The sequence below is a fragment of the Rhizobium subbaraonis genome (genome assembly GCF_900220975.1).
GTDB classification, from domain to species: Bacteria; Pseudomonadota; Alphaproteobacteria; order Rhizobiales; family Rhizobiaceae; genus Mycoplana; species Mycoplana subbaraonis.
The window spans coordinates 1-108,794 of the sequence record NZ_OBQD01000013.1 but is presented as its reverse complement, the minus strand read 5'-3'; the positions used below and the strand labels follow the sequence as shown (position 1 = coordinate 108,794).

Sequence of the window (108,794 nt, the reverse complement as noted above, 5' to 3'; positions counted from 1 at the left end):
TCGAAGCCGACTTTATCTACAAGTTCGCTGGCCTGTTTACGGTGGCCCACGATCTCGGACAGCGGCTTGTTGTCGATCTTCAGTTCGCCGAAGGAGGCGATGATCGGATCCGTCGTCGCGCCGGCCTTGACCGGATACTCGTAGTTGGCTTCGGCGTAGATCTTCTGCGCCTCGTCGGAGACGAGATATTCCAGAAGCTTCACCGCTTCGTCCTTGTTCGGCGCGTGCTTGGCGATCGCCGCGCCGCTGATGTTCACCTGCGTGCCGCCGTCCTTGAAGGTCGGCAGGACGACCTTGATCGCGTCACCCCAGGCAACCTGCTCCTCACCGCCCTTGCCGGAGCGCATCAGGCCGACATAGTAGGTGTTGGCGATGCCGATCTCGCAAATACCGCCAAGGATGTCCTTGGCGACGTCGCGGTCACCGCCACCAGCCTTGCGCGCCAGGTTGTCCTTGACGCCAGCCAGCCATTTTTCGGTTTCCTCGGCGCCGTAGTGGGCGATGTAGTCGGCGAAGAGCGCCGTGTTGTAGGGGTGTTGGCCCGAACGGATGCACACCTTGCCCTTCCAGGCCGGATCGGCGAGCTGCTCGTAGTTGAACGACGTCAGGTCGAGATCCTTGGCAGCATAGAGGACGCGCGCGCGGTACGAGAGGCCGAACCAGTTGCCCTCGGCGTCGCGCAGCTGTGCGGGGATGGCGGCATTCAGCACTTCGGATTGGATCGGCTGGGTGACGCCCTTGTCCACGAGGTCGACGAGGTTGCCGGCATCGACGGCCATCAGGATGTCGGCAGGGGAGCTTTCGCCTTCCGACGCGACGCGCTCTGGAAGGCCGTCCTTCAGGAACACGGTGTTGACCTTCGTGCCGGTCGATTTGGTGTAGGCCTCGAGGAGGGGCGCGATGAGCGCCGGTTCCCGCGTCGTGTAGACGTTGATTTCGGCGGCAGCTGCAACGGACGGAACAGCCAGAAGCGAAGCTGCGAGAAATGTGGATGCCAGGATGGCGTGCGAGTTCATAAGACCCTCCTTTAAGAACGCGACATCCTTGCATCATTTCCTGATTTGATTAGTCAAGTTTGCTGAGGAATTTATCGCCGGGATCACGCAAACTTGATGGGCCGTGATCGGCCCGTCCGCGGCGTTAAAAGGTCAGCACGCGGTCGGGCTGCACGGAAATCCGGACGTCCGATACGCCGTCGGGCAGGCGCTCCATCGTCCGGACCTTGAGTGGCGCCTCCAGCCCCTGGACCCGAAGGACAAGTTGCTCGATCTCGCCGTGAAAGATGCGCTGCTCGACCCGCGCAGGCAGGTCGCCGTCGTCTGGCGACACCGCAATCGACTGGGGCCGGATGAACAGCGTCGCGGCACTATCCGGCCGCAGGTCGAGTTGCTGTGAAAAGGTGCCGATCGCGGTGGTGAGCCTTCCGTCTCGATAGACGCCCGGAACCTTGTTGAACGCACAGAAGAACTCGGCCGCATAGGCGCTGTTTGGACGGTCGTGCAAGTCATAGGCCGACCCCTCCTGAACAATCCTGCCGGACCGCATCAGCACGACGCGATCGCCCGCCGAAAGAGCCTCCTGCGGGTCATGCGTCACCATGATCGCGGTCGTATCGAGCGATTTCAGGAGAGCCAGCGTTTCCGTGCGCACCCTCTCCCTCAGGCCCTGGTCGAGATTGGAGAACGGCTCGTCCATCAGGACGATGGCAGGGCGCGGCGCAAGGGCACGCGCGAGCGCGACGCGCTGCTGCTCACCGCCGGAAAGGGTATGCGGAAAGCGATGAATGAGGTGCTGGATCCCCACGCGCTCGACGACTTCGGCGAAGCGGGCCTCCGCCTCTTGCCTCGGCAGCCGCTTGAGACCGAAAAAGATGTTGTCGCGCGCGGTCAGGTGCGGAAAGAGCGCATAGTCCTGGAAGACGAAGCCGATGTTGCGCGCCTCCGGTTCGACAAACGTTCGGGGACCGTTGACCTGGCGATCACCGAGAAAGATCCGCCCGCTATCTGCCGTTTCGACACCTGCGACGATGCGCAGCAAGGTGGACTTTCCGCAGCCGGAATGGCCGACCAGCGAGACCACCTCGCCGCGGCGGATGTCGAGCGATATGCCGGATACGGCCAGCGTATCCTGAAAGGAGCGGCTGACATCCTGCAATCGCAGGGCAAGTTCTTCACAGTTCTGGCTCATGAGGGCTGCTCGTCGCATCATTGTCCTTGAGGGCAGAAATAACCATCCGCCCGGTTTTGTCTATAACACGCTACGCGGCCTCAATCCCAAACCGGGAACAGCATTTTACACGGGGCCATTGCTTCTTTGAGCCGCAGGTTTGGTTCCGCATTTGACAAGGTGAGCGATTGGTTCGTCGAACGCGATATATGGTTGCAGCCAGGTTGGTCATTGCGACATCCGAAGGATGGACGACGGCGCTAACGGCGAAGGATGTTTCGGGTATGAGGCGATCCGTTAGAAGGCATGATTGGCAAACCGTGGGCGTGGCCCTGTGCGGTTCAAGCTCCAGGGTAATTTGCTGAAAGAAGTGAGGAGCATGCCGGCCGCAGTGTCGCGGCTGCCAAGGGCTAGACAAACCACCGTCGGAGGAGTGCGTCAGCACCTGATCGCCGTCTTGAAAATCGATGTTCCAGCCTTCACCATCTGTTTTGCGACGGTCGGCCAACAACCGGTGAAAGTATGGTTCCGGTCGATGAAGTCAAGGCCCGGATCGCCGAGTTGCTTGGGCGCAACGGGGAGGTGAGTGACGTTGCGCCGGCTGCCCGATTGTCATCCCAAGGCTTTCGAACGGCACAGCGGGCCATCGTGAAATACCGAGCAGCCATACAGTTGTCCGGAGCCAAGTGACAACGTATTCATTCAAGATTGCGATGGAGCCGCTTTACCCCATGCCCAGCAGTTGTACGCAGGTGCTTGTGGTGGCGCCTTGTCGTGTGAAACACAGCGCCCCATACTTCAACGAGATCGTCGGGGATGAACATTGAGCCGCCACATCCCCCACCAAGCGAGCGGTGCCACGACAGAGACGCTAGCCATGCCCGGGAAGTACGCATATTCCTCGTTTGCTAAGAGTGGCATGATGAAGTGCGCAAGTTCTGTCAGACCCATCGATGCGAAAAAAGTCCACGCAAGATAGTAGCCGAATGCGTTGCCACGCCAGACGAGCGAAGGCGTAGCCAACCACGCCCCAACCGGTATTATCAGAAGCGCCAGCAGCATATCAACGGAGACCTCGGGCACCGGAGTTCCGGTGATTCTCGCTGAGACGGCTTCGAAGAATGACGTTTGATTTTCCTCGGTCTTGTGCAGAAAAAGGAAGGCAGACAACGTCAGCCAGTATGGGAGCCTGATGGATTCCCATGAGGCGCCCTGCGGCGCAGCCAACCATAAGACGAAGCCACCGCCATAGCCGACCAGGAAGATTGCAGCGTACAGCCACCCGAGATAGAGATAGCCGAGCAGGGGCACCAGAACCGAAAATCCGAAGGCGGCGGCGACCAAATGCGAACTCCTATTCCTTATCATGGATAGGTTCCGCTTGACATTGGTTGCGGGATTCGTCCTCGCTGGTGCCTTTGCGCGCCCGCCTGCTGCTTACGAGTGCATAGGGGACCGCGCCGAGAAGAAATGGGCCACCGAATGTTAGATAGACCTTCCAGCCGTATTGTGCAGCCGGAAGAAGCGACGAGACGACTCCCAGTGCAGCCGTCAGCGGAACATTCGCGATCGAGGGCAGGCGGAACGGCCGTTCGAGACCTGGTTGCGTGAAACGGATCGCAATCACTGCCATGTTAATCGCCGCGAAGACGAGCGTGACGCCCAGCGAGGATAGGCTGGCGACGAACTCGATCTCGCCGACAGCGGCAAAGCCGCACGCGACGACGAGATAGGTCAGCGCGCCGAGCCAGGGGCTTCGGCCGGAACCGAGTGTTCTTGTCAGCGACCTTGGCAGATCCCCATCGCGCGCCATCCCGAACAGCAGACGGCTACGCTTGCGCACGTTGCCGGCGATGTCTGCCAGTTCGAAGAACTTGCGGCGTGCATGGCTCCAGCAGAGCGCGCTGATCACCGGCGCGGGGCTGCGACCGGCACGATAGAGGTCGTTGTAACCACCATAGGCATCGGCCTGCAGGGTGCCATGCCACCTGGTGAGATGTCGATTTGGATGGGTCTTCTCGCGATCGGGTGAGAAGTGGAAGAGGGCTGCAGGAGGCGCGCCGCCCGCCAAGGGACGGTCATCGCGCACATAAGTCCATAACCCTGCCTGCCGCGTTGCACCTTTGGCCAGCAGCGGCACGGTTGTGTCGTCGTCATGCAGCCGCCTGGCGGCGAGGACATGGGCGCGGATCAGATCATGGATCGGCTGCAGCGCCGTCGCGCAGGCACCGACCTGATCGGCCAGCGTGGAGAGGCTGAGATCGACGCCTTCAATTGGGTAGCGCTCAGCCTGGCGGTTCAATGGCTGATGATGGCCGAACTTCTCGAACAAGATCGTCGCCAGCAAGTTCGGTCCCGCCCATCCATGCGGGGTCGCATGGAAAGGTGCCGGTGGCTGGCTGATCTTCTCGCAGTCCCGGCAGGTGAACTTCTCGCGCACCGTCTGGATCACCTTCCACTGGCGCGGAATCGCCTCCAACGTCTCGGTGATGTCTTCGCCCATCTTCACGATCCGGGCCGAGCCGCAACAGGCGCAGTGCGCCGGAGCCTCGATGATCACGCGTTCGCGCGGCAAGTGCTCGGGAAACGGCTTACGGGCTGGCCGGCGGCGTTCGAAGGCGGAGACATTTGTGATCTTCGCTGCCACGCGTTCCGCGGCGATCTCGTCCTCGGTGGCGCCGGCCTCGAGTTCTTCGAGCTGCAATTCCATCTGGTCGATCAGCCGGGCGCGCCGTTCCGAACTCTGGCCGTACTGCTCGCGGCGCATTTTGGCGATCTCAAGCTTGAGGTGCCGGATCATCGCCTCGGAGGTCGTCACAACGGCGCGCACCTGCGCGAGATCGGCCTCGGCGGAGGCGGCACGCGCTTCCGATGCTGCAAGCGCGGCGCGTAGTCTGGCTATCTCCGAAGCAGCATCATCCATGGCCGGAAGCTACCATGACGCATGTCGAAAGCCCAACAAAAACAGAGCAATGCAGGTGACCAGCCTGCCTTCGAAGGCCGCTGCGTCCAGCGCGGGTTGCGCCAGTCGATACCTTCCAGGAGAAAGCCCAACTGCGCCGACGATACGGGCACGGCGGAGCCGCTTGGGCTGACCGGCCAGATAAACTTGCCGGCCTCGAGGCGCTTTATGTAAAGCGACATGCCGACGCCGTCATGCCACAGGACCTTGACCAGATCACCCTTGCGACCTCGGAAGCAGAAGACTTCGCCACCATGAGGATCGCGGCCACGACCTTGCTGCACCTTCAGCGCCAGGCTGTTCATGCCGCAACGCATGTCCGTCACCCCGCCTGCAATCCATACCTTCACCCCGGCCGGAAAGGCGATCATGACCCATCCACGACGGGCAACAGGCGGGCAAGGACGGTCGGATCAAGCGAGGCCGGGATCGTCAGCCGTCGGCCGTTCGGCAGGCCGATCTCGATCGTCTTGTTGTCCTCAGATCGGAGACGTGGGGCTCAAGATGCCGCCGCCGGCGACGAAATCGAAAGTGGCACGAAGCCTGTTGAAGCGGAACCGCTCAGAAGGCCACTACGGCATTCCCGACGCCAACGGGTTAACAATGACCGCGACAATCCATATCGACGCGCCGTCGCCGAGCCTTGCCGAAAACCTTGCAGGCTCTCCTCAACGATCCGAACCTTCTCTTCGTCCGACCAATCCCGCCGGCGACCAAGATCATCGGCGGACAAGAACTCAATGGGCGAAATGATTGTAGCGCATGACATAAGGCATGCACTTAAAGCCAACCAGCAAATCGGGGCAGACGCGCTTCGGCGGAGGGATGCGGCCTATATCCTGAAGGAACACTTCCTCGACCTCTACACGAGTCAGACCCGCGCCGAGGCTCAAGCCGCCTATGGCCATTGGACCAAAATCGTACCTCTGGATTTGCATCCGTTCTTCCATGAGTTGTTCGTGATGATGCGCAACTGGCGAACCGAAATCTTCAATTACTTCGATGAGCCATATACAAACGCAGGAGTTGAAAACCAGAATCGCAAGGTCAACGAGATCAATGCCATCGGTAGGGGGCTCGAGTTCGTGAATTTGCGGGCAAGGGCCATCCTGAAACACGGCACTCTGGTCCCGGCGGGCTCGCTGAGGTACTACAGCATCAGGTCGAAGGATGGGCGGCAACTGACCGAGGAAGAGACCTGGGCGTATGTCCGCCGACCGGTCTCTGTGGGTATCGATATAGATGCCGTCCTCAGCGACCTAAAAGCGGGCACTTATTGAATTAACCACACGATTGGCCCAATACCCGAAACTAAAAGACAAATTGTATCCTCCGCCGTTCCTTGATGGGGTGGCAGCTTTCAATGGCGTAGACGGCCGTGGCCAGCCGGGGACATATGTCCCAAGTGCTCAGACATCGCGAAGGCCTTTCCAGGCGAGCAAGCGCATCGCATTGGCGGTCACCAGCACCGTTGCACCGGTGTCGGCCAAGATCGCCGGCCACAATCCCGTGACACCGAGTACGGTCGTCACGAGAAAGACCGCCTTCAGTCCGAGCGCGATGGTAATATTCTGAAAAATGTTATCCATGGTGAGGCGAGATAGCGCTACCATATTGGCCACGTCCTTGACGCGCCCGTGGAGGACCGCAGCGTCGGCTGTCTCCAGTGCGACGTCCGTTCCGCTGCCCATGGCGATCCCGATATCGGCGGCGGCAAGCGCAGGTGCGTCGTTTATGCCATCCCCGACCTTGGCAACAAATTTGCCCTGAGCGCGCATCTCGCCAACAATCTTCTGCTTATCCTGCGGCATCAACTCGGCGCGCGCCTCCATGCCGAGCGACGCGGCAATGGCCTTGGCCGTCCGAGTGTTGTCGCCCGTCAGCATGACAGCGTCGGCGCCGAGTTCGCGTAGCGCCGCGATACCCGCGACGGCGTCGTCGCGCGGTTCGTCGCGCATCGCGATCAGGCCCGCCACCTCCGTGTCCGCAATTAGCACGGAGACGGTCTTGCCCTCGTCATTCAGGGACGCGATCCGGACCGAGAGCGCCTCATCAAGCGGCACTTTTTCTGACGCAGCGCGTGGCGATGCAAGGAACAGTTTCACACCGTCAACGGTCCCGACAACACCTTTGCCACCCACGGCGCCGGCTTCGGCGGCCGCCGTCACGGGAACACCCTTGGCGGCTGCCTCTGCGAGGATAGCGACCGCGAGAGGATGGCTCGAACCGGCTTCGAGCGCTGCTGCCAGTCGTAGTGTCTCCCGCTCGCCGCGCGCAACGCTGACAATATCCGTGACCTTTGGCTTGCCTTCAGTGAGCGTCCCTGTCTTGTCGAAGGCGACGCGGTCGACTTTGCCCAGGTTTTCCAGCACCGCGCCTCCTTTCATGAGCAGGCCACGCCGTGCCCCGGCCGAAAGCGCCGCGGCAATTGCCGCAGGCGTCGAGATGACGAGCGCACAGGGGCACCCGATCAGCAGAACCGCCAGACCGCGGTAGATCCAGGTGCTCCACTCCGCTCCTCCAACGAGAGGGGGCAGGATCGCGATCAGCGCGGCGACGACCATGACGCCGGGCGTATAGTATTTCGAGAAGCGGTCGATGAAGCGCTCGGTCGGCGCCTTCGATTCCTGTGCTTCCTCGACCAGCGCGATGATGCGAGCGATCGTGTTGTCTGCTGCGGCAGCTGTCACGCGAACCCGGAGCACGCCCTCCTGATTTACTGTGCCGGCGAAGACGTTGTCGCCGGTCTCCTTGCGCTTTGGGACAGATTCACCCGTAACCGGAGCTTCGTCGACCGCGCTTTCTCCGGAAAGGACGACCCCGTCAGCCGCTACACGGTCGCCCGGTCGAACAAGAACGATCATGTCGACAGCAAGGCTTTCTGCGGGTACGGTTTCCGTGCTTCCGTCTCGCTCGACCAGGGCTGTTTTTGGCATGAGGGTCGCGAGTGCCTGGATCGAAGCGCGCGCGCGTCCGGTTGCTATACCTTCGAGCAGTTCGCCGACCAGGAACAGAAAGACGACCACCGCCGCCTCTTCAGCAGCGTTGATGATGACAGCGCCGACCGCCGCGACCGTCATCAGAGTCTCGATAGTGAATGGGCTGCCGTTCATCGCGCCGAACAGCGCACGCCGTGCGATGGGAATGAGCCCTACCGCCATGGCAACGAGGAAGCCCCAAGGCTGGGTTGCAGGGAACACTTGCGCCAGTAGGAATGCAACGGCCAGTGCGATGCCGCATGTGATGGTCAACCGCGCCTTTGAGGTCTTCCACCATGGTCCATCCTGCGGCCCATGATCGTGCCCGTGCATGCCTTCAAGGACGTTGTGTTCGCGTTCGGTCGATCGATGAGCATTTGCGGCGCTTGACGCGCTGCCGTGATCGTGACCATGGTCATGATGCTCATGCCCGCATTCAGGCCCGTGGTCGTATCCGGCGTGTTCTTTTTGCTGCAGAGCCGGCGCAGACGGATTAATCGGCGCTGCCTTATAGCCGAGTTTGCCAACCTTGCGCGCCAACGCCTCAAGATCGAGCCGGTCGCCGTGCATGACGGTCATGGTGCCTGCGACAACCGAGACTGTGACGTCAGTCACATCAGGGACGCGGCGAACCGCCGTATCAATTTTTGCGGCACAGCTTGCACAATCCATGCCCTCAATCCGGAATCGAGTCTGGCGCGCTGCAGCGGTCATTTTTCTCTCCTGTCTCGCAGGATTGTTGTCATAGGACCTCTAGCTGCTAGAGAGTCAAGAGCAATCGAAGGCATTCGTGCGCAATCGCCCGAATGGTGGCAGTTAGGCGCCGGAAATTCCAAATGTTCGCATGGATTTAGCGCCTGATTGCGGGATAGGATCGCAAATCAGAACCAAGGTCCCTCGCTCGATTGAGAATAAGATGCCTTTCCAGCGGCAAGCGTCCATATCACGCCGCATCATGTCGCTCAGTGAAAAGACCTTAATGGTCGCTGCAACAAAGCCTGTGGTTCGCCAAGGACTCGATCACATAGCAATCCTTGATTTGATCACCTTCACAGCCCGCCGATATGCGGTCCAACTCCCTCTCGAGAAGACGAAGTTTCTGGATCTTATCGCGCACCTGCTGCAATTGCCTGTTGGCAATATGATGCGCGTTGGCGCACAGGCTTTCCGGATGCGCATTCAGCGCAAGAAGTTCCCGGATGGCTTCGATCGTGAAACCAAGGTCGCGCGCATGCTTGATAAAGGACAGGCGATCACGGTCATGAGTTCCGTAGCGGCGCTGATTGCCCTCTGATCTTTCCGCTTCTGCCATCAGCCCCATCTGCTCATAGTAGCGGATAGTCGGAATCTTGACGCCCGTTACACGCGATAGGTCCCCAATCGTCAGCATTTCTTCCTCCAATCGCGATAGCTATTATGACGCAAAATCTGCTTCTTCGAACGCGCCCATTCGACGCATGATTTAAAGGATGGCCACTATAGCACTCTTTCAGCTGTTTCCGGCTTACCACAGCGTGCGCGGAGAGGGCGGGCGATGCCCGTCACCGAAGCTTGCCTGGCGTAAGTAAGATGACACGCCGTCGGTCGACCGTAACGGGCAACGTGCTTTAATACGAAATGGTGGGGCATCAGCGTTCGGTTCTTTTCACTGGATGCGAAAATCATTCTGTTCAGTTCCTCGTGATCCTCGCCGTGTTCCCGTGCCAGCGACAAAAAGAAGTACGATCATCACCACGACTGGAACGTTGCCGAACCGCGCAAAGACGGTTTCGGATGTCGTAGCTGCGGGCAATAGGCCATCGATCACTCCGCTTACGTCAAGGGGAAGCATGTTCATCACTCGGCCGTAGCCGTCAACGATCCCACTGATACCGCTGTTGGCCGCTCGCACGAGGGGCAGCCCTGCTTCGATCGCTCTTACTCGTGCGGCAAGAAAGTGCTGGTAAGGTCCGGCAGACATGCCAAACCACGCATCATTCGTGATGTTCAGGATCCACCTTTCTCCATCGCTCCCAGACCGTGGAAAGACAGCCTCGTAGCAGATCAGGGCCCTCGCTGCGGGCAAGCCAACCAGGCGCATGGGTGCCGTGTTTCCACCTGGAACATAGTCGATGTCGCCTACGGTCATCTTCATGGCGCCGAGAGCGTTCCTGAACGGCGTGAACTCTCCAAACGGCACCAATCGTACTTTGTCGTAGTCCGCAACGACGATTCCTTCGTCGTCGAGCGCGACAACGCTGTTCAGCAGTCCTGAATCATTCGGAGGCCTGGCGGGAGCTTCCCTGACGGCTCCGAAAAGAAGGAGTCCGCCTGGTGGTACACTGGCCATGAGGGCTGGAGGGACGTTGCGACCAGCTTCGAACAGAATAGGATATGCGGTCTCCGGCCAGATGACGAAGCGTGGTCGATCACCTTCACCGGACGTGCTGAGGGCAAGAAGCTTGCCGAGGATTGCTTGCGCTTGGTTCGCTTCCCATTTCTGGCTTTGGGGAATGTTCGGCTGGACGATCCGCACATGCTGGCCATCTTCCGCAACGTCGGTGGCAGCGAGGCGCATTGCCCCGCCAGCCCACAGAACGACGAAGGAGAGGCTGGGCGCCAGGATCATAACGAGAGCGGCAGACAGGCGGTTCAGCTCATATTTCTCGCTGATCAGGAGCGGCATAGTCGCCATGAGAATGGTAAGGAACCCGAGGCCATAGATTCCCATGACCGAAACCCCCTGGAGGACCTGGTCGCTAAATCCCCAGATGTACCCGATGAGGTTCCAGGGAAATCCTGTCAGGATCACACCGCGGGCCATCTCCGCCACCGCCCACGTCGCCGGAAGGATGATGAAGGTGCGCAGGCTCGGTCCGCCGAGATAGCGAGCGGCCATTGCGGCGAGCGCCGGGAACACAGCAAGAAATGCAGAAAGCGCGATCACCGAGGGCCATGCCAGCATGGAGAACTTCTCGGCTTCGACCGCAAAGCTCTCGGTTATCCAACTCAAGCCCACAACGAATTGACCCAGGCCGAACGCCCATCCGACCAGGAAGGCCGCCGGCGCGTTACGACTTCGGCGTGTCAGAATGGCAAGCGTGTAAAGGCCAATATATGCGAACGGAAAGAGAAAGAAGGGAGCGAACGCCAAACCACTCAGCCCGCCGATCAGGGTCACAGTGACCAACCTATGGCGAAACCGTGTGAATGATCTCTCTTGCGAAATCCAGCCAGCCAGGTTCGTATTCAGTCTCCTTCGCACACCCCTTAGCCTATATAGCCAAGCCCGGGAAAGCGCTCGAGGAGCCAAAATGCGATCATCGTGAGACGACCTGTCATCATCAATATCCCCATAATGATCATGATGCCGCCGGCTAGAACATTGAGGAGATGACCAGCGTATCGGATGCGCTTGAACCCGGCCGCTAAGCTGCTGAACGCGACAGCGAGTGTCAAGAACGGAATTCCAAGGCCGGCGCTGTAGGCTGCGAGGAGGACTGCGCCGCTTCCGGCCGACATTGCGGCCAGCGTAAGGATCGAACCGAGGACGGGGCCGATGCAAGGCGTCCATCCAAAGGCGAATGTGAGACCAAGCGTATAGGCCCCGGCTGGCCCCGACACGGTTCGCGGCCCTGGCAGTCTAAAATCGCTGAGAAGCCCAGGTAGCTTGACCAAACCGGTCATCACAAAGCCGAAACAAACCAGCAGTGCCCCACCAAGGAGATTCGCCTCGACATTGTACCGCAAGAGAATACCGCCGAACGCTTGCGCACCGAGTCCCAGCAACACAAAGACCGTCGAAAACCCGGCTATGAAGAACAGCGCCGACCGGACGACCTTGAGACGATCCGAAAGGTGCCTAGACGCAGGATCGACGCCACTGGAGACGAACGAGAGATAGCCTGGAACCAGCGGGAGAACGCATGGGGACACGAATGATATGGCGCCGGCCGCAATCGCTGTGACAAGCCCGACCGCTGAGACATCAATCGCCACGCCTGCCGTCCTTCCTTCGACTGCTATTACAGATCCGTACTTTGAATGTCGGTATAAATGCTCAAGCAACATGAGGTTCAATGAGAGTGTTCCCGAACCTGCCGTGACATTGCGACGCGCGGTCGCAGTTGTGGTCCTCGGTGCGAACCAAATGTCGACGCGCGCACGTCGGTGGGATTTCGCCCGCGCAGCGGATAGTCACGTCGCTTTTCAGACATGGAGAGCGTTGTTCTGTCTGAGCGCAAGCCCTGAAACTCCGGCATCGGAAGGAAGAAAAGACCGGGTTCCGCCGCCATCAATCTCTTGGCGAAAGAAGTGCATGCCAGCTCTGACATGCGCGAAAAGGCTTGGATATTCGATCGCGCTCGCGACCGCCTTTTATTACTGCGTATATCAGCTGCGACGCATTGACGTCTCGTCACCCTTCATGTCGGCCGCTAACAGTGGCAGAAGTGGCGTCGAGACGATCCGTCACCATGGTTTTCGGATGGCGGTGACGCCGACGTTGGATGATCGAAAAACACGTCGAGAGGAGACTTTTTTATGTTCACACGTCGCGAAGTGATGCTGGGCGCTGCGGGGACGATTGCATTGGTTGCGCTGCCCGCGCGGGCGGCGACTACCGACCATCAGGTCATGATGCTCAACAAGGGCAAGAAGGGGGCGATGGTTTACGAACCTGATTTCATCGTCGCCGCGCCTGGCGACACCGTCACCTTCGTCCCGACCGACAAGTCTCACAACGCTGAGAGTATCAAGGGGATGATCCCGGATGACGCAACGGCCTTTAAGGGCAAGATGAACGAGCAGATCACGGTGACTCTTGAAAAGGAGGGTGTCTATGGCGTGAAGTGCCTGCCGCACTACGGGATGGGCATGGTCGCCCTGATCGTCGTCGGCAAGCCGGTCAATCTCGACCAGGCCAAGGCTGTCAAGCAGACCGGCAAGGCGAAGAAAGTGTTTGAAGAGTTGCTCGCGCAGGTGCCGGCCGTTTGACCGCTGGCCGCCGTTTTTTACTACCGGTCTGACAGCAATCATCGATCGTGCCCACTTCTCGCGAGGTATGGAAGCTACCCGCGGTACGGTGATTGAGCTTAACGGTGTTGCCGCGTCGGCATGCGCGACGGGCGACTGCCTTTTGACCCCGCTATGAACGGGGGTGGTAGTACTGCCAGCCGCCCCGGCTATCTCAAGGCGATGAGTCATCGGCGAGCAGGCGCAGCCCGCCGAAGATTCGTTGCCGTTGATTGACGCTTGGCCGGAAAGAACCGCCAGTCGCGCGACAACCACGCGATGACGCCATGCAAAATCATCTCCACGAACGCCCGCGTGAGACCGGGAGTATTGCGCCTTTCAATTCCGTCGCTCCGCGCTATTCGAAGCTGGAAACGTAACCGTCCGGGCGTACCAGCACGGCACGCAGGCCGATGAATGCCGCATGATCGAACGGCTTTGCCGTCACGAACCGGATCCGTTCTCGTCGCAGCCAATCCGGGCTACTCGCCTCCACGCCTGCGTCAAAGGCGATGTGCAGCCAGTTGCCTTTCGCCAGCAGACTGTAGATCGGGGAAGTGGTTTCATTGACGGTGATGTCGACATCCGGGATGCGCACACCTTCGGCCAGCCTCCCGGCGGAAAGCGCTGCCTTGGCATCACTGCCGTATGCAACGTCGAATCCGGAGAGCTCTCCGGCGAGCCTGCGGTTCACCGCAGGTATGCCCAGCAAATCGTTGAGCGTGGCCCGCAGCGCCAGCGTCGCTGGATCGAAGCGCGTGACGAGGCCGACCTGGGCGAGCGTATTGGCATAGAGCGCCTCGCCGACGGGCCGTCGCTCCGCCGTATAGCTGTCCAGCATCGTGGCCGGGGCCTCTCCCTTCACCACGGCGGCCAGTTTCCAGCCAAGGTTCATGGCATCCTGAAGTCCGACGTTCATGCCCTGGCCGCCCATCGGCGCATGGATGTGGGCTGCATCCCCGGCAAGCAGGATCCGCCCCTTGTTGTAGGTCGCTGCCAGTCGCGTCTCGTCGGTGAAGCGCGACATCCAGATCGGATCGCGCGGTTCGAACTCTTGCCCTGTGATGTGCGCTACCGGCTTTGCCAGTTGGTCGAGCGTCACGGGCTCACTCCTCGGAACATGCATCTGTTCGGGATCGACCATCACGATCCGATAATGCTTGCCGTCGCCGAGCGGCGCCATCATCACGAGGCCGCGCTCGTTGGTGACGGAGACGACGGGTGCCGCCGGTGGAACGCCGAGCACGACGTCGCCCAGCATCAGTGTGTTGCGCGCATCGTGACCCTCATATGCGATCCTGGCCTGCTCCCGGACGATGCTGCGTGCACCGTCGGCGCCCACCACATAATCTGCGATCAACTCCCCGGTATCTGTCGCGACATGAACCTGGTCGCCTTTGTTCTCGACACCTTGGACTGAGACCCCGCGCCGAAGGTCCACTCCCAGTTCGAGTGCATGTTCCTCGAGTTTCGCTTCAGTGACAGCTTGGGGGATGAACAGCGTGTAAGGGAAACGGGTGTCGAACCGCGAAAAGTCCAGCCGCGTGTCGAGGACGGCATAGTGACCGGTCGGGATCGGCCTGCCTGTCGAAAGCAGCCGATCCGCGATGCCACGCAACGCAAAAACCTCGAGCGAACGGCCGTGGATCGTCAAGGCGCGCGATTGCGCAGTGGGTTCGCTACGCCGCTCGATCACGGCGACGTCGATCCTGGCGAGTTTCAGTTCACAACCGATCCACAACCCGACGGGGCCGGCACCGACCACAATGACGTCGAAGCGATTTTTCATGTGCAGAACTCCAATCTAACGTTGTTAGATAAATCTAACAGCGTTAGATGGTCAATGGTTCAGGAGACAGATTGTGAAGATTGTCAAAGAGGACGTGGTCACGAAAGCGCTGGAACTGCTGGACGAGGTCGGTCTGGAGGGCCTGACCATGCGCAATCTTGCCGATGCCCTGAAGATCCAGGCGCCGTCGCTCTATTGGCATTTCGCCAACAAGTCCGCGCTCCTGGATGGAATGGCCGACGCTCTTTTGGAGCATGTCGGACGCGGTGTCTCGCGAGGTGAACAGTGGGAAGACCGCCTTTGCCGGATAGCGGGAGAGCTTCGCCAGGCGCTCCTGTCCCGTCGCGATGCGTCCCGTGTTTTTGCCGGAACCTATCCGATCAGCGAGAACATCCTCCGCGTCGGGTCGCTCATCCACGAATGCCTGCTCGATGCCGGCATGGATGATCGCCGGGCGAGTTGGAGCGTCTTCATCCTTTCCCACTACGTGATCGGCTTCTCAATCGAGGAACAGGCGCTGGCTAACGTTCCAGACGAGATTCGGCAGGGCCGAGATCTGGAAGCAGATGAGCTTCTCGCAAGATTTCCGTCGGCGACCGTCTCGGTACGTGGGGTCACTCCGGAAAATGCCGACGAGCGCTTTGCATTCGGACTGCAAATTCTGGTTCTGGGCTGGAAGGCTCTGCCCCTATCCCAAGATAGTTCGAAGGCCGGCTTTCGATAAATCAGTGATGCAAGTGCGCGTTCTTGCCAACCCAAACAGAGATTATTGACAGTAGCGCTCTACAGCGGTCGCGTAGTCACAGCGCGATAACTTCATCTAATGAGTTGCCTCGAAGGAGCGCGCCAGGAGCTCACAACTAAGCAAGCTGCGCCAAGGAAAATCGCGATATCTGCAGCATTGAATGTTGGCCAGTGCCAATTGTTTAAATGAAAATCGATAAAATCTGTGACGGCGCCTTGCTTAACCCGATCGTAGATATTGCCGATGGCACCTCCTATCATAAGGCCGATTCCAATGGCCTCCATTTTGGTTGCTGAGCACAGCATCCATACAGCCAGCAAGCTAACAATGACGGACGTTATACAAGATAATATTGCAGGATACACCGCAAAGTAGGATGACATGAATCCGAAACTAACTCCGGTATTGTAGGAAAGAGTGAAGTTCAGGAATCGTGTTACGTATATTTCTCTTGGAGGCTGCATGATTATTTCGACAATCGCGAATTTCGATAGCTGATCGGCCGAAAAAGCCAAGATCACACATGCGAGCGCGGGGAGAATGCAAGAGACGTTCCTGAATAGCTTCACTGTCATCCCCGTCACATTGGTTGGTCATAGCTTCGACGCTCTACCCACTTGAGCTTCAAGGGTTCGCATTGCATCTTTCTGTGGAAATTTGAATGTCGAGCACCGAGACTTTTCGAAGTGTTGGCTCAAGCCCGATGGACGCGGACAGAAGAATTTATTAAGGATTTGATAATCGATTGATATCGGACGGGGGATGATGGTGACCTTGCGGAAGTCGATGACGGCTCTGTGCGTGATCGCTACCTGGGCATTTGGGAACAGTGGCGCGTCGGCCCATCCATCAGCCATGGAGGTGGGGGACATAACGTCACAACCCATCGGACACTATGAATTCTGCAAGCGAAACGCTTCTGAATGCTCAATTCGCTCCCGTAGCACGTTGCCGCTGATTATGTCGGCTCGGCTTAGAGACCAGTTGGAAAACCTCACGATCTCCATAAATCAAGCGGTTCGGCCGAAGAGCGATCTGGAGCTATACGGAGTGGACGAATTCTGGACTTATCCAGTTGATGCCGGTGACTGCGAGGACTACGCATTGGCCAAACGCCGTCTGCTGCTGAAAGATGGAATCTCGGCGTCGAACCTTCTCTTGACGGTATTGCGGCGGCCCAACGGCGAGGGCCATGCAGTCCTGACCGTTCGAACTGACGTAGGTGACGTTGTTCTCGACAATCTCACAGACAAGGTTTTGAATTGGGACGAAACTGGATACACCTACCTTAAGAGACAATCCGCCGGCCATACCGGAAAATGGGTTTCGATACGGGATGGCGAAGCCCCTCTGGTCAGCTCTGTTCATTGAAGCGAAACAGGCTTCAATGATCCTTGCCAGGCGCCAGCGCTGGCGGCGATGATCTGTTCGCTTTCGAAGCGGCCCGCGTCTCAACGCGATTTTCTTCTTGCCTTGGCTTTTCTAAGGCGACCGAAATTTCGGACTTCGAGATGGAAGCACGGATCTCGCGCCAATGACGGATGTCTGAACAGTGCGCTGCGGGGCGAGGCGCGTCTTCGCTGCAGGCAGCGGCAAAAAGCGACTGGTTCTCGTCTTGATCGTGGTCGTAGACCATGCGGACGGTAGTTAATCCATTCCGCCATGCTTCAAAATAGACCTTGTAGCTCTACCTGCTAGAGCTCGTACATAGCGCGCCAGCTTCATCGTAGAACAATGGCGCCGACATGAAGAAGGTATCCGCTACCGGGTCTGGAAAATTCCTGAAGAAACTTGAGGCATTTCGGCCGACGCTGGGAAGCCTGCCCGTCAGCATATTGGCGGCTACCTACCTGCTTTTATTTCTGAATGCGACATTCTGGGCGAGGGCGGGAGTCTACCTGCAGGGCGAGCCCTGGGCCTACGCCGGGCTATTCGCCGCCATGTTTGCGCTCTTTACCATTGCAACCGTAGCCGTTTCCGTCAAATACGTCATCAAGCCCATTCTCATTTTCTATATCGCCGTGGCGGCCGCCGCAGCGTGGTTCACCGACAACTATGGTGTTTTCGTCGATACGGACATGGTCAGAAACGTCTTTGAAACGACCAGGGCGGAGTCTCAGGATCTGATGACGCCGGGGCTTCTCAGGCACTTTGCCCTCTATTTTGTCCTGCCGTCCGCGCTACTGTCCTGGGTGCGTGTCACCCACCAGACTCTCGGCCGAAAGGTTTTGGAGAACGGCTTTACGATCTTTGTCTGCCTTCTGATTTTCGCGGGCCTTGCTGCGACGTTCTATAAACCCTACTCGGCAATCGTTCGCACCAAGAGGGACCTGGTCAAGACGCTCAATCCGATTACGCCCCTCGTCAATACGACGAAGTATCTTCTGGGCGTCAGCCAGGAGGTCGCCCTCGTCGTCAAGCCGCTGGGCGAGGATGCCAGGATTGCCGCACCGTCCGACGGCTCCAGCAAACCTCGCGTGGCCATTGTCATTGTCGGTGAAACGGCGCGGGGAGCAAGCTTCTCACTGGACTCGTATACGCGCCAAACGAACCCTGAACTCGCCCGCCAGAATGTCATCTACTATCCCAACGTCTCGAGCTGTGGCACAGCGACCGATGTCTCTCTGCCCTGCATGTTTTCCAACCTGAAGAGGTCAGGCTACAGCCACAAAGCCGGGCTTGAGAATGAGAATGTGCTCGACGTGCTCTCCCGCGCAGGCGTTGACGTGACGTGGATGGAAAATAACACGGGGAGCAAAGGCGTTGCCGATCGAGTGCGAAATGTCGTGATTACGGGCTCGAAAGATCCACGATTCTGCAAGGATGGTGACTGCTGGGACGAAATCTTCCTGGAGAAGATTGACGAATGGCTTAGCGGCATCACAAAGGATAGTGTCCTGGTCCTGCACCAGCTCGGAAATCATGGCCCAGCCTATTACGAGCGATACCCGGACGCGTTTCGCAAGTTCGTTCCGGATTGCCAGACGGCTGAGCTCGCCCAGTGCACCGATGCGGAAATCGTTAATTCATACGATAATGCCATCCTCTATACGGACTTCGTTCTGTCCGGGATCGTAGAACGTTTGAAGGCGCGCAGTTCAACGCTCTCAACGGGCTTCCTCTACATTTCCGATCATGGCGAGTCTCTTGGTGAAAACGGGCTTTACCTGCACGGGACGCCCTATTTCATGGCCCCTGACGAGCAGACGAGGATACCGATGATCACATGGTTTGACGGGCAGTTCGCCTCTTCGATGGGGCTCGGTCTCGATTGCTTGAGAAAATCGGCCGCAAGACCGCTTTCGCATGACAATCTCTTTTCCAGCCTGCTTGGAATGATGAACGTGACGGCGAAGGTCTATCAACCCGAGCAGGACATGTTTGCCGTTTGCCGGGCCGCGCCGGCCTTGCCGTCAAGTTCCTGACGAGCATCGTTGAAAAGTTAGCCTCGATAAAGGGGCGGCCGTCCTGCCTGCCCGTTCGCGTGGATTGGCGGCGCCCATTTGATTTTCGCGGGGCGGGCGCGCGCCGCTACATCTTGTCAGCGATCGCCAAAGTCTTCCCGTATCTCTTGACCCTCTAGTTGCTAGAGAACTTACATTCGCTTTACGGCGATGAAACCGCGCCGGTTGAAACGGGGATCAAGGAATGAGTGATGTATCGAATTCCGGTGTGGCAAAGGGGCTTCATTGCCCCGCATGTCGTGTGAATCTCGTCATGAGCGAACGGCAGGGAATCGAGATTGATTATTGTCCCCAGTGCCGTGGGGTCTGGCTCGATCGCGGCGAACTGGACAAGATCATCGAACGCAGTGTCGGCGACCTGTCGTCTGCCGTGCAAGAGCGTAACCGGCCAATGCCGGCCCAGCAGGTCTACGGCCATAGTTCCAGTCACGATCATGGGCAAAGTCATGGACATGGGCATGACCGAGGTGATCGCCACCGTTCATTTCTCGGACGGCTTTTCGACTGAGTGGTGCGGCCGGCGCGATTGGCCTATGGAGGATGACCGTGCTGACGATTGGTGACCTTTCCCGCTCCAGCGGTGTAAAAATCCCAACGATCCGGTATTACGAGCAGATGGGGCTACTTTCCCACTCGGAGCGTTCTGTTGGTAACCAGCGGCGCTACACCGATGAAGAGCGGGAACGGCTGACATTCATCCGGCACGCCCGTAATCTCGGCCTTTCAATAGAGGCTATCCGCGAACTCATTCAACTCAACCAGCATCCGGAAAGACCATGCCGCGATGCCGACCGGATCGCTGCGGAGCGATTGGCGGATGTGCGTAGCAAGATCAAGCGCTTGACAAAGCTCGAAGAGGAACTTGTCCGGATAACAACGTGCGACCACTCCAATCAGGTTGGAAACTGTTACGTCATCAGAGCGCTTGCCTCCCACGATCTCTCGACGCACGAGCAGCACTGACAAGCGAGGCAGTCGTGAACACGGCTGAAAATCATAACAGGAACGTTTGATGACTCAACACGAGGAGAATGGCGATCAGCCGCGAGGCTGGAGCGCTTTGGCAGTTTCAAAGGACCCTTCAGATCGTCCGAGAAATGGCAAGTCATTGATATGGTTTGGCATCTTTGCGCTGATGATCGGGTGGACGGGGCTGTGCCTGTTGGGATATCTCGCGGTAGACCCATTGATCACCTGGTTGAAGGTCATCGTTCTGGGCGTTGTCGACGGCGGGCAAGGGCTGGCGGAGGCCGTTGGCGGAAAGGTTGCCGGAGAGACCGTCCAGCTACTCAAGAGCACCGGGATTGCCGGCCAGATACTTGGCTTCGCAGAGATGATCGCAAAACCGGCCATTCTTGCTATCTGGTTTTTGGGTATTGTCGTCCTCACGGTCCTACCGGCCGTTGTGTCATTTGCCCTGCGCATCGTCCGAGGCCCAATACGATGAGGGTAGAATGCTGAGAAAAGTGGTATTTATTGCGATTTTCGTGCTCGTGGCCACCTCGATAGTGTTCAGCATGATCGGCGTCCTGGCGGTATGGAACCCGATGGAACTGTTCCAGTCGGAGAGCCAATAGGAGGGCGCTTTCGGGGCTTGGCCGGGAAAATGGCCCGGCATTGTGCCGGGCCTTATGGTCAGTCGCGATGTTCGGGCATCTCCTTGAGCTGATCCTTGGTCCATGCAGTCACGGCGTGAACATCGCCGTCTTCGTCCCGCATGAAATCGAGATCGATGATGGGGACGGAGACCGGCTTGGCGCCGATGCCGAGAAAGCCGCCGACATCGATGATAACGGTGCTTCCAGGACCCGCTCCATGAACGTGATCGACCTTCCCGACCTTTTGATCATCGGCTCCATAGACTGTCGCCCCTTCGAGAACTGAGGGCGTGAGTTCGGCTTCTGCTAGTCGCGTGTGGTTGGCATGATCCATTTCATTACTCCTTTGAAATGAACTCCTGTAACCATTCAGGGCGGGCCTATGTTCCATCCCGCCGCGCCCGATATCGGCATGGGTGAGGAGGTCGAAGAGGCTCCAAACCGATTAACCTCGCACGACAGCGCGGAAGAACAGATTTACTGAACGCTCCGTCCCGTCTCTACCAATTCCCTCCGTCAACACAATTCAGTCCGGTTCGGCTTCGGCCTGTCCATGGTGATGTCTGACGAGCTTGCCGCTAGAATTGATGATATCGGCGGTGACCTCCAGATTGGTGCCATCGTCGAAAATTAGTGTCAGGCGTTCGCCCTGGCTCGCCTTTCCGTCGGAGATTGGATCGTCAAGAAGGAGCCGAATTCCATTTGGCTGCATCCTCAGCTCGGCATGAGCGGGGATCGGGAGGAAATCCTCGGGACGACGCAGTCCCGAACGGCTATCGCTGGATGTTGGCGACAAGGCTGAAACCGATCGGAACGTTTCACTGGCGACCGACGTGAGACGCATCTCGCCGTCGGTTCCGTTCCAGATCGTCAGGAAGGCCTTGGCTTTCCCGCTCGCGTCATCCTCCACAAGGAGCTCGGCATGCTCGACCAATAAGGCGCGGGGTGGGTTCTCATGCAAGGATACCTCGTCAGAGGCGATGGCAGCGAAAGCAGGCAACACAGCAGCAAGCATTGTCGCGACGCAGGTGGTCATGCGCATGGCACAGGTTCTCCAACTCTTGGTCCGGATGCTGTTTTACCAAAGTTTTCGCCAGAACGGGGACAGCCTGCCTTTCACAAATGCGGCATATGGACACCTTCCACGCGCTTCAGGCGGTTGACGTCGGCCGGCTGCCGCACCAGTTTTCGTGCCGGCGCGTCGAGGACGGAACGGGGTACGAAGACATGAGCAACGAGTCGGTACATTCGGATGGCGATCATGACCATCAACATGGAAAGGAGGTGACGAAATCGAACGAACGTCGGATCAGGCTCGTGTTCATCCTGACGGCCGGCTATGCGCTGGTGCAGGCGGTCGGTGGTTGGCTCGCAGGTTCTCTAGCCCTGATCGCGGACGCCGGACACATGGTCTCGGATTCAGCGGCCCTTCTGCTTGCGCTTGTCGCATATCGTGTTGCGCGCTGGCCGATCGATGCACAGCGGACCTATGGTTTTCACCGTGTTCGGGTTCTGGCGGCCCTCGCCAATGGTGCAACCCTACTGTTGCTCGTCGCATGGATCGCCTGGGAAGCCGTGCAGCGCATCATCCAGCCCGCGGAGATTCTCGCCGGGCCAATGCTCGTGGTCGCGGTCGTCGGCCTGATCGTGAACGTTGTCGGCGCGTATGCGCTATGGTCTGGCGACAGCGGTGACAGCAACCTGCGCGGGGCGCTTCTTCACGTCGTCGGCGACCTTCTCGGATCGGTCGGCGCAATCGCAGCAGCCGTCGGTATCATGCTCACCGGGTGGAGCATTCTCGATCCACTTCTCTCGGTGCTGGTCGCTGGCTTGGTCATCCGGTCGGCCTGGGGACTGGTTTCCGATTCCATTCGTGTCCTCCTGCAGGCCACGCCGGAGGGTATCAATGCTGATGATATCGAAGCGGGCCTGCGTGCTCTCCCGGGCATCGCCGAGGCTGGTCACTTCCATGCCTGGACGCTAACGGATGAGAGTATCGTCGCCACGGTCCATGTCAGCCCTGACGCAGGGATCGATCCGCTCTCCCTGCCGCCGCTTGTGGCTTCATGGCTAAAGGAGCATCGCGATATCGATCATGTCACTGTCCAGGTGGACCCGCGGGGCGCTCCTCTCAGCCGGCACGAGTAAGCGTTCCGGGTAATCGGCCGCTATGCCTGAAGCGATCTACGGCGGCTCGTCTTCGAGGCGGCGAGGCCGACATAGAGTAAGACAACATTGTCCTCGAACGCCTCGGCCGGGTCGTCTCGCTCGCGCTTTGGCTCGACGAGTGCCTTCTTCTGCTGCTCGGCAGGCAGTTCCCGCATGAGTTAAGACCGCCTTTTATTCTGCCTGCAGAACGGTCGTACCGGAATACGTGGCTGACGCCGCACTGGTCGGTCGCAAGCCCATGAACACTGGCGACATCACGACCTGAGCGCCGAGGACAGAGCAGGTAATACTGAGGTGGTGTCCATCGATCTGTCGGCCCCGGAGCGCCGTCGCGGGCGGTTCGCCATGGGAAAAGCTTTCAGAAGGAAAATTTCTCAAGATGACAATATTTTGGACCGTCAACCCAGTCCGGCCGTGCCTTTCTGGACACTCCAGGGTTCAACTAACCCGTCGACAACGCCCGTCGTTGGACATGCGATGCGCATTTTCTCACGATCCCACAGCAAAGATGAAGCGAAGAATGTCGCGGAATCAGTGCGTTGCCGGATCAACGTCTCATCGGCACCCTCTGAATTTTCGCTAAAAATTTAATCAAATACGCCTAAAGTAAAAATCAATTTATCACTTCATTTTCTGCTTATTCTATATTGATTTGAGCTAACTTATACTTCTATCCTTTGCGAGAAGTCAAAAATTCAATGTCATTGTCCCATTATCAAACAGGGATAGAACAATGACAAAAATACTCAAGACAGGGGCATTCGCGTTTTTCTTTTCTCTTGCCGCAGTTCAGGCTGCGATGGCTCTTCCTGCCACAATGGAGCTCGCGGGAGCAACCAGCCAACCAATAGGTCACTATGAGTTCTGCAAGAAATACAGTGATGAATGCCGTTCCAACGGTGAAGACCGCGGCCCGCTGACGCTGACTCAAGAAAACTGGAAAACCATCGTCAATGTGAACTACACCGCGAATGTGGATTTCGCACCGCTGACAGATATGGAAATATACGGGGTGGAAGAATTGTGGACTTATCCCGAAACGGCGGCTGATTGCGAAGACTACGTCCTGATCAAGCGAAAGAACCTCGTCGAAGCCGGCATCTCGCCTTCAAACCTGCTGATTACCGTTGTGCTGCAACCGAGCGGGCAGGGGCATGCCGTCCTGACGTTGCGCACCGACCGCGGGGACTTCGTTCTTGACAACATGCGAAACAAGATCTTGCTCTGGTCCGAAACCGAATACCGCTATCTGAAGCGTCAGTCCTCAGCCAATGCCGGCAAGTGGGTCAAGCTTCAGGATGGCCGCGCCGACGCCGTTGGTAGCGTCAAGTAACGCCGCCGCCAGTACGAACGCCGGCCGCAGGAATGGGCCGCCCGGCGATTCGGCCGGGTGACCAGAAATGGGCCTACCGATCGCAAATTGTCATCATGGCCGTGCGTTTGGTCCTTCTGTCATCGAGCCAACTACGGGCCTCTTTCAAAACGCCATGCGTTTCGGTCGCGTTATCCTGTCGGCAGCAGGGATGAGTTTCGATACGGGTGGCGTTGTCCCACAAGCGCAGCCGATAGACTCGAAGCCGTCTCGCGCGATCTCTCCGTATACTCATCTACCGAAAGCCCAGAAGTCGATCCAGACGTACGAGGGTATGGTTACGACCGGTTTGCCGCTCTTATTCTGGCTCGATAGACAGAATACCAGCCACCACATAGGTTTGAAGAACCAGCAAAACGCACGCCACGCCCAGTATTCGCGAACCCGCGGGTCAATCAGCCGTCTGATCCGAAGCGATCGGAGTTGAACTCGCCAGGTTGATCAAGTGTGCGCTTTGCCCGGTTGCCGCTTCGGGTGTCGTTCGTGCTCGCGACGTCTTGCTTCAGGCTAGCCGGAAGCGTCAATCGTTCAAGCGCCTCGGCGGGGGCGAGCGCCCAACCGAGGAGTGCTTTGTCGGAAACTATCCATGTGACCGGTCCAACCTCTTGACTGAAATCGGCGAGGCTGGACTCGGCGGCGGTGGGCTGCCGCAATAGCTGCCCCGGCATCCTTAGACCACCCATCGCCTTGAACGACGAAGACGGGATGAATGCGGAGATGCTTGCCGGAACAGCGCGCTCGCTTTCGGTCGACCGGAACGTCGGGAGCGGCACGGTGATCGCCGCAAGGTCGAAGAACGCCGATTGTTCAACATCCGCCGGGCGGGTGACCTGCCTCTCCAGAGCTTTTTCCGCTCGGCTTTTCTGTGTCGGCAGCAATGCCGTTACGAGGCTGCTCTCCAGCGTGGCGGCCCGATCGAGTGACCGGGAGGCACCGGCCGTGCTGGCGACCATGATCGATTTCGAGCTGACGCGACGCTTGTAGTCCGCCATGGCCACATTGTATCCGGGCAGCGGCTTTCCATCGGCGGGAAGGTGGAGCGTCTTGCCGTTTGGAAAGATGCGAACCAGTTCGTGGCGCGACATACGCGGCCAGGCGCGTACATTGCCGACATCGAGGTGCACGAAGGGCGAGCCCGATCTCGGATAGTAGCCAACACCGCCGACCTGCATCTGCATGGCGATGGCCCTGAGCTTCGCCAGCTTCACGCCGGGAATGAAGAAGTCCATCGCCTTGCCCAGCGTATGCTGGCTGTTCTTGGCGACGCCCGAACTGCGCGAACGGCCGCGCAGCATGTTGTTGGTGGCAGGTGAGCGGTAGGCGGAGACGATGTGGATGTAATCCTTCGCGCCGCTGCGCTGGTAGACTTCCCAGACGAGGTCGAGCAGGCGCGGGTCCATGCGGGCCGGTTCGTTCCGGCGCCAGTCGCGCAGGAAGCGGTTGATCTGCGCGAGGCCCTTCGGGTCGAACCTGCCGTCGCGCTTGAAGGTGATCGTCGCTCGCTCGCCGGTGTGGGTGAAGAACAGTTTCAGCGATCGATCTTCCGCGGCGGCCGCAGCAGCGGTCAGGGCAACGGTCGACGCGGCGGCGATGATGATGGCGGGGGCCCGCGCAACCCAGCGCGCAATCGTCTCGATCCCCTTGCTGGCGGCAGCATGGAACACGCGCGCCAGAGACGCAATGATAGGATACTCAGACACAGCAGTTCCGATCCAAACGAGATACATCACGGGGGTGGAGACGCTCCGCCGCAGATTGCTGGTGAGAATTATGGTCAACGAAAGCTTAATAAGCCGTTGATGCTCGTTTTGTTCGGCCGATCGTGCATTGGTCGTCAGACTAGTAGTCGATGAGCCGTGTTTCTATGGTGGGATCATCGAAATGTGGTTTAACGCCCAGAAGCGGTGCGACACGGCTGAGGATCGCCTTTATCATCGGCGCGGCGGTGGAGGCGGCGGTGCGCCCGCCATTCTCGCCGGTGCGCGGGGCATCGATGATGGACAGGACGATGTAGCGCGGCTTGTCCATGGGGAAGGCGGCGACGAAGGCGTTGAAGTTGATGTTCCTGGCATAGCGCCCGTCGATCACCTTGTCGGCCGTGCCGGTCTTGCCGCCGATGTGAAAGCCCTCGACCTGCGCATTCCGGCCCGAGCCCCTCTGGCCGTTCCAATCGTAGAGATAGCGCATGTCGGCGCTCGTCTCGTCCTTGAGGACGCGCGTCGCGAGCGACTGCGCCGCCTCCTTCGTGCGCGGAAGGAAGGTCGGCGGGATGAGGTAGCCGCCGTTCATCAGCGCGGCGGCGGCGACGGCGGTCTGCAGGGGCGTCGTCGCCACGCCATGGCCGAAGGAGATCGTGACGGAATTGATCTTCTTCCAGGCCCGCGGCTGGGTGGGCGTCGCGACGCCGGGCATTTCCGTCTCCAGTTTCGAGAGCAGGCCGAGCCGCGTGAGGAACTGCCGGTGGCCGTCGATGCCGACCATGTCGGCCACCGCGGCGGTGCCGATATTGGAGGAATACTGGAACACTTCCGGAATGGAGAGCGGGCGGTTCTTGCCCTTGAAATCCCGGATGGTGAAGCCGCCCATGCGGATGGGGCGGGAGGCGTCGACGACGGAGCCGAGCGTGATCTTGCCCTCGTCCAGCCCCATGGCGAGCGTGAAGCTCTTGAAGGTCGAGCCCATCTCGAAGGTCGCGTTGCTGATGCGGTTGAACCAGCCCTTCTCATATTCCTTGTCGACGCTGCCGTCGGCAAGGCGCCGGGACGGCTCGTTCGGGTCGTAGTCGGGAACCGAGGCCATGGCGAGCACCTCGCCGGTCTCCGCGTCGAGGATCACGGCGCCGGCCGCTTCCGCCTCGTAATCGGCCATCGCCTTGGCGACGACGTCGCGCACGATGTTCTGGACGCGCAGGTCGATGGAGAGCTTCACCGGTTCGAGCCGCGTGTCGTTGGTAAGGCCGGCGGCGCGCAGGTCCGCCAGGCCCTGCTGGTCGAGATAGCGCTCCATGCCGGCCAGCCCCTGGTTGTCGACATTGACATGGCCGACGATATGGGCGGCGGTGGCGCCGCCGGGATAGAAGCGCCGCTTTTCCGGCCGGAAGCCGATGCCGGGCAGGCCGAGCGCCAGGATATCGGCCTGCTGCTTGGGCGTCAGCTGCCGGCGCAGCCATTGGAAGGCGCTGTCGGAGCGCAGCTTGCGGTGCGTCTCGCGCCAGTCGAGGTTCGGCACGACCAGCGCCAGCTTCTCCACCACCTCGTCGGCATCGATGATGCGGCGCGGCTCGGCATAGAGCGAGACCGTGTTGAGGTCCGTCGCCAGCAGCAGGCCGTTGCGGTCGACGAGATTGGGGCGGGAGGCGACGGCATGCGCGCCGGTGTCGATCGAGGCGGATTGCAGCGGCTCGGAGATGCCGTACTGGACGAGGCGCGCGCCCAGCGTGAGATAGGCCATGAAGAAGATTCCGATCAGGATGGCGAGACGCCTGCGCGCCTGTTTGCGGCGGCAGGCATTGGTGCCGATGAACGCTCCGCTATCAGCGCGCGTGCCGCGCATTGTTGTGATGTGGGCTAGACTTTGACGTCGGAAGACGAAAGAGATCATGTTGACGACACCCAAGCCTAACCCGGCAAAAACTCATCTTCACCGTTCACGATTGCGAGGATGCGTTTTTAATGGCTTGAAGCCAAGGAAAGCGTCAGTGAAGCGTGGCATTCGATTAAAGTTGCATTAATATACAGTTAAGTTGTTGTTTATTCGATTCATTTATGAGCCTTAGCATATGTATGCAACAATATGAGTTTAGTGCGCTTGCCGAAACCAGAGAAAAGCCTCCACACCAATCGCTAGGCCGAGAATGATTGGTGTGGTCACGCCGAAGATCGCTTCGGTCATGTTGTGACCACCGAGATTGCATGCCACGGCGAAGACAAGTTTGACGGCCCCATAGGCGAGGAAGGAAAATAGTCCGATCCACCAGGCGGCCTTCAGTGTTTTGCGCATGGGACCCTCCTGACGCGGATCTAGCGCGGAGGATTGTAAAAGGACAATCACACCTTCTTGTCCCGGCGGTGAACTTGGTTGAACGTGGAAGAGCGCGGTTTTGGTCTTCGCGTCGAGATTGCAGCGTCCCGCGCCGGAAGGGAAGCTGCTTCTGCTCTGTCGATACTCCGCGTCCGGCAGGATTTTGCGACTCCGTCGGCAAGATTGAGAACGTGCCGAGAGATCCATTGTTGGTGAGCGAAATGCCACACGCGCTTGATTGTCGCGCTGCGGCAACATGGGCAGATTTGTAGAATTGACCTTTGCCTATTCTGAAACGCATTCTTTTGCGTGACCGCAGCCAGCAGTCATCCCCAGCAGCTTCAGAAAGGACGTGGCCGATGTTCGAGACACTGGACGCAACCCTTCTCGCCCGGTTCCAGTTCGCCTTCACGGTCTCCTTCCACATCGTGTTCCCGGCCTTCTCCATCGGGCTGGCGAGCTATCTCGCCGTGTTGGAAGGGTTGTGGCTGTGGACGAAGGATGAGGTCTATCTCGCGCTCTTCAATTTCTGGAAGACGATCTTTGCGCTCGCCTTCGGCATGGGCGTCGTGTCCGGCATCGTCATGTCTTACCAGTTCGGCACCAACTGGAGCGTCTTCTCCGACAAGGCGGGGCCGGTCATCGGCCCGCTGATGGGCTACGAGGTGCTGACGGCCTTTTTCCTGGAGGCCGGCTTCCTCGGCGTCATGCTGTTCGGCCTCAAGCGCGTCGGGCCGAAGCTGCATTTCTTCGCGACGCTGATGGTGGCCGTCGGCACGCTGATCTCGGCCACTTGGATCCTTGCCGTGAATTCCTGGATGCAGACACCGGCAGGTTTCGCCGTCAACGAGGTAGGTCAGTACGTTCCAACCGACTGGTGGGCGGTGATCTTCAACCCGTCCTTCCCTTACCGGCTCGTGCATATGGTGCTCGCCGCCTATCTCACCACCGCCTTCGTGGTCGGGGCGGTCGGCGCCTATCATCTCCTGCGCGGCGATGCGCCGAAGCGCGCGAAAAAGATGTTCTCCATGGCCATGTGGATGGCCGCGATCGTCGCGCCGATCCAGATCTTCGCCGGCGACATGCACGGCCTCAACACGCTGGAGCACCAGCCAGCCAAGGTCATGGCGATGGAGGGGCACTACCAGAGTCATCCCGACGGCGCGCCGCTCATCCTCTTCGGCATTCCGAATTCGGCAGAACAGCGCGTCGACTACGCCATCGAGATCCCGAAACTGTCGAGCCTCATCCTGAAGCATGACCTTAATGCGCCGCTGGCCGGGCTCGATACGGTGCCGAAGGAGCTGCATCCGCCGGTCGGCATCGTCTTCTGGTCCTTCCGCATCATGGTCGCCATCGGCTTTGCCATGCTGGGCATCGGGCTCTGGTCGCTGTGGTGTCGGTGGCGCGGGACGCTCGGCGAGAACCGCTGGCTGCATCGCACCGCGGTCCTGATGGGGCCTGCCGGCTTCGTTGCCGTGCTTGCCGGCTGGGTGACGACGGAGGTTGGCCGCCAGCCCTATACGATCTACGGGCACCTTCTGACGGCTGAATCGATTTCGCCTGTCGACGCACCGGCCGTAGCCACGTCGCTCGTCGCGTTCATCGTTGTCTACTTCCTCGTCTTCGGCGCCGGAACCTTCTACATTCTACGCCTGATGGGCCGCCTGCCGCGCGATCCGATGCCGGACCTGCAAGGCGGTCCGATCCGCTCCGCGGGGATCACGCCAGCCCCCGCCGTTGCCAGCAAGTCCGGGAGCTACCACCATGGAATTTGACCTTCCGTTCATCTGGGCGGCCGTCATCGCCTTCGCGGTGCTCGCCTATGTCATTCTCGACGGTTTCGATCTCGGCGTCGGCATTCTCTTCCCCTTCTTCAAGGAGAAGCACGACCGCGACGTCATGATGAATTCCGTGGCGCCCGTCTGGGACGGCAACGAGACCTGGCTGGTGCTGGGCGGTGGCGGTCTCCTCGCCGTCTTCCCGCTTGCCTACGCGACTATTCTGCCCGCGCTATATATTCCGCTCACCGCCATGCTGCTCGGCCTCATCTTTCGTGGCGTCGCCTTCGAATACCGTTGGCGCACGAAGCGCGGCGAGTTTCTCTGGGACATCTCCTTTGCCGGTGGGTCCATGGTCGCCGCCTTCTCGCAAGGGGTGGCGCTTGGTGCGCTGGTTCAGGGCATTCCGGTAGAAAACCGCGCCTATACCGGCGGCTGGTGGGATTGGCTGACGCCATTTTCGGTCGCGACCGGTCTTGCGCTTCTCATCGGCTATGCGTTGCTCGGTGCGACCTGGCTCGTCATGAAGACTTCCGGCCCGTTGTCTGAACGCGCTCGCGCGCTGGCCATGCGCTCCGGTGTCGGCACACTCGCGTCCATGGGCGTCTTCAGCCTGTGGACCCCCTTCCTTGAGCCCGCCTATCTTGACCGCTGGTTCGGCTGGCCGACCATCGCCTTCAGCCTCATCGTGCCCGCGCTGCTCCTCGCCTGCTTCTTTCTTCTAATCCAGGGCTTGCGCACAGGTCATGACACGCGGCCGTTTGCGGCTTCACTCGGCCTCTTTGTGCTTGGCTTTGCCGGTATCGGCATCAGCTTCTATCCTTACATCGTACCGACCTCCGTCACTATTTGGGAGGCCGCCGCCCCAGACGAAAGCCTCAGCTTTCTGCTTGTCGGCGCGCTTGTACTGGTACCTATGATCCTTGCCTACACGGCATATGCCTATTGGGTCTTCCGCGGCAAAGTCGATCCGGAGGAGGGGTATCATTGATGGGTGACGGCGGCATCGGGCGCCGGTTTATCTGGTTCGTTGGGCTCTGGGTGGCTGGTGTCCTGACGATCACGCTTGTCGGCTTCGCCATAAAACTTGCGATTGGAACGTGACACAATATGCAGAGGTGTCAGGTATTGCCCCGGCCCGTTTCCCTAGCGGTTCTGTTGGCGCAAAATTTCCTGGACGATGAGATCGGCATCTGGGCCTGCGCCCATGACGAGCGCGGACGCACGGTTTCGCTGCCATGGCCGGCCGACGAAGTAGAGGCCAGGCACAGGGGAAATGCCGTTCCGATGTGAGAGCGCACCATCCGGTCCCACGGCCGAAGGAATATCGACCCAGGCCGTCTCATCGCGATAGCCGGTCGCCCAAACAACCGTCCGGACGCTGGCGGAACTGCCGTCGGAAAACTTGGCCGTCTCGCCTGAGGCAGCGACAAGGCGTGGCACAAGCCGGATACCCGCCTGCACCAGGTTTTCGTCGCCTTGCCCGCGGTCGGGAAAGGCGTCCGCTGCGCGCACCTTGCGGCCGATCCATGACTCCGACGAGGCTTTCAGGATACCCAGCAACTGGAGCCACCACCATATCGACTTCCCGAACAACCGTTCCGGGAGGAGTTTTCGAGTCTTGCCGCGGGAAAGCATGACAGGTTGCACGGTCCGGCATTCAAGCGCGATGTCACGGCCGCTTGCACCGTCTCCGACGACGAGGACCGGTCCATCGGGTAGTTCGGCAGGGTCATGATAGGACTGCGGCGTCAGTTGCTGAACCTCGGCGCTGAAGCCGGTAGAGATGGATGGAATTATCGGTTGCTGGAAGCCGCCGGTCGCGACAATCACTTCATTTGCTTCGATCTTCTTGCCCGAGTCCGTTTCTGCGAGAAAGCCTCCGTCCGCTCGCCACAAGCGCACGACCCGCGTTCCCGATTGTACCGGCAGGCTGAAGCGCGCGGCGTAGTCTTCAAGGTAGGTAGCAAACTCCTCGCCGCTCGGATACTGTTCACGGTTGCCGGCAAGCTGCAGACCGGGAAGGGCGCTGAACTGGCGTGGAGTGAACAGGGTCAACGAGGCGTAGCGGCTGCGCCAGCTGTCGCCGACGCGTGGATGAGCGTCGACGATCAGGAAAGGCAAGCCCGCCTTGCGCAGGTAATACCCTGCGGAAAGGCCAGCCTGGCCGGCTCCGATGACAAGCAACTGCCGCGTCATCACGATACCACCAAGACGCGTGTTCCCACTGGCACGCGCTCATAGAGGTCTTCGACATGGTCGTTGACCATCCGGATGCAACCGTTCGAAACGGCCTTGCCGATCGTCCACGGCTCGGTCGTACCGTGGATGCGATAGAGCGTGTCTCTGCCGTCTCGAAACAAGTAGAGGGCCCTGGAGCCCAACGGATTCTTCGGTCCGCCGGGAACTCCACCGGCATAGCGCGCATATTTCTTTGGGTCGCGCTTGATCATGTTGTCAGTTGGGCGCCAGCTCGGCCATTTTGCTTTCCGGCCGACGGTCGCCGAGCCGGCAAACGCCAGGCCCGCGCGGCCGACGCCCACGCCATAGCGGCGGGCAAAGCCTCCCTCCTCGACCAGATAGAGATAGCGGTCCTTCGGCACGACGATGATGGTTCCGGCTGGGTCCGGATAGGGTGAAGTCACCAACTGAGGCAGAAATCGCTCGTCGATATCGATCGTGCGCTTCTTGCCTTGCGCGAGGGCAAGTGCCGGTGCCGCGAGCACGGTAAAGGCGGCGAAACCGAAGGCCCGTCGATCCAGAAGCAGCGAGGCGATCGGCTCCGCCGATTTGGTGTTGTTGTCGGATTTCAAAAGGCGTCTCATGACAGTGATCCTTGCAGCGGGCAGGGCGCTCATTGGCCATCCGCGATCCGCGATGAAATGGGAATGGTTGCGCATGGGGCGAAAGGACGCTGGCGGCTTTGTCAGTGGCAGTCGCGCGACGCATCCTGGGTCGTCTGCTGGATTCAAGCCAAACGAGGAGGGGGCAGGACAAGTCGGATTGGACCCGGGAGCGGTATGTCCGCGGCACGGCCGGCGCGGACGTGGTGAACTTCTCCGGTCGCCGGCCAAAGCCATGCGACCATCCAATGGCAAGCCTCATGACAGGTGTCTGCTCGCGCCGGGTGGACAGGTGTCGCATCAACGGCGTCTATCGTGGGGAGGCTTGCAGTGATCTGCAACGGCTCGGGCAATGCGTGGCCGCGGGCCGCGGCCGAGTCAGCTGTGCTTATTCCGACGACCAGCGACATCAGGAAGACAATCATCAAACTCATGACAGCGTTGTGCATGCGTGTAACGCCCGGGTCGCTCTGGTCCTGAATACCAATCTCACGACATTGTGCTTAACAAGCGGTTATCTGAGCTTCATTTTCAGTCGGCTTCTCGCCAATCCTGATTTTTTAAAGAATGCGCGCTTCCGCGTACTTGCACCTCAAGCAGCTAGAGGTTTTATGATCATGCTCCCTCGATTTGGAGACGACATGTTCAGGCGGCAATTTTTGGCATCGACCGCGGCGGGTTTCACCTTGCTTGCTGCAAACCATGTTCTTGCACAGGAAAACACTGCTGGTGTGAAGCCTGATCTCATGCAGCCCGGCCCTTTGCCTGAATGGATTTTGGGACGGGACGATGCCCCTGTTACTGTTATCGAATATGCGTCGATGACGTGCGGCCACTGTGCCAACTTTCACCTGAACGTCTGGCCGGCCTTCAAGGCCGAGTTCATCGATACCGGCAAGGTCCGCTTCATTCTCCGCGAGTTTCCGTTCGATCCGCGCGCGACCGCCGCTTTCATGCTTTCCCGCTGCATGGGCGACGACAAATGGTATCCGACGGTCGATCTCCTTTTCCGAAATCAGCAGCGTTGGGCACGTGCGCAAGACGGGAAGCAGGGCTTTCTTTCGGTTCTGTCCATGACGGGCCTGAAGGAGGCAGATCTTGAGGCCTGCTTGAGCGATCAGGTCCTCCTCGACAAAGTCAATGCTGTCGCCGCGCGTGGCCAGGAACTCGGTGTTGATTCGACGCCGACCTTCTTCATAAACGGCGAGAAATACACTGGTGTCATGCCGATCGAGCAGTTGCGCTCCATTATCGAGCCGCTGGTTGCAGGAGCAGGGAAATGATTGTCAAGAGCATCATAAACAGCCTGTTTGCGGGGCTCATTCTAACGGCCGTTCCAGCCTTCGCTGAGGAACGGGCGGACCGGGTTGCGGCCCGCGTCGGGGATGCAGAGATTCTGGAATCCGACGTAACGTTCGCAACTCCGTTCCTCGGCGATCCCAATCCCGGAGCCACGCCAGAGGCCAGGAAATCGGCGGTCGTCGACGCGCTGATCGACCTCAAGGTAGTTTCGGATAAGGCAATCAAGGAAGGCATGGAGAACGACGAGACGTTCAAGCGGCAGATGGCGCTTCTCAAGCAGCAGGCGCTGCGCCAGGCGTATCTCGCTAAGGCTGCAGCGGCGGCCGTTACCGAAGATGCCCTACGCAAGGTGTATGATGAACGCGTGGCGGCGATGCCGGCTGTTGAAGAGGTTCGTGTCCGGCACATTCTCCTGAAGGATCGGCCCAGTGCCGAAGCGACACTCAAGGAAATCTCTGAGGGAAAGCCTTTCGATGAGGTGGCCAAAAAGGCTTCGCTGGACGAGGCGTCGAAGGAAAACGGCGGCGATCTCGGCTTTCTAACCACCGAGCAGTTCCCTTCGGAATTGGGAACAGCCATCATGACGATGAAGCCCGGCGAGCTTTCCTCGAGGCCCATTGAAACGCCCTTCGGCTTTCACGTCGTGAGGCTCGAAGAACGGCGCGAGCGTAAACCACCGGCGTTCGAAGCGGTCTCGGCGGAATTGCGCCGTAGCATGGAAGCCCAGGCGGCGCGCAAGATCATGGCCGACCTCAAGGCGGGTGCGCGTATCGAGAAGCTCGTTCCTGACGTCGCTATGCCCGAAGGATCGAATGACGGACACGAGCACGGCGCCGAGGGTGAGGAATAGCACGAGGCGCCGCCGCCTCTTTCTACTAATCCGCTCTGCTTGGCCTTGCATTCGTCTATCTCGGCATCTCATGCGTTCACGCCAGTCTCTACTACCAAGACTCCTTGCCATGTCCGTCATTGCGATTGGGCTATCGGGATGTGTCGCGATGGAGCTTGCCGAGCTCTCGGGCGAACCGCCAAAGCTTTCAGTTGCCGTAGTCACCGAACTGGGGAAGAAAGGCATGCGCCCGGAGGATCCGGTACTCGTGCGGATATTCAAGCAGGAGAGTGAGCTGGAGTTGTGGAAGGCGGATGCGTCCGGCCGCTACAAACTCTTCAAGACTTATCCGATGTGCCGCTGGTCTGGCAAACTCGGTCCAAAGACGAAAGAAGGCGATCGCCAGGCTCCGGAGGGCTTCTATCATGTCTCGGCCAGCATGCTGAATCCGAAGTCGCAATATTATGTTTCGTTCAATCTCGGCTATCCAAACCGTCTGGAGGCTGCGCTCGGCTATAGCGGCGAAGCGCTGATGGTCCACGGCGCGTGTTCCTCGTCGGGTTGTTACGCCATGACTGACCAGGGCGTCGGGGAAATTTATGCCATCGTGCAAAAAGCCCTGCAGAGTGGTCAGGATCGCTTTCAGGTTCAGGCCTATCCTTTCCGCATGACCGCCGAAAACTTCGGCAAGCATCGGAGCGATCCGAATATGTCATTCTGGCTGACCTTGAAGGAGGGTTACGACTACTTCGACCTCTCCAAGCGACAGCCGAAGGTCGCCGCCTGCGATCGCCGATATGTCTTCAACCGGGAGTTCGATGGCGGCGATCCGCGCAATCCGCTCACCGCGTGCCCGCCGGCGAAAAGCATTGCTTCGGCAGATCTTCAGGCCTTGGTCGCGGCCGAGCGTGGCAAGGTGGAGGCAGCGCTTTCCGTCGAAAAGTCGACGCCAGCGCTCGCTTATGTGGACGGTGGCATGCATTCGAGCTTTCGAACTCTCTTGAAGAAACAAGGAGCTTCCAAACTGGCCGAGGACATCTCGATCATAAAGTATCCGGTCAGTCGCCCGGAGGCAGCATTGGTCGACCCCTATTCGGGTAGGTCTGCTGTGATCAGTGAGCCGTCGAATGACTGATTCGGACGATATTCAGCAACGCGTTCGCAAGATTCGGCGGAAGAACTGGATAGTGCTTTTTGTTCTTTTGGGCTTCGCTGTGTCCGTCACCGCCTACAGCGCCCTCCACATCCGCAGCGAAATGAGAATGTCGGCGCCAGCAAGCGGCGCTGCAGCGATCGGGAAATGACCGGGCGTCCAAAAAAAGGGACAAGAATGCTTGAAGATAACACCACTGTCGCACGCCGCGGATTTCTTGCGGGCATACTTTCACTCACGCTGACTGCATGCTCCACGACGTCGACTCCCGCCACGCCCAGCGCAGCGCGGCGTCCGATGGGCCTGCCGAGTGAAGAAGACCTGGCCGCCCGTTACGCTGCAATGGAGGATGGTGACTATCAGCTACCGGCCGTCCCCTATCGGCAGATCGATCCGAAATTCTATCGCCAGCGCGTGCTCAACACGACGGGCGAGCCTGCCGGTACGGTGGTAGTCGATACGGGCTCGAAGTTCCTCTACGTCGTGGAGCCGGGTGGTACGGCCATGCGTTACGGCGTTGGCCTCGGCCGTGCGGGGTTTGCGTGGGAAGGGGAGGGTGTCATCCAGTGGCGCCAGAAGTGGCCGCGTTGGAAGCCGCCGGCGGAAATGATTGCGCGCCAACCCGAGCTAGCGAAATTCTCCGTCGAAAACGGCGGCCAGGAACCGGGACCGAACAATGCTCTCGGCGCGCGGGCCCTCTACATTTTCCAGAATGGAGAAGATACCCTCTATCGACTGCACGGCACCCGTGAGTGGGACTCCATTGGAAAGTCCGTCTCCTCCGGGTGCGTCCGGCTGATCAATCAGGAGGTCGTCGACCTCTATACCCGAGTACCTTCCAAGGCACGAATTGTCGTGCGGTAGCAGGTGTCCAGTCGTCACTTGATCTCTTGCGGTTCCGTGTAGCTTATGCGAATGATTTGCAATAGCATTCGCATAAGCTACACGGATCACCAATGGATACCCGTCGGGAAGGTTGGCTGCACGCAGGGGGGGAGGTGTCGCTGTCCGACGTCCATCGCTCCATTCCAGTTAAGAAGCATGCCTCGAAGCTTCGACGGGCGCTTGCCTTTTTCGGGCCAGGTTACCTCGTTGCTGTTGGCTACATGGATCCTGGAAATTGGGCGACATCGCTCGCAGGCGGATCCCGCTTCGGTTACACGCTGCTGGTGGTGGCGTTGGTCTCCAATATCATGGCAATCGTCCTGCAATCGCTGTGCGCTCGTCTCGCCGTTGCGTCAGGACGAGATCTCGCACAGGCTTGTCGAGATGCGTTTCCACGGCCAGTGGCCTTGGTGCTCTGGCTGCTGGCGGAAATCGCCATCATCGCCACCGACATTGCCGAAGTCATCGGCACGGCAATCGGGCTCAACCTGATTTTCGGGATTCCGCTCGAAATTGGTGTGATCATCACTGCGCTCGATGTCTTCCTGATCCTTTACTTGCAGCGCCTCGGATTCCGGTGGCTGGAAGCGTTCGTCATTGTCCTGCTCGGCGTGATCGCGGTCTGCTTTGCTATCCAGATAGGTCTGGCTGATCCAGATTGGGGCGATGTGATCCGCGGTTTCGCACCGACGATCGAGATCGTCACCAATCCGGATATGCTTTATCTAGCTTTGGGCATCCTTGGCGCGACGGTCATGCCGCACAACCTCTACCTACACTCCGCGATCGTCCAGACGCGCGCCTATGGCGAAACATTTGCTGAACGGCGTGAAGCACTTCGGTTCGCGACGATCGATTCCACGATGGCGCTGATGTTTGCGCTGCTGGTCAATGCCTCCATCCTCATCCTCGCGGCCGCAGCTTTCCATACAACTGGCAGGACGGAAATTGCGGAACTCGGCGAAGCGCACAACCTGCTCGCTCCCTTGCTGGGCATTGCAATAGCTCCGACATTATTCGGAGTCGCGCTGCTTTGTTGCGGCATCAACTCAACGGTAACTGCGACGCTTGCCGGCCAGGTCGTCATGGAGGGGTTCCTGCATATCCGCCTGGCGCCGTGGTTACGTCGTCTCATAACGCGCGGCATTGCGATCATACCTGCTGCGGGGGTTACCATCTTTTATGGGGACAGCGGGACAGCCCAGCTTTTGATCCTCACGCAGGTCGTGCTGAGTCTTCAATTGTCGTTTGCCGTGTTGCCACTCGTCCTGTTTACTGCGGATCGGCGGAAAATGGGTAAACTCGTCGCGCCACGCTGGCTGACGGCCTTCGCGTTTCTGATCGGCATCGTGATTGCCGGATTGAACGCCAAGTTGCTGCTCGACCTCATAGTTTGATCAAATCGTGTCGCTTCGAATTTTGAGTGAGACAAGCCACTCGTCATGATTTTCTCAAGAAGGGGGTTAGCAAGAATATCGTTCTCACCTATTCTCAAAATGCTGCGCTGCAGATCCCGACCGACATGCTTAACGAATACTCACCGAAATCTTAACACTTTGTTGTCCGGACGGAATCACGCCGAATCTCCGACCTTGCTATATCCTCTCCAGGAGGATAGCATTGATGCATGAGTGAATATCCACACATCCATGAAACCCATCGCGCGATCGTCAAGCGGCTCAAGCGTGCCCATGGCCATCTGAACGGGATCGTCGAAATGATCGAGGCGGGCAGGCCATGTCTCGATATCGCCCAGCAGCTTTATGCCGTCGAAAAAGCGATCGCGCAGGCCAAGAAGACGTTGATCCAGGATCACCTCGAGCATTGCCTTGAGGATGTCGTCGGGCCGCTTGGCAAGGAGCAGCGCCGCTCGATCGATGCGTTTAAGGAAATCACCAAGTATCTGTGACTGGGGCCCTGCCGACAGCATGGCTTGCGGGCGGCTGATTGAGCGAGAACCCATTTTATGTTGGACGTCCTCAAAAACCCTGCCTACCGCCATCTGTTCCTTGCTCAGGTCATCGCCCTGATCGGGACGGGTCTCGCAACCGTCGCTCTCGGATTGCTCGCCTACGATCTCGCCGGCGCCGATGCCGGCGTGGTGCTCGGCACGGCGCTCGCCATCAAGATGATCGCCTATCTCGGCGTTGCCCCGGTCGCGGCCGCCTTCGCCGAGCGCCTGCCGCGCCGCACCATGCTGGTCTGCCTCGATCTCGTGCGCGCGGCGGTCGCGATCCTGCTGCCCTTCGTCTCCGAGGTCTGGCAGGTCTATGTGCTGATCTTCGTCCTGCAATCGGCTTCGGTGGCCTTCACGCCGACCTTCCAGGCGTCGATTCCGGACGTGCTTCCGGATGAGAAGGAATATACCCGCGCGCTGTCGCTCTCTCGGCTTGCCTACGATCTCGAAAGTGTCGTCAGCCCGATGCTGGCGGCTGTGCTGCTGACGGTCATCAGCTTCCACAGCCTGTTTGCCGGAACGGTGGTCGGCTTTCTGGCATCGGCGGCTCTCGTGGTCTCGGTTGCGCTGCCAAGTCCGAAGGCCGCGGAATGGCGCGGCATCTACGACCGCACGACGCGCGGACTTCGAATCTATCTTGCAACCCCACGCCTGCGCGGCCTGCTGGCCCTCAATCTCGCGGTTGCGGCCGCGAGCGCCATGGTCATCGTCAACACCGTCGTTCTCGTGCAGGCGCAGTTCGGCCTCAGCCAGCGGGCGACGGCGCTCGCACTGGCGGCCTTCGGCGGCGGCTCCATGGTGGCGGCGCTTATCCTGCCACGCCTTCTTGACGACATGCCCGATCGCAAGGCGATGCTGGCGGGCGCCGGCATTCTCGTCGCCGGCCTCTTCGTCGGCTTCGCCGTCGCGAACTATGCTCTCCTATTGCCGGTCTGGTTTGCGCTCGGTCTCGGCTATTCGCTGGCCCAGACACCCTCGGGCCGCCTCCTGCGCCGCTCCTCGCACTTGGAGGACAGGCCGGCGCTCTTCGCGGCACAGTTCGCGCTCTCTCACGCCTGCTGGCTGATCACCTATCCGGCCGCCGGCTGGCTCGGCGCGAGGGTTGGTCTGCCCGTGACCTTCGCCGCGCTCGGCCTGCTTGCGGCGGTCGCGATGTTTGTCGCGATGCGACTCTGGCCTGCCGGGGATCCCGACGAAATCGAACACACGCACGAGGGCCTCGATGCGAGCCATCCGCATCTGTCGGGCGCGACACCGATGGGACAGGGGTATCGCCACAGCCACCCCTACGTCATCGACAGTTATCACGCGGAATGGCCGGCCGCGACTGAACGGTCCCGTTGAGACCGGGCGCACCATCATAGCTGAACTCGCAGTCTATCGCGGTCTGTTCCTCACCGCGCTGGCCGCCGTAACCGTCTTACCGATGCAGTCAGGAGGTCGGGCTTGTTCTTGCTGACGCCTGCTGCCGCAGAGGCTTGCGCCTATTATCGCAATCAGAGGGCCCTCGCGATTGGTCGTAGGCATGACCACCGCGATATCTTGTCCAGCACTAAGGCCCAGCAAAATCTAACTGCCATCCGACGTCACGAAAAAATGACTTCACCAGCGATGGATTTGTCCAGTCATGTCGATCTGTCTAGTTCACCGGAGACCGGGGCTTCTATGCCGCGTGCCTGGTCCATCCTCCCCGCAACTTTGAAGGCAGCGTCCAGTTCGCTGATGCCGTGTTCCTGCATCAGTTGGAACCGCTCGGCCTTCTCTTCGGGTTCGGTCATGGCGAGCGCCAGATAAAGGCTCGGCGGAACGGCTCGGAACAGCAGCTCCATCGAACGTGACAGGATCACGCCCTCGGTGAACTTGCCCGCCTCCTTGCGCGCCGAGAGCATCAGCGCCTTCTGCGAGGGATTGAGTTCGCGGAACCGGGCGATCTTCTCGACCTCGTCCGGCGGCATGGACAGGCAGATCCACCACTCGATCATATTGAGCATGGGCTCGGCCGCCCGCGGCAGGTCGTCGAGGTTCTGCGTCGCCAGCCAGTACCAGGCGCCGAGCTTGCGCCACATCTTGGTGATCTTCACCACATAAGGCGCAAGGAGCGGGTTCCTGGTGATGATGTGGCCTTCGTCGGTCACGTTGATGATCGGGCGGCCGAGATACTGGTCGCGCTCGGCGATGTTGTTGACCGTGTTGATCAGCGAGATGTAGGCGATGGAGAGCTGGGCGTTGTAGCCCTCGCGGGCGAAGGTCGCGAGGTCAACCACAGTGATGTCCGCTTCCGGCCAGGGCGTGCCGGGCCGGTCGAACATCTCGCCGTCGACACCCTGGCAGAACATGTCCATGGCGTCGGCCATTTCGAGGAGCCGCGCCCGGCGCATTTCCGGGACGGTGGTGTCGTGACCGCGTTCGCGCAGTGCATCGCGCACGTCGCGGGTCAGCACGGTTCGCTTCGCCGGCACACAGAGATGGGCGGCGTCGAGGATGCACTGGCGGATCAGGCTGCGGTCGGCGCGCGTCATGCGCGCCTCTTCCTTGTCCTCGCCGCCGGTGATCATCAGCCGGGCGGTGATCTCCAGTTCGCCCAGAACGTCGCGCTGCTCGTCGGCGGCGGAAGTGGGGTCTTCCTCCAGGTCTTCGTCCAGCGCATCGGCATCGAGCGTCTGAACCTTGCCGGGCGTGTCGACCAATCGCCAGGCGTCGGCGAAGGGGGCGAGGCTGACGCCCGCGCCGGGCGACAGCTTCACGCGATGCACGGTGAGGCCGAGCCGCGCCGCGAAGTCGGCGAACAGGCCGAAGGAATTTCCGGCCTCCACGATGAACAGCCGTGGCCGGTAGATGGCGGTGACCTGATTGAGGATATTGTTCAGCGTGGCCGACTTGCCCGAGCCGGTCGGACCGAACAGGAAGAGATGGGCGTTCATCTGCCTGTCGCGCCTGTTGAGCGGGTCGAAGGTGATGGTGCCGCCGCCGCGATTGAAGAATGTGATGCCGGGATGCCCCGTGCCCGGACTGCGCCCCCAGAAGGGCGAGAGATTGGCGGCATGCTGGGCGAACATCAGCTGCGTGTACCATTGCCGCCTGTCCTTCGTCGGGTCGTAAACGCAGGGAAGCCAGCGGAGATAAGCGTTGAGCGGGGCCACCTCGTCCTCCTCGCGCACCGGCTGAAGACCGGCATTGAGCAGCACGTTGCCGAGCTGAAGTCCACGCGCATCGAGGTCGGCGAGGTCGCGGCCGCGCAGGTAGAAAGCCAGCGCCCCGCGATAGAGCTTGTGCGACCCACCGATCAGGCCGCGCGCCTGATGAACGTCGCGCAGGGTCTGTTCCGAGGCCAACGTCTCGCCGACGGCTTTGCGCGCAAGCTGGTTAAGATGGGATTCGAGCGTGTCCTGTGGCGTGGCGACGAGGGTGAGGCACATTACCGTGTCCTCCGGCATCTGGTCCATCAGCGTGTTGATGGCGTCGCCGCCCTTGCGGGTCTCGCCGGTGACATGTCCGGCGGCGGGCGGCATGCGCAGGCGATCGATGACGATCGTCCGATGAGGCATACCGTCGAAGGACCAGACGCCGTTGTCGAGATCGGAGCGCGGCTGGTCGAAGAATAGCCGCTGGGCAAAATCGCTGCCGCTGGCAAGCTCGACCTCACCGGGCTCCGTTTCCTCGGGATAGGCGGCCAGGCGATAGAAGCGCTCCCGGTCCTCTGCGCCCGGCCCCAACATGGTCGGATGCGGATTGAACCAGCGGAGCAGCCAGGCATGGATATCGGCGGCGTCGAGACGGCGGGTCTTGATGCCGGCATTGGCAAGCCCGCCTATCAGCCGTTCACAGGTGATGTTTAGGGCCTGCTCGGGCGACAGGCCGCGGCGGACGGGACCGCGATCGACGCGCCGATAGACGACGAGCCGCACGCGCCGCGTCTGGCCGCGCCAGGGCAGGCGCGTGACGGTGGTGTCCTCGAACAGCCCGCCCGGCTTGGCGATCGCGCGCAGATGATGGCCGAGAAAGCGCAGGTAGAAATCGGAGAAGGCGGTGTCACGCGCTCGCGGCTGGATATAGTCTTCGAGGGAGGCGAGATAGTGGTTCCAGTCGGCCTCGTCCTGGACGTAGAGCTGCATCACCCATGGCGCCTCGTCCAGTTCGTCGAAACTATCCTGAAGCGCATTCTCGATGGCGTCGCGGGCATGGGCCAGCCAGCTTGCTTCACGCCCTTCAGTGCCGACCGGCGTGAGCTCGAAGAAAGCTGCGACGGAGGCGCCGTCCTCAAGCAGCATGGCTTTGGACTCGGGAAGATATTCCACCCACGGCAGGAGATCGGCGAAGGAGGGGGCGACGTCGTAGAGCTTCTGCTCGTCGGCGCGCGTCGCTGGCCTGCGGTAAGGGTCGCGCATACTGCCCGGTTCAGGGATCGCATTCATCGCCAACCCCATCACATGCCGGTCCCAGGCATCTTCGGGTCCGGTCTCAGGGGTATCGGCTGGATTGCTTCGGGCGGAGAACGGCCAGCGCATCAGTAGGTCTCCGTCCGCTCGCCGGGCATGGCATATTGCACACGCTGGTACAGCGGAAAGACCGTCGTATAGCCGGGGATCGGAGCAGGGTCGCTGCCGGTCAGGTGCGGGAAGACATACATGGCGAGGTCCGGGTTCGGCAGCCGATGGAACTGGCTGTAGATCTCGTTTTGCGCCATGCGGGTATAGCTCGCCGCCATCACCGGCGCGGCCTTGACGTCGGCTGCCGTCAGAGGGCGGCGCAGCGACTGGCGCGCATCGAGCAATTGCCGCGCGTTCTGTCCGGCCCGCGCCCCGCCGCCGGTCTCGTTGGTCCAGATGTCGAGCATGGTCTGGTCGTTGTGGGGCAGCAGCTTTTCCTTGCTGGTCGAGCAGCCGGCGAGCGCCAATACGACGGCGAGTGCCGCCGGGCTGTTAGTCCAGATCCTGCGCATGGGTGGTATCTCCGATACGATGATCGACCTTGCGACCCTTGGGGTCGTAGTCGATGGTGAGGGGCTGTTCGATGTGGACGGCGACCTTGGCACCCGGCCGGACATAGACGGCGGCGAAGGCCTGTCCGTAAAGCTTGTTCACCCAGGCCGACATGTCCTGGACGCCGCCGGCGAGGATGCGGCCCATGGCCTCGTTGCCGGAGATCCCCACCGTGCCGATCGAGCCGTCCCGGTTATTGACGACAGCGACGCTGCCATTGCCGGACTTGATGAGCGAGGCGGCGCCCGCGCCGGCGGCGGTGATCAGCGCCTGCGTCCCGAGATATTGCTGGGCGTTGCTGCGGCGCTCGCCGCTGACGCAGGGAATGCCATAGGGATCGCTGATCCAGCCGAGACCGTCCTGCGTACTGCTGTTGCCGTTACCATCGTTGCTGTGCTGGCGGTTGCCATTCCGTCCGCCGTCCTCGGGCACCGTGCGAATGGTCCCATCGTTGAACACGAACGTCACCGAGCGGATCTGCCCGCGCACGCAGGAGAGCGTCCAGTCGCCGGATGCCATGCCGCTGACGACCGCGCCGGCGACGTCGGGAATGTCGATGCCGTTGGCGGTGAGGTTGTCGGGGCCGATCAGCACCTTGAACGGGTAGGGGTCGTTGACCGTGCCATCGATGGGCACACGGCCGATCAGCGCCGTCATGGCGATCGATCCCATCAGGGTGGAGTTGGTCGGCACGGTATAGACAGGCTTCGCGCTCGGAGCGGTCGTCGTGCGGCTGTCTTCGGTGGAAGCCTCATCGCCACCGAGAAGACCCTGTGCCGGGCCGAACGAGGTTGGGAAGCTGAAACCGTCGCCGGCGACACCGCTGCGCTTCTCGCGGCGGGCATCGTCGGGTTCGACCCAACGCACGCCGTCGGCAATTTCGCCATCGAGGCCGAGACCGACTGGCAACTCTCCGTCCTTCAGGCCTTCGATGCGCCGCTGCAGGTCCTGGAGCATGCCCTGTGTGCGCTGCCGCTCGCCGGCCACCTGTTCGCGATCCTGCCGCATCAGATTGCGCTCGTTCTCCAGCGCGCTCTGGATGCGCCGGTCGATCGATCCCTCGCGGGCGCGCAGCCGCTCGTTCTCCGCTTTCTGCGTGCGATTGTCGCCGAGGGCGGTCTGGAGTTCGCCGCGGAGCTGACGAACCAGGCCGACGAGCGTGGCGACGGTATCGCGCGGGGTATCACCTTCAATGCCGAGCGCGCGTGCTTCTTCAGGTGTGAGCTGCGGACCGCCGTCCCCGGACGTCTGGCTCCCGCCACCGGAGAACAGCTTGAAGCCAACGAAGACGACGAGCAGCGCCATCGGGATCATCAGCCATTTGAGAAGACCGTTACTGCGCATGACGGCCTCCGTTCTTCCCGGCGTCGATCCGGCCGACGACAGGAAGCAGCGCCTCAGCCAGCCCATGGCCTTTGGTCACGAGATAGACGACGGTGGTGTCGTCCGGCGTGCCGGCCGGACCCAGCGCATCGTGCTGGAAGGTGCCGGTCGCGAAGTCGCCCTGCAGGTCGCGGGGGTCGAGCGTGATCCAGCGTTTCGACAGGTTGGTGAGGCGAACGGCGGTGACGCGGTAGTCGTCGAGCCGCCAGCCGCCTAGGGCCTGCGCGCGAACCGGCTGTGTCGGCATGAGGGAGCCGAGCGCGAGGTTGCGCCTGACGGTCGTGCGGGTGATGCCGGCGACCGGCTCAACGGTGCGGAGTGGCGCATAAAGGTTCTGGGCGGCATAGCGGGTCAGCACGACGGGGATCGGCGTTTCGCGGAGGGCGCGCGATGGTGTCGAGGAGCTCTCACCGGCGTCTTCGCCGGAAGCCGCCGACAGGTCGCCATAGCGGACCGGCGTCGTCTCGCCCTCTATGATCCGCACTGGCTCCAGCGGCGGCTGTTCTGCCTTCGCAGGCTCGGCGACAATATCGAGCAGGATCAGCGCGCCGGAATCGGCGTCCTGCAATTGCAGCCGGGTCGGCTCGATCGGTTCGCTGGCGCGCAGATAAATCGCGCCGGCGGCGCTCTGCACCCGCAGACGGCTGCCGACGGATGCGGGAACGCCGACACGGACATTGCGGTCGATGAACACGACGCGCTCCTGGCCGACCTGAAGCGGCACCGCGAGCGGCAGGCGCTCCCAGCGCAGGATCTCGATGGCGCTTGCCGGCGCGGCGAGGCCGGCGGTGAGGATGAGGGCGATCGGAATGCGGATGCGGGTGCGTTTCATCGGGAATCTCCGGAGGGGCCGTCGAACAGGCCGGAGGTCGGGTTGTCGGATTTCTGGGCGTCCGGGGGCGTGATGCGCTGCGGCATGTCGCTGTAGCAGTCGAGCATCAGGCCGAAGGGATTACGCTCGGGGTCGACGTCGGCGCGGACGACCTTGACCGTGTAGCGCACGAGTGCGCGCTTGACCTGTTCATCGGCAAAATACTCGTCGGCCGCCACGTCCATGGTGACGATCCAGTCGCGGTCGGACACCGTCTTCACCCGCAGCTTCGGGTCCTCGCCATAGCCGCGCCCCGGAATCTCGTAGATGCCGCGCACGCGCTGGCGCAGTTCCCCGACCGAGCGGCGGTAGTCGTAGTCGCGGGTCAGGAATGTCTGGCACGCCGGGGTGAGGTAGGATGACAGCGCACGGATGTTGCGCGAATAGTCTTCGTCGCCATTGGTCGGCCAGCGCTGGAGCTGCTGCCAGATATAGAAGGTGAAGGCATAGACGTTTTCCGGGGGGACCTCCCACCACTTGCGGGTGCTGCCCGAACGAAGATCCGGTGGCACATGAATGGTCAGATCCTTCGGTGCGCTCCACCAGCCCGCACCGAGCACGAGCGAGACCGCAAAGAGCGCGCCGGCGCCAAGCCGCAGGGTCCTGATGTGCGCCTGGAGATGCTGGACCTCATTCTTGAAGCGGCTCATCGCATCCTCCGCGTCGTCCAGTTGCCTGAGCGGGTGATCAGATCGGCGCCGCCGGCAAAAGGGGTGAGGGTGGGCAGATGCCGGGCGATCCACCACTGGATCTGCCGGTAAAGCCAGACGTCCGGCCGTCCACGCTTCTGGCGGCGCAGCACACCGCCGCCGACGAAGACGCCGGCGGCGATGGCGACCACGACTACCGTGGGGGCTACGGCGATCGAGGCGAAAAGAAACGAGAGCGGCGTGCCGACGACAAGGCCGGCGGCGCCGGAAACACCGGCGCAGACCCAGAGTTCGTCGGCGGTCAGGCCGCGAACGACGATCGGGTGACGGTTGAGCCGGTGCGGCAGGAACGCCACCGTTCCGTCCGACCGAATGTCCTGGTGTCCCATCATTCCCCAAAATCCTCAGAGAATGGTGGTGGCTTTGGTGAGCAACCAGATGCCGACGACGAGCAGGATGGCGCCGACGGCGATGGAGAGGCCGAACTGGCCCCAGGTGGCGCGGCCGGTATGGATCTCGGCATAGCGGGAATAGGCGTGGTAGCTGATGCCGATGAACATGGAGGCGACCACCAGCAACGCGATCAGCATCACCATGTCGTAGGAATAGTTGCGCAGCGTATCCATGATGCCAGAGCCGGTGCCGCGCGAGGGGTCTTCCAGCGTCGGAAGCCCCTGCGCATGCGAGATGGTCGGCAGCAGGGTCACGGCCGGAACCGAGAGTGGAACGGCGTGAACAACCCTGCGGAAATGACGGAGGAGTCGGGTCATGATGAAATGCCTTTCAATCGTTCAGGAGAGGAGGAAGAGGGTCAGGACGAGGTAGATCGCAGCGAAGCGCACCGCGACTGCGAGAAACTGACGCTGGGACAGCCTTTCGTCCGACCAGCCGACATAGGCGGTGCGCAGCGCCCACGCGCCCCAGAGGAGGAGGACGGCGAAGACGACACCGACCGCCACGATCGACACGGCGGATGGGGTGAAGCCGCCGTTCGCCTGGAAGGCGGAAAGTTGGTCGGCGTTCATTGGCCGGTCTCCGGGCGGGCTTCCCTGCTGTAGTCGCCGGTCAGGGCGGACGGGTCGCGCGGCTGGGCGCGGGGCGGGGCGAGGTAGTCGTTGACCCCATGGCGCAGGCGCTGCAGGTCCGCATTGAAGCGCCGGTAATCGAAGTGGTAGCGGGAGCGCGTCCGGGGCGACGCCGCGGCGGATTGCCGGGCGAGGCGATCGATCAGGTCGATCTGCCGGACGACGGCGGCGAGATGTTCACGCTCACGGCTGCCGTCGTTTGCCGCTGCCGGCGGGGCGAGGAGCGGGCCAACGAGAAGCGCCGCGGCGAGCGCTCGCCGCCATGCTGCGGCCGATGTGTAGGATTGCGCCATTGTCATTCCCCGGTGAAACGAATGGCGCGACACTGAGGCGGGGAAGGCTGAAGCGCCGCAAACAATCGGGAACGGGCCTCAACCTGTTTTCTGCCAGCGAAAAACCGGAGAGAGAGGCGCCTTGACAATCGGCGCGGAAATCTTACCTTTAGCCTTACTGAAAGTAAGGAATCATCCGATGCCGACCGCGACCATCACCTCGAAGGGCCAGATCACCATTCCGATGAAAGTGCGCAGCGACATGGGGCTTGCCGCCGGAGACCGGGTCGAGTTCGTGCGGATGGAGGATGGGCACTATGCGGTGGTACCTGCCTCGCACTCAATCAAGGCGCTGAAGGGGATCGTGCCGCGCCCCGTCAGGCCGGTCAGCCTCGAGGACATGCAGGCGGCTATCGCGGCTGGGGCGACCAGCCGGTGATCGGCGTCGATACCAATGTCCTTGTGCGCTATCTGGCCCAGGACGACGAAGCGCAATCGCCTGTCGCCTCGAAAATCATCGACGGCTTCACGCCGGACGCACCGGGATTTATCTCGCAGGTGGCGCTGGTGGAAACCGTCTGGGTGCTGACGCGGTCCTACAAAATGACGCGGGACGCCGTTGCCGATACGATCGAGACATTGTTGCGGGCGCGCGAACTGGTCGTCGAGGGCGCCGAGTCCGGCTATCTGGCGCTTGCAAGCTATCGCGCCACGAAGGCTGACTTTTCCGACGCGCTGATCGCCCATGGCGGCCGGCTGGCGGGATGTCGGGAAACGGTGACCTTCGACAAAGGCGCGGCAAGCGCGGCGGGCATGCGACTTCTCGGGGCGGATTGATGGACCGACGCGGAGCGCATCGCTGCAATTGACGTGCGCAATGTGCAAGGCTGGCTTGCGCACAGGGGCACTTCTCCAAGGCGGCGGCGATTGGCATACTCCTCCCATGACATTCGTACCTCCTCCCACGAACGTCATATCGCGACGGATCCACTCCTCCTCCCAGGATCGGTCGCAACGGATCGGCGGCACTCCTCCTCCCGGTTGCCGATCACAGTTTGAAAAGCCTGCCGCACCTCCTCCCGCGGCAGGCTTTTCTGTTTCCAGGTTCCGTTTGAATCTGGATGCCAGCGCCGTCGGATAGTATGAGGGGCATCGGCCGGCGAAGCCTGCAGGATGTTTGGAAAGGGATCGGGATGGGCTGGAAACTGAAGCGCGTGAAGCAGTGCGCGAAGTGTCCCTGGAAGGTCACGACGGACCCGCACGACATTCCGAACGGCTACAGCGAGGAACTGCATCGTGCCCTTGCCGGCACCATCGCCAAGCCGGGCAGCCTTTGCGACACCGGCCGCGCCATGGCCTGCCATGAGCATTCGCCAGGAGAGGAGGCCCATTGCGTCGGCTGGTTGATGCACCAGGTGGGACCGGGCAACAATATCCCGCTTCGGCTCAAGCTGCGGTCCTGCGAGAATCTCGACGCCGTCGTGCTCGACGGCCCGCAGCATGAGCGGTTTGAGGACACATTGCCGACGCGTAAACCGATTGCAGCAGAGTAACCCTCCGCTTGCGTCGCCGCCCGCGACTAACCGAACATCTCGCTCCCCGCAGCACGCATGTCGTCGATCAGTTTCAAAGCAAAGGCCTCACTCCGCTTGAAGGGCTTTTGGTGAGCGATGCCCGATTCGATGTCACCAAAGGCTCGCGAGCGGCTTGCGATAATCCAGGCACGAACCTGGGATCGCAGGTCTCCATCACCAAGAATGAATGCAGCGATGCATACCCATAGGAACTGCCGTCGCTCACGCGGGAAGGAAAAGTGCCTGGCGACGATCTCCGAATAGTCGCGAGCGCAAAGCAAGGTATTCGCCTGCCAGCGCGTTTCGCAGCCCTCGACAAAGAAATCCGTCACGGCGCCATATTGCGCCTGGGTCGGATAGACGCTCGGTTCGATGGTGGATGGGGGCATGGTCTGGCGGATCGCGAAGCGCTCGACAGTGCCTTCGCGGCCAAGGAAACGCACGATCTGCTGCCGGTTGCGTTTGACGGGGCGGTTCTTCCGCTCGGAGACAATTCCCGCCCGTCTCAGGTCTACTTCCCACGTCCGGGTGATGATTATGTCGAGCGAAGGTTGGCGTTTAGCCTGGGACATGGCACCTCTCCATCTGAGACAAGTGGTCAGTTGAAGGTTGATCGCGTTTGTCGCTCGCACTTTCGTTAGAGGTACTTCTTGAAGCTTCCGGCGAAAACGTCCATCGCGATGCCGAGCAGGATGGCGCTCGGCAGCAGGATCAGCAGCGGATGCACGCTGATGGGCAAGGCGAGGTAGATCACCCACGGCGCGACGGCGAGCGGCATCAGCGAGGCCTTGGCGCGGTGATAGACGAACCCGGATTCACGGCCCGCGCCAAACCGGCGGATGTCTCGCCGGACAAGACCGTCGACCAGGCCGACGAAGGCCGCGAGGACGAATAGCGGCAGGGTGAGGACCAGCACGAGCAAGCGGACGATGAACACCAGCAGCACGAAGGCGGCGGCGATCAGATAGCTTTCGGTCCAGACATAGACGAGGCTGATATAGTAGCGGAAATCGCGGGCCGCGCCGCGGGCGGGAGCGCTCGCCTGGCTCGACGCCGACGCCATCCATTCCGTCAGCCCGCTCTTCACAAAAATCCATTCATAGGCCTGCTCGACCAGCCAATGCGCGGTCCGGCCTGGCTCCTGCACCACGGCGCTGCGCGTAAAATTCTGCGAGAGCTGGGCGAGTTCATGGTCGAGCATGGAGGACGCATGATGCCAGCCTTCCTCCGGCCAGAAGAAATACATGCAGACGCATTCGATGGCGATGCTGAGGAGGAGCGAGCCGGCAAGCACGCCGAGCATACGGAACGGCAGCATAATCAGGCCGGCGATCAGCCCTTGCTGGCGGTCCTGTTGCCTGGCGGCTGCGGCGGCCGGATCGCTCATGGGGTAACCTCACCCGCGTCCTTGTCCATCTCCAGATGCCGGAAGCTGTCGAGCAGATCGTCCGGCAGCGGGGCATCCTGGAGATCGGGAACACCCTGATTGTCCCACCACCAGTCGGCGGCCTCGACATAGTGCTGACGCATGTAGCCGGCGAGTTGCTGCAGGTCTTTCGGCATCTCCTCGTCCGGATCGGGTGCGGGAAGCGGCATGCGGATTTTCCAGAGATTGCCACCTTCCAGCAGCGCGAAGGCCTGTCCCTTCGGCAGGCCGACGACGTGCGCCGGTTCGATCATCGGAACGGATGAGCTGGTGATCCGGTCGGCCGTATTGCTGGTGAAATCCGTCTTCGCGCGGATATCCGAACTGTCGGTCGCGCCGCTGACGATCGCCGTCGTATAGACCTCGACCTTGGGCAGTTGCCTGGTCAGCAGTTCGGCCGTGGCGGTCTCGCGCACGCGCAACATGAACAGGTTGTTGAAGTTGCCGACGACCTGTCCGGCCTTCGCGCGATTGCCGATGCGCGCCTCGATGTCGCTGAGGGTCTGGGTATAGGCGGTGACCTGAAGTCCCGCGCCACCACCCTTGTTGACGAGTGGCACGAACTCGTCGCCCATGAGCTCGTTGAACTCGTCGGCATGGACGTTGATCGGGACCTTGTTTCCCGCGTCGGCGCCGGGCAGGCCGTCATCGATCCCGAACTTGTAGATATGGCCGGCGACGGAGACGAGATCGGAAAACATGGAATTACCGACGGCGGCGGCGACCTCCGCGTCTGAGAGTGCATCCAGCCCGACATAGACGACGGCGCGCTTGCGGATGATCTGCATCCAGTCGAAGATCGGGCGCGGATCGTTGAGGTCGGAATAGTTCGGCGCGAGGAGCTGCGCCGTCTTGCCGGTGGTCAGCTTTTCGAGGAGCGGCAGCAACGAGGCCACGATCTTGTCGAAATACGTCCGGTCGTATCGCACGGCCGAGCGCAGCCCGTCGAGCACCGGATCGTACACCCGGACCTGCGACAGATACTGTTCGAGCGCGACGACACGCTTCTCGCGGCCGACCATGTGGCGGGGGATGGTCTTTTCGTTGAGCTTCGCCTCGATCTGGACGATAACCTCCCAGGCCTTCGGCTCGTGCCGGGCGAAAAACGCCTGAGCATATTCGATGAACAGCGCGTCGATATTGACGACGTGCCGCTGGATCAGCAGGTAGTCCGGCCGCTGCCCCAGCTCAACCAGCGCCCGCGCGATGATGTTGACGAAGCGCCAGGCGAACTCGCGGAAGGCCGCTGAGTTGCCCTCACCGGAAAGCTGGCCGGCGATGCGCGTGGCGACTTCGGAAATCCGACCGAAGCGGCCGACGGCGTTGTAGCGCGCGGAAATATCCGGCCAGCCGAGATGGAAACAGTAGAATTCGCCAGCGCGGCCGGCACGCTTAGCCTCGACATACATCCGCTTGAGCAGATCCGCGTCACCCTTGGGATCGAGAACGATCACCACCTCGTGCTCGCCATCTGCAGTTTTCCGGCGGATGTCCTGGGTGATGAACAGTTCGGCCAGCCGCGTCTTGCCGACGCGGGTGGTGCCGAGGACGAGGGAGTGTCCGACGCGCTCGCCGAGCGGCAAGGTGACGTCGATCTCATGCGGTTCGATCCCGTGCAGGCGCGGGATGCCGCCGACCGGCGGTAGCGGTCGCACCGGATTGAGCGGACTGTCCCATGCGGTCAGCCGGGCGAGTTTTGAGAGCGGATGCGGCGCGAACTCCAGCCGCTGCTCGAGGCGGCGCGTGAACCGGTAGAGCGCCGTCGGCTCGACATAGTGCCGGAACTCCGGCCGGTAGGTCTGCATCAGGCGATGGGTGTGCCGCTGCTCCCAGCGGAAGCCACGGCCGATGAACAGGCGTTGCCGGCTGACCGGAACGCTCCCGCTGGTCATGATGTAGCGCGGCAGGCGGCGGATGTTGCGGCGATAGCGCAGGATCGAGAGCGCGTCACGCAGGCGGATCGCGCCGAAGGTGAGGAACGCGGTAGAGGAGCCGAGACCGAGAACCGGGCTCAGCGCCAGCGACCAGGGGGCAACGACGCAGACCAGCGCCGCGCCGGCGCAGACGGCGACGGTGTAGAGCTCAACTGCCGGCCGCAGCAGCACTTCGACCGAATGGGGATTGGCCATGGCCGCCGCCTCATTGCTCGATGCCGGTCGCGGTGATCAGCACCGGATAGTGGCGCAGGCCCAGCCGCCCGGCGAGATCGTCGCCGGAGGAGGGCGAGAGCGTCAGGCTGCCGGCCAACTTGCGGAGATTCGCCAGCGCCTCGGCCGTCTCGACATTGACCACCAGACCGACGGCGTTCAGGTCGCGCAGGATGTGGCCGCGCTCGCGGAGCCAGGCACGGGATCGCTCGTCGTCGCCGACCAGGAACATCGGGGTGAGGCCGGGCGCCTGAATGACCCGGCGCGGCTCGTCGCCTTGTGACAGGCGATCCGAGCGGACCGGCAGCATGTCGGCCTCGGAAAAGACCGTTCGCGGCGTCGCGGGGACGGCGGTGATCGGCGGAACGGGCTGCCCCTGCTTCGGCGGCAGATCGAGGGCCTGGTAGAAGGGAAGGGCGGAGATCCCGCCATGATCCTCGACCACGATCAGCGGCTGGGACTGGGCGAGCACCGAAGAGCCGGCCAACAAGCAGACGAAGATGGACACGGTGATGCGTGTCCCGGAAATCGAGCGATGGGTCATGAGGATTTGCTCCTTGCAGTGGGCTCGGGGGGAATGGAGAAGCCGGCGCGACCGGAATGCCTGCGCGCGAGCACGATGACCGGCGCCGCCAGCAGGCTAAACCAGAGCTTTCCGGCGACTTGTCCGGCGAGAAAATCGACCGATCCGAAGGCGAGCCAGAGGAAGACCGCGCTGTCGACCAGCGCGCCGGCGCTGCCGCTTGCGATGATGGCCAAGCCGGGCCTGCGCACGCGGAGCGGCGTATAGACGGCGAGGTCCGTCAGCTCCGCCAGAACGAAGGCAGAGGCCGAAGCAACGACAAGCGCGGGCGGCGCGATGAACCAGGAGAGCGCGGTGCCGATGGCGACGGCCGCCAGCGCGGCGCGAATCCCGCCAGCCTCCTGAACGAGATCGCGCAGCACGAGCGCCGCGCCAACGACCAGGACACCGCTGGGTGCTTCGAGCCCGAAGCCGACCGGGATGGTGCAAGGCCCATCCGGAACGCATCTGGTTCCGACATTGCCGATCATCCAGTTCGCGAGGGGAACGGTCGCGGCGAAGGCCGCGATCAGGGAAATCGCCTTAAGGCCCATGGAACGGCTCCCTCCTGATGGTTCGCTCGGTCCAGGCGATCGGGCACTGCTCGGCGTCGATCCGCCGGACCATCCTCTCGGGGCATGCTTCCGCACCGATATTCTTGAAGTTCCGGGCAACGTTCGCACTGTCGGCCGAGGCGAAGGGCCAGCGTTCCCCGGCAAGCCGCAGACCGCGCAGCATGTGGACCTTCAGCCATGGAATGTGGCCGCCCCGGGCAAGCGCGTTGAACGCCTCATCGGCCCTGCGACGCCAGGCTTCCGATCCCACCTGCCAATAGAGGCCGGAGCTTCCGAAACAGATGCGCGGCCAGCCATCGGCGAGTTCGAGGAGATAGTCGACCGGCAGCGCCATATGCCAGACCGGGGCGCCGGCCACCTGCGGATACGGCCATTGCTGGACTAGCTCTCGCTGTGCCTCCACCGTGCCGTCAATCACGTCCGGAATGACGGCCCAGTTCTCACCGCCGATGCGCGGCTCCAACCAGCGGTAATAGCTGTCCCATTCGACGCTGTGCCCGCGGGTGAAGGCGGAGAACGCGCCACTGTCCCACATGACCGACTGGCCGTGCGCGAGGCACCAGTCGGCGTCCTGGGCCGCCGCAAACGAGACGCAGAAATGTCTGCCCGCCAGCTTGGCCAGCTCGGATCGCGGGGTGAGGGGCGTGCCGTGATAGTGGATCATGCACGGCCTCATGAGACCGGCGGTGCGAGGGCGGCGAGATCAATCGTGTTGCGCTGCGCCTCATTCCATTCGCAGAGTGCCAGATCGGAATTGCAGCCGCTGCCGGCCTGACCGTCGAAGAACAGTTCATATTGCCGCCCGCCGCGGCTGGTGCGGCTCCACTCGACGACGGTGTGGATGCCGGCATAGGTGCCGGGCCGATCCACATCCATCGGGTCCTTCAGCGCGGCGAAGAAGGTCGAGACGCGGCGCTTGTTCGCGGCGGAGACGATCGCCTCCCAGCGCGCCACCCGCTCGATATGCTCGGGAAAGCGCGATGCGATCTCGCGCAGCTCGTTCTTGCGGCAGTTGATACAGGGCATGCAGCCGACGCGGCCCATGCCAAGCCCATAAAGCGGGTTCGGGGCGATGCCGTGCCGCCGGTGCATCGACCAGACATCATCGACCGACCACCGGAAGATCGGCCGCCAGAGCATGCAGCCGCTGTCATGGCGGTTCCAGAACGGCAGCTTCGCCCTATTGTGGCTTTCGGCGGCGCGGATGCCGAGCCATTGCAGAACCGGGCCGTTGCGCAGCATCGGAAAGACGACCTGCAAGGTTATCGGCAGGGATTTCAGCTCCTCTGAACAGAATTGCGCCATCCTGCTCGGGAAGCGACCCTTGCAGATGCAGAGGTCTAGAAAGGGAATGCCTGTCGGCACGTTGAGGGCGGCCGCTTCCGCGACAATCTCGTCCGGTACGCCCTGTTTCGGCCATTCGCGGAGGATGTAGTTGCGGTGACTGGCGAGCCGTGCGGAAAAGTCGGCGCGGACGATCTCGATCGGCGGGCCGCCCGTGCGCTCGGAAAGGCGCGAGACGAACTCATAGGTCAGTTCATGCTCATGGCCGGTATCGGCGAACACCGCGCGAAACGGGCGGCCAGCTTCCAGCGCCAGCAGATAGACGGCCGTGCTGTCCTTGCCGCCCGACACGTTGACCAGATGCTGGAACGTCTCGTCGCCATCCGCCGGCCTGTTGCGGAACAGGGAATGGCGTGGGCGTCTTGATGGCGGATAGGCCTGCCGGCGCGGAACGATGAGGGACGGCATCGCTCAATCCCTTCGCTTGCCGGGAACGCCGAGCACGCGGGCGAGATGCTGGCCGACGCTGCGGCGATAGCGCGCCGCTGGCGGGCCGCCGGCCGGGCGATGGTAGCGGCCGATGGCGAGCATCCATTCCTCGCCGGGATTGTGCTGCTCCTTCAGGATCTCGGCGGCGATGACGAGATTGCGGTAGGGGTCGAGCAGGTCGCAGGGATGATCGTAACGATGCTGCTGATACCCGAGATTGATCTGACCGAGGCCGACGTCGACGCGCGTCAGGGGAGCTTCCCGCATCGCCTGGCTCAAACCGGCGCAGGCCTCCGCTTTGCTGTCGAACCGGCGGCCGGCACCCGCGACGTTCAAGGTCCACGGCCAGGGGATGACGCGGCCGCCCTTGCGTATCCCGCTCTCCTGCAAGGCGATGGCATAGAGGACCGGCGAGGGGACGCCGGCACGCTGCGCGGCGATCTGGTAGGCCGGAGGCGGAACCTCCTGCGGCAAGACCGGGCTGGCCCCGAACGTGCCGGCGATCAGGACCGCGGTCGCGAGGGCGGTGCGCATCACTGGCGCTGCCATTGACCGTTCACCTGCCGCACGACGGCGGGCAGGTCTCCCTCAAGGCCGAGCGACAGCCAGCGGCCGGAATCGTGGTTCAGCGTGATCGCGCCGGCGCGGACCTTGCCGGGATCGATCCGGACGCCTTTCGCCCAGTCGCGGATGCGGGTATCGTCCTGCCGGCTTCCGACGACATAGAGATCGAATTCCGTTCCGGCCGTCTGGAGCCGCTGCACGGTCCGGTCGCAGGAGGGGCATCCATCCTTCACGAAGACGGCGAGCCGACCCACTTCGCCGGCAGATGCGTCGGTGTCCGTCAGCGATGCGCTGATGCGTTCCATGTCGGGGTGCAGGCGCTGCCAGGCCTCGTCGTAGGCGCGTTGGTAGGCCAGCAGCTTCTCGACCCGGCGCGCTTCGATCCCGACCTGCAACTCCGCATAGCGCCGCCGCTCCTCGTCGGAGCGCGCTTCGATGCCGAGAGCCGTCAGCGGATCGAGGTTGGGGGACTGGATGCCGAGCGGTCCCTGCATGACGGCGCGGTATCGCGCCCATTCCTCCTCGCGCAGGCCCCAGTCGCTCGCCTTCTGTTCGTCGCTTCGTTCAACGACGGCCGGCTGTTCTCGGCTCGGGACATTCGTCGAGGCGGCCGAGCGCGAATCCTGCGCGTTGGCGGGCAGGCAGCACCAGACGGAAAGACCGAGGACGAGGGCGAGGGCGAGGGGATGTGCGGACCGCTTGAATCTCAACGTCGTCATGGCTTTGCTTTCCTGGCGACAGCGTGGGTGCTGAGGGCGGCGACCCTGGTCGTGTCGAAGTCGGGTTTCATCTCGCTGGCGGCGAAGGCGGGGAACGGTGCGCGGTAGAAGCAGACGGTGCGGGTCCTGTCATCGACCTGCAGGTTCCATGCCGATCCGGACAGCGTCAGGAGCGCGTCGCGCAGCATCAGCGGTCCGAGGCGATGGTGTGAGGCCGGCAAGGGCAGCGCCGACAGCGTGGCGGCATCATCGGCGGAGCACAGCTTGTAGCCCGAGCGGGACAGGATCTGCCGCAGGGCGTCGCCGACCGTGCTTCTGCGGCCCTCGGGAAGGGAAACCGTGACCACCTGTCGCATCAGATCCCGCTGCGCCGATGCCGGCGCAAGCTCGACCAGGGTGTAGCGACCCTGACGCAGGACGGGAATGAAGTCGGGATCCGGTTCCGCCAGAGGAAAAGAGACGGGCCGAACAGGCGTCGGCTCCGGAGGCTCGGCGATTGTGGAGCACCCTGCCGTCGCCATGGCGACAATCAGGACAGAACCGCAACCCGTAAGTTTGCGACGGATTTGGCTGGTGAAGCGCATGGATGGATCCCCTGGAACATGGAGCCATCACCATCCGCCGCCCGGATCGGGCGATCAGCAAACAAAGGGGAACACGGTCGCCCCGGTTTCCGGAGCAGAGGAGAAGAAGCGTGGTCGCGCTACCGGATATGCTCCGGCCGGAAGCCGAGCCCGACCAGGCGGCCGGCGAGATGGGCAAGCACGGGCCAGCGTGCGATGCCGCGCATGAAGGAGGGCGGCCCCTCGCGCCGCTTGTCCTCCGCCTCGCGCTTGCTGCGGTCGCGCTGCATCATCAGTTGCAGTTTCTGCGTCGCCTTGGTCGGAAACGAGCGTCGCGCCTGCACGTCGGCGAGATGCCTGTCGGCCAAGGTGCCGTCGCGAAGCGGGCCGGCAAGGATGTTCGCGGTGGCGACCGCATCCTGGATCGCCAGATTGACGCCGAATCCGCCGATCGGCGACATGGCGTGCGCCGCATCGCCGATGCATAGAAGGCCCGGCCGCCACCAGCGCTTGAGCCGGTCGATCCGCACGCTCAGCAGATGCACGTCATCCCAGGAGCGGACCTCCTGCATCCGTTCCGGCGGCAGCGGCGAAACGGCGGCGACGGCCTCCCGGAAAGCATCGATGCCGGCCGCCTTCACATCCGCATAGGAGCCCTTGCGCACCACATAGCCGCATTGCCAATAATCGCCGCGGTCGACCATCACGAACCCCTGCCTCGGCCCGCCGTGGCCCATGACATAGGGCGGATCGTCGGGCTGATGCGAGAGCTTCATCCACAGCACGTCGCGCGGGCTGCCGAAGCGCTCGATCTCCAGCCCGGCCTTCTCCCGCACGACGGAGTTGCGCCCGTCCGCGCCGACGACCAGCGCGGCCCTGATATCCGTCTCCCCATCCGCCGTGGCGACGCGGACGCCGGCGATGCGCCCTTCCGCTTCGAAGAGCGCCGTCACCTGCGCGCGCATAAGCAGGTGGAAATTTGGGAGCCGCCCTGCTTCGCGCGCCACATAGTCGAGGAATTCCCATTGCGGCATGAAGGCGATGAAACGGCATTTCGTTGGCAGGCGCGAGAAGTCGGCGATGGTGATGTCCTTGCCGCCGATCTCGGCATGAAGTTTTGGCGCCTGCGTGTGCGGCAGTTGCAGCAATCCGTCGAGAAGGCCCAGTTCGTGCATCACCTCCAGCGTGGAAGGATGGACGGTGTCGCCGCGAAAGTCGCGCAGGAAATCCCCGTGCTTCTCGACGACCGTCACATCGACGCCAGCACGTGCGAGCAAAAGGCCGAGCATCAACCCGGCGGGACCCGCGCCCACGATGCAGCAACTCCGGTGGACCATCCCTTGCGCTTCTTTCCGGCCAGACGAACTCTGTGGCGAAACCTACCGCACTTTTCCGTCGACGGCATAGATCTGCTTTGCCTGCCGAGTGTGGCAAAGTGCGCCATTATCCAGCGAAACGGCCCCCGAAGGGGCCGCGATTATAAGGTCGATTGCTGACGCAGTGGTCGGCGTTCGGAACGTCACCAAAGCTTCTTGAGTGTTGGGTCGACGTCGGCCGGCTGGACATGAGCCCAGCATGGCACGTTAGAGCCGCTTTCCCCGACCGGCAGGTCGAACACGACGAACGGGAAGTCTTCCGTATTGGACGTGTCGTAGCAGATCACTTTGATCTCGCCGGCATCGCAGCGGACAGAGCAAACCTCTCCGTCCGTGACGTCGACGGCTACGACGCGAGGAACCAGCTCGAGCTTGCGGGCGGCGGAGAGGATGGCGGTCTGATCCTTGCCTTCGAAGCAGACGAAGGGCCTCTCGTAGCCGGCCTCCCTGGCCAAGGCCCGCGCCTTGTCGTAGTGGGCGCCGGTTGCATATTCCCCGTCCGTCACCGAGACGGTGAACACGGGCATGTCGGCATTGTTCTCGGCGTCGTAGCACGCGACAGCGATAGGCAAGGTTCTCATGGAACAGCTCCTTGTTTCTCTGATGGGAAGAGGTGAGGAAAAAAGGGACGGCCCGATTGGACCGTCCCATGAGATCGAGGATCATGCGGCGACGAGTTGCCTTGCCAGGGCCACCTCGACGGAGTCGCCGTCCTGGTTGAGGACATCGAGCCCGGATTCCGGCACGTCGCCGGAGGTGCTTTGCGAGACGAGGATCTTCTTCGCCATCAGCGCCAGGCACGTCATCTGCGACGTTCCGGCATAGCCAAGATAGATGACCTTGACGTGCAGATGCTGGCCGATACGCCATGACCGGCGCGAGGCCTGCTGGAGCGTATAGACGTTGTAGCCCGACTGGAGAAAGACGATGGTCGGGAACTCCAGAAGATCGAGCCCTGTCTTGACCAGTTCGGGGTTGGTCAGAAGCACGTCGATGCCCCGGTCCAGTTGCTCGGCGATCCAGTCCTCGCGCCGCGACGTGTCCACGCTTCCGCGCAGCACCGCGACCTTCAGGCCTTCCTGTTCGAGCAGCGACTTCAGCCGCGACGTGGTGTCCCGCGTCCCGGTATAGACGGTATAGGCAAGCACCCTGCGGCCCTCGGCCTTCTCCGCCTTGCAGATGTCGATCAGTTCCTGCTCCTTCGGCATGACTTCGAGATCGGAGAACTGCGGCGGTGTGAACGCGATCAGTTCTCGCGAGCGCGGATGCTTGACCGCTTCCGCCCGGAAGCACGTATCCGGCCAGGCGAGGAGCGTGTTGAGAACCACGCCGAGGAGCGTAGTGTCGCGCCGCGCGAGGGCCTGCTTGAGCTGGGCGGTGAGATCGTTCGCCAGGTCCCGATAGGCGTTGGCCTGATCGGGGTCCATGACCACCTCGCGAAACTCCTCCTCGTAGGGAGGAAGCACGTTGCCGCCGATATCGCGGAGCTTGAGGAAGACGGTGAACGGCAGCACGCATCTCAAGATGCCCTTGGGGCCGAAGCCCGGAGCCTTGACCGTCCGAACCGATATCTTGGTGCCGCGGGCGGTCTTGTGCGCCGCCCCGTTGCTCTCCGAATAAATGTCCTTGAGGACACCGTGATCGCGCATGAAGGCCATGCTGGCGGCCGTCATGCTGCCGGTCTTGCCCGGCCGGTAGCCGTCTTCGATCATGCGGCCGGTCAACACCCTGAACAGCAGCGCGAACAGGTCATCCGCATAGCCACCCATCAGCGTGCCGGTCAGGAGAAGGGCCTTGCGCGCCTTGGCGGCGAGCACGCCCATGGCCTGCCCCTGTGCGGAGCCGGGGCTTTTGTATTCATGGCCTTCGTCGCAGATCAGAAGGTCGAAGAAGCCTTGCGGAAGGTATCTCTTGATGAATTCCGAGGGCTGGTATCCCCCTTCGCCGAAGCCGAACTCCATATTGGCCATCGCGCGTTCCATGCGCTGGGCCTGGCGGTCGGAGAAGATGAGTTCCCCTCGGGCGTCCATCAGGTTGATGAACTCGTAGAGATTGTCGCCGAGGAGAGAGACCAGGAAGGATTCGCCGAACTGCTTCATCAGCCGCTGCGCGGTCGCTTCGCCGATCGTCGGAATGCGCTTCAAGGCTCGTACCACCGCCGAAGACTGGTCGGTTGCGGAGAGCGTGCGCGGGCGCATCAGCGTCCACAGCGCCGAAGTGCAATGACCGCAGGTGCGGCGCGTTTCCTCGGCTTCCAGCTCGACCGGGTTGACCGGCTCGCCGTCGAGGTTGGTGATGACATTGCCGCAATGCGGGCACGCGCCGATGAAGCCGTCGGGCACGCGCCGCCGGGTGAAGGCGGGTCGCCAATGGAAACCCATCCGCATCCGGACGCGGCCGAGAACGAAAAACTCCTGTCCCGTCGCCGGGACGCCAAGCTGTTCGCGCAGCTTGATGAGCTTGACCAGCGTATCGGGGCCGTTGAGGACCCAGACCTTGGCGCCGGGCACCGTTTCGAGGATTTCCCGCCGCCATTTGTAAACGAGATGCGGCGGGGAGAGGATGAGCGACCGGCGGAAGCCTTCAGCCTTGAGGACGGCTGCGACGGCGATCGCCATCAGCGTCTTGCCGGTTCCCATCTCGGCATTGATGATCGCGGCGGCCTCGCCCTGATCGACCAGCAGCTCGGCGACGGCATGGATGACGTCGGCCTGGGCGTCGAAGGGACGACGCTTCAGACCGTCGAGCACGGCCTGCCGATGAGGGCGGGCCTGCCCGGTATAAACAGGCGGATTGGACCGGTTGAGGGAAGCCAGCAGTTCGTCGCCGAACTCGGAGACGAAGTCCGTCAGGCTGATGGAAAGCGGGTCGCGCTCCGCCTCGATAATATCGCCCTCGATGGGGGCCTCGAGCGTGTCGTCGAGATCGTACATCGGTGATGCTCCATGCGGAAAACGGGGCACGCACCGTCCCTTTCGGGGCAGTGGACATGCCCCGGAGGTGGGAGGAGGGAAGCGGCGTCAGCCGCGGATGAAGATCAGTGTTCGTCGGGCAGCATCAGCGTGGTGACGCTGCGGTCGCTTTCGGTGAGGATCCAGAGCGTGAGCGCCGGGTCGATGTAATAGACCGACATCAGGATCTCCTCGCCGGTCTTGACGGCCGTATCGTTGCTCTGCCAGTCGGCATCGCACTGGTCGCCCCAGTCGCCTTTGAGATGGCGGCGGAGATAACGGGCCGGATCGAACCGGCCGCGTTCGACGAGATCGGTGATGCTGGAGGAGAAGACGACCTTGCCGGCCGGGAATTTCGGCTGCGGCAGTTGCGAGAGGTCTTCGCTTGTCATGAGGGCTCCTTCATGGATGGAAGCCACGACGCCCATCGGGGCGGCGTGACCCCGGTGGGTGGGTGAAGATGGGCGTGTCTCAGCGCTCGGACGACACGCGGATCAGGGTTGCGCTTCGGTCAGCCTCGGTGACGATCGAAAGCGCCAGTTCACGGTGAACGGTGAAGAAGGATTCCAGGCGGCTGCCCGAATGCAATGCGGCGTTGTTCTGATGCCACTGGTAGTCGGCGACTTCGCCCCAATCCCCGCGGCTATGACGCAGGAAGAAAGGCAGCGGGTCGAGCCGGCCTTCGTCCATGAGCTGCTGGATCCGGTCGCTGAAATACAGCGCACCGGTATCGAAGAGCCTGGGCGGTCCCTTGGCTTTGACTGTCATCGTAAAATCTCCGTTGAGAGTGAGAGAAGCCGCCGTCCGGTCGGAACGACAGGGAAGGCATCAGCGGATGGTGAGCACCTGGCCCCGTGTCGGGGAGCCGGGCGTCATGTCCCATGCGCGGATGACGGGCACGAACTTGTCCGTGAGAATGCGGGTCTCGGCGACGGAGCCGTCTTCGCGCTCGGTGTATTCCAGCGTCTGGGACTTTTCCTTGTGGGTGTCGCCCTTGACGACCATGACCTTGCCGGACGTCGAGGTGACGACGCCGGAGATCGCACCGGCGGCGAGCGCCAGGGCGAGGTGCCATTGGGAGAGGGCACGCGCGGGCCGGCGCAACGATTGCTGCGCGGCGCCGAGATGCGTCTCGACCGAGGGCCAGAGGCCCTGAAGACGATGGACCTCCTCGGCGAACTGCTCCGGCTCCATCGATATCCGATAAAACTGCTCCGGCTCGGCCTGGGCCACTGGTACAGCATAAGGCTGCAGTGGCCATTCGGCCGGCAGTTCCTCCGCCTCGATCTCGCCCGCGCCGATCTGCAACAGACGGTCACGGAAGGTTTTGGCGGCGGCACTTGCAAGCTCGCGGTTGCGGACGCGCTTGCCGAAGATCACCACCTGCTTGAACTGCGTTTCGACCGCACGGTAGATGCGCAGGTCCGTGAAATGGCGGGTTAGCCAGCCCACGACCTCGGCGTCGAGAGTATAGTGCGGGACGATGAAGACCAGCACGCCGCCATATTGCAGGAGCGGCAGGCTGCGTTGATAGAACAGCTTTTCAAGCCGCGGGCGACCCTGGATCTGATGACGCTGGATGCCGTTGTCGTCCTTGGGAAGATCGCCGTAGGGCGGGTTGAGCCAGAGAAGGCCGAAGGACTGGCGCGAGATCAGCGTGTCCATGACATCGCCGTGAATGCAGCGATCCACGAGGCCGCGGGCATGCCTTGCCCGTTCGGCGTCGAACTCGACGGCATGGGCGAGGACCAGATCGCGGCCGAGGACATGCGCCGCCTCGGCGATGGCGACGCCTTCGCCGGCGCAGGGGTCGATGATGTTCATCGGTCCCGCCGCCGGCTGAAGGGCGTTCAGTGTGCGTTCGAGCGTCGGCTCGTCCGTGGGATAATATCCGTTCTTGGCGAAGTTTCGCGCAAGACGGGGGAACATGAGAGCCATGGGGGATCTCCTGGTTCTGATGAGGGGAAAGCGACGCGCGGCGAGCGCGCGTCACGGAGATGATCAGGCGGCCCGCAGCAGCGGTTCGCCCGCTGCCTCTTCCTGCGGAGAGGGCAGAAGCACGCCATCGCGTATGAGGTCGCCGAGCATGCCGGTGAGCATGGGGACGTCCAGCGCCAGCCGATGTCCTTCCAGCGGCCCGAGGGCGGTCGGAAGGCAGCCGAGCATTTGGCGTTCGACAAGCAGATCCATGACGGTGTCACGCCAGTGATCGAGGAGGGGAAGCGGGCAGGTGTCCTGCACGAGAGACCAGAGGCGGCTGAACCCGTCCTCGTTGCTCCTGCGCAGGAAGGCCAGCGCGCTGGCATTGGCCTTGTCCGGTTTGACGCAGCGCCGGTCGAACAGCCACAGATTGATCAGCGATCCGAACAGCGTGCGCCGGAAGGCGCGCGTCGAGCGCTTCTCCAGACGGCCGACATTGCCGATGAGCGTCGGGATCGAACGCCCGGTGTCGTCGATGAGGATCCGGAACCGGTCGAGACCTTCGTCGTCGCTGCCGAGCGTCAGGCGGGCGAGGAATTGCTGGATGGCGGTATCGCGCGCCCAGACGGAGAGGAAGAGCAGGGTGCCGTCCTCGTCACCGATATAGCCGTCGGCCATCAGGTCGGGGCATTCGGCGATGGGGTAAAGCGGCTGCTGGGAGATGTCAGGCATGGTGTGTCCTCACGGAAAGAGAGGCGACACCGCCCCGTCGGGACGATGACGCGCCCCAAGGGGTGAAAGAGAAAGTGCCGATCAGGCGAGGAAGGCCGGCTGGCCGACGGGAAGCGCGCTGGCCGGAAGGATCGTTGCGCGCCGTCTGGCATGATAGGTCCGAACGCCCTCACGCCATGCGCGAGACTGTTCGGGCGCCATCGCCAGGTAGCGAAGCGGGCAGGTGTAATAGAAGGGATGTGCCGCTTCTTCCGTGGCCTTGTAGCCCCACCATCCGCTCGACCGCTGCAACAGCGTGCAGCCGATGAAGGTGGTGGATTGCTCCACGGCAGGCCGGATATCCGGCGGCTGCCTTACGGAACGTTGAACGACCGACCACAGCACGTCGCCGCGCACGGTATAGGCGAGGGTCTCGTAGCGATGCGTTTCGGTCTCGCTGGTTTCGACGAGCAGCTGGATCAGCTCGTTTCGCTTCCAGTTCGAAAATGTCCAGCCCATGAGGGTTCTCCTGGCGAAAGGCCGGAGTCCTCCCCTCGGGGCAGGAACCCCGGCGGGTGGCGGAACGTCGACAAGGTCGACAGGTGAAGTCAGGGCTGAAGGCGGTGCCAGTCCTGCGTGAGCGGCTTGAACTCGTAACCGAGCTGATTGAGCCGGTCCCTCTGCTCGCGCAGCAGGCGCCGGTCGACGGTGGCATCGAGCTTGACGATGTCGCCGAGCGGCCAGAGTGTGCCGAACAGCGCTGCATCGTCCGTATCGGAGGATGCGTCTGCTGCCGGCTTGGCCGGTTCCACGCCGAATGGCGTCGTGTCGACGAGGGGATCACGCGGGCTGCGTGCCTTCGTTCGGGCCGGGGCCTTTGCGACAGGCGTGGGTGCCGGCGTTTCCTCGTCAATCGGGTCGACTTCATGCGGTGACAGGCGGCTTGCCTCGTCTCCGCTGAGCGCGTCGATGCTGGACAAGGTCATCTCGCCAATGTGCGCGCGGATTTCGATGACCATTCGCCCGTTGGCGGTATAGGTCGACGGGCGGATCTCGGTGATGACGAAGTCACCATCGTATTTGCCCTCGTCATACTGGTCGAGTTCGGGGTTCTTCACCACGAATTCGCCGATGCTGGTGGCGAGGCGTCCGACATTGAACGCGCCGTTGCGCCCGTGAATCGTTCTGATGGCCAGCTGGCCGGGGATTGTGATCATGGATCGCTCCTGTCGAGGACGAAACAGCCGCGCGCCGCCGCCGGAAGGGCAAAGCGGCGGCGCGCGGCCGGGGGGAGAAGGTATGCTCGCGCCAACGAGCTACGTGATCAGAAGGACTCGGCCATAGCCGGTGCGCGCGCATCGGCGGCGTCATCGGCCGGTTCGGAGGAAGGCCTGGCTGCCTTGGGCGAGGCGGCCTTCGCCTTGGGAGCGGTAGCCTTGGAAACCGGCTTCTCCTCGGGGGAGGGAGAGGTTTCGGTTTCGTCAGGCTCCTGTTCCGTCTCGGCCGGCTTCGGCTCGGCCTTGTACTTCTCGATTCCGTCGACCTTGATCCAGCTGATGAACAGCAGGCGGGCCTTCAGGCTGACACCCTGCTCGCCGGCACGCTTTCCCTTCGAATAGGTAAACGTGTCGGTCCACAGGTCGCCAAGACGGAACCCGATCATCACCTTCTTCTCCGCCTCGACGGCGTCAAAGCAGCGGCGAACGAGATGCTGGGCGTCGGCGCCCGATACGCGCGTGTCGAAACGCACATAGGAGACGTCGTCGCTCGGACCATTGAGGGCTGCGATTTCGCAGGCGAGGAACGCATCGCCCTTTTTCGGGGTCACTTCGCGGATGCGATTGAGATAGCCGATACCGGTGATGTGCAGGTCGAAGAACGACCGTTCGGACGTGTTGGTCATGGTGGATCTCCAGACTTGATGACAAGAATGCGGAGACACACCGACCCTGCGGGAGGTGTGTAACCCCCGCGCGGGTTGGTTGGTGGATCGCAAAGGATCCCACAACGATCAGGATGGCATCACCGCCGGTCAGGGCGGCTGTTCGCCGGGGATGCCTGAGCGAACTGGTCGATCACGCGGCCGGGACCGCGTCGTAGCCTTGAGGATCGGTGGCTACCTGGGCATGTCGCCGACAAAGTCAGCGAGATACGGGGAAAGCGTTGCACCGATAGATGCCGGGGGCCACCGGAAATCGGTTCCGGTCCGCGTCCCTATTCTCCAACACGGAAAACTCCGGTGGGTACGGGTGTCTGCACTTCCGTCGAATGGATGCTAAAGTGCCGAAGGTCCGAGGGGAGGGCCAACGAAATGGGCTGGCGTACCGACCAGGCGTATGAGGACGAGCAAAAGCGCGAATATCGCGACTGGAAGGCGTCGCTATCCTGGACAGACTACGCTCTATGGCTGTGGCGACGCTGGGGTTCCTTCCTTGCCGGCGTGGTCACGACAGGCGCCGTCATCGCCCTGGCTGCCTTGCTGCTGAAGCTCGCTCCGTTCTCCGCGGAATAGAAGGCCGCATGTCTGCGCTGACCGCAACTGTCGACGAGCGGCGCTTACGGGCGCCACCCTCTGGTAAAGCCCCGGCCCATCGCAATCACCGCGATGGCAAGCCGTTCCTCGACGGCGTCACGTTCGGCGATCAGCGTTCGTAGGGCCTCCAGCGCATTGCCGTCGTGCAGGCGCAGGATCTCGGCGGCCTCATCCTGTGCGGACGGCTCCCGTCGTTGATGCACGCTCATTGAAGGCGCAACTCCAGCTGCTTCTTGCTCTTCAGCACATAAAGCGGCTTTGCGACTGCTTCCAGCTTGCGTTGGTTTTCCGCGCGAAGGGCGAGTTGTCTCTCCCTCAGCGCGCGGCAGGCGGCGACTTCGGCAAGGGCTTTTTCGATACTGTCGGTCTGCATGGCAACCTCCATTGTTCTCTATATGTTCTCATTTTTAATGAAGGAGTCAAGCGCCGGAATCGAGAATGAGCACAACGAAAAAGCCCCGCCACGGAGGCGGGGCAGGCGGCGTCACATCTGTTGGAGCGACGCGGGGAAGAATAGGCTGGACTATGCTCGACGAGCCAACGGCGGGAATCGCGCCTGTTCAGGGCATCTCATTCCCGACATCGGCGGTGCCGTCAGCGAGCGCGGTGACCAGGCCGAGGATTCTGCGTCTGAGGGCGCGTGAGCCGATCCGGGAATAGGCGATGTTGAGGTCGAGGCCTTCGCGGGAGGAAACGAAGTCGGCGATTTCGGTCGCGCTCGCACTCTCCCTGTCACCAGGTTCGCCCTCGCCGGAGAAGAAGTATGACGGCGACACGCCCAGGATTTCCGCGACGTTCTGAAGGCGGCTGGCGCTCACCCTGTTCGTGCCCTTCTCGTACTTCTGAACCTGCTGGAAGGTGACGCCGAGGGCGGTGCCCAGCGTTTCCTGGCTGATACCAAGCAGGCGGCGGCGCATCCTGATCTTTTCGCCCACCTGGACATCGATCGGGTTCGGTTGTTTTGGCACTCAGCGCCCTCCGTCAATGGTCTCGATAGTCTCGTAGTGCTGCACGATGGCGCCGACGCCGTCGTTGAGCAGCGCGAGGAGCGCTTCCCTGGTGACGGGAACGGTCACGATCTTCTCGAGCTGCATCGGTGGCGGCGGGCCGTCTTCAACTTTGTCCTCGACCTTCCTGAAGTCGAAAAAATCCAGGATGGCCTCGCGTGCCTCCCCTTCTGTTTCAAAGAAAGGGCCGTCATGTCCGTCGTTGTGCCAGCGATCGCCGGCGTCATGTTTTCCGACGACAAACGTGTAGAACGTGTGGGATTGATCGGACGACATGGGCTCTCTCCTGGTAATCGATGGCGCTAATGCCGGAAGCCTATGAATTCACGGTCAGGTTGTCGTAGCAATTCCATGTCTCATCGATCTTTGGCAGCAATAAGGGTTAACCGTCCCATCGCGCTACGGTGCTTTCTCCCCGGTCATCGCTCCATACCGGAGCAGAGCGGTAGCAGGGCGGTCGAACCTCCCGCCACGGGAGCGAAATCCTGCACGCCAATGGCGGCGTGCAGGCAGGCGATTGAGGCGAGAGGCAGCTATGCTGCCGATCAGATTTCGTCGACGCGGAAGATCTCGATCGTGAGATGCTTCTCGGTCGCCTTGACCTGGATATCGTCCTGGCTGTTGAGCACGCGCTCGAAGACAAGGTTCGCCGGGTCGATATATTCCGCGAAATCGTCGCCGCCGAGTTCGGCGCGCGCCAGTTCCCACCAGTCGTCGAACGGGTCGACGTCCGGATTGCAACCGACCGCGTAGGCAAGCAACTTCCGCCGTCCTTCGGGCGTTTGCTCCCCGCGTTCGGACATGAAATAGACGCCCTGGTCCTTGACGAGGATGAGCTTGCACTTGTTTTGCAGTGCCTCGGTGATGACGGGCCGCAAGTCGGCGTTTCTGAAGCGCAGCATGATGATCTCCACTTGCTGAGGAAAGAAGGCAGGCGTTCCGCCATTCGGATGAGCCTGCGAGAAAGTGGCTTCCCGCCGCGAGGACGGGAAACCAGATGCGACGAATGAAGCCGATCCAGGGATCAGTGACGGGTCTGCCTGCGGCCGGGTGTCAGAACCTCGACCTGGATCAGGCGCCAGGTGCCGTCATCGATGAGGCTCGCCAGCGTCGCCCCGAGCGTGTCGAAGTAGACGTTGTCGATGCGCTCTTCGCCGTCATGAAGCTCGACGACATAGACGTCGGCGCCGCGGTCGTAGATCACGGCGACGCGCCCCTTGAACTTCGCGGTATCGACGGTGAAGCTGATCGCCGGCGGCGTTTTGATGATGTCGCCCGGCTTCGGGTCGACCCATGCGAAATCCTTGGCGCCAGCATCCACCAGCATATGCGTGATGGCGCGGAAGCCGTCCGGAGCCGGCAGCTTCTCCAACTGCTCGATGAGGTCGCGCAGTTCCGGGCACTTGGGTTCCGGGATCGGCAGCTTCGCCGGCGCGGAACCGAGGATCATGCTCTTCACGGTGTAGGGTGTGCCGTCCGAACCATATTCGGTGCGCACCTCCGGCGTGTCCGCGCGCTCGCCGTCGAACCGCCGGCGGGCGTAGGGCTTGACCAACACCTTCGTCCCCGCTGCGGGCACTTCGGTGGCAAGGCTCCGGTCGACCACCGCGAACTCCGTGCGCCCCGTCTGGACGACGATGGCCTCGTCGGTCGTGGCGATCACCTTGCCCTCGAAAGGCTGCGGGTCGACACGGAAACCGAGGGCCGATTCTTGCGGCTGCCCGTCGAAAACGCGATACTTGTAGCGGCGGGCGTTGCGCGGAACATGGGGCGCAACGAGCGTCTGCAATTGCGTGCGAATGGCTGCACGGTCCATGGGGTGACTCCCTTGGGAAGAGAAGGGACCCCGTCCGCAAGGGAGGTGATCCCTTGAGGGTTGGAAAATCGGGCTCAATGCCCTGTGAGGAAAATGACCGGAACGGCGAGCCGCGCCGCAGTCTTCAAGGTCTCGACTGCCTGGGATGTTGCCGGCGACGCCAGCGAACATGCGGCGAGAATGGCATTGCCGAGGCGCGTCAGGCACGCGGCAATCGGCATCCGGCGATCACCGCATTCGATCGGCGGGCAAAGAAAAAGCCCCTCGGAAGGGGCTCAAAATTCGCATTGTGGTCTGATCAGTCGTTTCCGGTAGATCCTGCGTCTTCTTCATAGACCGGCAGGCCGTCGAGCAGCGGTGCATCGGCATCGAAGATCAGGAACCGGATATCGGCCAGCGCGGCCAGATGGAGCACGTCCGCGAGGGACGCCGGCATACCTTTGGCGAGATGTCGCCGACGTAGGTCCTCTGCGCTGATGCCTTCGACGTGCTGGAGGTTTTCGTCCGTCCAGGGGGTGGCGATCAGTTTGACGCCGATGGCCTCGCAATAAGGAATGCGAAAAGCGACGAACAGGAAGCCGGTCGGCGTAGCGATATCGGCCAACTCGGGGAGGTAGCTTGCGGACTCGTGCGTGATATGAGCGGTGCTGATTTCCCAGGACCGGCTATAGCGACCTGTCTCGAAGGTCAGGCGCTCGACAACCTCCTTCGCGAGATTGAGCGCGCCGCAGTCGCCAATGTGATGAATGACGTCGTCCTCATGACTGACGATGGAATAGACGACATCGCGGACATATCCGCGTTCGCTGCATGATGCCCTGAGTTCGGGCGGAATTTCCCTATCGGTCACGACAAGCCCGAAATCGCCGTTGAAAAGGCACTTGCGGGATCGCAACGCGTGGCTCGGCAGGTCGTGCTGCGAGCGATGCAACGGAATATGGATCAGCGAGGAGTTCTCCTCCGTCGTCAGCACCAGCGTCCGTTCGATATGAAGGTTTCTATATCCCCGAACGAAGGGATTTGAGGTTGAGGTCATGGTCATCCTCCAGGGGGAGTAAATGCCGGTGGCGGCCCCGAGGGGAGCAGGCCCCGGCGGGTGAGGAAAGACGCCCCTGTGTTCAGGGGGCTGGTGACGGGGATTGCAGCAGGCGTTCGGCGACCAGCTTTCGCAGCGTCGCCTGGGCCTCGGGATCGGCGACGCCGGCGAGAAGGCGCGTCGTTTCGTTGACGATGAGGGCCGCCGCCGCAGGCAGGTCGTTATCGACAAGAGCCTGGTGCAGATTGTCGAACATCTCCAAGGGGCGGGATGTGTCGATGGAGAGATTGAGCCGGCGGCTGATGAAGATGCTGTTGCCGCCAAACTCGAACAGGCGCGGCTTGTCGCAGTGCCAGCAACCCTCGAACTTTACCGCTGTCAGATTGTGGCCGTCGTTGAAGCAGGTCGCAATCAGGAACAGCTCTTCGAGGTCGGCCTCGTTGTCGAAGGTATGATGCTCGATCAGGTGCAAGAGCTGCGCCAGACGGCCTTGATCGCTCGGGCCGAAGAAGCTCACGAAATCGCGAAGCACCGACTGGATCGTCGGTTCTTCCCGATTGCTCACCGGAATACTCCAAGCTTCGGCGAGATCCAGCAGGTTTTGCATGATGTCGTCCCAGTCGGGACTATTGGATTCGGCAACGAGCGCAATGTAGGCGTCACCGCTGCCGGGATAGTCGGCATCGAGCGCGTAACCCTCAAAGAGGGCATTGATGATCGGCGTGACTGCATCGAGAACGAGAACGCCGGTTCCGTCATAGTAATTGTTGGCCATGGCAAGCCCTTTCGGATGAAGGCGCGGAGCCATGTCCTGCGGACGATGACATCCGCGGAAAAACCTGAACCCGGTGAGGGGTTCAGGTGGTGATGGAGGGAGAGGCAAGGCGTCGAAACGCAGAGCCTTTCGAAATGCCCTGGAATTCGAGGGCTGGGAGCATCGAACGCTGGGAGGCGTTTGTCCGCAAAGAATGATGCGAAGCGGACTGGATCGGTCGACCACGTGGAAACCGTGGCGCAGTCGTAAAAGACCGGGACTGCTGGCATGTGCTGAAGACATCAGCGACATATGAGGCCAGCATGGCGTGTGAGGACGCGCCCGTCGTGCCGGAAACGGCACAGTGATCCGCCCCGATTTCAAAAGAATGGGCGCTCCGAAGAGCGCCCGCAGGTTTGTCAGGATATCACGTTTTTCAGCTTGCCCTCGCCATCGAAGACCATACGGACGACGACATTGGCGAGCTTCGGCTGCGGCACGTAGCGCAGATGCTCGGGCAGCAACGCCTCGACGGCGCGGGCCGGGTCCTGAGACAGGTCGATCGCCATAAAGGTTGAGATGGCTGTCCTGTCCTCGTCTCTGACACGTTCCTCGTATCTGTCGTCGAAGACATCGCTGGAGATGAGCCGTGTAACACCGGCGGCGCTGGCCGTGAGATGAACGATCCCGTCCTTGCGCACCGCTGAGACCGGATACGCCACCGGATCGTCGGCGAGGCTGAGATGGATCGCATCCGTCAGCACGAGATCGACCGTTTCGGCCAGCGGTGCATTGGCTTCCCGATGCAGGATGGCGCCGGGGCGAACGATCACTTGATCGGATGCGACGATACGGGTGACCCGGTTCAGCCAATGACCTGCATGGAGACGGGTCTCATCGAGAAGGAAGCCGCCCCGGGCGCAAACATAGACCTCGGCCGTAGCCTCCTCATCCTCGTCGGACTCGATCCGCCATACGCCGTTGCTGGTCAGCGCTTCGGCGGCGATGACACCGTCTCGGAAGCATCCTTCCCATTCATGCGCGTGACCGGGGGGAACGTCGTCCCAGTCCCGGAACCATGAACGATGGGCAAATGGCACATCGTTGAGGAGATTGGCGTTGGAGGACGTCAGGCAGGCCTCGCCATGGACGTCGAGGAACTCCTCGGCGGGCATGACCTCCTTCATCTCGACCAGGGCTTGCCGGAATGCCTGGCTGACCGCCTCCTGAATGCGCTGATTGTCCTCGCGTTCGTTGAGAAGATGCTGCCGGTCGGGAAGGCGGGCGATCATGTCGTCACGCAGAAGGACGATGTGATGCTCGGATGTTTTCGGGTCCTTTCCGATGGGAAGCCCCTGAAGAAAAGCACGCCACTGAAACCGCTGGGCGTCGAGGTCGATCAGGACTTTTCCGACCGGTGTTTCTCGCCATGGCAGAGCCGGATCGGCAAGGGGACGCGGCAATTCGCTGCCGTTGAACGAGATGCGGACGGGAAAGGCGGTGGCGAGCCGCCGAAGCTGCTGGCCGACCCAATCGGAAAGGACCAACCCCTCCGTCGGCGATTTCACGCCTTCGAGCCGTATACCCGTGCCGATGCGCACCGGCGCCTCGTAAACGTAGATCGGTTCCCCGGCGATGATCTGCGCCGTGCTGGCGCCGAACGACCGGTCTCCCGAATGCACGAGCAGCCGTTCGGAAAAGTAGAGCGTCGACAGGACGCCCATGCCGAAGGCGTTTTCGCGCGCCTGCAGGTCCGCATCCCAGCCGGATTCGGCGATGAAGAGGAGGGATTGCAGATCGGCGATACCGATGCCGTCATCCTCGACGGTGATCGATGTGTCGCCGGCGGTGACGCGGATGTGGCTCGCTTGCGCGCGACGGGCGTTCTGCAGCAGCTCGCCGAGCATGGAGGAGGGGTTGAAGGCGTGCCTCAGATTGGCGATGAGCCGTTGCTGGTTGGTCTTCAGACGAATGGTGTCGCCCATGGGGGTCTCCCTGGAGGTGGGCGCGGGCGTGCGCGGTGGATGGTGATGCGCGAGATGCGGCACGGCGCGCGGATGCGGCGGTGCGGGCTCTAGAAAGGAGCGATCGCGCGATGAGGAAGGAGCATCACGCCGGTAGGGCGTTCGTCCGCGGGAACGATGTGAAGCGGACAGGCGGTCTGACGCGGAGAACCACGTCGCAGCCTGAAGACCGGGCTGCTGGCATCACGCCGAGAACCTCGGCAGTAACGGCCGCAACTCTGTCCCTCTTTTCTGTGGCAGTCGTGGAGGAAGCCGCACGACGGCAAGCCCCGATTTGCCTGCGTTAAGAAAAGGAGCGCTCCCGCTCCGCACCGCACGGCGGGACGAAGGTGGAGATCCTGTTGCAGCACAGGATGCCACGGCTAAAGGCCGATCGTGAACCGCTCGTTCCAGTATTTGCCGCGCCAGGCGTTACGGTCGGGGCAAAGGGCAAGGTGCAGTCTGTATATGGCTTCCCGCCGCGCGGCGGCATGCCAGTCTCCACCGTTGAAGCCTATTTGCACGGCAAGGCGATCGACGTCGGCCCGAGTCAGATGAAAGCCCATGCTGCGGTAGAGCATGGCGGCAAAGCGCACTTCCATTCGTCGTTCACGATAGGCGAGCTTCATCGCATGGAATACGTTCATTGTCATACCTCGTTGGTTGTTGGACAGGGGCGCACCTGCTGACACCCCCCCCCGCAACCGCAGTTCACCCGAACGGATGGGAGATACGGCGGACAGGGAAAGCAGGACGTGCGCGATGGACAAGGGAGCATCGGCGCCGTGATGGCGCTCGTCCGCGGAAACGATGCGACGCGGACTGGATCGGTCGACGCGGGGGCCGCGTTGCAGCCGTTACGACCGAGGCTGCCGGGACATGCGCCGACAACGTCGGCCACACGCTGGACAAGATGTGTGGCTTACGGAGAAATGCCAGCCACAATACCACTGTGGCCGATAGCGCATTTCGTGGCCTTCGGCCTGAAACGTCACCAAGCTTCGCGTGTCGCCAGAACCAGAGCGATCCTCCGACCAAGCCATTCCACGCAGGGAACGGCCATGGAATTGCCGATCGCCTTGTAGCGCGGGCCGTCGGCCGCCGGTTTGCCGCGATACGGCACCAGCGTGTAGTTGTCCGGCATGCCCTGCAGGCGCTCGCACTCGACCGGCATGAGGCGGCGGACGCGCCAGCCCGCCCATTGCGACCAGTCGGTTTCGTCCGGGCCGAGCATCTGGCCGTAGAAATAGTCCTCGGTCGACGGCAGCAGGACATGGGCCTTGTCGCTGCCGCCGCCGCTGGCGCGTAGCGCGGTGGCGACCTCGTCGCCCAGTTCGACTGTCGCGCCGCCGTCTCGGCCGCGCAACGCAACGGACCGGGCGACCAGGTTTGGCCCGAGGCTCGTGTCTGCGTTTTCCGTCTTCTTGCCGTAGTGACTGATCAACGTGCCGGAGACCTCGTGCCCGAAGGTGGCACGGAGGGTCCTGAAGGCGATGGCCGGCATGACGCCGCCATTCGCATTGCCGTTGGATCGGACGCCGGCGCGCAGCGTCGGCGCGATATCTTCCAAAGCATCACCGCCGTGATCCTTTGCCGAGAACGCGATGGTCGGGAACGGCGCCGGCGCCTGATCGCGGCAGGCGATCGCCGGCATGCCGTACCCGGGCTTGCCGCCGCCGGTGTTCAGCGTTCCCGCGATGTGGCCGTCGCCCGCCTCGAGCCGGACCTCGCCGCGGCTGTTTTGCGCGAAGGCGACGGAATGCGCGACGATCGGCACGCCGCGCCCGGTTCCGTCCTCGCTGCCGCCCTTGCCGCCGTTTGCCGTGTTGAGAGCATGGGTCCGCTCTCCGGTGACGGACTGGGCCGCGAAGGTCTCGACCTCGAAATCGCACTTGTGGCCGCGCGCCGTCAGGCAGGCTGCGCGGTCGATCGGGCCTTGCCGGTTGCCGCCGCCGAAGCAGACGGTGCAAAATGCCCGGCCATAGGGTCCGGCCAGAGCGTCGGATAGGCCGCCTGCGCCGTCAGGGCCGCCTTCAGCAGATCCGGAAGCGATTTCCCACGCCGCGCCGCCCGGCGAAGAATCCCCTGGCAGGCGATAGGGCTCAAAAAGTACCGCGGCGGGATCGAATCCCGCATCACCACTTGCCACAAGAAACACGCGACGGCGCCGTTGGGCGACTCCGAAATATTGCGCGTTGAGCACCCGCCACGCGACGCGGCGGCGGGGTCCAGCGACACAACCAGCGTTCGACCACCTTCGCCCTGCCGGCTCCAGCGCGCCGCCTTCTCCGGCCAGCGCTCCCAAAAGGCATCCGAAGGCGTTGGATTTGTCGGAGAGGACGCCGGGGACGTTCTCCCAGACGACGATGGCGGGCGGTTGGCCGTTTTCCCGGCGAGTTTGGTCGATGGCATCTGCAAGCTCCGTGTATTTGAGGGTGAGGGCGCCGCGCGGATCGGAAAGGCCTTGCCGCGCGCCGGCGACGGAAAACGCCTGGCAAGGCGTGCCGCCGACGAGGATGTCGGGCGCGGTGGCGACACCTGCGCGCACGCGGGCCGCGATGCCCGTCATGTCGCCGAGGTTGGGGATGTGCGGATAGTGATGGGCGAGGACGGCGTTAGGAAACGGATCGATCTCGGAGAACCAGGCCGGCCTCCATCCGAGCCGCTTCCAGGCGAGGGTGACGGCCTCGATGCCGGAGCAGACGCTGCCATAGGTACGGGGGTGCGGGGTCATTGCTGCATCTCCTGTTCTGGCCGGCGGTCTAGGACCGCGGCGCGATGTGTGGGGAAGAGGGGAACAGGACGCCGGAGACTGGGATCTCCGGCGGAAGACGAGGAAACCACCCGTGGGCTGTCGCAGGGATTTTGGCCGGTCGTAGAGCCATCCGCTGCATCAGCAATCGCACCCGACCCTTGTCGTGGCTGGGGTCAGCATCCTTCGGCACGCATCCGCGCACAAAAGGAGCCCGTTGTTTCGCCGGCGGGCACCGGCGACGAACACCGTCGACCCGAAAGGTCTCCGCGCGCCTCCATTACGAGGCGCGGGGAAACCCTTCGGAGCGACGTCGAATGAGGGGATCAATCAACCGAATGATGCGGTCTGCCGAGGAAAACGCCTTCCTCTCGCCCGGCAACACGATCACCGGGGAGCTTCATGCCGTTTCAGAAGGCGGGGACATGCTAGGGATGCCTCGCGGGGATGCGAGGCTGTGCCGCCGGCCGCTGGAAGCGCGGCCACAGGCAGACGTGTCTTGCTTCAGGAGCCCCTCGGCTTCGATTGCCGCTTTCGAGGCGCGGATCGATTGGAACGGCCTGTTTTGCGGCTGGTCGCTTCGATGGCCAGCGTGCCCTTGCAGTCGGGATAGCGGGTGCAGCTCCAGAACGGGCCGGTCTTGCCGGTGCGCTGGCGGGTAACAGATCCGCAAAGCGAGCAGCGTGGCCCTTCGGGAACGCGGACGGAAAGGCGGGCGCCACGATATTGCTCGACGAGTTGCGCGACCCATGCCGATTGCTTGCCAATGAAACCGTCAAGCGTCATCTGGCCGGATTCGATCATGTCGAGCGCCTGTTCCCAGATCGCCGTGGTGCCGGGATCGGCGATGGCCGGCGGCACGGCGTCGATCAGGGTGAAGGCGGCGTCGGACGCACGGATGGAGCGGCCCTTCTTGATCAGGTAGCTGCGATCGAAGAGACCGGTGATGATGCCGGCGCGCGTCGCCTCGGTGCCGATGCCCGTCGTCTCCTTCAGCTTCTGCTTCAGGCGCGGATCGGTCACGAGCTTCGCCACGCCCTTCATCGCCTTGACCAACTCGCCTTGCGTATAGGGCTTTGGCGGCTGCGTCTTCAGGCCCTTGAGGCCGACGGCGCCGATCTGGCAGCGAACGCCTTTCGTCAAAGATGGGAGAACCTGGCTACGACGAGCGGTTTCCTCGTCCTCGCCATCGGATGGTTTGGCGGCCCTGGCATCGTCACCTTTGCCGACTTGCGCCAGATGCCAGCCAGCCACGATCACCTGCTTGCCGGTGGCCAGCAGCGTTTCACTGCCGGCGGAAAACCCGGCGAGCGTCCGGTCGAATTCGTGGTGCGGCAGAAACTGCGCCAGATAATGCGACCGGATCAGCCGATAGACGGCCTTCTCCTTGTCGGACATGGCGTCGAGCCTTGTCGGCTCTAGCGTCGGAATGATGCCGTGGTGGGCGGTGACCTTCGCGTCGTTCCATGCGCGGGATCGCTGGTTCCGGTCGAGCTTGTCTATAAGCGGCCGGATGGCGGGATCTGTTGTGACAAGGGCGTGGAGGACGGTCGGGACCTCGGCCAGCATGCTCTCAGGGAGGAAGCCGGAATCGGAGCGGGGATAGGTCGTCGCCTTGTGCGTTTCGTAGAGCGCCTGCGCGACGTCGAGGGTTTCCTGAACATCGAGCCCGAGCTGACGGGAACAGACCTCCTGCAAGGTGCCTAGATCGAAGGGGAGTGGCGGTGCCTCATGGATGCGTTCCGTTTCAACGGAGAGGACCTGCGCCTCGCGGGCGCCGCGCAACACGTCGAGCGCCTTCTGCGCCACCAGCTGCTGGATGCAGCGGCCAGCCTGATCCATCGTGCCGATAGGCGCGGACCAGTGGGCGAGGAAGGATTGGCCGGCATGGGACAGGTTCACCTCGATTTCCCAGAACGGTGTCGGGACGAAGGAGGCGATCTCCCGGTCGCGGTCGACGACGAGGCGAAGGGTCGGGGTCTGGACACGGCCGACGGACAGCACGCCCTGATAGCCGGCCTGTCGGCCGAGCAGGGTGAAGAGTCGGGAGAGGTTCATGCCGATGAGCCAGTCGGCGCGCGAGCGCGCCAGTGCCGAGTAGTAGAGCGGCAACGTCTCGGCCCCCGGTCTGAGGGCTTCGAGCGCCTTGCGGATCGAGGCATCGTTCAGGGCCGACAGCCAGAGGCGTTGGACCGGGCCGCGGTAGCCGCAGAGGTCGAGAAGTTCGCGGGCGATCATCTCGCCCTCGCGATCGGCATCGGTGGCGATCACCAGTTCGCTCGCCTTACCGATCAGTTGTTTGACGATCTTGAATTGCGTGGCGGTGGAGGTCTTGACCTCGTTTCGCCATTGCTGGGGAATGATGGGAAGCTGGTCGAGGGACCAGCGCTTGTATTCTTCGCCATAGGCTTCCGGCGGCGCGGTCTCGACAAGGTGGCCGATGCACCAGGTCACGACGACGCCGTTGCCGCTGATGCAGCCGCTGCCGCGTTCCCGCGCGCCGAGCACCCTTGCAATATCCTTGCCCTGGGAGGGCTTCTCGCACAGAAAAACCCGCATGCGCCTCCTCGAAACTGCTGTGCCTGTTGATTGATGAGGTGACCATGGCTGTGTTCGGCCGGGGCGGCAGCAAGGAAAGCGGCGGCAGCGACAACCGGGTTTTTCGCTTGGAAGAGGCTCGAGAATGCTGGAATCCGAACATTTGCGGTGGATGAAGCCGGTCCGCCAGCTTTCCCCGTCTATCTTCGCCGCGTGCTTTCGGTCTCATTGAGACGGGGCAAGAAACCAACGAGGAGTCTATTTTCCATGACGACGACAAACGAGATCGCGGACAAGATCGCCGCCGAGCAGGGCCTGACGAAGGTGCAGGCCAAGACCATTGTCGAGGGCGTGTTCAAGCAGATCGCGGAAGCCGCCTCAAGCGGCGCGGAGACCAGCATTCCCGGCTTCGGCAAGTTCAAGGTGAAGGAAACCCCGGAGCGCGAGGGCCGCAATCCCGCGACCGGTGCGACGGTCAAGATCGCCGCTGCGAAGAAGCTCACCTTCCAGCCGGCGAAGGCCATCAAGGATACGCTCAACGCATAAGGCTCCGGTCGAACGGCTGGCGCATGGAGGGCGGATGCGGATTGGCGCAGCCGCCCTCGTACCGCCTATTCCTTCGCCTTGGCGCCCTTCGGTTCCCGCGCACCCGCGGCCTGCTTCGGCCTGGTTTCCGGCTGGGCGGGCTGGGGCTGGCTATCGATCTCCTGCTGCTTCGGGCTGAGCCTTATGCTCTCGATCCGGTAGGGCAGGATGGCGATACGGCGCGCATCGACCTTGAAGGTCACGCGCTCGTTTTCCTCGGCATCTTCCCATTCCTCGCGTAGCATGCGGCCTTCGACCAGCACGCGCATGCCCTTCTGGTAGAGTTTCGCCCAGTCGGGTTCGCTGTTCCAGAGTTCGACGGGCGCCCAGAAGCCGCCGCGGTCTTCATAGCCGTCCCTGGTTGGCACGGGATTGTCGAAATAGACGTTCAGCCGCAACAGCCGGCGCGGCTCGTCGTTGCCGCTGGTGAATTCCCGATAGTCCGGCGCCGAGCCGATATTGCCCTCGCCACTGAAACGCGTGCTCATGATGCTGCCTCCTTGCTGGTGAAATGCCCTTGCCGACGGATATCAGCGCAGGCGGTGAAGTTCGAGAAATGAGGGGTTCAGTTCGCAGCCGATGAAGCGCCGGTTCAGCCGCTTCGCGACGGCGGCCGTCGTGCCGCTGCCCATGAAAGGGTCGAGCACGACATCACCTTCGCGCGAGCCGGCGAGAATGCAGGGCACGACCAACTCCTCGGGAAAGGCCGCGAAATGCGCGCCGTGGAATGGCTTATTGGTGATCGTCCAGACGTCGCGCTTGCGCCGGGTGGCACGCGCTCCGATCTTGTGCAGGCCGCCGCGCAGATTGCCGTTCGTGCCGGAAGAGCGCTCGCCGGGCGGAAGGCGAACCTGCCGAATGTTGCCCGGCCCGCGTGGATCGAGCGAAGGCTCTATGATCGCCGCGTGATCGAAATAGTACCGTCGCCGCTTGGTGAGAAGGAACAGGTATTCGTGCGATCTGGTGCAGCGGTCGGTGACGCTCTCGGGCATCGGATTGGGCTTCGACCAGATGATATCCTGCCGCAGAAACCAGCCGTCGTCGCGAAGCGCGAAGGCGAGCATCCATGGAATGCCCATCAGGTCCTTCTGCTTCAGGCCGGGTGGAGGCGGCGACCAGCGGCCGCCGCGCGGACCGATTGTTTCCGCTCCATGTGCATACCAGCGTCGTCCCTGCCAGCCACCGCCGGATTTTCCCGTGCCGGCATAGGTATCGCCGATGACGATCCAGAGGGTGCCGTTATCGGCCAGCAGATTGCGCACCTCGCGAAACACCTCCACCAGCCGCGCCACGAATACCGCAGGCGTCTCCTCGGCGCCGAGTTCGAGCGCCTTGTCCGGATGGTCGGCCGGCAGGTAGGAGCGCAGGCGATAGTAGGGCGGGCTGGTGACGCACATCTGCACGGATATTCCACTCTCGGTCATCTGGCGCAGCAGATGACGGCAATCGCCGATATGCGTTCGATCCAGCCATCGGCAGGCGGGCAGCTCGGGCGGCGTCATGAAGATTGCTCCGCCGCCCGGCGCTTTGCCACGTCCTCCGCGCGCTCCAGCTTGCCGGCGCATTCCAGTGCTTGCCGGACCATGCTGTGCAGCAGGCTGACCTGCATGTTGATGATGACGCGCTGCTCCTCCATCATCAGGAGATCGGGGACCAGTGCCACGGGGGTCGCCGTGCTGGAGACCAGTTCCTCCCAGAGCATGACGCCCATTTTCGACCGGTCGGCATTGCGCCAGCGCAGGAAGGTCGTGCCCGCGCCGGTCGTCTGCAGGGCCAGTTGCACGGGAAGCCGGCTGAACGGATGGCTGCGGGCCTGCGGCAGGATACGACGTTCCGCGAGCGTGATGAGATCGTCGCGAAGGCCGCTGCACCGGCTGGCCCAGTCCTCCAGACTCCCCTTACCTTTAAAAGGCTTCAAAAGGCCTTTTAGGTAGGCGATCTGTTCCAGCGCCTGATAGGCTGTCTGTTCCAGCGGCATGAAATAGTTCGGTTGGGTCATGCCGATTGCTCCTCGTCGTCGGTTGCGGTCGAAACAGCCTCGTCGGCCTGTTCTGCGCTCTCTCCATCAACCGCATCGGCCGACGTCGTTTCGCCTTCGCTCGATTGGCGCGTGTTCGGACGGCGGGCTCTCGGCGGCGGTGAGGACGGGGTGGGGCGGCGGGAGACGGGTGGCGCGAAACGGGAGCGCCGCGTGCCTTCAAGCACGTCCTGTGGCAACTCGCCGAACTTCTCCAGCGCGGCGCGCGCTACGGCGTTCTTCGCCGCGAAATCGTCGCGCGTCGCCCCGGAATAGCGATATTGCTGGGCCAGCGAGAACAGGCTGCGCAGCTCGTGCGCGCCGTCGTCAAGCCAGCGTTCCAGCGTGGTGCGATCGATAAGGGCGGTGTGGTGTGCCAGGATCAAGCGGCGGGCGAGATCGTCGTAGTCGGCCAGGAGATAGACGGCCATGAAGCCGTGCTGCGAGGAGACGAAGAGCGGCAGCTTGACCGGCTGGACGTTGAGATTGTCGCCGAGGCTGAGGGCAGGGGGTACATCAGCAAGCGCCTGGTCGACCTGTTCGCGGATGAGCTGGATCCGCTCCTTGGTGACGCCAAGCTTCTCCTCTATGCGCAGCATCCACCAGTCGGAATAGGGGTCGTCCTGTTCCGCGCCCCGCTTCAGCTTGGTCATGATGGCGACGAAGCCATTGAGGCCGATGATGCCCGGCTTGCCTTCGACGGCTGGCCGGCCATGCCAGATGCGGGATGCGTGATGCGTGTGCAGCGTCAGCGACATCGCGCTGCGCAACGATCCGAGGTTCAGTTGCAGGGCTTCGGCTTCATTTGCCATCGTGACGACCTTCGCTGGTGGAACGGGTCGCCAGCATCGGGGGTCACGGGAAGGCCGTCAGTCATCAAATCGAATATGGGGCAAGCCTGTTTCTGCTGTGGCTCGCATCGGCAAGGCATCGGTATCGGCGTGGAATGCTTGGGCGGAAGGCAGCGTGTTCAACTATACCAGTGGTATAGGCGTCCATGGATTTCCGTGGACAGTCGATCTGGGCTTCATCGCTCCCAACTCGACCGGTCACGCGGCAATCTGCCGTTCGGATCGTTCACTTCGATCCGATTTTCGCCTTCGAGCTTCTCGCTGAAAACCACGATGTTCACGCCGCCGGGATTTGCAGTGCTCGGGAAGATGATGCCGGTATGATCGGCATCAAGTACGAGGTCGCCGAGCACCCATGTCGGAGGCTCAATGTGAAGGTCGAATTTCAGGTGCCGCCAATCCTCCTGCCAGCTATGCCAGAGTTCATCCCACGGATCGCCATGAGCCAATTGGCGAAGGTCGACGAGATTGACTAAGGTGGCCGTATATAAGCACATCGTGCAAGGCGGCAGGAAGGGAGAGGTCTGCTGGTATTCGCGAAGGGCGGTTGTTTCGTCCAGCGCAAGGTAGAGAGCCTCGACCCCCTCGCGATTGAAACGGCCGCCCTTGCGCGCGGCGCCCGCGCCGCTCAGCGGCAAACCGGCCCATTCCGGCGTATGGGCGCGATAGAGGAGCGTGCCGGCGGGAAAATGCTCGAGGATCACCCGACATATCCCGAGCCGATGGACTCTAGGTAGTCGATCGCATCCTCGGTCCGGCCTTCCGTGACCAGTTGGAGGATCGTCTTGTGGCGGAAGGCGCGGATCGGCGCATTCTTGATCAGGAACAGCGCACGATCCTTGTCGGGCTGCACGGAGGATGCCGCCGACAGGACGCGCATCAGATCGCGCAGCGCCGCCTGTAGCTTGGCGGAGTTCGGATGCGTTCTGATGGTATTGCGGTGAACGGCAGCGATCGCCGCGAGATCCTGAAGCTGAAGGCCGAACAGATCTGCAACGCCAGTCGCCGAAAGGTCGGACGTTCCGGGCTGATGTACGGTTTCGAGGACATCGGGTAGAGCAAGCGCGGACATGACGATCACCTGTTCAAAGATACAGGCTTAATCTATGCACATTCAATGCACATTTCAAGCATGGCGTTCTGATGCCAGCCCAAGCCTGATCGTCGTGGAAGGCAACGTGTTCAACTATACCAGTGGTATAGGCGACCACGGACTTCGGTGGACGAACGAATCTGCGGCTACCGTTCTCATGTGAAGCGCATGATGGACTGCAGGCGGGCTACATGGGTTTCGGCGGTTTCTCGGTCGCTGGTTTCAGGTGATACCGGCTGAGACGTGGAACCAGGCGCTTTTGCCGCCGCCCATGCGTTGAACTCGCCGCGCAAAGCCTTCTGGATAAGCCCGAACAGGTAGCCGGCCGGGTTGCGGATGGCGCTCGCGCCGCACCGCGCATCCCACTCGTCGAGAACGGTCTGCCGCAACGCCGCATCTATCGAATGCAGGGCTGCGAGCGCGCCGCTCTGCTGCTCCGGCTTTAGCGCCGCGAAACGGTTCGGCAGACGCAAGTTGCCTCGCACGCGCGGTACAGTAGTAAGAGATTCTGATATTTCTTTTCGTATACGTACAGTACGGCCTGTCTTCGGATTCCGAAGAGCCCGCATTTCCGGGGTTTCCGTGCGGTCTTCGGATTCCGAACTGAGGTCGTCACGATTCCGAAGAGGGTGATCCGCACCGTCTTCGGGATCGTGACTATCCACAGCCTGGGGGTAGGCGCCTGGCTCTTCCCAGCCGCGTTCCGATAGGCGTTGGGTTACGATCTGCAGCCGGCTGGGCAGCAGCTTTCCGGTCAGCAACGGGTCCTCCGCGATCTCCTTCAGCGTATACACGCCAATGCGCTGGATCGATCTGCTGGAACGGTCCAGCGCATGGCTGACCAAGCCGAGATATTCTGGGTCGAGCCGGATGGCCTCCCAAGGCGTCAGCGGTTCGTCGTGCAGCACATAGAGGTTGCCGGCGATCCGTCCGCTCTGTGGGTCGCGCTGCCGGCGTACGAGGCTGATCCAGCGTGTCAATCGCAGCAGGGTGAGGGCGCGGGCGACTGTCTCATGTGATGCGCGGGCTGTGCATGGCATCGACGCCAGATAGGGAGCGAGTTGGTCGTAGCTCGGAAACGCGGTGATGCCATCGTCGTTGACTAACGTTCGGAATACCTGCCAAGTATTGCGCTCCAGCGGCGTGAGGCGTCTATCGAGCAGCAGGGCGCGGGGAAAGGCATCGTGGCGGTTGCCGCTGAAAATGAAGCCGTCCGATTGCAGCGTGGGAGTTCGCGCCGACGGCATATGCGCCCGTTTCGCGAGGCGCGCCGCGGCGCTGTCGAATAGGTCGCTCGGTGACAACTGCCCACCGGTCTCGCGCATGATCAGACGAGCCTTTCATGAATCCATCCACGTATGGCGCTCCAGATGACCGACAACGGAACGTTCATGGACTCGGCCAGGTCCGCCGCCAGCGCGAGCATGGCGGCGTCGTTCTTGTGGGACATGTTCCTGTCTTTGACCGTCGCCGACCAGATTTCCCACACGGCGGCATCCTGCTCTTCGGTGAGGACCGGATGCCGGCCCTTACGCTTGGGTATGCCGAGCGCCTCCCGGCGCACGGCAACCTCCTGATGGGTGAGGCCATAAAACCGGCTGATCATATCGGTGCTGGCGCCGAGGCGAAGCATGCGGTCGACCTCGCCGATTTCTCTGACGTGGTCGTCCATCTGCCGCAGCAGCCGGCGCAAGACATCGCGATTGATCGTCACGTCACACCAGGAAACGGCGGCATTTGCGAGGATGCTCGCCAGCGCAGGATGCTTCAGGGCATCGAGATCCTCATCTTGGAACCCCATGGACTTGGCCTTGCGAAGCTGTCCATTACGCAGATCGTGCAGCGCTTGGGCTATCACCGCTTGGTTGAGGGGGTTAGGGCCGGACATGGCGGCCCGCCTCATGACCGAGCCATGGCGTCGTTGCCATTCAACGCCGATGTCTCCAGTTCCAAAAGGCGACGCGCGAGCCGCACCAGGCGAAGGAGCTTCACAAGGCCGTTATCGCTGAGTCGAATTGGCTGGTGCATATCAGTTGCTTTCGCCTCGCCCGGGCCTAGCAGCAACAGTCCGATGTCGCTCGCCAGATGCAGCGTCTCAACGCGACCGGCGGTCTGCGGCGAGGGACGATAGGGGGCGCTGAGGACATAGAGCACGGCGAGGACAGCCCGGGCGAATTGCGCCTTCGATCGGTCGTCGTTCCGGCTAGGATCGCCAACGCACGAGAAACCGATTCCGTCCTCACACGCAATGACCTGCCCCGCAAGATCCGCTTCGTTGGCGATTTCGCGGGCAAGCTGCGCAATGTGGACGCGCAATCTCTCCGGGGTGTCCAGTCCAGGTTCGATGTCCCAGATGTCGGAGACTGGATAGAGCCCATCGACTCGCGCTGGAATCGTCAAGATCTCGGCGCTCTCGAATTCGGGAGGCGTTTCGCCCAACCGATCAGCCACCAGGCGCTGGATCGCCTCCAGGCGATCTGACGCCGAAGAAGAGGATGCATGATCGGTCTGTGGTGACGTCTCGTCGCCGCTTTCGTCACTGGCAGGAGATGTAGCAGATCGCAATTCTCCCAGATCAATGGCAGGACTCGCTTCTAACGAGGGTTGGCCGGCTGAAGATAACTGAGGGAGTTGTCTTGCCGACGAGCGAACCAAGGACGGTCCGGTTTCGGCAGCCGGCTGATCGGGCTCCGCCTCCCGGCTGAGATTCTGCCACCGCTTTTCGGAATCGGTTACCTCGAACTCCAGCATATGGTACTTTTCGCCGAGCAGGTCGGCCATCTGCCCGATCAATTCGTCCTGAACCCGCTGCACGGAAAAGCTGCCCGCGCTGCCGTCGAAGGTGGCGAGAACGTCCTGAAAAACCGCAGCGAAGTCCATGCCCGCATGTGCCTTCGACCCTCTTGACTCCCATATCCTCGTTGCTGCCCGGCGCAAGCTAGTCAACTGTTCGACCTGCGGGCGGCCGAGCCCGCCATAGAGAACGGTCGGGATCGCCGGAAGCAGATGCTGAATGGCTTCCTGCATCCGGCTGATATGGGGCTGGAGAACTGGATAGCCGTCGGCCTTGAGGCGACGAGCGAGCTCTGACTGCGACAACGGCTTGCCGTCCTGTTGTTCATAGAGTTCCCGCGCCTTCTCAACGCCAAGCGCCCGCTCGATGAAGGAGAGGCCGCCATGAAGCTCGTTCTCTGCGAGATGTCCGGTCAGAGCGACGATGTCGCCGCGCTCCGGCCATGGGCGAAACAGGCAGGAGATGCGGAAGAAGCGCTCATCCTTAGTCTCGGTCCATAGTTCGCGCAGGATCGACAGCCGCGTATTGCCGCCGTTGCGGATAATGTAGTTGTCGGCGCCGGGCCGACGCGTGATCGGTGGCGGTGCATCCAGGCCGCGCTCGCGGATCGAAACCTTGATGTCGTCGTAGAGCGGATTCCTGGTAATGCGTGGGTCGAACTCGTAGGGCCGCAGGTCATCCAGCGTCACGACCATCGGGGTATCGGCGATCGGATCGGACAGCGCCTCGGTCAGCGGCGCCAACTGGCCGAAGCTTTCGCTCAAGAGTTTCGTGGCCATGTCCCGTGGCGAAGAGTCAGGCATCGCGATCCTCCTGCTTGTCGGTTCCTCCCGGTCTATTGTCAGGTGTCGGGATTTCGCCTGTGGTGTCACTGATGCCAAGGCCAATATGAATCGGCGGCAACCCGGCCTTTGGAAACCTGAGATTCCCGGTCTTTGATCGGCAAATCTTCCATCCCTCGTCGGCGGCAAACCGAACGAATGGTAGAAGCCGGTTGGGCGCACTGGGAGTTTCACGAGGGGGCTGCATGAGGAGGCCTCCTGGCAGTCTTGCCGCCCACGAGGGCGAAGCGATCTTTCCATTGCGGGCAAAGCTCGCAGGCGAGGTTACTCATGGTTTCGAGAGCGGCCGGGGCGAGCCGGCCGGTCGGGCGACGCTTCTCGATGCGGTGAGCAGGTAAACCCTGTGTGGCGGCACGAGGAAAAGCCTCGATCGCGGACACCTCGGTCTCCAGAACCTGAACACCGGGCTGGTCGCGAAACACGAGCCGAAGCGTCTTCTGGATGAGCCGGGCATTCGTAGAAACCGCTGGAACGCGGTTGATCAGGAGCTGGAGTGGCGGCGGCTGGATCCCCAGGCGACGATAGGGCTCGATGTCGTTGAGGAGCTGAAGCGTTCCGCGCCGTAGCTCGCGGGCCGCAAGGATCTCCGGCGTTACCGGAGAGATGGTCTGCCTGGACGCGAGGACCGCCATTTCCAACAGGACGCTGCGCGCGCCCTGCGTATCGATCAGTACGAGATCGTAGTATGGCTGGAATGACGGCAGCAAATGGTGCAGGCGTAGGCGCCCATCCGGCGCGTGCAGCAGCAGGGTGTTCAATTGGCGATGTTGGTCATTCGAGAGGATGAGATCCAGGCGCTCAATCGCCGTTCGCGACACCAATGTCTCGATATCGCGTTCGTTGAAAGCCAGCAGCTCGTAAATGCCGGCCGCCGCCCGCTTGCTCAGTTCATAATAGGACGACAGCGTCGGCTGCATATCGAGATCGAGCAGCAGCACGCGCAGTCCGGCATCGGCGATGAAGCCGCCGAGATTGGCGGCGATCGTCGTCTTGCCGACCCCGCCCTTCGTTGAAATCACGGAAATCACCTGCATGGCTTGTTCCTCCTTGGCAGGGATGAGAACAAGTCAGATGCGATCCTTGAGGCGATCGGTGATCCACTGATCGATTTCGGCAGAGTCCCAGCCGACGGCGCGCACACCAAGCCGCATGGCTTTGGGGAACTTTCCCTCTTTCATCATGCTGTAGATGTAGGCCCGCTTGAAACCGGTCTTCGCCTCGACCTCAGCGCGGCGAAGAATGCGGCGCTCCGTTGTTGAACCTGTGCCCTGCTGGAACATGGCGATCACTCCTTGACGCTAGTTAGCTTTCGCAAGTGTGGTCTCGGCTTCTCGAAGTTCAGCAAACAATAGGATTGTCGCGACCGCCGCTTTTAATGTTTGGTTGAAGCCAGCCATTCGAGGTCGGTGGGCAATGGATGTATGAAGAAAAATAATCATGCGGGGCGTGTAATTTCATTTCTGCTTATCTCCCTTCATTCTTAGCGGGTTGGCTTTGGTCGAATCTTAGTTAAATGCTATTGGTCAGGAATTGCCGTTATATATGTGTTTTTCTGGAATATTTTTGAAATGACAAACGAATAGCGCTCAAGGGATACTTCAAGCAGGTTGAAGTATCCCTTGAGCACAAGGCGTCGGATGTCTGATGCTTTTGCCGAAGCCCGTTCAGGGGCGGGCGTTGTAAGCGAGAGGTTCAGGCAGATCGCTCGGGTGATATTGAGCTACGCGTTTTTCTTTTTCGATTTGCCATTCCGATTGCGCAGGACACTCTCGATTTCACTGGGTGAAAGTGGCTGTACGAGTTCCATATGCGTAACACCGATAGCTTGGGCGAGTTCGAACAGGGAGACGATCGTTGGATTTCTTTTCCCTTGTTCGAGGGCACTGATGTATTGCTGGCTGAAGCCGGAACGCGCTTCTACCTCTTCCTGCGTGAGTTTTCTGTCTCGTCTGAGGCGACCAAAATTTGCCCCGACCAGCTTGCGCATGTCCATAACCATGGACCGGATGCTTGCCGGTTCGGAGATCGAAGTTTATCAACTATAATATGTAAATGCAATAAGGTGTCCCGCTGCTGGCCCATGGGTGGGCCGCTAGGCTATGTTGCTTATTCAGAACGAAAAAAAGGAGCAATCCGGTGCATGCCGAGAGCGATGTGGTTGCGCTGGATGAAACCGACGGCACGCAGGTCTCCGGCTTTCAGGGCCTTCACGATCTCGTGGGCCTCGATAATGAAATCCGCGCTCTGATCGTCGAAAATCCCTTCTATGACGCTATACCAGATCCGGCATGCGAGGAAATAATAGCGCGTATGCGTTTCGCGGAGAGACTGATTGCCGATCAGCTTTCCCGTTGCGTCCTGTAAGGCGTGGTTAAGGCGCCAGAAGCCGACCATATCCCTGTCGCTCCGAGTTTGCTCGGCCATGTCAATGAGGTGGTCGAGGCTGGAAAGGACGGTGGGAATCTCGGCAGGTGCTGGGAAGTCGCCGATTAATTCGCTCAAGTGCATCCTGAAGGTGAAAATGTCCTCGAAGGTGTGCCGGTCGATGACGGTTACGGTCGTCCCGACGCCGTTGCGGATTTCGGCCAGGCCGTCGTATTCGAGGCGTTGCAGTGCTTGGCGGATTGGCGTGCGGCTGACTGCAAACTCCTCGGCCAGTTCATACTCCGCGAGCTTCTTGCCTGGCGGATAGTGAAGCAGGCAAATCCGGTCCCTGATCGCCTGATAAATACCCGCGACCTGCCCACGGCTGGCCCGAGAATGCTCGTTCAAGATTTCTTCCATTGCCCTAGCTCATCGATCTGTCTGTGGCCATCAGATACACCGCCCCAGCACGCACGTCCAATATCCCTGCACGACGGCTTTCGCAGCATTTTTGCTGATGATGTATGCAGCTTGCGGCGAAAGTCACAGGATATTCCACGATAATAATTGATTTGACAGGAAATTATCGAGCACCTTATCGTTTGTGCAGTTAAAGCTGCATACATCGGAGGGGTTATGTCACATTCCTACAAGGCAAGAACAGAAGCGCTCCAGCAGGCACTTGCCGAGAAAAATCTGGCTGCCGCGATCATATCCGATCCGGATTCGGTCGCGTATTTTGCTGGATACTGGAACTATCTGGGCGTCGAGTTCGGCCGCCCGACACTGCTGATCGTCGGAAGGGATACGCCGCCGGTCCTTCTCACGCCACTGATGGAATCGGAAATGTGTGGCCGTATGACCTGGATCCAGGATATCCGGCCCTGGACCGACGGAAATGATGAATGGAGAAAGCCGCTGGAGGGGATTTTCTCCGAGCTTCCGCAAGGGCCGGTCGGCATCGAGGGAAGGGCCATCCCGAGCCTTGTCAGGGAGGGGCTGGCGAGGTTGCGGACCGTGCGCCCGCTGGAGGACATCTCCTTCCTCATTGCCCGGCAGCGCATGATCAAGTCCGCAGCCGAAATCGAGACGATGCGTCAGGCGGGTCAGGTGGCCATCGCCATGATGGACGCAGCGCGGCAGACGATTGCCGAAGGCGTGCCGGAATACGAGATCACCTTGGCGGCCATGGCGGCCGGGACGCGGAGGGCGGCGACCTTCCTGCGCGATCCGGACGACCGCTTCGTTTCGCCTGTCATCCAGAATGTGCAGGTTCTTCAATCCGGCTCCGATACCTGCATGGTGCACAGGCGCGCATCCACGCGCCGGCTTTCGAAGGGCGATCCGGTCTATCTCTGCTTTTGTGGCATGGTTTCGTTCCGGGGTTATAAGCTCGGCTTCGACAGGGAGTTCTATGTCGGCAGGGCGACCGACGAGCAGTTGAAAGTCCAGGGTGTAGCGATTGCCGCGCAGAAGGCGGCGCTGGCGACCATTCGGCCGGGTATTGCGTGTGAAGAAGTCAACGCCGCCGCCGAAGCCGTCTATCGTGACGCCGGACACCTTCCCGGCTACAGGACCGGCAGGTCGGTCGGCATGTCTCTCCTCGAATCGCCAGAACTCAAACGAGGAGAGCGCACGCTGCTCCAGCCAGGCATGACCTTCGCCGTCGATGGCGGCATAACCGTCGCCGGCGCGTTCGGCGGGCGGATCGGCGACTCGATCGTGGTGACGGAAACCGGCTTCGAATATTTGACGCCCTATCCGAACGAAATCGCCGTATTGCCGTGAGGCTGTTTTCAGGCCGCCTCGATGCCGGTGACTGGTGCGCTGTCAAGGCGCACCAGATCGGCCAGAACGGAGCGGAGCTGTGGCCAGGGAAATTCCTCGCAATCCTCCGATGTTTCGCCCATGATGAGCGCTGCATGCAGCTTGCCGGCCGCACCGGCCAGGGAGCGGGCAGGGCAGTCCCACAGGGCTTCCGCGATCTGCTCGCCCTCTTCTGTGGCGGCCTCCTCTTCCTGCCGAATGCGGCTATATCCGATACGTTCGTCCGCCGCTTCCCATGCCCGTCTACGAATGGCCAGCGCGGTCCTGGCGCTGGCGCGTGCCATCGCCAGATTGTCGTCCCTGCCAAGCCAGCGGTCGATATCCGCATCCGTGGTGACGCTGATCGGTTCGAGCCGGTCGGGAATTCGTACCTCCACTGTCGGGAAGCCTGCAATGGACACGAGTTCGCGTTCCAGCGCCTGTTGCTGCCGACCCAGCCGGCAGGCGTTTTGATGGGCTTCGGTCCAGTCGCGCCACAATGAAAGGGCGGGGTCGAGCGTGGTGTCGCCCGTAGCTGGCATTGCGGGATTTGCTTTTGTCATGCGCGCCATCAATGATCCGGCTACAATGGCGAGTGATGTCCTGCGGGTGACGTGGGGCAAAGTTCTGTTATGGTCGGAATCAGCCATGATCCGAGCTCCCTTAAGCTTTGGTTGTGGTTAGGCCGTACTCAGTGTTACGAGCGCTGAGTGCGGCCGATTGCGGCTTGACGGTAATGATCCCGCTGGCTTCTAAAGAAGACATGGGCCATGCTATCAAGTGGGACTTTAAGTATCATATGAACGGAAATGTTTCAAATTCAAATCGACGGAATATGAAGGATATCACTGGAGCGCAAATAAGAGCGGCGCGAGCGTTGCTCAGATGGACTTCCGAGGAACTGGCCAAAGGGGCGAGCGTCGGTATCTCAACGGTACGCCGCGCGGAAGCCGGGGATGGTGTTCCGTCTATGACCGCGGCCAACCTAAAGGCAGTCCGGGCGGCGCTCGAAGAAGCCGGGATAGAGTTCATTGCAGAGAATGGCGGCGGTGCCGGTGTTCGCTTCCGCGCACCGGCCGCCGGCAGCGCGACGGACGGATAATTCGTATAGCATGCTGACGATGGAGCAATGCCGCTGGGCAAGAGCGATGCTGGGATGGAGCCAAGGAGACTTGGCCACGGCTGCTACAGTTTCCCGACAAACCATCGCCGATTTCGAGCGCGGAGCTCACATCCCCATCACCAACAATCTTTCCAGTATTGTTAAAGCGTTTCGGAAAGCGGGCATCGAGTTTATTCCTGAAGATGACGGCCGTGGTGTCGGCATTCGCTTCAGGGCGCCGGTTACAAGTAGAGCAGCCGACGCATAGCTCTCTGCTAGGTTGCGGCAACAAGTCTTGTCAAAGTCCGTCATGCGCATATATAATGCGCATGACGGAGACGAGCACATGCAAGGCCGATCCACCCCCAAGAAGCCGACCAACCTGACACTCGACCCATCTTTGCTGACGGAAGCGAGGTCTTTCGGAATCAATCTGTCGGAAGCGGCGGAAGCCGGTTTGAGGCGTGCTGTCGCCGAGGCGAAGGCGCGGGCATGGCAGCGCGAGAACGTCGAGGCTCTGGCCAGCTCGAACGCATGGACCGAAGCGCACGGTCTGCCTCTGGATCAATATCGGCAGTTCTGATGGCGCGCTTCGATGTTCACGCCAATCCGGGCGGAGCGGGTTATGTGCTTGATGTCCAGGCCGACGTCCTGCACGAGCTGAACACGCGGATCGTGGTGCCGCTGCTCCCTCCGGCGCAGGCGCCCCTGCCGGCCAAACGCCTCAATCCGGTGTTTGCCGTCGGGGACGAGCCCCACATCATGGTCACGCAATTCATGGCGGCAGTTCCCCGTAAGCTGTTGCGAAACCCGGTTACCAGCCTTGCGGGGCAGGATGCCGAAATCATGCTTGCCCTGGACATGGTGCTCGTCGGTTTTTGAGCCGACCTCCGCCTGTATTGCCGGCCCATGCCACGTCTCAAACCCATAGAAGGCTGTGAAACGCGGCAGGGTGTTGCAGGACGCCATGAAAGCTATTCGTCGTCTTTATCCGCCAGCGTTTCGATTAGCCCAATGATCAGTCGCCGAAGCTCCGGGTTCGTGATGCGGATGAATGCCTTTACGACAGCGATGCTCTCCGCCGTCGTGCTGAACGCCACAGGGTCGAGATCGTCGAGTTGCTTGCTCGGCATGGAGATCGAAGGGCCGACCAGCCCTTCGAAGAAGCTCGTGGGCTCCGTGCCGAAAATCTCCGATAGTCGCATGAGCTGACTGGCGCTGACGCGGTTGGCACCAGTTTCATAGGCTTGAATTTGCTCAGCGCTCACGCTCAGCAGTTGGCCGAGATCGTGCTGGCTCATTCCCTGAGCCAAGCGCAATGTACGAATACGATAGCCGACATGGATATCGACGCCACTCGGTAATCCAGACCCGGATAAATCACCGGTTTCACCCATTTCTACCTCCATGAATGAGTCTGCGGAAAGCAGGCTAAACGCCGGTGAGCGGAACGATCTTCGATCCGTCCGAGAACCGGGAGAAGCGAAATGCGTGCGGATCGACAACCGGAGGCGTTCCGGCCACGATATCCGCGGCCAGTCTTCCGGCACCCGGCCCGAGACCGAAGCCATGCCCGCTGAAGCCGGTGGCGATCACCAGGCCGCGCAACGTGTCGACCGGCGAAATGACCGGAACGGCATCCGGCGTCACGTCGATATAGCCTGCCCACCGCTGCGCGACTTTCGCATCTCGAAACGCGGGGAACGCCTCCGACAGGCGCTTCAGCGCCTTCGCGGTCATGGCGACATTCGGTTCGGGATCCAGTATCCGGGTGCGCTCGAAGGGGGAGGGCTGATTAGGTCCGAAGGGACGCATTTCCCGCATCTCCTCGACGAAGCGCCGGCCAACCCGTGGTCTGAGCGACGACCATTCCAACCGTAAGGCGGGGATGAACTGGCGCAGGAAACGAAAGCTATCCGGTGTGAGGTCGAAAATGTTCGAAGTGAGCGTGGAGACCGTATATCCACCGTCAGCGCGTTTGCGGACGGAGAAGCCGGGGCCGCGGACGGTGACTTCCGGCCCGTTCGGCAGAGGTTCCGTACGCATGACCGAATTCAGCACCTTGAGCTGCGGAAGCGTCACTCCGGCGCCGCGCAGAAGAAGGCGTGACCACGCCCCGCCGGCGACGACGACACAGCTTGTCTTGATGTGCCCATGCTCTGTCGTCACTCCGGAGACCGCGCCGCCGCTGGTCTCGATGGTGCGCACCGCGCAGTTGGTCAGGATCGTCGCACCGGCCCGGATGGCAGCGCGAGCAATAGCTGGTGCGGCTTTCTGCGGCTCGGCGCGTCCGTCGGTCGGCGAATACAGCGCACCGTCATGATCGAGATTCATGTCCGGCAGCAAGTCGCGCACCTGCTGAGTGCCGATCGCGCCGACACGGTGTTGGGTTCCCCTGATGTGCTCGAGCCAAGCTTCGTTTTCCCGCCGGAATGAGGGCGAATAGAATGGTACGAGGATGCCGCATTGCCGATAGCCGACGTCCTCGCCGATCCTTTCAGCCATGCCCTCCCAGATTCGGATCGACAGGGCCATGAGGTCGATTTCACGAGGATCGCGTCGTGAAAGCCGTACCCAGCCCCAGTTCCGGCTCGACTGCTCGCCGGCGACGATACCTTTTTCGCAAAGAACGACGGACATGCCGCGCTCTGCAAGTTCGAGGGCGATCGACGCGCCGACGATTCCCCCTCCTACAATGACGACATCGGCTTGTTTCGGTTGAGGCCGTGGGGATTCCACGGGTTCCACGCGGGGTCCTGGCATTGTTCGGCTTTCTTGATTGGTGAACTGGTCCGGCACATCCTGTATACGGGCTGTGTACCGTGCGCCGTAAAAATACATACTATAGTTGATAACGCAAGCGTGCCGCGCCTGCCATTCAATATCAATGGATATGCGTCAGCTCGTTGGTGAGAATTTCGGCCGCCTCCGGCGGGAAAAGGGTTTGACCCAGGAACAGGTCGAAGCCCAGACGGGATTCAGCCAGCAATATCTAAGCGGCCTGGAGAGAGGGCAGAGAAACCCGACCGTCGTCACGCTCTTCGAATTGGCGCAAGCACTTGGGGTCAATCCAGCCGATTTTCTGAAATCGAAGGATGGCGGCTAGTCGCGACCGGTCCACGTCCATCAGCGATGTGATGGCAGGATTTCCGTCAGATTGCCTGAACTGATCTCGCATCGAGGCACGGAAAGATGGAACGACGCGTAGATGTAACCGGTCGATCGTTCGAACCGGTCGTCTATGTCGAGCGCCTTCATTGAAGCCAGCACTTTGCGCTTCTCCCTCGACGTCGAAAAGCGCCTCTGGCGTTGCCGCCAGGCGTGGATCTCGGTCGTCGCAAGACCGTGGTCATCCAGCATTCTCGCTATGCCATGATAGACGAACGGGTGCATGACAAAGCACGCGACCCATGGCCGCGATTCGGCGATCGCCGGATAGAGGCGGGCGAAGGTTCGCTCGGTGACATAGCCGACGCAGCCGGTGCTGATGATCAGGTCCGCATCGCTCAGGAGGGCGCGGTCACTGTCCACCAGATCGTGTGCTTCAAGATCGGCGTTCACGGCGGCGTCGATCAATCCCACCTGCAAGGCGTAATCCACGGCGCGAGATGCGGGATCCAGCCCGACAAAGGACAGGTCGTGGCGACGCGTTCTCGCCTTGAAGAATCCGCGATGGCTGTCGATGTTTCTCTTGCGCAGGACACCATGGGGTGAAGCCGTCTCGGTATAGAGCTCATCCAGCGTGGTGGAGCATTTTAACAACGCGGCATTGATGCCGTAAGAGCACCCGATATCGACGATCTTGAGGCTGCTTCTGCCGCGAGTCCTCATGCAGGCGGCCACCACGCGCTCAAAAACAGATTTTGCGTTTTGCGGGATGACATAGTCGAGAGTGCGATGTGCATCGAGATACCGGTTCGGCCACTTCAAATTGTATGTCGGCGCAAAGCTGTGTTTCTCGCCGCCCAAATCCGGCGATAGAATCGTTTCGACAAACATCCATCAACTCCAGATGTACCAGGGCTCTATTGCTATTTCTTCGGATAATCCCGTAGCGGCGATGCAATGGCGGCATAGTGCGGCAGCGGACTTTCCTTGGCAAAATCCATTCACGTATGGATTGCAGAAAGTAGAGCCTCTATCGGAAAAATGCTGCCGGTATACGGGCTTGAAACGGTCGTATGTCGTATTTGACAATACATACTTTAATGTGTATTTTGCCGCCAAATCGAAACGGGGAGGTGAGATTGTCAGGCATCGTAAAGAATGCTGAAGGGGAGACGCCACGGGCGAGATTCGCCGCCGTCCACAGGACATTGCGAGATCGTATTTGTCTTCTCGCGTATCCGCCTGGAGCGGCTTTGAGCGAAACCGAACTCGCCAAGAAGTATGGCATGAGCCGCACGCCGATCCGGCGGGTGCTGCAGATGCTGGAGGCGGAAGGGCTGGTGGAAACGAAGCCCAATGTAGGCTCCATCGTCACCACGGTTGACCTTAAATCGCTCCGCGATGCCTTTGCCCTTCGTATCCGCCTCTCGGAACTGCTGGGCGACATGAGCCCCGTCAGCGATCTCTATCCGGTGATGATGGCGCTCGACGAGCTTCTTCCGGAATGCAAGGCGCTGGTCGAGCGTCCGGATGTCGGCGCGCTCTGCGCCATCAGCCATCGCCTGCAGGATGTTCTGCTTGGCCTTTCGGGGAACTCCGAGTATCGGACCGTAACGGACGCCCTCTATTACAAGACGATACGCGCCTACTATACGATCCTCGCCGAGCTTGACTGGCGAATGGAGGCCGAGGCCCAGGTCGAGGAAATCCACGAGATACTGGTTTCCCTTCAAGCCAACGATGTCAGGGCCGTCGGCTTGGTGCGCCGCAATCACATCGTGCGCACCTTGTCCAGGATCATGAGCTTCATGGTCGGTGATGCCCTGCACTCAGGGGAGGCAGGCGCATGCTGACGGTCACGATGAAGGAGCAGGAGAGGCCGGCCCGATCCTCTGCGCAATCCGTCGTTCTGCGCAACGTCGTTAAGAGCTATGACGGCATGACCGCAGTGGTCAAAGGTATCGATCTCAACGTTCAGGCGGGTGAATTCCTTACTATTCTCGGCCCGTCCGGCTCCGGCAAGACCAGCCTCCTGATGATGCTTGCAGGCTTCGAGCAGCCCACGTCCGGCGAGATCCTGTTGGGCGGGAATGATGTTTCCCGACTGCCGCCCTACAAGCGCAACATCGGTATGGTGTTCCAGCAATACGCTCTATTCCCGCATTTGACGGTCGCGCAGAACCTCGCCTTTCCGCTGGAGATGCGTGGCTGGGCGCGTGATGAAATTGCCGGGCGTGTCGCCTGGGCAATGAATCTGGTGCGGTTGAAGGGGCTTGAAGAAAGACGTCCCGCTCAACTGTCCGGAGGACAGCAGCAGCGTATCGCGGTAGCGCGGGCGCTCATCTTCGATCCCGAGCTTGTTCTAATGGACGAGCCGCTCGGTGCGCTCGATAAGCAACTGAGAGAGCAGATGCAGGAGGAGTTCGCTCGGATCCACCGGGAACTGAAGCCAACGATCATCTACGTGACTCATGATCAGGGTGAGGCAATTTCTCTTTCCGACCGCGTGGCTGTTTTCGACGGCGGCCGGATTTCGCAAATCGCGCCTCCAAAGGATCTCTACGAGAAGCCCGAGAGCGCCTTCGTCGCGACCTTTATCGGTGAAACCAATCGCATTCCGGTGCGGCGGGCTAGCGCCTCGCTCGATACCTTCCAGATGGCGGATGGCCGGCTCGTATCGGCCGTAGCGGTCGGAATGGGATCAAGCGATGACCGCGGCTATCTCATGGTGCGGCCGGAGCGTTTGCGTCGGATCGCGGGACGCGAATACCTGCCGAATGTCCTCGAGGCCATTGTCCTTGAGGCAACATATCACGGCGACAACGTTCGCGTCCGGGCCGGTACGATCACCGGCGACACGGAATTGCTCTACCGAATTTCGAACGATGGCAACCAGCCGGTTCCTCACGTCGGCGAGCAAGTTTTGCTCGGCTGGCGCACCGAGGACGCCCGCGCCTTTCCCGCTTCCTGAACATAGCCCCTGTTAACAGAACGTAAGGAGCATACCATGCACGTATCCCGCCTTCTCCGCGCTATGAGTGTCTGCATCCTCGTCGCCGGTACTCATGCCGCTTACGCGGCGGATTCCCTCACGGTCGTCTCCTACGGGGGGCAATATACCGCCAGCCAGCGCGTCGCCCACTATGAGCCGTTCGCCAGGAAGACCGGCATCGAGATCAAGTCCGTTGACTATAACGGTGGGCTGGCCGAACTCGTTGCCCAGGTGCGATCCGGCAGCGTAAGTTGGGACGTCGTTGACGTGGAAATGCAGGACCTCGAAAGGGGTTGCTCGGACGGGCTTTTCGAGCGCGTCGATCTCGACAAGCTCCCGTCTGGCACTGACGGGAAACCTGCAAAGGAAGATTTCCTCGACGGCGCGCTTCATCCCTGCGGTGTCGGGTCTGTCGTGTGGTCCAACGTAATTGCTGTCAATGACCCTGCGTTCGCGGGACGTACGGGGCCTCAGACTATCGACGATTTCTTTGATGTCGCGGCATTTCCGGGGAAGCGGGGCTTGCCGAAGCGTCCCAATGCACTTCTGGAGTGGGCGCTGATGGCCGATGGCGTCGAGCCGGCGTCGGTCTATGAAGTTCTCTCCACACCGGAAGGTCTCGATCGCGCATTCCGTAAACTCGACACCATCAAGGATGAATCCGTCTTCTGGGAGACGGGCGCCCAGATGATCCAGTTGCTGGTCGATGGCGAGGTCGCAATGTCGACGGCCTACAACGGCCGGATTCAGGGCGCGATTTCGGACGATGGCAAACCGCTGCGGATCGTCTGGGATCGGCAAATCTGGAATGCCGACTATTATGCCGTGGTTCGCGGTTCGCGTGAGAAGGCCGCCGCCGAGGATTTCGTTCGTTTTGCGACCGGAACGGAAGCGCTCGCGGCGCAGGCACGCGTGATCGCCTACGGGCCAATCCGCCGTTCGGCAGAAGCCCTTATCGATCCGAAGATCGCCGCGACCCTGCCGACCGCCTCAGTCAACTTCCAGAACGCTCTTGCCTTCAACGCCGCCTGGTGGACCGATCACGGCGACGTGGTCAATGAACGCTACGCTGCATGGCTCGCACAATGAGGAGGTCCGTCCTGTTCCCACCGGGGTGGAGGCTTTTGCTCCCACTGCTGGCATTCACCGCTGCCGTTTTCATTATGCCGATCGGGGTGATCCTTTGGAAAAGCATCCACGATCCGGAGGTGGCGGCACTTTTGCCGGCAACGACGGCCTCTCTTGAGAGCTGGAGCGATGAGACGATGCTTCCGCCGTCGGCAAGTTTCGATGCGCTCGCTTCCGATATGAGAAATCTTGTCGAAGTCGCGCGGATCGGAGAGCTTGCGCTTCGCCTGAACCGTGAACAGCCCGGCTTCCGCCAGCTTGTCGAGCGTTCCGCGGCCAAGATCCACGACGAAGGCACGCCGTTGGTAGAGACGGATAGGCGCTGGAGCGACCCCGCATCGTGGCGGCTGATCAAAAGAGCGAGTGAACCCTACACGCCGCGATATCTGTTGAATGCCGTCGATATGCGAGTTACCCCGGATGGGACGATTGGTCGGCAGGACGAGCAGCGGCAGATTTATCTTCGGCTATTCGCGCGCACGATCCTCGTCGCGGCGATCGTCACCGGCCTCTGCGCGCTCATCGGCTATCCATTCGCCTACGCCTTGTCTGTGAGTGAGGGAATGCTGAGATCGGCGCTCTACTTTGTGGTGATGCTGCCGTTCTGGACGTCGCTTCTCGTTCGGACCACGGCATGGATCGTCATCCTGCAACGTCAGGGCGTGGTGAACGAGCTTCTCGTGTCGGCCGGTCTGATCGCGGACAATGAGCGTTTTGCTCTCATCTATAACTTCTTCGGGACCGTCATCGCCATGGTATATGTGCTGCTGCCATTCTTCATCCTGCCGCTGCAGGCGGTCATGCGGGGCATACCAGGACAATATGTAAGGGCAGCCGAAAGCCTTGGTGGCAACCCGGCGCGTGTGTTCAGGCGCATCTATTTGCCGATGACGATGCCCGGTATCGTCGCTGGAGGCGCGTTGGTGTTCATCCTTTCGCTCGGTTACTACGTCACGCCCGCTTTGGTCGGCGGAAGGACCGGCCAGTTGATCAGCAATCAGATCGCATTCCACATTCAAAGCAGCCTGAACTGGGGCCTTGCGGCCGCCCTTGGCACGCTCCTTCTGATGCTCGTAATCCTGATCAGCATGGTGTTCTCCCGTGTCGTTCCGATCGGGAGGCCGCAGCGATGAAGCGAATGTCCCGTTTTATCCTCGGGCTGGTCGTAACGATGGTGGGCTTGTTCCTTCTCCTACCCATCCTCGTGATCATACCGCTCTCCTTCAATCCAGAGCCGTACTTCTCGTTCACGGGAAAGATGCTTCAACTCGATCCTAATGGATGGTCGCTTCGCTGGTACAGGGAAGTCGTGCAAGATCCACAATGGCGTCTGGCATTCAAAAACAGCATCACGGTGGCCGCGATCGTAACACCGATCGCCACCGCGCTCGGAACCTGTGCGGCGCTCGGTTTGCGGCATTTACCACCCACGCAGCGTACCGTTGTGACCCTTTTCGTGAGCGCGCCGCTGATCGTGCCGATTATCATCGTCGCGGCGGGAACATATCTGCTGTTCGCGCCTCTCGGGCTAACGCAATCGTTGACAGGGATCGTCCTATCCCACATCTCGCTGGCTGCTCCCTTCGTCGTCATCACCGTTAGCGGCGCGCTGACGACGTTCGATGAACGTCTGCTTCGGGCCGCCGCGATCCTCGGCGCATCGCCGGTCCGCGCCTTTTGCCGTGTAACCTTGCCCATCATGGCCCCAGGCGTGGCCGCGGGAGCGCTCTTTGCCTTCGCGACCTCTTTCGACGAGGCGGTCCTGACATTGTTTCTCGCCGGTTATGACCAGCGGACGATACCGCTTCAAATGTGGTCGGGGGTACGGGACCAGTTGAGTCCTGCCGTTCTCGTCGTGGCGAGCCTGCTCGTCGCCGCAGTTTCCATCGTCATGGTCGGGTTGAGCCTCCACCAGGCGCTATCCCGTCAGAGGAGCAAACAACTTGGCTATGGTGCTGAACATTGACTGCCTCGAGGCGATCGCCAGCAGTCTGGCTGGTCGGGAATGGTCGAAGGCCTACATCCCGGTCATTGCATCGTCCGAAGGAAACGGCGTGGTAAGCGGCGCTAGCGAGCATTTCTCTGCGTTGCGCCTGCTTGCCCGGGTGGAACTGGGCGATATCCCTCTGCCTTCCCGCTTCTGTGCGCCGAGTGCGTTCGATGACTGATCAATTCTATAAGTCCATCCGCGAACTGCGCTCTGAAGCAGGCGAAAACGCGCAGGCGGCCGCCGGCATTCTAATGGCCTATCGCGATCGAGCCCGCGCACTCAATGATACGTCAAATGCTTTCATCACGATCCCCGATGAATGCGAAAAGGCGGGTGCTGTCGAAACCGCAATGCGGGGCAGCCGGCCGCTGTTCGGCGTCCCTTATTCCTGCAAGGATGTTTTCCGGACGAGGGGGATACGAACAACGGCCGGATCGCGTGTCCTGCGGGATTTCGTGCCCGAGGACGACGCCGCTGTCGTGACGAAGCTGAAGCGGGCCGGCGCGACGCTGGTTGGCAAGACGAACTTACACGAGTTCTGCTATGGGATAACGGGTGAAAACCCGGTGTTTGGCACTCCGGCAAATCCATATGATTCCACTCGGTTCGCCGCAGGCTCCAGCAGTGGCTCCGTGGTGAGTGTGGCAACAGGGATGGCCGCATTTTCAGTGGGTACCGATACGGGAGGGTCGGTTCGGGTTCCGGCTGCGCTGTGTGGCGTCGCCGGTTTGAAGCCAACCTACGGCCTCATCGACACCGAAGGGTCGATCCCGTTTTGCTGGACCTTGGACCATGTCGGCCTCGTTACTCGCAACTGCCTGGATGCCGCGACGGTTCTTGAAGTTCTTGCCGGATGGGACGAAGGGCGTGACAGATCATCAGGGTCGCGCCTGGCGGATGCCATCACGACTGCGGGCGAGTCCGCATTGAATGGTGTGAGAATAGGCATCCCGCGATCCCATTTCTTCGAGAATGCCGACCGGGAAATCCTGGCTGCGGCGGACAACGCCTTATCTCGTCTGCGGGACGCCGGTGCGATTCTGGTTGAGCTTGAAACGCCCGACATGACCCATGTTCGAACGGCATCGCTCGCCATCCAGTTGGTGGAGGCCTTGTCATGGCACGGACCGCTGATGGCCACGAAGGCGCATCTCTATGGGGATGACGTCCGCCGTGGTCTGGTACAGGGCCAATTCATTCTCGCCGAGCATTATGTGCAGTCGCTCCGCTACATGGAGGGGCTTCGTAAAGACTTCGCCGCTCTTTTTCGGCATGCGGACGTTCTGGTTACGCCGACAACACCAATCGTTGCGCCCCGTCTCGGCACGACGATGGTTTCCCTCGATGGCCGGGAGGAACTGATCGGCAATGCCCTAACCCGCTATACATGTGTATTCAACCTGACCGGCAATCCCGTGTTGACCGTTCCATGCGGACGACATTCGACGGGATTACCCATGGGCCTTCAAATCGTCGGCCGCCCATACGAGGACGCGCGGGTCGTTGGCATCGGTAATGCTCTTGAAATGATCGGAGTCGCAGGCTTTCAGAATCCGCAATCGATATCGTGATGACCATTTGGCGAGGCTGGTTCAGATTCCGGTGGCCAAGAGCATTTCCGCAAGGGCTTTCGAGGCAACGTGCGGCAATCGATCGACCTGGTGCTCCAAAAGCCTATCGAGCCAAAGTGCAGATGTGATCCGATCGTCCCGTTGCAGGCTTTCCAACAGGACAGCCAGTTGGTCTGAGAACCTCCTTCCGCTGGGGATCTCTTGCACATGCCAGGCGCGGATGTGGTGGGTTCGATCGCAGATGTTGCTGACGATATCGACTATCTCGTTATTGCCGGACATCCTAGCGACCCCACGGAAGACACCAGCGACAAAGGCTGCGGTCTCCTCCGGATTCGAGCGGAGGACGCGCGTGGCGCGATAGCGCGACTGAAGATCGAGAGCAGTGGGACGTGGCAAGCCGCCAAACTCGAAGTCATGGACGGCATCGCGAATGCAACTCGAAAGAAGTAGGCGGGAGAGGTGAAGCAATTCCTGCATTTCGGCCAGGCGGAAATTCCTGACATGAAAGCCGCCCGTCGGGCCAGCATCCACCAGACGTTCCGCGGCCAACTGCACTAATGCCTCGCGAACGGGCGTATTGCTTGAATGGAATGTCGCCGCGAGATTTGTGATCGACAGATGCTGCCCTGGCTGCGCGCGAAAGCTGGCCACCTGACTCTTTAATCGCTCGTAGATATTCTCTCGTCGGGTTGATTTTCTAGGCGCTACATTTTCCTGCTTGGTGTTACTTCCCATCCAGCAATCACGTCCTTATCCTTACCTGTGTCTGAGATCGGATTGATCTCTGTAGGAACCGCTGTTGCTTCAATCCTGCAACATGCGACATCGCCAGCGTGTCGCAGCTGCAAGCAGGTATTTTTGTAGTGAGGATCCCCACAGATTGATCGCGAGGGCGAGGACAATCAAAATGGTTGCCGCTGTCTGCGTGCTGCTATGGTGCTCGCGCAGGACCAGTTGTGCCGAAAGCAATCCGAACACGGGTGTAAGCAACGCGAAGGGTGCAACGATGGGGGTCTGGTATCGCTGCAACATGCTGCCCCATACGGCGTAGGCGAAAACAGTTGAAAGCAAGCCGGTGTAGAGAACTGCTCCGACCCCGACCCAGCTCAGGCCCCAAAGGGCGGTTTCGATCGCTGATTGCCCCTCGATGACGAAAGAGAGCGCCAGAAGAGGTAGTGGAGGAACGAGGCTCATCCACACCATCAGATGGAGCATGTTGGCTTTGGGGAGCGCTTTTATGAGTATATTGGCCGCACCCCAGGATAAGGCGCCGGCAAGAACCATCGAAAAGGCGGCCCATCCCCCGAGCGCCATCCGCTCGGACGCGAGAAGGACAATGCCGGCGCCGCCGACGATCACGGCTAGCCAGCTCGTCAGGAGGGGCCGCTCTGCGAGAACGACCATCCCCAGCAGAACGGTGAAAAAGACCTGCGTCTGCATGATCACCGACGCGATGCCGGCCGGCATGCCTGCATGAATGCCGGCGAACAGGAAGGCGAATACCAAGGTTCCGAGGGCGATGCCCACGGCAATCAGTTGAGGCCAACCTATTTGCGGGCGAGGCACCAGGAACACCAGCAGAGCGCATGTTGCGAAGCGTAGCGCTGTAAAGAGGAGGGGAGGAAAGTCATGGAGACCGAGAGCGATCACCACGAAATTAAATCCCCAGACAAACGCTACAAGGACGAGGAGGGCGGTGTCGCCTGCTGTCAACTTGTTCGGGGTTTTTTCAACCATGATGTGCTTCATCCAATGCAGGGGGAGCCGGTCCGTGCGACACGAACCGGCTGAGGGCTTCCTACTCGGCGGCGGCGAGCGCAACGGTCCTGTGTTCGGGGTGGATCCCGCCGATGACGATCGTGCGATCAGGAATCGCCTCAAAGACCTGCTCGGGCGTGGCGTACATATTGCCGAGCGTGGCGTTGGGAACGCCGGAGAGCATTTCCGAGAGTTCGATCGTCAGGGGAGCTTCATGGGAGAGAACGACCAGGAAACTGAGCGGCTGGTCGCCGGTATTTTCGATCCAGTGGAGATACCCCTGGGGAACGAACGAAATGTCGCCAGGCAGCAGATCGAGGTAATGGCGTTCCCCCTCCGGGCCGACGATACCGACGCGGCCCTTGCCACTGATGCAATAGTCGAGCTGATTGGCATTCGGGTGGCAATGCGGCTCACGAACAGCTCCCGGCGCCAGATCCAGGCCCTGGACGGCGAGGCCCTTCAGGACGGGAAAGTTCGTCGCGTTCGCCCGGAAAAAATCTCCCATCGGGAACGTCCGGTATGCATGATCTTTGAAGTTAAACATATTGCTCATGTCAATCTCCTTCGCTCGACGATCCAGGACCGGCTGCGCGTGAAGCGCTGATGATGGCGCTGGAATTCCATCTTCTGTTGTATTTTGATTGGTGCACAAGCGAAAAGGGTTGAAGGAACACTTCAATTCTGCTTAAGTGTTGTGATGATGAATTCAGCCTGGATTGACCCACTCTTGCTGAGAACCTTCGTCGCTGTTGCTGAGACGGGCTCGTTCGCCAAGGCGGCAACTCGCGTTGGTCGAACTCAATCTGCTGTAAGCATGCAGATGAAGCGCTTGGAGGATCTCGCTGGTCCGCCGGCGCTTTTTGCGAGGGTAGGGCGAAACATGGTCTTGACAGCGCGCGCCGAGACAATCGTGTGCTTCGCACGCCGGGTGCTCAAAGCCCACGAGGACATGTTGCAGGAATTCAATCGACAGGGCGCCACTCAGGAAATTCGCTTGGGTTCACCCGAGGACTATGTCAACGCACTCTTACCAAAAGCACTTGACCGCTTTGCCGTGATTTTCCCTAATTTAGAGGTATCTGTTGTTTGCGATACGAGCGAAGCTTTGCATCGTCATGTCGCAGAATCTCGGATTGATTTGGCCGTCGTCACCGCAGGCAAGGAAACCCCCATAGGAACGGCTGTTCGCCAAGAGCCCTTGGTATGGGTTGCCTCACTTGATCATCGACCGGAACTTGAGTCCGTAGTTCCCCTCGCCGTGTTCCAGCCAGGTTGTACAAGCCGCGCAGTTGCGATTGATGCCTGCGTTGAAGCCGAGATAAGCCATAGGGTCGCCTATTCCAGTCCCAGTCTTGCTGGCTTGCTTCCTGCGGTGCGCCAGGGCCTTGCAATTGCCGCGCTGGCGAGATGCTCTGTCCCACGAGGGTTGAGAATACTATCGAGTGCAGAGAGGATGCCGCGACTACCCTCGCTCACCATTTCGATGCTTCGTTCAGATGCGGCGCGAACAAGGTCACTCGTCAATGCCCTTGCAGATGAAATGCGCACGTCCCTACACCGTAGTTAGTCGAAGTTAACTCGGAATCGGCGTGGCCGTCCCGCAGACGCTACCGGAAGAAAATCTAACAGCTTTCGCTGGAATTATGCGGAAGGATGTGGCTATAGTTGATGCGGTCAGCATGCCAATGAACGTAGGACGGTACATTAAATGGTACATCCGACAAAACGTGATTTGGAAAACCTCTGCTAGGCCAAACCGTTAGAGGCTGGGTTTGAGTCTCGCTACCCGCTCCAGTCCTTTGAATATCATGGCTTTTGTGTGTCCCTGCGCTTCGCAGGCATGCGCGCGTTCAGCCTTCTATTCGAAGCGATGCTCCTCCAGCGCTTTCTGCAGCGCGCTTGCCGGGGGGAGGTCGAAGAGCGCCATCTGCTGTTCCAGCCAGTTGAGATGTACGAGACGAATCTCGACGGGAATCCGTTTCAGGCCGAGGCCGATTGCGGCTGCCAGCCGATGTTTACCCGATGTATGGCGCACGAGGCGCCCATCCGCGCCGATGGCGATCCCTATGTCGCGTTCGACAAGGTCGTGCCAGAGGGACCGGATGCCCCGGTGTCGCCGGCCTGTGTCGGCCGAGCGCTGGAACCGGTTGCGCGGCAGGACGCCGGCGCGCTCGATGTTGTCGATCAGGTCGACATAGTAGCGGAAATAGGCGTCGATCTTCTCGATCGTGTCGAGGTGTCGTCCGTTGCGGCGGACTGGACGGTGCTGTCGCAGCGACTGGACGTAGGTCCGGTAATACCGACCCTCCCGGAAATCATGCCGCGTACCACAGATCTCGACGATCTCGCGGTGGGCCGGCGAGTGGGCGAGCGGCGAAAGCCGTTGGCTCCAGTCGTCCACGTCCAGAAAGTGGTCGCCGATCCAGTGCCAGCGACCTTCGTCGTCGAGATGCTTTTCATCCAGCCGGTGGGTGAGCATGCCCGGGTCAATCTCGATGAAGAGCCGGTGGCCGAAGTGCGACTGCGCCTGCCCGGGAGACACGGCCCCACCGCTTCTCGCCCTTGCAAGGGTAGCAGCGGCGCGGTCGAACCTCTGCGGGAAGGCGAACCAGGCCGCGATCGTGTGGAAGGAGAGGTAATCGGCGGCGTACGAAAGCGGCCCGGGGCGCAAGCGGCGGGGGACCTTGACGTCCGACCGCGAACGTCCACGCCGGCTCGAACTGCCGGAAGGGCGATCGGTCCCGTCAGATATGGTGTGCCCGGACGGAATCATCTCGTCTCACGCTTGATCTGACCTTGTGGAACGCAACTGTTTCATGCAGAGGCAGGCAGCGCAATACGGCTTTTGGGCGGTGCCAATCCGGCGCGAATGCAAGCGGAAGCCTGCATTAGCCAAGTCTAAGAGCTCGAAGTTAATGAGAATAATTAAATAACGAGCTTAATATGCCACGATGAAACGATGAATCAGATCGGCATGCTTTTGCCGCCGCCTTCATCCAGCGCGGTGCCGAAGCGGTTGCGCGACCGTCGGCGGCCTGCCCGCCATCGATGTATTTAGAGCTTGCGCATTCCTTGCGAAAGCCTTAAACGGCTGCCAAACCGGGAAGGGCCGGTTAAGCCCAAAGTTCGTTCACAGGAAGAATAAACATGGCAAAAGGTAAGTTTGAGCGCAACAAGCCTCACGTAAACATTGGCACGATCGGCCACGTTGACCATGGCAAGACGTCGCTGACGGCGGCGAT

Annotated in this window: 125 protein-coding genes and 2 pseudogenes (1 of these 127 running past the window's edge); 42 read left to right on the top strand and 85 right to left on the bottom strand. The window is 61.4% G+C overall.

What is annotated here, in order from left to right; genetic code table 11:
* The 7 genes and pseudogenes from CRO48_RS20085 to CRO48_RS33495 all read right to left on the bottom strand — a co-directional run.
* Window positions 1-1,016: the 5' portion of a Fe(3+) ABC transporter substrate-binding protein gene (locus CRO48_RS20085; protein WP_097141652.1), read on the bottom strand. Its footprint begins 7 nt before the window's first position; 1,016 of the gene's 1,023 nt are visible here — the first part of the coding sequence; the start codon lies at window positions 1,014-1,016; the stop codon falls past the left edge of the window.
* Window positions 1,017-1,140: 124 nt separating this feature from the next.
* Window positions 1,141-2,187: an ABC transporter ATP-binding protein gene (locus CRO48_RS20080; RefSeq protein WP_097141651.1), complete on the bottom strand. Its 1,047-nt coding sequence runs from the start codon at window positions 2,185-2,187 to the stop codon at window positions 1,141-1,143.
* Window positions 2,188-2,964: 777 nt separating this feature from the next.
* On the bottom strand, window positions 2,965-3,510 hold the full coding sequence (locus CRO48_RS20075; protein ID WP_245423586.1) for a hypothetical protein: 546 nt from the start codon (window positions 3,508-3,510) through the stop codon (window positions 2,965-2,967).
* Window positions 3,511-3,520: 10 nt separating this feature from the next.
* Window positions 3,521-3,985: pseudogene (locus CRO48_RS32930) on the bottom strand (amino acid permease); the annotation flags it as partial.
* Between the two features lie 15 nt (window positions 3,986-4,000).
* Window positions 4,001-5,089 (bottom strand): annotated as a pseudogene (gene tnpC / locus CRO48_RS20070) (IS66 family transposase); the annotation flags it as partial.
* Entirely contained in the window at window positions 5,065-5,499 is a 435-nt protein-coding gene (gene tnpB, locus CRO48_RS20065; RefSeq protein ID WP_097141650.1) for an IS66 family insertion sequence element accessory protein TnpB, read from the bottom strand. The gene tnpB and the pseudogene tnpC, both read right to left, overlap by 25 nt.
* A gap of 128 nt (window positions 5,500-5,627) precedes the next feature.
* Window positions 5,628-5,897: a transposase gene (locus CRO48_RS33495; protein WP_407071942.1), complete on the bottom strand. Its 270-nt coding sequence runs from the start codon at window positions 5,895-5,897 to the stop codon at window positions 5,628-5,630.
* On the opposite strand from CRO48_RS33495, the gene CRO48_RS32295 reads away from it, so the two are divergent.
* A complete protein-coding gene (locus CRO48_RS32295; protein ID WP_097141649.1) occupies window positions 5,869-6,408 on the top strand; it encodes a transposase in 540 nt (179 codons plus the stop codon). The genes CRO48_RS33495 and CRO48_RS32295 overlap by 29 nt on opposite strands.
* A gap of 129 nt (window positions 6,409-6,537) precedes the next feature.
* On the opposite strand, the gene CRO48_RS20050 is transcribed toward CRO48_RS32295, so the two are convergent.
* The 4 genes from CRO48_RS20050 to CRO48_RS20035 form a co-directional block, all read right to left on the bottom strand.
* Window positions 6,538-8,820 (bottom strand): heavy metal translocating P-type ATPase, encoded by a 2,283-nt coding sequence (locus CRO48_RS20050; RefSeq protein ID WP_097141648.1) that lies wholly within the window; start codon window positions 8,818-8,820, stop codon window positions 6,538-6,540.
* A gap of 262 nt (window positions 8,821-9,082) precedes the next feature.
* Entirely contained in the window at window positions 9,083-9,496 is a 414-nt protein-coding gene (locus tag CRO48_RS20045) for a MerR family transcriptional regulator (protein ID WP_097141647.1), read from the bottom strand.
* Between the two features lie 255 nt (window positions 9,497-9,751).
* On the bottom strand, window positions 9,752-11,266 hold the full coding sequence (gene lnt / locus CRO48_RS20040; RefSeq protein ID WP_245423585.1) for an apolipoprotein N-acyltransferase: 1,515 nt from the start codon (window positions 11,264-11,266) through the stop codon (window positions 9,752-9,754).
* Between the two features lie 89 nt (window positions 11,267-11,355).
* A complete protein-coding gene (locus CRO48_RS20035; protein WP_245423584.1) occupies window positions 11,356-12,084 on the bottom strand; it encodes a cytochrome c biogenesis CcdA family protein in 729 nt (242 codons plus the stop codon).
* Window positions 12,085-12,627: 543 nt separating this feature from the next.
* Here CRO48_RS20035 and CRO48_RS20030 point away from each other — a divergent pair.
* Window positions 12,628-13,080 (top strand): pseudoazurin, encoded by a 453-nt coding sequence (locus CRO48_RS20030; protein ID WP_097141645.1) that lies wholly within the window; start codon window positions 12,628-12,630, stop codon window positions 13,078-13,080.
* A 376-nt stretch (window positions 13,081-13,456) separates the two neighbouring features.
* Here the strand turns inward: CRO48_RS20030 and CRO48_RS20025 are convergent, their stop codons facing one another.
* Window positions 13,457-14,887, bottom strand: coding sequence for an FAD-dependent monooxygenase (locus CRO48_RS20025; protein ID WP_097141644.1), 1,431 nt, complete (start codon window positions 14,885-14,887; stop codon window positions 13,457-13,459).
* A gap of 73 nt (window positions 14,888-14,960) precedes the next feature.
* Between CRO48_RS20025 and CRO48_RS20020 the strand changes: the two genes are divergently transcribed.
* A complete protein-coding gene (locus CRO48_RS20020; RefSeq protein WP_097141643.1) occupies window positions 14,961-15,611 on the top strand; it encodes a TetR/AcrR family transcriptional regulator C-terminal domain-containing protein in 651 nt (216 codons plus the stop codon).
* Window positions 15,612-15,703: 92 nt separating this feature from the next.
* Here CRO48_RS20020 and lspA read toward each other — a convergent pair whose 3' ends face one another.
* Window positions 15,704-16,207: a signal peptidase II gene (gene lspA, locus CRO48_RS20015; RefSeq protein ID WP_280952682.1), complete on the bottom strand. Its 504-nt coding sequence runs from the start codon at window positions 16,205-16,207 to the stop codon at window positions 15,704-15,706.
* Window positions 16,208-16,394: 187 nt separating this feature from the next.
* Here lspA and CRO48_RS20010 point away from each other — a divergent pair, with 187 nt between their 5' ends.
* The gene (locus CRO48_RS20010) at window positions 16,395-17,003 is read left to right on the top strand and encodes a transglutaminase-like cysteine peptidase (protein WP_342588285.1); all 609 of its coding nucleotides are present in this window, start codon (window positions 16,395-16,397) and stop codon (window positions 17,001-17,003) included.
* A 13-nt stretch (window positions 17,004-17,016) separates the two neighbouring features.
* Here the strand turns inward: CRO48_RS20010 and CRO48_RS32665 are convergent, their stop codons facing one another.
* On the bottom strand, window positions 17,017-17,268 hold the full coding sequence (locus CRO48_RS32665; protein ID WP_097141642.1) for a hypothetical protein: 252 nt from the start codon (window positions 17,266-17,268) through the stop codon (window positions 17,017-17,019).
* Window positions 17,269-17,377: 109 nt separating this feature from the next.
* Between CRO48_RS32665 and CRO48_RS20000 the strand changes: the two genes are divergently transcribed.
* The 5 genes from CRO48_RS20000 to CRO48_RS33260 all read left to right on the top strand — a co-directional run bounded on the left by CRO48_RS20000 (window position 17,378) and on the right by CRO48_RS33260 (window position 20,673).
* Complete coding sequence (locus CRO48_RS20000; protein ID WP_097141641.1) at window positions 17,378-19,057, top strand: phosphoethanolamine transferase; 1,680 nt, start codon at window positions 17,378-17,380, stop codon at window positions 19,055-19,057.
* A gap of 223 nt (window positions 19,058-19,280) precedes the next feature.
* The gene (locus tag CRO48_RS19995) at window positions 19,281-19,604 is read left to right on the top strand and encodes a TFIIB-type zinc ribbon-containing protein (protein ID WP_097141640.1); all 324 of its coding nucleotides are present in this window, start codon (window positions 19,281-19,283) and stop codon (window positions 19,602-19,604) included.
* A gap of 38 nt (window positions 19,605-19,642) precedes the next feature.
* A complete protein-coding gene (locus tag CRO48_RS19990; RefSeq protein WP_176526827.1) occupies window positions 19,643-20,059 on the top strand; it encodes a MerR family transcriptional regulator in 417 nt (138 codons plus the stop codon).
* A gap of 49 nt (window positions 20,060-20,108) precedes the next feature.
* The gene (locus CRO48_RS19985) at window positions 20,109-20,543 is read left to right on the top strand and encodes a hypothetical protein (protein ID WP_141402081.1); all 435 of its coding nucleotides are present in this window, start codon (window positions 20,109-20,111) and stop codon (window positions 20,541-20,543) included.
* Window positions 20,544-20,550: 7 nt separating this feature from the next.
* A complete protein-coding gene (locus CRO48_RS33260; RefSeq protein ID WP_280952681.1) occupies window positions 20,551-20,673 on the top strand; it encodes a hypothetical protein in 123 nt (40 codons plus the stop codon).
* Window positions 20,674-20,731: 58 nt separating this feature from the next.
* Here CRO48_RS33260 and CRO48_RS19980 read toward each other — a convergent pair whose 3' ends face one another.
* Together CRO48_RS19980 and CRO48_RS19975 are read right to left on the bottom strand one after the other, a co-directional pair.
* A complete protein-coding gene (locus CRO48_RS19980) occupies window positions 20,732-21,028 on the bottom strand; it encodes a PRC-barrel domain-containing protein (RefSeq protein WP_097141637.1) in 297 nt (98 codons plus the stop codon).
* Between the two features lie 192 nt (window positions 21,029-21,220).
* On the bottom strand, window positions 21,221-21,736 hold the full coding sequence (locus CRO48_RS19975; RefSeq protein WP_097141636.1) for a copper chaperone PCu(A)C: 516 nt from the start codon (window positions 21,734-21,736) through the stop codon (window positions 21,221-21,223).
* Between the two features lie 89 nt (window positions 21,737-21,825).
* Here CRO48_RS19975 and CRO48_RS19970 point away from each other — a divergent pair, with 89 nt between their 5' ends.
* Window positions 21,826-22,842, top strand: a complete 1,017-nt coding sequence (locus CRO48_RS19970; protein ID WP_245423583.1) for a cation diffusion facilitator family transporter — start codon at window positions 21,826-21,828, stop codon at window positions 22,840-22,842.
* Between the two features lie 20 nt (window positions 22,843-22,862).
* On the opposite strand, the gene CRO48_RS32290 is transcribed toward CRO48_RS19970, so the two are convergent.
* Both CRO48_RS32290 and CRO48_RS33490 read right to left on the bottom strand, forming a co-directional pair.
* Window positions 22,863-23,018, bottom strand: coding sequence for a hypothetical protein (locus CRO48_RS32290; RefSeq protein WP_176526826.1), 156 nt, complete (start codon window positions 23,016-23,018; stop codon window positions 22,863-22,865).
* Between the two features lie 16 nt (window positions 23,019-23,034).
* On the bottom strand, window positions 23,035-23,241 hold the full coding sequence (locus CRO48_RS33490; RefSeq protein ID WP_353853344.1) for a DUF3500 domain-containing protein: 207 nt from the start codon (window positions 23,239-23,241) through the stop codon (window positions 23,035-23,037).
* Between the two features lie 355 nt (window positions 23,242-23,596).
* Here CRO48_RS33490 and CRO48_RS19960 point away from each other — a divergent pair, with 355 nt between their 5' ends.
* Entirely contained in the window at window positions 23,597-24,196 is a 600-nt protein-coding gene (locus tag CRO48_RS19960; protein WP_097141634.1) for a transglutaminase-like cysteine peptidase, read from the top strand.
* Between the two features lie 434 nt (window positions 24,197-24,630).
* Here the strand turns inward: CRO48_RS19960 and CRO48_RS19955 are convergent, their stop codons facing one another.
* The 3 genes from CRO48_RS19955 to CRO48_RS19945 all read right to left on the bottom strand — a co-directional run bounded on the left by CRO48_RS19955 (window position 24,631) and on the right by CRO48_RS19945 (window position 28,234).
* Complete coding sequence (locus CRO48_RS19955) at window positions 24,631-25,962, bottom strand: DUF882 domain-containing protein (protein WP_097141633.1); 1,332 nt, start codon at window positions 25,960-25,962, stop codon at window positions 24,631-24,633.
* A 112-nt stretch (window positions 25,963-26,074) separates the two neighbouring features.
* Window positions 26,075-27,835, bottom strand: coding sequence for a peptidoglycan D,D-transpeptidase FtsI family protein (locus tag CRO48_RS19950; RefSeq protein ID WP_097141725.1), 1,761 nt, complete (start codon window positions 27,833-27,835; stop codon window positions 26,075-26,077).
* A gap of 198 nt (window positions 27,836-28,033) precedes the next feature.
* Window positions 28,034-28,234 (bottom strand): hypothetical protein, encoded by a 201-nt coding sequence (locus CRO48_RS19945; RefSeq protein ID WP_097141632.1) that lies wholly within the window; start codon window positions 28,232-28,234, stop codon window positions 28,034-28,036.
* A gap of 380 nt (window positions 28,235-28,614) precedes the next feature.
* Here CRO48_RS19945 and CRO48_RS19940 point away from each other — a divergent pair, with 380 nt between their 5' ends.
* Genes CRO48_RS19940 through CRO48_RS32920 form a run of 3 tightly spaced genes read left to right on the top strand, consistent with a single transcriptional unit; the run spans window position 28,615 to window position 31,140 of the window.
* Complete coding sequence (locus CRO48_RS19940) at window positions 28,615-30,033, top strand: cytochrome ubiquinol oxidase subunit I (protein ID WP_097141631.1); 1,419 nt, start codon at window positions 28,615-28,617, stop codon at window positions 30,031-30,033.
* Window positions 30,023-31,027, top strand: coding sequence for a cytochrome d ubiquinol oxidase subunit II (cydB, locus tag CRO48_RS19935; protein WP_097141630.1), 1,005 nt, complete (start codon window positions 30,023-30,025; stop codon window positions 31,025-31,027). Before CRO48_RS19940 ends, cydB begins: the two co-directional genes overlap by 11 nt.
* The gene (locus CRO48_RS32920; protein WP_245423581.1) at window positions 31,027-31,140 is read left to right on the top strand and encodes a leucine-rich single-pass membrane protein 1; all 114 of its coding nucleotides are present in this window, start codon (window positions 31,027-31,029) and stop codon (window positions 31,138-31,140) included. Before cydB ends, CRO48_RS32920 begins: the two co-directional genes overlap by 1 nt.
* A gap of 42 nt (window positions 31,141-31,182) precedes the next feature.
* On the opposite strand, the gene CRO48_RS19930 is transcribed toward CRO48_RS32920, so the two are convergent.
* Both CRO48_RS19930 and CRO48_RS19925 read right to left on the bottom strand, forming a co-directional pair.
* Window positions 31,183-32,235, bottom strand: coding sequence for a flavin-containing monooxygenase (locus tag CRO48_RS19930; RefSeq protein WP_097141629.1), 1,053 nt, complete (start codon window positions 32,233-32,235; stop codon window positions 31,183-31,185).
* Window positions 32,235-32,861, bottom strand: a complete 627-nt coding sequence (locus CRO48_RS19925; RefSeq protein ID WP_097141724.1) for a L,D-transpeptidase — start codon at window positions 32,859-32,861, stop codon at window positions 32,235-32,237. The genes CRO48_RS19930 and CRO48_RS19925 overlap by 1 nt, the downstream gene beginning before the upstream one ends.
* Window positions 32,862-33,127: 266 nt before the next feature.
* On the opposite strand from CRO48_RS19925, the gene CRO48_RS33390 reads away from it, so the two are divergent.
* The 8 genes from CRO48_RS33390 to CRO48_RS19890 all read left to right on the top strand — a co-directional run bounded on the left by CRO48_RS33390 (window position 33,128) and on the right by CRO48_RS19890 (window position 40,349).
* Window positions 33,128-34,162: a DsbA family protein gene (locus tag CRO48_RS33390; RefSeq protein WP_342588284.1), complete on the top strand. Its 1,035-nt coding sequence runs from the start codon at window positions 33,128-33,130 to the stop codon at window positions 34,160-34,162.
* Complete coding sequence (locus CRO48_RS19915; protein ID WP_097141627.1) at window positions 34,159-35,031, top strand: peptidylprolyl isomerase; 873 nt, start codon at window positions 34,159-34,161, stop codon at window positions 35,029-35,031. Before CRO48_RS33390 ends, CRO48_RS19915 begins: the two co-directional genes overlap by 4 nt.
* Window positions 35,032-35,101: 70 nt before the next feature.
* Window positions 35,102-36,145 (top strand): L,D-transpeptidase family protein, encoded by a 1,044-nt coding sequence (locus CRO48_RS19910; RefSeq protein ID WP_097141626.1) that lies wholly within the window; start codon window positions 35,102-35,104, stop codon window positions 36,143-36,145.
* Window positions 36,138-36,314 carry a hypothetical protein gene (locus tag CRO48_RS32285; RefSeq protein ID WP_176526824.1) on the top strand — a complete coding sequence of 59 codons (177 nt, stop codon included), beginning with the start codon at window positions 36,138-36,140 and terminating at the stop codon, window positions 36,312-36,314. The genes CRO48_RS19910 and CRO48_RS32285 overlap by 8 nt, the downstream gene beginning before the upstream one ends.
* 26 nt (window positions 36,315-36,340) lie before the next feature.
* A complete protein-coding gene (locus CRO48_RS19905) occupies window positions 36,341-37,027 on the top strand; it encodes a L,D-transpeptidase (RefSeq protein WP_097141625.1) in 687 nt (228 codons plus the stop codon).
* A gap of 92 nt (window positions 37,028-37,119) precedes the next feature.
* Window positions 37,120-38,445, top strand: a complete 1,326-nt coding sequence (locus tag CRO48_RS19900; RefSeq protein WP_097141624.1) for an Nramp family divalent metal transporter — start codon at window positions 37,120-37,122, stop codon at window positions 38,443-38,445.
* A gap of 230 nt (window positions 38,446-38,675) precedes the next feature.
* Window positions 38,676-38,957 (top strand): metal-sensing transcriptional repressor, encoded by a 282-nt coding sequence (locus CRO48_RS19895; protein ID WP_097141623.1) that lies wholly within the window; start codon window positions 38,676-38,678, stop codon window positions 38,955-38,957.
* A 57-nt stretch (window positions 38,958-39,014) separates the two neighbouring features.
* On the top strand, window positions 39,015-40,349 hold the full coding sequence (locus tag CRO48_RS19890) for an MFS transporter (RefSeq protein WP_097141622.1): 1,335 nt from the start codon (window positions 39,015-39,017) through the stop codon (window positions 40,347-40,349).
* Between the two features lie 281 nt (window positions 40,350-40,630).
* On the opposite strand, the gene CRO48_RS19885 is transcribed toward CRO48_RS19890, so the two are convergent.
* From CRO48_RS19885 to CRO48_RS19845, 9 genes are read right to left on the bottom strand one after another with little or no spacing between them, the layout of a single operon-like run.
* Window positions 40,631-43,510: a conjugative transfer ATPase gene (locus CRO48_RS19885; protein WP_097141621.1), complete on the bottom strand. Its 2,880-nt coding sequence runs from the start codon at window positions 43,508-43,510 to the stop codon at window positions 40,631-40,633.
* Entirely contained in the window at window positions 43,510-43,944 is a 435-nt protein-coding gene (locus tag CRO48_RS19880; RefSeq protein ID WP_097141620.1) for a TIGR03751 family conjugal transfer lipoprotein, read from the bottom strand. Before CRO48_RS19880 ends, CRO48_RS19885 begins: the two co-directional genes overlap by 1 nt.
* The gene (locus CRO48_RS19875) at window positions 43,925-45,328 is read right to left on the bottom strand and encodes a TIGR03752 family integrating conjugative element protein (protein WP_097141619.1); all 1,404 of its coding nucleotides are present in this window, start codon (window positions 45,326-45,328) and stop codon (window positions 43,925-43,927) included. Before CRO48_RS19875 ends, CRO48_RS19880 begins: the two co-directional genes overlap by 20 nt.
* On the bottom strand, window positions 45,318-46,199 hold the full coding sequence (locus CRO48_RS19870; protein WP_097141618.1) for a TIGR03749 family integrating conjugative element protein: 882 nt from the start codon (window positions 46,197-46,199) through the stop codon (window positions 45,318-45,320). The genes CRO48_RS19875 and CRO48_RS19870 overlap by 11 nt, the downstream gene beginning before the upstream one ends.
* Window positions 46,196-46,888, bottom strand: coding sequence for a PFL_4703 family integrating conjugative element protein (locus CRO48_RS19865; RefSeq protein ID WP_097141617.1), 693 nt, complete (start codon window positions 46,886-46,888; stop codon window positions 46,196-46,198). The genes CRO48_RS19870 and CRO48_RS19865 overlap by 4 nt, the downstream gene beginning before the upstream one ends.
* Window positions 46,885-47,280: a TIGR03750 family conjugal transfer protein gene (locus CRO48_RS19860; protein WP_097141616.1), complete on the bottom strand. Its 396-nt coding sequence runs from the start codon at window positions 47,278-47,280 to the stop codon at window positions 46,885-46,887. Before CRO48_RS19860 ends, CRO48_RS19865 begins: the two co-directional genes overlap by 4 nt.
* A 12-nt stretch (window positions 47,281-47,292) precedes the next feature.
* Window positions 47,293-47,658 (bottom strand): TIGR03745 family integrating conjugative element membrane protein, encoded by a 366-nt coding sequence (locus CRO48_RS19855; RefSeq protein ID WP_097141615.1) that lies wholly within the window; start codon window positions 47,656-47,658, stop codon window positions 47,293-47,295.
* A 21-nt stretch (window positions 47,659-47,679) separates the two neighbouring features.
* Window positions 47,680-47,913, bottom strand: coding sequence for a TIGR03758 family integrating conjugative element protein (locus CRO48_RS19850; protein WP_097141614.1), 234 nt, complete (start codon window positions 47,911-47,913; stop codon window positions 47,680-47,682).
* Window positions 47,910-48,266 (bottom strand): integrative conjugative element protein, RAQPRD family, encoded by a 357-nt coding sequence (locus CRO48_RS19845; RefSeq protein ID WP_097141613.1) that lies wholly within the window; start codon window positions 48,264-48,266, stop codon window positions 47,910-47,912. Before CRO48_RS19845 ends, CRO48_RS19850 begins: the two co-directional genes overlap by 4 nt.
* A 178-nt stretch (window positions 48,267-48,444) precedes the next feature.
* On the opposite strand from CRO48_RS19845, the gene CRO48_RS19840 reads away from it, so the two are divergent.
* From CRO48_RS19840 to CRO48_RS19830, 3 genes are all read left to right on the top strand, one after another.
* Window positions 48,445-48,684, top strand: a complete 240-nt coding sequence (locus tag CRO48_RS19840) for an AbrB/MazE/SpoVT family DNA-binding domain-containing protein (protein WP_097141612.1) — start codon at window positions 48,445-48,447, stop codon at window positions 48,682-48,684.
* The gene (locus tag CRO48_RS19835; protein WP_097141611.1) at window positions 48,681-49,082 is read left to right on the top strand and encodes a PIN domain-containing protein; all 402 of its coding nucleotides are present in this window, start codon (window positions 48,681-48,683) and stop codon (window positions 49,080-49,082) included. The genes CRO48_RS19840 and CRO48_RS19835 overlap by 4 nt, the downstream gene beginning before the upstream one ends.
* Before the next feature lie 356 nt (window positions 49,083-49,438).
* Window positions 49,439-49,798 (top strand): DUF6283 family protein, encoded by a 360-nt coding sequence (locus CRO48_RS19830; protein WP_097141610.1) that lies wholly within the window; start codon window positions 49,439-49,441, stop codon window positions 49,796-49,798.
* Window positions 49,799-49,824: 26 nt separating this feature from the next.
* Here the strand turns inward: CRO48_RS19830 and CRO48_RS19825 are convergent, their stop codons facing one another.
* From CRO48_RS19825 to CRO48_RS19730, 20 genes are all read right to left on the bottom strand, one after another.
* Window positions 49,825-50,262: a hypothetical protein gene (locus CRO48_RS19825; RefSeq protein ID WP_176526823.1), complete on the bottom strand. Its 438-nt coding sequence runs from the start codon at window positions 50,260-50,262 to the stop codon at window positions 49,825-49,827.
* Window positions 50,263-50,456: 194 nt separating this feature from the next.
* A complete protein-coding gene (locus CRO48_RS19820) occupies window positions 50,457-51,206 on the bottom strand; it encodes a TIGR03747 family integrating conjugative element membrane protein (protein WP_097141608.1) in 750 nt (249 codons plus the stop codon).
* Window positions 51,203-53,374, bottom strand: a complete 2,172-nt coding sequence (gene traD, locus CRO48_RS19815) for a type IV conjugative transfer system coupling protein TraD (protein ID WP_097141607.1) — start codon at window positions 53,372-53,374, stop codon at window positions 51,203-51,205. Before traD ends, CRO48_RS19820 begins: the two co-directional genes overlap by 4 nt.
* Before the next feature lie 10 nt (window positions 53,375-53,384).
* A complete protein-coding gene (locus CRO48_RS19810) occupies window positions 53,385-53,936 on the bottom strand; it encodes an integrating conjugative element protein (protein ID WP_097141606.1) in 552 nt (183 codons plus the stop codon).
* Window positions 53,933-54,508 (bottom strand): VUT family protein, encoded by a 576-nt coding sequence (locus CRO48_RS19805; protein WP_097141605.1) that lies wholly within the window; start codon window positions 54,506-54,508, stop codon window positions 53,933-53,935. The genes CRO48_RS19810 and CRO48_RS19805 overlap by 4 nt, the downstream gene beginning before the upstream one ends.
* Entirely contained in the window at window positions 54,498-55,193 is a 696-nt protein-coding gene (locus CRO48_RS19800) for a hypothetical protein (RefSeq protein WP_097141604.1), read from the bottom strand. Before CRO48_RS19800 ends, CRO48_RS19805 begins: the two co-directional genes overlap by 11 nt.
* 8 nt (window positions 55,194-55,201) lie before the next feature.
* Window positions 55,202-56,281 carry a phosphoadenosine phosphosulfate reductase domain-containing protein gene (locus CRO48_RS19795; RefSeq protein WP_097141603.1) on the bottom strand — a complete coding sequence of 360 codons (1,080 nt, stop codon included), beginning with the start codon at window positions 56,279-56,281 and terminating at the stop codon, window positions 55,202-55,204.
* A gap of 3 nt (window positions 56,282-56,284) precedes the next feature.
* Window positions 56,285-56,851, bottom strand: a complete 567-nt coding sequence (locus CRO48_RS19790; protein ID WP_097141602.1) for a transglycosylase SLT domain-containing protein — start codon at window positions 56,849-56,851, stop codon at window positions 56,285-56,287.
* Window positions 56,836-57,585, bottom strand: a complete 750-nt coding sequence (locus CRO48_RS19785) for a TIGR03759 family integrating conjugative element protein (RefSeq protein ID WP_097141601.1) — start codon at window positions 57,583-57,585, stop codon at window positions 56,836-56,838. The genes CRO48_RS19790 and CRO48_RS19785 overlap by 16 nt, the downstream gene beginning before the upstream one ends.
* Window positions 57,582-58,169, bottom strand: a complete 588-nt coding sequence (gene pilL2, locus CRO48_RS19780) for a PFGI-1 class ICE element type IV pilus protein PilL2 (RefSeq protein WP_097141600.1) — start codon at window positions 58,167-58,169, stop codon at window positions 57,582-57,584. Before pilL2 ends, CRO48_RS19785 begins: the two co-directional genes overlap by 4 nt.
* Window positions 58,170-58,288: 119 nt before the next feature.
* Window positions 58,289-59,485, bottom strand: coding sequence for an FAD-dependent oxidoreductase (locus tag CRO48_RS19775; protein ID WP_097141599.1), 1,197 nt, complete (start codon window positions 59,483-59,485; stop codon window positions 58,289-58,291).
* A gap of 182 nt (window positions 59,486-59,667) precedes the next feature.
* Window positions 59,668-60,105, bottom strand: coding sequence for a hypothetical protein (locus CRO48_RS19770; RefSeq protein WP_097141598.1), 438 nt, complete (start codon window positions 60,103-60,105; stop codon window positions 59,668-59,670).
* An 81-nt stretch (window positions 60,106-60,186) separates the two neighbouring features.
* Window positions 60,187-62,457, bottom strand: coding sequence for a DEAD/DEAH box helicase family protein (locus CRO48_RS19765; protein WP_097141597.1), 2,271 nt, complete (start codon window positions 62,455-62,457; stop codon window positions 60,187-60,189).
* Between the two features lie 104 nt (window positions 62,458-62,561).
* Complete coding sequence (locus tag CRO48_RS19760; RefSeq protein ID WP_097141596.1) at window positions 62,562-62,867, bottom strand: hypothetical protein; 306 nt, start codon at window positions 62,865-62,867, stop codon at window positions 62,562-62,564.
* A 79-nt stretch (window positions 62,868-62,946) separates the two neighbouring features.
* On the bottom strand, window positions 62,947-63,243 hold the full coding sequence (locus CRO48_RS19755) for a hypothetical protein (protein ID WP_097141595.1): 297 nt from the start codon (window positions 63,241-63,243) through the stop codon (window positions 62,947-62,949).
* 60 nt (window positions 63,244-63,303) lie between these two features.
* Window positions 63,304-64,413 (bottom strand): DUF6094 domain-containing protein, encoded by a 1,110-nt coding sequence (locus CRO48_RS19750; RefSeq protein WP_097141594.1) that lies wholly within the window; start codon window positions 64,411-64,413, stop codon window positions 63,304-63,306.
* A 63-nt stretch (window positions 64,414-64,476) separates the two neighbouring features.
* A complete protein-coding gene (locus CRO48_RS19745) occupies window positions 64,477-65,127 on the bottom strand; it encodes a hypothetical protein (RefSeq protein WP_097141593.1) in 651 nt (216 codons plus the stop codon).
* Window positions 65,128-65,208: 81 nt separating this feature from the next.
* The gene (locus CRO48_RS19740) at window positions 65,209-65,625 is read right to left on the bottom strand and encodes a hypothetical protein (RefSeq protein ID WP_097141592.1); all 417 of its coding nucleotides are present in this window, start codon (window positions 65,623-65,625) and stop codon (window positions 65,209-65,211) included.
* Between the two features lie 89 nt (window positions 65,626-65,714).
* On the bottom strand, window positions 65,715-66,323 hold the full coding sequence (locus CRO48_RS19735; protein WP_097141591.1) for a DUF3275 family protein: 609 nt from the start codon (window positions 66,321-66,323) through the stop codon (window positions 65,715-65,717).
* Between the two features lie 107 nt (window positions 66,324-66,430).
* Entirely contained in the window at window positions 66,431-67,009 is a 579-nt protein-coding gene (locus CRO48_RS19730) for an STY4534 family ICE replication protein (protein ID WP_097141590.1), read from the bottom strand.
* A 408-nt stretch (window positions 67,010-67,417) separates the two neighbouring features.
* On the opposite strand from CRO48_RS19730, the gene CRO48_RS19725 reads away from it, so the two are divergent.
* Window positions 67,418-67,618 (top strand): hypothetical protein, encoded by a 201-nt coding sequence (locus CRO48_RS19725; RefSeq protein WP_097141589.1) that lies wholly within the window; start codon window positions 67,418-67,420, stop codon window positions 67,616-67,618.
* A gap of 44 nt (window positions 67,619-67,662) precedes the next feature.
* On the opposite strand, the gene CRO48_RS19720 is transcribed toward CRO48_RS19725, so the two are convergent.
* The 12 genes from CRO48_RS19720 to CRO48_RS19665 all read right to left on the bottom strand — a co-directional run bounded on the left by CRO48_RS19720 (window position 67,663) and on the right by CRO48_RS19665 (window position 79,566).
* Window positions 67,663-67,848: a hypothetical protein gene (locus CRO48_RS19720; RefSeq protein WP_097141588.1), complete on the bottom strand. Its 186-nt coding sequence runs from the start codon at window positions 67,846-67,848 to the stop codon at window positions 67,663-67,665.
* Window positions 67,845-68,012 carry a hypothetical protein gene (locus CRO48_RS32280; protein ID WP_176526822.1) on the bottom strand — a complete coding sequence of 56 codons (168 nt, stop codon included), beginning with the start codon at window positions 68,010-68,012 and terminating at the stop codon, window positions 67,845-67,847. The genes CRO48_RS19720 and CRO48_RS32280 overlap by 4 nt, the downstream gene beginning before the upstream one ends.
* A gap of 187 nt (window positions 68,013-68,199) precedes the next feature.
* On the bottom strand, window positions 68,200-68,607 hold the full coding sequence (locus tag CRO48_RS19710) for a helix-turn-helix domain-containing protein (RefSeq protein WP_280952679.1): 408 nt from the start codon (window positions 68,605-68,607) through the stop codon (window positions 68,200-68,202).
* Complete coding sequence (locus CRO48_RS19705; RefSeq protein WP_097141586.1) at window positions 68,608-68,922, bottom strand: hypothetical protein; 315 nt, start codon at window positions 68,920-68,922, stop codon at window positions 68,608-68,610. It abuts the gene before it with no gap.
* A gap of 269 nt (window positions 68,923-69,191) precedes the next feature.
* Window positions 69,192-69,548, bottom strand: a complete 357-nt coding sequence (locus tag CRO48_RS19700; protein WP_455363838.1) for a DUF3085 domain-containing protein — start codon at window positions 69,546-69,548, stop codon at window positions 69,192-69,194.
* A 122-nt stretch (window positions 69,549-69,670) separates the two neighbouring features.
* Window positions 69,671-70,462 carry a GTPase gene (locus CRO48_RS19695; protein WP_097141585.1) on the bottom strand — a complete coding sequence of 264 codons (792 nt, stop codon included), beginning with the start codon at window positions 70,460-70,462 and terminating at the stop codon, window positions 69,671-69,673.
* 298 nt (window positions 70,463-70,760) lie between these two features.
* Complete coding sequence (locus CRO48_RS19690) at window positions 70,761-71,498, bottom strand: DUF5983 family protein (RefSeq protein WP_097141584.1); 738 nt, start codon at window positions 71,496-71,498, stop codon at window positions 70,761-70,763.
* A gap of 82 nt (window positions 71,499-71,580) precedes the next feature.
* The gene (locus CRO48_RS19685) at window positions 71,581-72,273 is read right to left on the bottom strand and encodes a hypothetical protein (protein WP_097141583.1); all 693 of its coding nucleotides are present in this window, start codon (window positions 72,271-72,273) and stop codon (window positions 71,581-71,583) included.
* Between the two features lie 398 nt (window positions 72,274-72,671).
* Entirely contained in the window at window positions 72,672-74,237 is a 1,566-nt protein-coding gene (locus CRO48_RS19680) for an ATP-binding protein (protein ID WP_097141582.1), read from the bottom strand.
* Window positions 74,238-74,638: 401 nt separating this feature from the next.
* Entirely contained in the window at window positions 74,639-74,902 is a 264-nt protein-coding gene (locus CRO48_RS19675; protein ID WP_097141581.1) for a hypothetical protein, read from the bottom strand.
* 344 nt (window positions 74,903-75,246) lie between these two features.
* Window positions 75,247-76,989, bottom strand: coding sequence for a DNA cytosine methyltransferase (locus CRO48_RS19670; protein WP_097141580.1), 1,743 nt, complete (start codon window positions 76,987-76,989; stop codon window positions 75,247-75,249).
* Between the two features lie 522 nt (window positions 76,990-77,511).
* Window positions 77,512-79,566 (bottom strand): DNA topoisomerase III, encoded by a 2,055-nt coding sequence (locus tag CRO48_RS19665; protein ID WP_097141579.1) that lies wholly within the window; start codon window positions 79,564-79,566, stop codon window positions 77,512-77,514.
* A 246-nt stretch (window positions 79,567-79,812) separates the two neighbouring features.
* Here CRO48_RS19665 and CRO48_RS19660 point away from each other — a divergent pair, with 246 nt between their 5' ends.
* Window positions 79,813-80,091: an HU family DNA-binding protein gene (locus CRO48_RS19660; protein ID WP_097141578.1), complete on the top strand. Its 279-nt coding sequence runs from the start codon at window positions 79,813-79,815 to the stop codon at window positions 80,089-80,091.
* Between the two features lie 65 nt (window positions 80,092-80,156).
* Here the strand turns inward: CRO48_RS19660 and CRO48_RS19655 are convergent, their stop codons facing one another.
* The 13 genes from CRO48_RS19655 to CRO48_RS19595 form a co-directional block, all read right to left on the bottom strand.
* Window positions 80,157-80,618 carry a single-stranded DNA-binding protein gene (locus CRO48_RS19655; protein WP_097141577.1) on the bottom strand — a complete coding sequence of 154 codons (462 nt, stop codon included), beginning with the start codon at window positions 80,616-80,618 and terminating at the stop codon, window positions 80,157-80,159.
* A gap of 42 nt (window positions 80,619-80,660) precedes the next feature.
* The gene (locus CRO48_RS19650) at window positions 80,661-81,632 is read right to left on the bottom strand and encodes a DNA-methyltransferase (RefSeq protein WP_245423580.1); all 972 of its coding nucleotides are present in this window, start codon (window positions 81,630-81,632) and stop codon (window positions 80,661-80,663) included.
* A complete protein-coding gene (locus CRO48_RS19645) occupies window positions 81,629-82,129 on the bottom strand; it encodes a DUF3158 family protein (RefSeq protein ID WP_097141576.1) in 501 nt (166 codons plus the stop codon). The genes CRO48_RS19650 and CRO48_RS19645 overlap by 4 nt, the downstream gene beginning before the upstream one ends.
* The gene (locus tag CRO48_RS19640) at window positions 82,126-82,959 is read right to left on the bottom strand and encodes a PFL_4669 family integrating conjugative element protein (protein ID WP_097141575.1); all 834 of its coding nucleotides are present in this window, start codon (window positions 82,957-82,959) and stop codon (window positions 82,126-82,128) included. The genes CRO48_RS19645 and CRO48_RS19640 overlap by 4 nt, the downstream gene beginning before the upstream one ends.
* Window positions 82,960-83,174: 215 nt before the next feature.
* Window positions 83,175-83,702 carry an RES family NAD+ phosphorylase gene (locus tag CRO48_RS19635; RefSeq protein ID WP_097141574.1) on the bottom strand — a complete coding sequence of 176 codons (528 nt, stop codon included), beginning with the start codon at window positions 83,700-83,702 and terminating at the stop codon, window positions 83,175-83,177.
* Complete coding sequence (locus CRO48_RS19630) at window positions 83,699-84,070, bottom strand: DNA-binding protein (protein WP_097141573.1); 372 nt, start codon at window positions 84,068-84,070, stop codon at window positions 83,699-83,701. Before CRO48_RS19630 ends, CRO48_RS19635 begins: the two co-directional genes overlap by 4 nt.
* 176 nt (window positions 84,071-84,246) lie before the next feature.
* On the bottom strand, window positions 84,247-85,416 hold the full coding sequence (locus CRO48_RS19625; protein ID WP_097141572.1) for an STY4528 family pathogenicity island replication protein: 1,170 nt from the start codon (window positions 85,414-85,416) through the stop codon (window positions 84,247-84,249).
* A 2-nt stretch (window positions 85,417-85,418) separates the two neighbouring features.
* Window positions 85,419-85,979 carry a DUF2857 domain-containing protein gene (locus CRO48_RS19620; RefSeq protein WP_097141571.1) on the bottom strand — a complete coding sequence of 187 codons (561 nt, stop codon included), beginning with the start codon at window positions 85,977-85,979 and terminating at the stop codon, window positions 85,419-85,421.
* A gap of 11 nt (window positions 85,980-85,990) precedes the next feature.
* Entirely contained in the window at window positions 85,991-87,649 is a 1,659-nt protein-coding gene (locus CRO48_RS19615) for a ParB family protein (protein WP_455363837.1), read from the bottom strand.
* Window positions 87,650-87,897: 248 nt separating this feature from the next.
* A complete protein-coding gene (locus CRO48_RS19610) occupies window positions 87,898-88,761 on the bottom strand; it encodes a ParA family protein (RefSeq protein WP_097141569.1) in 864 nt (287 codons plus the stop codon).
* Window positions 88,762-88,794: 33 nt separating this feature from the next.
* On the bottom strand, window positions 88,795-89,007 hold the full coding sequence (locus tag CRO48_RS19605) for an AlpA family transcriptional regulator (protein WP_097141568.1): 213 nt from the start codon (window positions 89,005-89,007) through the stop codon (window positions 88,795-88,797).
* Between the two features lie 440 nt (window positions 89,008-89,447).
* Window positions 89,448-89,720 carry a helix-turn-helix domain-containing protein gene (locus CRO48_RS19600; protein WP_097141720.1) on the bottom strand — a complete coding sequence of 91 codons (273 nt, stop codon included), beginning with the start codon at window positions 89,718-89,720 and terminating at the stop codon, window positions 89,448-89,450.
* Window positions 89,721-89,833: 113 nt separating this feature from the next.
* Entirely contained in the window at window positions 89,834-90,511 is a 678-nt protein-coding gene (locus CRO48_RS19595) for a GntR family transcriptional regulator (RefSeq protein ID WP_097141567.1), read from the bottom strand.
* A 216-nt stretch (window positions 90,512-90,727) separates the two neighbouring features.
* Between CRO48_RS19595 and CRO48_RS19590 the strand changes: the two genes are divergently transcribed.
* Window positions 90,728-91,879: a M24 family metallopeptidase gene (locus CRO48_RS19590; RefSeq protein ID WP_097141566.1), complete on the top strand. Its 1,152-nt coding sequence runs from the start codon at window positions 90,728-90,730 to the stop codon at window positions 91,877-91,879.
* 8 nt (window positions 91,880-91,887) lie between these two features.
* On the opposite strand, the gene CRO48_RS19585 is transcribed toward CRO48_RS19590, so the two are convergent.
* Window positions 91,888-92,547, bottom strand: a complete 660-nt coding sequence (locus CRO48_RS19585) for a hypothetical protein (protein ID WP_176526821.1) — start codon at window positions 92,545-92,547, stop codon at window positions 91,888-91,890.
* 185 nt (window positions 92,548-92,732) lie between these two features.
* Here CRO48_RS19585 and CRO48_RS19580 point away from each other — a divergent pair, with 185 nt between their 5' ends.
* The 4 genes from CRO48_RS19580 (at window position 92,733) to CRO48_RS19565 (ending at window position 93,881) form a co-directional block, all read left to right on the top strand.
* A complete protein-coding gene (locus tag CRO48_RS19580) occupies window positions 92,733-92,999 on the top strand; it encodes a helix-turn-helix domain-containing protein (RefSeq protein WP_097141564.1) in 267 nt (88 codons plus the stop codon).
* 10 nt (window positions 93,000-93,009) lie between these two features.
* Entirely contained in the window at window positions 93,010-93,267 is a 258-nt protein-coding gene (locus tag CRO48_RS19575; protein ID WP_245423579.1) for a helix-turn-helix transcriptional regulator, read from the top strand.
* A gap of 78 nt (window positions 93,268-93,345) precedes the next feature.
* Entirely contained in the window at window positions 93,346-93,582 is a 237-nt protein-coding gene (locus CRO48_RS19570) for a type II toxin-antitoxin system CcdA family antitoxin (protein WP_097141563.1), read from the top strand.
* On the top strand, window positions 93,582-93,881 hold the full coding sequence (locus tag CRO48_RS19565; RefSeq protein WP_097141562.1) for a CcdB family protein: 300 nt from the start codon (window positions 93,582-93,584) through the stop codon (window positions 93,879-93,881). Before CRO48_RS19570 ends, CRO48_RS19565 begins: the two co-directional genes overlap by 1 nt.
* Window positions 93,882-93,973: 92 nt before the next feature.
* Here CRO48_RS19565 and CRO48_RS19560 read toward each other — a convergent pair whose 3' ends face one another.
* On the bottom strand, window positions 93,974-94,396 hold the full coding sequence (locus CRO48_RS19560) for a helix-turn-helix domain-containing protein (RefSeq protein ID WP_176526820.1): 423 nt from the start codon (window positions 94,394-94,396) through the stop codon (window positions 93,974-93,976).
* Window positions 94,397-94,430: 34 nt separating this feature from the next.
* On the bottom strand, window positions 94,431-95,762 hold the full coding sequence (locus CRO48_RS19555; protein ID WP_097141560.1) for an NAD(P)/FAD-dependent oxidoreductase: 1,332 nt from the start codon (window positions 95,760-95,762) through the stop codon (window positions 94,431-94,433).
* 124 nt (window positions 95,763-95,886) lie between these two features.
* Between CRO48_RS19555 and CRO48_RS19550 the strand changes: the two genes are divergently transcribed.
* Entirely contained in the window at window positions 95,887-96,105 is a 219-nt protein-coding gene (locus CRO48_RS19550; RefSeq protein ID WP_097141559.1) for a helix-turn-helix domain-containing protein, read from the top strand.
* A 20-nt stretch (window positions 96,106-96,125) separates the two neighbouring features.
* On the opposite strand, the gene CRO48_RS19545 is transcribed toward CRO48_RS19550, so the two are convergent.
* Window positions 96,126-96,998 carry a hypothetical protein gene (locus CRO48_RS19545; protein ID WP_097141558.1) on the bottom strand — a complete coding sequence of 291 codons (873 nt, stop codon included), beginning with the start codon at window positions 96,996-96,998 and terminating at the stop codon, window positions 96,126-96,128.
* Between the two features lie 242 nt (window positions 96,999-97,240).
* Between CRO48_RS19545 and CRO48_RS19540 the strand changes: the two genes are divergently transcribed.
* The 7 genes from CRO48_RS19540 to CRO48_RS19510 all read left to right on the top strand — a co-directional run bounded on the left by CRO48_RS19540 (window position 97,241) and on the right by CRO48_RS19510 (window position 103,788).
* Window positions 97,241-97,960, top strand: coding sequence for a GntR family transcriptional regulator (locus CRO48_RS19540; RefSeq protein ID WP_280952678.1), 720 nt, complete (start codon window positions 97,241-97,243; stop codon window positions 97,958-97,960).
* A complete protein-coding gene (locus tag CRO48_RS19535; protein WP_210202006.1) occupies window positions 97,954-99,078 on the top strand; it encodes an ABC transporter ATP-binding protein in 1,125 nt (374 codons plus the stop codon). Before CRO48_RS19540 ends, CRO48_RS19535 begins: the two co-directional genes overlap by 7 nt.
* A 36-nt stretch (window positions 99,079-99,114) precedes the next feature.
* Window positions 99,115-100,188: an ABC transporter substrate-binding protein gene (locus CRO48_RS19530; protein WP_097141556.1), complete on the top strand. Its 1,074-nt coding sequence runs from the start codon at window positions 99,115-99,117 to the stop codon at window positions 100,186-100,188.
* 86 nt (window positions 100,189-100,274) lie between these two features.
* On the top strand, window positions 100,275-101,360 hold the full coding sequence (locus CRO48_RS19525; RefSeq protein WP_245423577.1) for an ABC transporter permease: 1,086 nt from the start codon (window positions 100,275-100,277) through the stop codon (window positions 101,358-101,360).
* Window positions 101,357-102,193, top strand: coding sequence for an ABC transporter permease (locus tag CRO48_RS19520; RefSeq protein WP_097141554.1), 837 nt, complete (start codon window positions 101,357-101,359; stop codon window positions 102,191-102,193). The genes CRO48_RS19525 and CRO48_RS19520 overlap by 4 nt, the downstream gene beginning before the upstream one ends.
* Window positions 102,171-102,395 carry a hypothetical protein gene (locus CRO48_RS19515; protein WP_141402079.1) on the top strand — a complete coding sequence of 75 codons (225 nt, stop codon included), beginning with the start codon at window positions 102,171-102,173 and terminating at the stop codon, window positions 102,393-102,395. The genes CRO48_RS19520 and CRO48_RS19515 overlap by 23 nt, the downstream gene beginning before the upstream one ends.
* Window positions 102,388-103,788: an amidase gene (locus CRO48_RS19510; protein ID WP_097141552.1), complete on the top strand. Its 1,401-nt coding sequence runs from the start codon at window positions 102,388-102,390 to the stop codon at window positions 103,786-103,788. Before CRO48_RS19515 ends, CRO48_RS19510 begins: the two co-directional genes overlap by 8 nt.
* Before the next feature lie 21 nt (window positions 103,789-103,809).
* On the opposite strand, the gene CRO48_RS19505 is transcribed toward CRO48_RS19510, so the two are convergent.
* The 3 genes from CRO48_RS19505 to CRO48_RS19495 form a co-directional block, all read right to left on the bottom strand.
* Window positions 103,810-104,526 carry a GntR family transcriptional regulator gene (locus tag CRO48_RS19505; protein ID WP_097141551.1) on the bottom strand — a complete coding sequence of 239 codons (717 nt, stop codon included), beginning with the start codon at window positions 104,524-104,526 and terminating at the stop codon, window positions 103,810-103,812.
* A gap of 69 nt (window positions 104,527-104,595) precedes the next feature.
* Window positions 104,596-105,528, bottom strand: coding sequence for an EamA family transporter (locus CRO48_RS19500; protein WP_097141550.1), 933 nt, complete (start codon window positions 105,526-105,528; stop codon window positions 104,596-104,598).
* 61 nt (window positions 105,529-105,589) lie between these two features.
* Complete coding sequence (locus tag CRO48_RS19495; RefSeq protein WP_097141549.1) at window positions 105,590-106,105, bottom strand: cupin domain-containing protein; 516 nt, start codon at window positions 106,103-106,105, stop codon at window positions 105,590-105,592.
* Window positions 106,106-106,279: 174 nt separating this feature from the next.
* On the opposite strand from CRO48_RS19495, the gene CRO48_RS19490 reads away from it, so the two are divergent.
* Complete coding sequence (locus CRO48_RS19490) at window positions 106,280-107,119, top strand: LysR substrate-binding domain-containing protein (RefSeq protein ID WP_176526819.1); 840 nt, start codon at window positions 106,280-106,282, stop codon at window positions 107,117-107,119.
* Window positions 107,120-107,410: 291 nt separating this feature from the next.
* On the opposite strand, the gene CRO48_RS19485 is transcribed toward CRO48_RS19490, so the two are convergent.
* Window positions 107,411-108,223 carry a ParB N-terminal domain-containing protein gene (locus tag CRO48_RS19485; protein WP_141402078.1) on the bottom strand — a complete coding sequence of 271 codons (813 nt, stop codon included), beginning with the start codon at window positions 108,221-108,223 and terminating at the stop codon, window positions 107,411-107,413.
* A 476-nt stretch (window positions 108,224-108,699) separates the two neighbouring features.
* Here CRO48_RS19485 and CRO48_RS31830 point away from each other — a divergent pair.
* Window positions 108,700-108,794 (top strand): GTP-binding protein (locus tag CRO48_RS31830; RefSeq protein ID WP_131922527.1); only part of this gene is annotated, 95 nt, incomplete at its 3' end.

Excerpts from the sequence above, each read along its gene's own strand:
- CRO48_RS20080 (WP_097141651.1), bottom strand. The coding sequence starts at position 2,187 with ATGAGCCAGAACTGTGAAGAACTTGCCCTGCGATTGCAGGATGTCAGC.
- tnpB (WP_097141650.1), bottom strand. The coding sequence starts at position 5,499 with ATGATCGCCTTTCCGGCCGGGGTGAAGGTATGGATTGCAGGCGGGGTG.
- CRO48_RS32295 (WP_097141649.1), top strand. The coding sequence starts at position 5,869 with ATGGGCGAAATGATTGTAGCGCATGACATAAGGCATGCACTTAAAGCC.
- CRO48_RS33495 (WP_407071942.1), bottom strand. The coding sequence starts at position 5,897 with ATGTCATGCGCTACAATCATTTCGCCCATTGAGTTCTTGTCCGCCGAT.
- CRO48_RS20050 (WP_097141648.1), bottom strand. The coding sequence starts at position 8,820 with ATGACCGCTGCAGCGCGCCAGACTCGATTCCGGATTGAGGGCATGGAT.
- CRO48_RS20045 (WP_097141647.1), bottom strand. The coding sequence starts at position 9,496 with ATGCTGACGATTGGGGACCTATCGCGTGTAACGGGCGTCAAGATTCCG.
- CRO48_RS20030 (WP_097141645.1), top strand. The coding sequence starts at position 12,628 with ATGTTCACACGTCGCGAAGTGATGCTGGGCGCTGCGGGGACGATTGCA.
- CRO48_RS20025 (WP_097141644.1), bottom strand. The coding sequence starts at position 14,887 with ATGAAAAATCGCTTCGACGTCATTGTGGTCGGTGCCGGCCCCGTCGGG.
- lspA (WP_280952682.1), bottom strand. The coding sequence starts at position 16,207 with ATGACAGTGAAGCTATTCAGGAACGTCTCTTGCATTCTCCCCGCGCTC.
- CRO48_RS20010 (WP_342588285.1), top strand. The coding sequence starts at position 16,395 with ATGATGGTGACCTTGCGGAAGTCGATGACGGCTCTGTGCGTGATCGCT.
- CRO48_RS32665 (WP_097141642.1), bottom strand. The coding sequence starts at position 17,268 with ATGGTCTACGACCACGATCAAGACGAGAACCAGTCGCTTTTTGCCGCT.
- CRO48_RS20000 (WP_097141641.1), top strand. The coding sequence starts at position 17,378 with ATGAAGAAGGTATCCGCTACCGGGTCTGGAAAATTCCTGAAGAAACTT.
- CRO48_RS19995 (WP_097141640.1), top strand. The coding sequence starts at position 19,281 with ATGAGTGATGTATCGAATTCCGGTGTGGCAAAGGGGCTTCATTGCCCC.
- CRO48_RS19985 (WP_141402081.1), top strand. The coding sequence starts at position 20,109 with ATGACTCAACACGAGGAGAATGGCGATCAGCCGCGAGGCTGGAGCGCT.
- CRO48_RS33260 (WP_280952681.1), top strand. The coding sequence starts at position 20,551 with ATGCTGAGAAAAGTGGTATTTATTGCGATTTTCGTGCTCGTGGCCACC.
- CRO48_RS19980 (WP_097141637.1), bottom strand. The coding sequence starts at position 21,028 with ATGGATCATGCCAACCACACGCGACTAGCAGAAGCCGAACTCACGCCC.
- CRO48_RS19975 (WP_097141636.1), bottom strand. The coding sequence starts at position 21,736 with ATGCGCATGACCACCTGCGTCGCGACAATGCTTGCTGCTGTGTTGCCT.
- CRO48_RS19970 (WP_245423583.1), top strand. The coding sequence starts at position 21,826 with ATGGACACCTTCCACGCGCTTCAGGCGGTTGACGTCGGCCGGCTGCCG.
- CRO48_RS32290 (WP_176526826.1), bottom strand. The coding sequence starts at position 23,018 with ATGCGGGAACTGCCTGCCGAGCAGCAGAAGAAGGCACTCGTCGAGCCA.
- CRO48_RS19960 (WP_097141634.1), top strand. The coding sequence starts at position 23,597 with ATGACAAAAATACTCAAGACAGGGGCATTCGCGTTTTTCTTTTCTCTT.
- CRO48_RS19955 (WP_097141633.1), bottom strand. The coding sequence starts at position 25,962 with ATGTATCTCGTTTGGATCGGAACTGCTGTGTCTGAGTATCCTATCATT.
- CRO48_RS19950 (WP_097141725.1), bottom strand. The coding sequence starts at position 27,835 with ATGATCTCTTTCGTCTTCCGACGTCAAAGTCTAGCCCACATCACAACA.
- CRO48_RS19945 (WP_097141632.1), bottom strand. The coding sequence starts at position 28,234 with ATGCGCAAAACACTGAAGGCCGCCTGGTGGATCGGACTATTTTCCTTC.
- CRO48_RS19940 (WP_097141631.1), top strand. The coding sequence starts at position 28,615 with ATGTTCGAGACACTGGACGCAACCCTTCTCGCCCGGTTCCAGTTCGCC.
- cydB (WP_097141630.1), top strand. The coding sequence starts at position 30,023 with ATGGAATTTGACCTTCCGTTCATCTGGGCGGCCGTCATCGCCTTCGCG.
- CRO48_RS32920 (WP_245423581.1), top strand. The coding sequence starts at position 31,027 with ATGGGTGACGGCGGCATCGGGCGCCGGTTTATCTGGTTCGTTGGGCTC.
- CRO48_RS19930 (WP_097141629.1), bottom strand. The coding sequence starts at position 32,235 with ATGACGCGGCAGTTGCTTGTCATCGGAGCCGGCCAGGCTGGCCTTTCC.
- CRO48_RS19925 (WP_097141724.1), bottom strand. The coding sequence starts at position 32,861 with ATGAGACGCCTTTTGAAATCCGACAACAACACCAAATCGGCGGAGCCG.
- CRO48_RS33390 (WP_342588284.1), top strand. The coding sequence starts at position 33,128 with ATGGCAAGCCTCATGACAGGTGTCTGCTCGCGCCGGGTGGACAGGTGT.
- CRO48_RS19915 (WP_097141627.1), top strand. The coding sequence starts at position 34,159 with ATGATTGTCAAGAGCATCATAAACAGCCTGTTTGCGGGGCTCATTCTA.
- CRO48_RS19910 (WP_097141626.1), top strand. The coding sequence starts at position 35,102 with ATGCGTTCACGCCAGTCTCTACTACCAAGACTCCTTGCCATGTCCGTC.
- CRO48_RS32285 (WP_176526824.1), top strand. The coding sequence starts at position 36,138 with ATGACTGATTCGGACGATATTCAGCAACGCGTTCGCAAGATTCGGCGG.
- CRO48_RS19905 (WP_097141625.1), top strand. The coding sequence starts at position 36,341 with ATGCTTGAAGATAACACCACTGTCGCACGCCGCGGATTTCTTGCGGGC.
- CRO48_RS19900 (WP_097141624.1), top strand. The coding sequence starts at position 37,120 with ATGGATACCCGTCGGGAAGGTTGGCTGCACGCAGGGGGGGAGGTGTCG.
- CRO48_RS19895 (WP_097141623.1), top strand. The coding sequence starts at position 38,676 with ATGAGTGAATATCCACACATCCATGAAACCCATCGCGCGATCGTCAAG.
- CRO48_RS19890 (WP_097141622.1), top strand. The coding sequence starts at position 39,015 with ATGTTGGACGTCCTCAAAAACCCTGCCTACCGCCATCTGTTCCTTGCT.
- CRO48_RS19885 (WP_097141621.1), bottom strand. The coding sequence starts at position 43,510 with ATGCGCTGGCCGTTCTCCGCCCGAAGCAATCCAGCCGATACCCCTGAG.
- CRO48_RS19880 (WP_097141620.1), bottom strand. The coding sequence starts at position 43,944 with ATGCGCAGGATCTGGACTAACAGCCCGGCGGCACTCGCCGTCGTATTG.
- CRO48_RS19875 (WP_097141619.1), bottom strand. The coding sequence starts at position 45,328 with ATGCGCAGTAACGGTCTTCTCAAATGGCTGATGATCCCGATGGCGCTG.
- CRO48_RS19870 (WP_097141618.1), bottom strand. The coding sequence starts at position 46,199 with ATGAAACGCACCCGCATCCGCATTCCGATCGCCCTCATCCTCACCGCC.
- CRO48_RS19865 (WP_097141617.1), bottom strand. The coding sequence starts at position 46,888 with ATGAGCCGCTTCAAGAATGAGGTCCAGCATCTCCAGGCGCACATCAGG.
- CRO48_RS19860 (WP_097141616.1), bottom strand. The coding sequence starts at position 47,280 with ATGATGGGACACCAGGACATTCGGTCGGACGGAACGGTGGCGTTCCTG.
- CRO48_RS19855 (WP_097141615.1), bottom strand. The coding sequence starts at position 47,658 with ATGACCCGACTCCTCCGTCATTTCCGCAGGGTTGTTCACGCCGTTCCA.
- CRO48_RS19850 (WP_097141614.1), bottom strand. The coding sequence starts at position 47,913 with ATGAACGCCGACCAACTTTCCGCCTTCCAGGCGAACGGCGGCTTCACC.
- CRO48_RS19845 (WP_097141613.1), bottom strand. The coding sequence starts at position 48,266 with ATGGCGCAATCCTACACATCGGCCGCAGCATGGCGGCGAGCGCTCGCC.
- CRO48_RS19840 (WP_097141612.1), top strand. The coding sequence starts at position 48,445 with ATGCCGACCGCGACCATCACCTCGAAGGGCCAGATCACCATTCCGATG.
- CRO48_RS19830 (WP_097141610.1), top strand. The coding sequence starts at position 49,439 with ATGGGCTGGAAACTGAAGCGCGTGAAGCAGTGCGCGAAGTGTCCCTGG.
- CRO48_RS19820 (WP_097141608.1), bottom strand. The coding sequence starts at position 51,206 with ATGAGCGATCCGGCCGCCGCAGCCGCCAGGCAACAGGACCGCCAGCAA.
- traD (WP_097141607.1), bottom strand. The coding sequence starts at position 53,374 with ATGGCCAATCCCCATTCGGTCGAAGTGCTGCTGCGGCCGGCAGTTGAG.
- CRO48_RS19810 (WP_097141606.1), bottom strand. The coding sequence starts at position 53,936 with ATGACCCATCGCTCGATTTCCGGGACACGCATCACCGTGTCCATCTTC.
- CRO48_RS19805 (WP_097141605.1), bottom strand. The coding sequence starts at position 54,508 with ATGGGCCTTAAGGCGATTTCCCTGATCGCGGCCTTCGCCGCGACCGTT.
- CRO48_RS19800 (WP_097141604.1), bottom strand. The coding sequence starts at position 55,193 with ATGATCCACTATCACGGCACGCCCCTCACCCCGCGATCCGAGCTGGCC.
- CRO48_RS19795 (WP_097141603.1), bottom strand. The coding sequence starts at position 56,281 with ATGCCGTCCCTCATCGTTCCGCGCCGGCAGGCCTATCCGCCATCAAGA.
- CRO48_RS19790 (WP_097141602.1), bottom strand. The coding sequence starts at position 56,851 with ATGGCAGCGCCAGTGATGCGCACCGCCCTCGCGACCGCGGTCCTGATC.
- CRO48_RS19785 (WP_097141601.1), bottom strand. The coding sequence starts at position 57,585 with ATGACGACGTTGAGATTCAAGCGGTCCGCACATCCCCTCGCCCTCGCC.
- pilL2 (WP_097141600.1), bottom strand. The coding sequence starts at position 58,169 with ATGCGCTTCACCAGCCAAATCCGTCGCAAACTTACGGGTTGCGGTTCT.
- CRO48_RS19775 (WP_097141599.1), bottom strand. The coding sequence starts at position 59,485 with ATGGTCCACCGGAGTTGCTGCATCGTGGGCGCGGGTCCCGCCGGGTTG.
- CRO48_RS19770 (WP_097141598.1), bottom strand. The coding sequence starts at position 60,105 with ATGAGAACCTTGCCTATCGCTGTCGCGTGCTACGACGCCGAGAACAAT.
- CRO48_RS19765 (WP_097141597.1), bottom strand. The coding sequence starts at position 62,457 with ATGTACGATCTCGACGACACGCTCGAGGCCCCCATCGAGGGCGATATT.
- CRO48_RS19760 (WP_097141596.1), bottom strand. The coding sequence starts at position 62,867 with ATGACAAGCGAAGACCTCTCGCAACTGCCGCAGCCGAAATTCCCGGCC.
- CRO48_RS19755 (WP_097141595.1), bottom strand. The coding sequence starts at position 63,243 with ATGACAGTCAAAGCCAAGGGACCGCCCAGGCTCTTCGATACCGGTGCG.
- CRO48_RS19750 (WP_097141594.1), bottom strand. The coding sequence starts at position 64,413 with ATGGCTCTCATGTTCCCCCGTCTTGCGCGAAACTTCGCCAAGAACGGA.
- CRO48_RS19745 (WP_097141593.1), bottom strand. The coding sequence starts at position 65,127 with ATGCCTGACATCTCCCAGCAGCCGCTTTACCCCATCGCCGAATGCCCC.
- CRO48_RS19740 (WP_097141592.1), bottom strand. The coding sequence starts at position 65,625 with ATGGGCTGGACATTTTCGAACTGGAAGCGAAACGAGCTGATCCAGCTG.
- CRO48_RS19735 (WP_097141591.1), bottom strand. The coding sequence starts at position 66,323 with ATGATCACAATCCCCGGCCAGCTGGCCATCAGAACGATTCACGGGCGC.
- CRO48_RS19730 (WP_097141590.1), bottom strand. The coding sequence starts at position 67,009 with ATGACCAACACGTCCGAACGGTCGTTCTTCGACCTGCACATCACCGGT.
- CRO48_RS19725 (WP_097141589.1), top strand. The coding sequence starts at position 67,418 with ATGGGCTGGCGTACCGACCAGGCGTATGAGGACGAGCAAAAGCGCGAA.
- CRO48_RS19720 (WP_097141588.1), bottom strand. The coding sequence starts at position 67,848 with ATGAGCGTGCATCAACGACGGGAGCCGTCCGCACAGGATGAGGCCGCC.
- CRO48_RS32280 (WP_176526822.1), bottom strand. The coding sequence starts at position 68,012 with ATGCAGACCGACAGTATCGAAAAAGCCCTTGCCGAAGTCGCCGCCTGC.
- CRO48_RS19705 (WP_097141586.1), bottom strand. The coding sequence starts at position 68,922 with ATGTCGTCCGATCAATCCCACACGTTCTACACGTTTGTCGTCGGAAAA.
- CRO48_RS19700 (WP_455363838.1), bottom strand. The coding sequence starts at position 69,548 with ATGCTGCGCTTCAGAAACGCCGACTTGCGGCCCGTCATCACCGAGGCA.
- CRO48_RS19695 (WP_097141585.1), bottom strand. The coding sequence starts at position 70,462 with ATGGACCGTGCAGCCATTCGCACGCAATTGCAGACGCTCGTTGCGCCC.
- CRO48_RS19690 (WP_097141584.1), bottom strand. The coding sequence starts at position 71,498 with ATGACCTCAACCTCAAATCCCTTCGTTCGGGGATATAGAAACCTTCAT.
- CRO48_RS19685 (WP_097141583.1), bottom strand. The coding sequence starts at position 72,273 with ATGGCCAACAATTACTATGACGGAACCGGCGTTCTCGTTCTCGATGCA.
- CRO48_RS19680 (WP_097141582.1), bottom strand. The coding sequence starts at position 74,237 with ATGGGCGACACCATTCGTCTGAAGACCAACCAGCAACGGCTCATCGCC.
- CRO48_RS19675 (WP_097141581.1), bottom strand. The coding sequence starts at position 74,902 with ATGAACGTATTCCATGCGATGAAGCTCGCCTATCGTGAACGACGAATG.
- CRO48_RS19670 (WP_097141580.1), bottom strand. The coding sequence starts at position 76,989 with ATGACCCCGCACCCCCGTACCTATGGCAGCGTCTGCTCCGGCATCGAG.
- CRO48_RS19665 (WP_097141579.1), bottom strand. The coding sequence starts at position 79,566 with ATGCGGGTTTTTCTGTGCGAGAAGCCCTCCCAGGGCAAGGATATTGCA.
- CRO48_RS19660 (WP_097141578.1), top strand. The coding sequence starts at position 79,813 with ATGACGACGACAAACGAGATCGCGGACAAGATCGCCGCCGAGCAGGGC.
- CRO48_RS19655 (WP_097141577.1), bottom strand. The coding sequence starts at position 80,618 with ATGAGCACGCGTTTCAGTGGCGAGGGCAATATCGGCTCGGCGCCGGAC.
- CRO48_RS19650 (WP_245423580.1), bottom strand. The coding sequence starts at position 81,632 with ATGACGCCGCCCGAGCTGCCCGCCTGCCGATGGCTGGATCGAACGCAT.
- CRO48_RS19645 (WP_097141576.1), bottom strand. The coding sequence starts at position 82,129 with ATGACCCAACCGAACTATTTCATGCCGCTGGAACAGACAGCCTATCAG.
- CRO48_RS19640 (WP_097141575.1), bottom strand. The coding sequence starts at position 82,959 with ATGGCAAATGAAGCCGAAGCCCTGCAACTGAACCTCGGATCGTTGCGC.
- CRO48_RS19630 (WP_097141573.1), bottom strand. The coding sequence starts at position 84,070 with ATGTCCGCGCTTGCTCTACCCGATGTCCTCGAAACCGTACATCAGCCC.
- CRO48_RS19625 (WP_097141572.1), bottom strand. The coding sequence starts at position 85,416 with ATGCGCGAGACCGGTGGGCAGTTGTCACCGAGCGACCTATTCGACAGC.
- CRO48_RS19620 (WP_097141571.1), bottom strand. The coding sequence starts at position 85,979 with ATGTCCGGCCCTAACCCCCTCAACCAAGCGGTGATAGCCCAAGCGCTG.
- CRO48_RS19610 (WP_097141569.1), bottom strand. The coding sequence starts at position 88,761 with ATGCAGGTGATTTCCGTGATTTCAACGAAGGGCGGGGTCGGCAAGACG.
- CRO48_RS19605 (WP_097141568.1), bottom strand. The coding sequence starts at position 89,007 with ATGTTCCAGCAGGGCACAGGTTCAACAACGGAGCGCCGCATTCTTCGC.
- CRO48_RS19600 (WP_097141720.1), bottom strand. The coding sequence starts at position 89,720 with ATGGACATGCGCAAGCTGGTCGGGGCAAATTTTGGTCGCCTCAGACGA.
- CRO48_RS19595 (WP_097141567.1), bottom strand. The coding sequence starts at position 90,511 with ATGGAAGAAATCTTGAACGAGCATTCTCGGGCCAGCCGTGGGCAGGTC.
- CRO48_RS19590 (WP_097141566.1), top strand. The coding sequence starts at position 90,728 with ATGTCACATTCCTACAAGGCAAGAACAGAAGCGCTCCAGCAGGCACTT.
- CRO48_RS19585 (WP_176526821.1), bottom strand. The coding sequence starts at position 92,547 with ATGGCTGATTCCGACCATAACAGAACTTTGCCCCACGTCACCCGCAGG.
- CRO48_RS19580 (WP_097141564.1), top strand. The coding sequence starts at position 92,733 with ATGAAGGATATCACTGGAGCGCAAATAAGAGCGGCGCGAGCGTTGCTC.
- CRO48_RS19575 (WP_245423579.1), top strand. The coding sequence starts at position 93,010 with ATGCTGACGATGGAGCAATGCCGCTGGGCAAGAGCGATGCTGGGATGG.
- CRO48_RS19570 (WP_097141563.1), top strand. The coding sequence starts at position 93,346 with ATGCAAGGCCGATCCACCCCCAAGAAGCCGACCAACCTGACACTCGAC.
- CRO48_RS19565 (WP_097141562.1), top strand. The coding sequence starts at position 93,582 with ATGGCGCGCTTCGATGTTCACGCCAATCCGGGCGGAGCGGGTTATGTG.
- CRO48_RS19560 (WP_176526820.1), bottom strand. The coding sequence starts at position 94,396 with ATGGGTGAAACCGGTGATTTATCCGGGTCTGGATTACCGAGTGGCGTC.
- CRO48_RS19555 (WP_097141560.1), bottom strand. The coding sequence starts at position 95,762 with ATGCCAGGACCCCGCGTGGAACCCGTGGAATCCCCACGGCCTCAACCG.
- CRO48_RS19550 (WP_097141559.1), top strand. The coding sequence starts at position 95,887 with ATGGATATGCGTCAGCTCGTTGGTGAGAATTTCGGCCGCCTCCGGCGG.
- CRO48_RS19545 (WP_097141558.1), bottom strand. The coding sequence starts at position 96,998 with ATGTTTGTCGAAACGATTCTATCGCCGGATTTGGGCGGCGAGAAACAC.
- CRO48_RS19535 (WP_210202006.1), top strand. The coding sequence starts at position 97,954 with ATGCTGACGGTCACGATGAAGGAGCAGGAGAGGCCGGCCCGATCCTCT.
- CRO48_RS19530 (WP_097141556.1), top strand. The coding sequence starts at position 99,115 with ATGCACGTATCCCGCCTTCTCCGCGCTATGAGTGTCTGCATCCTCGTC.
- CRO48_RS19520 (WP_097141554.1), top strand. The coding sequence starts at position 101,357 with ATGAAGCGAATGTCCCGTTTTATCCTCGGGCTGGTCGTAACGATGGTG.
- CRO48_RS19510 (WP_097141552.1), top strand. The coding sequence starts at position 102,388 with ATGACTGATCAATTCTATAAGTCCATCCGCGAACTGCGCTCTGAAGCA.
- CRO48_RS19505 (WP_097141551.1), bottom strand. The coding sequence starts at position 104,526 with ATGGGAAGTAACACCAAGCAGGAAAATGTAGCGCCTAGAAAATCAACC.
- CRO48_RS19500 (WP_097141550.1), bottom strand. The coding sequence starts at position 105,528 with ATGGTTGAAAAAACCCCGAACAAGTTGACAGCAGGCGACACCGCCCTC.
- CRO48_RS19495 (WP_097141549.1), bottom strand. The coding sequence starts at position 106,105 with ATGAGCAATATGTTTAACTTCAAAGATCATGCATACCGGACGTTCCCG.